93 protein-coding genes and 1 tRNA gene are annotated in these 88,570 nt (G+C 74.1%); 48 read left to right on the top strand and 46 right to left on the bottom strand.

Going from position 1 to position 88,570, the window contains the following annotated elements; all coding sequences use genetic code 11:
* Window positions 1–247: 247 nt before the first annotated feature.
* Together pyrE and ACI79K_RS13525 are read right to left on the bottom strand one after the other, a co-directional pair.
* Window positions 248–850, bottom strand: a complete 603-nt coding sequence (pyrE, locus tag ACI79K_RS13520) for an orotate phosphoribosyltransferase (protein ID WP_456590141.1) — start codon at window positions 848–850, stop codon at window positions 248–250.
* Window positions 851–905: 55 nt separating this feature from the next.
* Window positions 906–1,565, bottom strand: coding sequence for a fasciclin domain-containing protein (locus ACI79K_RS13525; protein WP_456599952.1), 660 nt, complete (start codon window positions 1,563–1,565; stop codon window positions 906–908).
* A gap of 102 nt (window positions 1,566–1,667) precedes the next feature.
* Between ACI79K_RS13525 and ACI79K_RS13530 the strand changes: the two genes are divergently transcribed.
* Window positions 1,668–2,129, top strand: a complete 462-nt coding sequence (locus ACI79K_RS13530) for a hypothetical protein (RefSeq protein WP_456599953.1) — start codon at window positions 1,668–1,670, stop codon at window positions 2,127–2,129.
* 13 nt (window positions 2,130–2,142) lie between these two features.
* Here the strand turns inward: ACI79K_RS13530 and ACI79K_RS13535 are convergent, their stop codons facing one another.
* On the bottom strand, window positions 2,143–2,979 hold the full coding sequence (locus ACI79K_RS13535; protein ID WP_456599954.1) for a hypothetical protein: 837 nt from the start codon (window positions 2,977–2,979) through the stop codon (window positions 2,143–2,145).
* A gap of 162 nt (window positions 2,980–3,141) precedes the next feature.
* Complete coding sequence (gene clpB / locus ACI79K_RS13540) at window positions 3,142–5,727, bottom strand: ATP-dependent chaperone ClpB (protein ID WP_456590137.1); 2,586 nt, start codon at window positions 5,725–5,727, stop codon at window positions 3,142–3,144.
* Between the two features lie 216 nt (window positions 5,728–5,943).
* Here clpB and ACI79K_RS13545 point away from each other — a divergent pair, with 216 nt between their 5' ends.
* Together ACI79K_RS13545 and ACI79K_RS13550 are read left to right on the top strand one after the other, a co-directional pair.
* On the top strand, window positions 5,944–6,414 hold the full coding sequence (locus tag ACI79K_RS13545) for a MarR family winged helix-turn-helix transcriptional regulator (protein ID WP_456590136.1): 471 nt from the start codon (window positions 5,944–5,946) through the stop codon (window positions 6,412–6,414).
* Window positions 6,415–6,489: 75 nt separating this feature from the next.
* Window positions 6,490–6,927, top strand: coding sequence for an OsmC family protein (locus tag ACI79K_RS13550; protein ID WP_456590135.1), 438 nt, complete (start codon window positions 6,490–6,492; stop codon window positions 6,925–6,927).
* A gap of 60 nt (window positions 6,928–6,987) precedes the next feature.
* Here the strand turns inward: ACI79K_RS13550 and ACI79K_RS13555 are convergent, their stop codons facing one another.
* The 7 genes from ACI79K_RS13555 to dnaK all read right to left on the bottom strand — a co-directional run bounded on the left by ACI79K_RS13555 (window position 6,988) and on the right by dnaK (window position 14,116).
* Window positions 6,988–8,670: a DHA2 family efflux MFS transporter permease subunit gene (locus tag ACI79K_RS13555; RefSeq protein WP_456599955.1), complete on the bottom strand. Its 1,683-nt coding sequence runs from the start codon at window positions 8,668–8,670 to the stop codon at window positions 6,988–6,990.
* A 53-nt stretch (window positions 8,671–8,723) separates the two neighbouring features.
* A complete protein-coding gene (locus ACI79K_RS13560; protein ID WP_456590133.1) occupies window positions 8,724–9,206 on the bottom strand; it encodes a MarR family winged helix-turn-helix transcriptional regulator in 483 nt (160 codons plus the stop codon).
* Between the two features lie 109 nt (window positions 9,207–9,315).
* On the bottom strand, window positions 9,316–9,792 hold the full coding sequence (locus ACI79K_RS13565) for a MarR family winged helix-turn-helix transcriptional regulator (protein ID WP_456599956.1): 477 nt from the start codon (window positions 9,790–9,792) through the stop codon (window positions 9,316–9,318).
* On the bottom strand, window positions 9,789–10,241 hold the full coding sequence (locus ACI79K_RS13570; protein WP_456590131.1) for a heat shock protein transcriptional repressor HspR: 453 nt from the start codon (window positions 10,239–10,241) through the stop codon (window positions 9,789–9,791). Before ACI79K_RS13570 ends, ACI79K_RS13565 begins: the two co-directional genes overlap by 4 nt.
* Window positions 10,238–11,443, bottom strand: coding sequence for a molecular chaperone DnaJ (gene dnaJ / locus ACI79K_RS13575; protein ID WP_456590130.1), 1,206 nt, complete (start codon window positions 11,441–11,443; stop codon window positions 10,238–10,240). The genes ACI79K_RS13570 and dnaJ overlap by 4 nt, the downstream gene beginning before the upstream one ends.
* A 34-nt stretch (window positions 11,444–11,477) precedes the next feature.
* Window positions 11,478–12,245 (bottom strand): nucleotide exchange factor GrpE, encoded by a 768-nt coding sequence (grpE, locus tag ACI79K_RS13580; protein WP_456599957.1) that lies wholly within the window; start codon window positions 12,243–12,245, stop codon window positions 11,478–11,480.
* Entirely contained in the window at window positions 12,242–14,116 is a 1,875-nt protein-coding gene (gene dnaK, locus ACI79K_RS13585; RefSeq protein WP_456599958.1) for a molecular chaperone DnaK, read from the bottom strand. The genes grpE and dnaK overlap by 4 nt, the downstream gene beginning before the upstream one ends.
* A gap of 296 nt (window positions 14,117–14,412) precedes the next feature.
* Here dnaK and ACI79K_RS13590 point away from each other — a divergent pair, with 296 nt between their 5' ends.
* The 3 genes from ACI79K_RS13590 to ACI79K_RS13600 all read left to right on the top strand — a co-directional run bounded on the left by ACI79K_RS13590 (window position 14,413) and on the right by ACI79K_RS13600 (window position 19,689).
* Window positions 14,413–15,414: a type IV toxin-antitoxin system AbiEi family antitoxin domain-containing protein gene (locus ACI79K_RS13590; protein WP_456599959.1), complete on the top strand. Its 1,002-nt coding sequence runs from the start codon at window positions 14,413–14,415 to the stop codon at window positions 15,412–15,414.
* A gap of 438 nt (window positions 15,415–15,852) precedes the next feature.
* Window positions 15,853–18,150, top strand: coding sequence for a (Fe-S)-binding protein (locus ACI79K_RS13595; RefSeq protein WP_456590126.1), 2,298 nt, complete (start codon window positions 15,853–15,855; stop codon window positions 18,148–18,150).
* Between the two features lie 183 nt (window positions 18,151–18,333).
* On the top strand, window positions 18,334–19,689 hold the full coding sequence (locus ACI79K_RS13600; RefSeq protein ID WP_456599960.1) for an MFS transporter: 1,356 nt from the start codon (window positions 18,334–18,336) through the stop codon (window positions 19,687–19,689).
* Here ACI79K_RS13600 and dcd read toward each other — a convergent pair.
* Window positions 19,661–20,245, bottom strand: coding sequence for a dCTP deaminase (gene dcd / locus ACI79K_RS13605; RefSeq protein ID WP_456599961.1), 585 nt, complete (start codon window positions 20,243–20,245; stop codon window positions 19,661–19,663). The two genes, ACI79K_RS13600 and dcd, sit on opposite strands and share 29 nt — an antisense overlap.
* Window positions 20,246–20,392: 147 nt before the next feature.
* Between dcd and ACI79K_RS13610 the strand changes: the two genes are divergently transcribed.
* The 4 genes from ACI79K_RS13610 to ACI79K_RS13625 all read left to right on the top strand — a co-directional run bounded on the left by ACI79K_RS13610 (window position 20,393) and on the right by ACI79K_RS13625 (window position 23,889).
* The gene (locus ACI79K_RS13610; RefSeq protein ID WP_456590123.1) at window positions 20,393–20,971 is read left to right on the top strand and encodes a PAS domain-containing protein; all 579 of its coding nucleotides are present in this window, start codon (window positions 20,393–20,395) and stop codon (window positions 20,969–20,971) included.
* Window position 20,972: 1 nt separating this feature from the next.
* Window positions 20,973–21,941, top strand: a complete 969-nt coding sequence (locus tag ACI79K_RS13615; RefSeq protein ID WP_456590122.1) for a methyl-accepting chemotaxis protein — start codon at window positions 20,973–20,975, stop codon at window positions 21,939–21,941.
* A gap of 52 nt (window positions 21,942–21,993) precedes the next feature.
* Window positions 21,994–22,067: transfer RNA gene (locus tag ACI79K_RS13620), tRNA-Gly, on the top strand.
* Between the two features lie 196 nt (window positions 22,068–22,263).
* A complete protein-coding gene (locus ACI79K_RS13625) occupies window positions 22,264–23,889 on the top strand; it encodes a GAF domain-containing protein (protein WP_456599962.1) in 1,626 nt (541 codons plus the stop codon).
* A 17-nt stretch (window positions 23,890–23,906) separates the two neighbouring features.
* On the opposite strand, the gene ACI79K_RS13630 is transcribed toward ACI79K_RS13625, so the two are convergent.
* From ACI79K_RS13630 to ACI79K_RS13645, 4 genes are all read right to left on the bottom strand, one after another.
* Window positions 23,907–24,542 (bottom strand): response regulator transcription factor, encoded by a 636-nt coding sequence (locus ACI79K_RS13630; RefSeq protein WP_456599963.1) that lies wholly within the window; start codon window positions 24,540–24,542, stop codon window positions 23,907–23,909.
* A 65-nt stretch (window positions 24,543–24,607) separates the two neighbouring features.
* Window positions 24,608–25,636 carry a type III polyketide synthase gene (locus ACI79K_RS13635; RefSeq protein WP_456599964.1) on the bottom strand — a complete coding sequence of 343 codons (1,029 nt, stop codon included), beginning with the start codon at window positions 25,634–25,636 and terminating at the stop codon, window positions 24,608–24,610.
* Between the two features lie 73 nt (window positions 25,637–25,709).
* Entirely contained in the window at window positions 25,710–26,417 is a 708-nt protein-coding gene (locus ACI79K_RS13640; RefSeq protein WP_456599965.1) for a methyltransferase domain-containing protein, read from the bottom strand.
* A gap of 6 nt (window positions 26,418–26,423) precedes the next feature.
* The gene (locus tag ACI79K_RS13645) at window positions 26,424–26,765 is read right to left on the bottom strand and encodes a DUF3140 domain-containing protein (RefSeq protein WP_456590117.1); all 342 of its coding nucleotides are present in this window, start codon (window positions 26,763–26,765) and stop codon (window positions 26,424–26,426) included.
* Window positions 26,766–26,857: 92 nt separating this feature from the next.
* Between ACI79K_RS13645 and ACI79K_RS13650 the strand changes: the two genes are divergently transcribed.
* The 13 genes from ACI79K_RS13650 (at window position 26,858) to ACI79K_RS13710 (ending at window position 36,404) form a co-directional block, all read left to right on the top strand.
* Window positions 26,858–27,850 carry a ribokinase gene (locus ACI79K_RS13650; protein ID WP_456599966.1) on the top strand — a complete coding sequence of 331 codons (993 nt, stop codon included), beginning with the start codon at window positions 26,858–26,860 and terminating at the stop codon, window positions 27,848–27,850.
* Window positions 27,847–28,002: a hypothetical protein gene (locus ACI79K_RS13655; RefSeq protein WP_456590115.1), complete on the top strand. Its 156-nt coding sequence runs from the start codon at window positions 27,847–27,849 to the stop codon at window positions 28,000–28,002. Before ACI79K_RS13650 ends, ACI79K_RS13655 begins: the two co-directional genes overlap by 4 nt.
* A gap of 53 nt (window positions 28,003–28,055) precedes the next feature.
* The gene (locus ACI79K_RS13660) at window positions 28,056–28,229 is read left to right on the top strand and encodes a hypothetical protein (RefSeq protein WP_456590114.1); all 174 of its coding nucleotides are present in this window, start codon (window positions 28,056–28,058) and stop codon (window positions 28,227–28,229) included.
* Window positions 28,230–28,382: 153 nt separating this feature from the next.
* On the top strand, window positions 28,383–29,009 hold the full coding sequence (locus tag ACI79K_RS13665; protein ID WP_456590113.1) for a TetR/AcrR family transcriptional regulator: 627 nt from the start codon (window positions 28,383–28,385) through the stop codon (window positions 29,007–29,009).
* A 15-nt stretch (window positions 29,010–29,024) separates the two neighbouring features.
* On the top strand, window positions 29,025–29,450 hold the full coding sequence (locus tag ACI79K_RS13670; protein WP_456590112.1) for a hypothetical protein: 426 nt from the start codon (window positions 29,025–29,027) through the stop codon (window positions 29,448–29,450).
* Window positions 29,451–29,530: 80 nt separating this feature from the next.
* Window positions 29,531–29,701 (top strand): hypothetical protein, encoded by a 171-nt coding sequence (locus tag ACI79K_RS13675; protein WP_456590111.1) that lies wholly within the window; start codon window positions 29,531–29,533, stop codon window positions 29,699–29,701.
* Entirely contained in the window at window positions 29,698–30,069 is a 372-nt protein-coding gene (locus ACI79K_RS13680; RefSeq protein WP_456590110.1) for a lipopolysaccharide assembly protein LapA domain-containing protein, read from the top strand. The genes ACI79K_RS13675 and ACI79K_RS13680 overlap by 4 nt, the downstream gene beginning before the upstream one ends.
* A 137-nt stretch (window positions 30,070–30,206) precedes the next feature.
* Window positions 30,207–32,051: an acyl-CoA dehydrogenase gene (locus ACI79K_RS13685; protein WP_456599967.1), complete on the top strand. Its 1,845-nt coding sequence runs from the start codon at window positions 30,207–30,209 to the stop codon at window positions 32,049–32,051.
* A 222-nt stretch (window positions 32,052–32,273) separates the two neighbouring features.
* Complete coding sequence (locus ACI79K_RS13690; RefSeq protein ID WP_456590108.1) at window positions 32,274–32,525, top strand: hypothetical protein; 252 nt, start codon at window positions 32,274–32,276, stop codon at window positions 32,523–32,525.
* Complete coding sequence (locus ACI79K_RS13695) at window positions 32,522–32,677, top strand: hypothetical protein (RefSeq protein WP_456590107.1); 156 nt, start codon at window positions 32,522–32,524, stop codon at window positions 32,675–32,677. Before ACI79K_RS13690 ends, ACI79K_RS13695 begins: the two co-directional genes overlap by 4 nt.
* Before the next feature lie 120 nt (window positions 32,678–32,797).
* Entirely contained in the window at window positions 32,798–33,553 is a 756-nt protein-coding gene (locus ACI79K_RS13700; protein WP_456599968.1) for a 3-hydroxybutyrate dehydrogenase, read from the top strand.
* 17 nt (window positions 33,554–33,570) lie between these two features.
* Entirely contained in the window at window positions 33,571–35,514 is a 1,944-nt protein-coding gene (locus ACI79K_RS13705) for a helix-turn-helix domain-containing protein (protein WP_456590142.1), read from the top strand.
* 20 nt (window positions 35,515–35,534) lie between these two features.
* Complete coding sequence (locus ACI79K_RS13710; RefSeq protein WP_456599969.1) at window positions 35,535–36,404, top strand: 3-methyladenine DNA glycosylase; 870 nt, start codon at window positions 35,535–35,537, stop codon at window positions 36,402–36,404.
* Window positions 36,405–36,467: 63 nt separating this feature from the next.
* On the opposite strand, the gene ACI79K_RS13715 is transcribed toward ACI79K_RS13710, so the two are convergent.
* Genes ACI79K_RS13715 through ACI79K_RS13735 form a run of 5 tightly spaced genes read right to left on the bottom strand, consistent with a single transcriptional unit; the run spans window position 36,468 to window position 41,269 of the window.
* A complete protein-coding gene (locus tag ACI79K_RS13715; RefSeq protein ID WP_456599970.1) occupies window positions 36,468–37,601 on the bottom strand; it encodes a branched-chain amino acid ABC transporter permease in 1,134 nt (377 codons plus the stop codon).
* A gap of 11 nt (window positions 37,602–37,612) precedes the next feature.
* Window positions 37,613–38,497, bottom strand: a complete 885-nt coding sequence (locus ACI79K_RS13720) for a branched-chain amino acid ABC transporter permease (RefSeq protein ID WP_456590103.1) — start codon at window positions 38,495–38,497, stop codon at window positions 37,613–37,615.
* Entirely contained in the window at window positions 38,494–39,237 is a 744-nt protein-coding gene (locus tag ACI79K_RS13725) for an ABC transporter ATP-binding protein (protein ID WP_456590102.1), read from the bottom strand. The genes ACI79K_RS13720 and ACI79K_RS13725 overlap by 4 nt, the downstream gene beginning before the upstream one ends.
* The gene (locus ACI79K_RS13730; RefSeq protein WP_456590101.1) at window positions 39,234–40,031 is read right to left on the bottom strand and encodes an ABC transporter ATP-binding protein; all 798 of its coding nucleotides are present in this window, start codon (window positions 40,029–40,031) and stop codon (window positions 39,234–39,236) included. The genes ACI79K_RS13725 and ACI79K_RS13730 overlap by 4 nt, the downstream gene beginning before the upstream one ends.
* A 17-nt stretch (window positions 40,032–40,048) precedes the next feature.
* A complete protein-coding gene (locus ACI79K_RS13735; protein WP_456599971.1) occupies window positions 40,049–41,269 on the bottom strand; it encodes a substrate-binding domain-containing protein in 1,221 nt (406 codons plus the stop codon).
* Between the two features lie 180 nt (window positions 41,270–41,449).
* Here ACI79K_RS13735 and ACI79K_RS13740 point away from each other — a divergent pair, with 180 nt between their 5' ends.
* Complete coding sequence (locus ACI79K_RS13740) at window positions 41,450–42,283, top strand: tyrosine-protein phosphatase (protein WP_456599972.1); 834 nt, start codon at window positions 41,450–41,452, stop codon at window positions 42,281–42,283.
* 3 nt (window positions 42,284–42,286) lie between these two features.
* On the opposite strand, the gene ACI79K_RS13745 is transcribed toward ACI79K_RS13740, so the two are convergent.
* The 8 genes from ACI79K_RS13745 to pdhA form a co-directional block, all read right to left on the bottom strand.
* A complete protein-coding gene (locus ACI79K_RS13745) occupies window positions 42,287–44,380 on the bottom strand; it encodes a diguanylate cyclase domain-containing protein (protein WP_456597803.1) in 2,094 nt (697 codons plus the stop codon).
* 175 nt (window positions 44,381–44,555) lie between these two features.
* Window positions 44,556–44,705: a hypothetical protein gene (locus ACI79K_RS13750; protein WP_456590097.1), complete on the bottom strand. Its 150-nt coding sequence runs from the start codon at window positions 44,703–44,705 to the stop codon at window positions 44,556–44,558.
* A 207-nt stretch (window positions 44,706–44,912) separates the two neighbouring features.
* Window positions 44,913–45,374, bottom strand: a complete 462-nt coding sequence (locus ACI79K_RS13755; RefSeq protein ID WP_456599973.1) for an SRPBCC family protein — start codon at window positions 45,372–45,374, stop codon at window positions 44,913–44,915.
* 80 nt (window positions 45,375–45,454) lie between these two features.
* Window positions 45,455–46,618, bottom strand: a complete 1,164-nt coding sequence (locus tag ACI79K_RS13760) for an AGE family epimerase/isomerase (protein WP_456599974.1) — start codon at window positions 46,616–46,618, stop codon at window positions 45,455–45,457.
* A gap of 9 nt (window positions 46,619–46,627) precedes the next feature.
* Window positions 46,628–46,999, bottom strand: a complete 372-nt coding sequence (locus ACI79K_RS13765; RefSeq protein WP_456599975.1) for a hypothetical protein — start codon at window positions 46,997–46,999, stop codon at window positions 46,628–46,630.
* Between the two features lie 40 nt (window positions 47,000–47,039).
* Complete coding sequence (locus ACI79K_RS13770) at window positions 47,040–48,566, bottom strand: dihydrolipoamide acetyltransferase family protein (protein WP_456599976.1); 1,527 nt, start codon at window positions 48,564–48,566, stop codon at window positions 47,040–47,042.
* Between the two features lies 1 nt (window position 48,567).
* Window positions 48,568–49,548, bottom strand: a complete 981-nt coding sequence (locus ACI79K_RS13775) for an alpha-ketoacid dehydrogenase subunit beta (RefSeq protein WP_456599977.1) — start codon at window positions 49,546–49,548, stop codon at window positions 48,568–48,570.
* Entirely contained in the window at window positions 49,548–50,687 is a 1,140-nt protein-coding gene (gene pdhA, locus ACI79K_RS13780) for a pyruvate dehydrogenase (acetyl-transferring) E1 component subunit alpha (protein WP_456599978.1), read from the bottom strand. Before pdhA ends, ACI79K_RS13775 begins: the two co-directional genes overlap by 1 nt.
* Window positions 50,688–50,903: 216 nt before the next feature.
* Between pdhA and ACI79K_RS13785 the strand changes: the two genes are divergently transcribed.
* The 3 genes from ACI79K_RS13785 to ACI79K_RS13795 are packed head-to-tail and all read left to right on the top strand — an operon-like array spanning window position 50,904 to window position 52,594.
* Window positions 50,904–51,383, top strand: a complete 480-nt coding sequence (locus tag ACI79K_RS13785) for an Lrp/AsnC family transcriptional regulator (protein WP_456590090.1) — start codon at window positions 50,904–50,906, stop codon at window positions 51,381–51,383.
* Window positions 51,384–51,442: 59 nt separating this feature from the next.
* Entirely contained in the window at window positions 51,443–51,961 is a 519-nt protein-coding gene (locus ACI79K_RS13790; RefSeq protein WP_456590089.1) for a hypothetical protein, read from the top strand.
* 12 nt (window positions 51,962–51,973) lie between these two features.
* Window positions 51,974–52,594 (top strand): pyridoxamine 5'-phosphate oxidase family protein, encoded by a 621-nt coding sequence (locus ACI79K_RS13795; protein ID WP_456590088.1) that lies wholly within the window; start codon window positions 51,974–51,976, stop codon window positions 52,592–52,594.
* Between the two features lie 72 nt (window positions 52,595–52,666).
* Here ACI79K_RS13795 and ACI79K_RS13800 read toward each other — a convergent pair whose 3' ends face one another.
* Entirely contained in the window at window positions 52,667–53,989 is a 1,323-nt protein-coding gene (locus ACI79K_RS13800) for a serine hydrolase domain-containing protein (protein WP_456599979.1), read from the bottom strand.
* A 35-nt stretch (window positions 53,990–54,024) separates the two neighbouring features.
* A complete protein-coding gene (locus tag ACI79K_RS13805; protein ID WP_456599980.1) occupies window positions 54,025–54,348 on the bottom strand; it encodes a DUF3817 domain-containing protein in 324 nt (107 codons plus the stop codon).
* 112 nt (window positions 54,349–54,460) lie between these two features.
* On the opposite strand from ACI79K_RS13805, the gene ACI79K_RS13810 reads away from it, so the two are divergent.
* Window positions 54,461–55,027 carry a hypothetical protein gene (locus tag ACI79K_RS13810; protein ID WP_456599981.1) on the top strand — a complete coding sequence of 189 codons (567 nt, stop codon included), beginning with the start codon at window positions 54,461–54,463 and terminating at the stop codon, window positions 55,025–55,027.
* Here ACI79K_RS13810 and ACI79K_RS13815 read toward each other — a convergent pair.
* Complete coding sequence (locus ACI79K_RS13815) at window positions 54,997–56,076, bottom strand: C40 family peptidase (protein ID WP_456590084.1); 1,080 nt, start codon at window positions 56,074–56,076, stop codon at window positions 54,997–54,999. The genes ACI79K_RS13810 and ACI79K_RS13815 overlap by 31 nt on opposite strands.
* Window positions 56,077–56,452: 376 nt before the next feature.
* On the opposite strand from ACI79K_RS13815, the gene ACI79K_RS13820 reads away from it, so the two are divergent.
* A complete protein-coding gene (locus tag ACI79K_RS13820; protein WP_456590083.1) occupies window positions 56,453–56,626 on the top strand; it encodes a hypothetical protein in 174 nt (57 codons plus the stop codon).
* An 11-nt stretch (window positions 56,627–56,637) separates the two neighbouring features.
* Window positions 56,638–57,525 carry a YhjD/YihY/BrkB family envelope integrity protein gene (locus ACI79K_RS13825; RefSeq protein ID WP_456597793.1) on the top strand — a complete coding sequence of 296 codons (888 nt, stop codon included), beginning with the start codon at window positions 56,638–56,640 and terminating at the stop codon, window positions 57,523–57,525.
* Here the strand turns inward: ACI79K_RS13825 and ACI79K_RS13830 are convergent.
* Complete coding sequence (locus ACI79K_RS13830; RefSeq protein WP_456599982.1) at window positions 57,466–59,922, bottom strand: transglycosylase domain-containing protein; 2,457 nt, start codon at window positions 59,920–59,922, stop codon at window positions 57,466–57,468. The two genes, ACI79K_RS13825 and ACI79K_RS13830, sit on opposite strands and share 60 nt — an antisense overlap.
* Before the next feature lie 183 nt (window positions 59,923–60,105).
* Here ACI79K_RS13830 and ACI79K_RS13835 point away from each other — a divergent pair, with 183 nt between their 5' ends.
* A complete protein-coding gene (locus ACI79K_RS13835; RefSeq protein ID WP_456599983.1) occupies window positions 60,106–61,116 on the top strand; it encodes a zinc-binding dehydrogenase in 1,011 nt (336 codons plus the stop codon).
* Window positions 61,117–61,263: 147 nt separating this feature from the next.
* On the opposite strand, the gene ACI79K_RS13840 is transcribed toward ACI79K_RS13835, so the two are convergent.
* From ACI79K_RS13840 to ACI79K_RS13855, 4 genes are all read right to left on the bottom strand, one after another.
* A complete protein-coding gene (locus ACI79K_RS13840) occupies window positions 61,264–61,932 on the bottom strand; it encodes an acVLRF1 family peptidyl-tRNA hydrolase (protein WP_456590079.1) in 669 nt (222 codons plus the stop codon).
* On the bottom strand, window positions 61,929–63,182 hold the full coding sequence (locus ACI79K_RS13845) for an alpha/beta fold hydrolase (protein WP_456590078.1): 1,254 nt from the start codon (window positions 63,180–63,182) through the stop codon (window positions 61,929–61,931). The genes ACI79K_RS13840 and ACI79K_RS13845 overlap by 4 nt, the downstream gene beginning before the upstream one ends.
* 11 nt (window positions 63,183–63,193) lie before the next feature.
* Complete coding sequence (locus tag ACI79K_RS13850) at window positions 63,194–64,408, bottom strand: MFS transporter (RefSeq protein ID WP_456590077.1); 1,215 nt, start codon at window positions 64,406–64,408, stop codon at window positions 63,194–63,196.
* Between the two features lie 172 nt (window positions 64,409–64,580).
* Entirely contained in the window at window positions 64,581–66,395 is a 1,815-nt protein-coding gene (locus tag ACI79K_RS13855) for a phosphoenolpyruvate carboxykinase (GTP) (RefSeq protein WP_456590076.1), read from the bottom strand.
* Between the two features lie 200 nt (window positions 66,396–66,595).
* Between ACI79K_RS13855 and ACI79K_RS13860 the strand changes: the two genes are divergently transcribed.
* Window positions 66,596–67,771, top strand: coding sequence for an NADH:flavin oxidoreductase/NADH oxidase (locus tag ACI79K_RS13860; protein ID WP_456599984.1), 1,176 nt, complete (start codon window positions 66,596–66,598; stop codon window positions 67,769–67,771).
* Here the strand turns inward: ACI79K_RS13860 and ACI79K_RS13865 are convergent.
* Window positions 67,747–68,283 carry an SRPBCC family protein gene (locus ACI79K_RS13865; protein ID WP_456590074.1) on the bottom strand — a complete coding sequence of 179 codons (537 nt, stop codon included), beginning with the start codon at window positions 68,281–68,283 and terminating at the stop codon, window positions 67,747–67,749. The two genes, ACI79K_RS13860 and ACI79K_RS13865, sit on opposite strands and share 25 nt — an antisense overlap.
* Window positions 68,280–68,627, bottom strand: a complete 348-nt coding sequence (locus tag ACI79K_RS13870) for an ArsR/SmtB family transcription factor (RefSeq protein ID WP_456599985.1) — start codon at window positions 68,625–68,627, stop codon at window positions 68,280–68,282. The genes ACI79K_RS13865 and ACI79K_RS13870 overlap by 4 nt, the downstream gene beginning before the upstream one ends.
* On the opposite strand from ACI79K_RS13870, the gene ACI79K_RS13875 reads away from it, so the two are divergent.
* From ACI79K_RS13875 to ACI79K_RS13885, 3 genes are all read left to right on the top strand, one after another.
* Window positions 68,626–68,901, top strand: coding sequence for a hypothetical protein (locus ACI79K_RS13875; RefSeq protein ID WP_456599986.1), 276 nt, complete (start codon window positions 68,626–68,628; stop codon window positions 68,899–68,901). The genes ACI79K_RS13870 and ACI79K_RS13875 overlap by 2 nt on opposite strands.
* Window positions 68,902–68,969: 68 nt before the next feature.
* Window positions 68,970–69,212 carry an acyl carrier protein gene (locus ACI79K_RS13880; RefSeq protein WP_456590071.1) on the top strand — a complete coding sequence of 81 codons (243 nt, stop codon included), beginning with the start codon at window positions 68,970–68,972 and terminating at the stop codon, window positions 69,210–69,212.
* Between the two features lie 31 nt (window positions 69,213–69,243).
* A complete protein-coding gene (locus tag ACI79K_RS13885) occupies window positions 69,244–70,206 on the top strand; it encodes an NAD(P)H-dependent flavin oxidoreductase (RefSeq protein WP_456599987.1) in 963 nt (320 codons plus the stop codon).
* On the opposite strand, the gene ACI79K_RS13890 is transcribed toward ACI79K_RS13885, so the two are convergent.
* The 3 genes from ACI79K_RS13890 to ACI79K_RS13900 are packed head-to-tail and all read right to left on the bottom strand — an operon-like array spanning window position 70,191 to window position 72,672.
* Entirely contained in the window at window positions 70,191–70,895 is a 705-nt protein-coding gene (locus tag ACI79K_RS13890; RefSeq protein ID WP_456590069.1) for a DsbA family oxidoreductase, read from the bottom strand. The two genes, ACI79K_RS13885 and ACI79K_RS13890, sit on opposite strands and share 16 nt — an antisense overlap.
* 41 nt (window positions 70,896–70,936) lie before the next feature.
* Window positions 70,937–71,329, bottom strand: a complete 393-nt coding sequence (locus ACI79K_RS13895) for an FKBP-type peptidyl-prolyl cis-trans isomerase (RefSeq protein WP_456590068.1) — start codon at window positions 71,327–71,329, stop codon at window positions 70,937–70,939.
* Complete coding sequence (locus ACI79K_RS13900; protein ID WP_456599988.1) at window positions 71,317–72,672, bottom strand: MFS transporter; 1,356 nt, start codon at window positions 72,670–72,672, stop codon at window positions 71,317–71,319. Before ACI79K_RS13900 ends, ACI79K_RS13895 begins: the two co-directional genes overlap by 13 nt.
* Before the next feature lie 121 nt (window positions 72,673–72,793).
* Between ACI79K_RS13900 and ACI79K_RS13905 the strand changes: the two genes are divergently transcribed.
* From ACI79K_RS13905 to ACI79K_RS13950, 10 genes are all read left to right on the top strand, one after another.
* A complete protein-coding gene (locus ACI79K_RS13905) occupies window positions 72,794–73,183 on the top strand; it encodes a VOC family protein (RefSeq protein WP_456590066.1) in 390 nt (129 codons plus the stop codon).
* A 37-nt stretch (window positions 73,184–73,220) separates the two neighbouring features.
* Window positions 73,221–74,930, top strand: coding sequence for a glycoside hydrolase family 13 protein (locus tag ACI79K_RS13910; RefSeq protein WP_456590065.1), 1,710 nt, complete (start codon window positions 73,221–73,223; stop codon window positions 74,928–74,930).
* Window positions 74,931–74,991: 61 nt separating this feature from the next.
* Window positions 74,992–75,684, top strand: a complete 693-nt coding sequence (locus tag ACI79K_RS13915) for a TetR/AcrR family transcriptional regulator C-terminal domain-containing protein (protein WP_456599989.1) — start codon at window positions 74,992–74,994, stop codon at window positions 75,682–75,684.
* 84 nt (window positions 75,685–75,768) lie between these two features.
* Window positions 75,769–76,236: a nitroreductase family deazaflavin-dependent oxidoreductase gene (locus tag ACI79K_RS13920; RefSeq protein ID WP_456599990.1), complete on the top strand. Its 468-nt coding sequence runs from the start codon at window positions 75,769–75,771 to the stop codon at window positions 76,234–76,236.
* Window positions 76,233–76,940: a DUF4386 domain-containing protein gene (locus ACI79K_RS13925; RefSeq protein WP_456599991.1), complete on the top strand. Its 708-nt coding sequence runs from the start codon at window positions 76,233–76,235 to the stop codon at window positions 76,938–76,940. Before ACI79K_RS13920 ends, ACI79K_RS13925 begins: the two co-directional genes overlap by 4 nt.
* Before the next feature lie 4 nt (window positions 76,941–76,944).
* Window positions 76,945–77,610 carry a maleylpyruvate isomerase family mycothiol-dependent enzyme gene (locus tag ACI79K_RS13930; protein WP_456599992.1) on the top strand — a complete coding sequence of 222 codons (666 nt, stop codon included), beginning with the start codon at window positions 76,945–76,947 and terminating at the stop codon, window positions 77,608–77,610.
* Between the two features lie 44 nt (window positions 77,611–77,654).
* Window positions 77,655–77,999, top strand: coding sequence for a TfoX/Sxy family protein (locus ACI79K_RS13935; protein WP_456590060.1), 345 nt, complete (start codon window positions 77,655–77,657; stop codon window positions 77,997–77,999).
* A 46-nt stretch (window positions 78,000–78,045) separates the two neighbouring features.
* Window positions 78,046–79,284, top strand: a complete 1,239-nt coding sequence (locus tag ACI79K_RS13940) for an MFS transporter (protein ID WP_456599993.1) — start codon at window positions 78,046–78,048, stop codon at window positions 79,282–79,284.
* 91 nt (window positions 79,285–79,375) lie between these two features.
* Window positions 79,376–80,488 carry an FUSC family protein gene (locus tag ACI79K_RS13945; protein ID WP_456590058.1) on the top strand — a complete coding sequence of 371 codons (1,113 nt, stop codon included), beginning with the start codon at window positions 79,376–79,378 and terminating at the stop codon, window positions 80,486–80,488.
* Window positions 80,489–80,552: 64 nt separating this feature from the next.
* Complete coding sequence (locus ACI79K_RS13950; RefSeq protein WP_456599994.1) at window positions 80,553–81,542, top strand: DNA polymerase III subunit beta family protein; 990 nt, start codon at window positions 80,553–80,555, stop codon at window positions 81,540–81,542.
* A gap of 74 nt (window positions 81,543–81,616) precedes the next feature.
* Here ACI79K_RS13950 and ACI79K_RS13955 read toward each other — a convergent pair whose 3' ends face one another.
* Both ACI79K_RS13955 and ACI79K_RS13960 read right to left on the bottom strand, forming a co-directional pair.
* The gene (locus ACI79K_RS13955) at window positions 81,617–82,873 is read right to left on the bottom strand and encodes an acyl-CoA dehydrogenase family protein (protein WP_456590056.1); all 1,257 of its coding nucleotides are present in this window, start codon (window positions 82,871–82,873) and stop codon (window positions 81,617–81,619) included.
* Between the two features lie 103 nt (window positions 82,874–82,976).
* Complete coding sequence (locus tag ACI79K_RS13960; protein ID WP_456599995.1) at window positions 82,977–83,933, bottom strand: helix-turn-helix transcriptional regulator; 957 nt, start codon at window positions 83,931–83,933, stop codon at window positions 82,977–82,979.
* A gap of 59 nt (window positions 83,934–83,992) precedes the next feature.
* On the opposite strand from ACI79K_RS13960, the gene ACI79K_RS13965 reads away from it, so the two are divergent.
* Entirely contained in the window at window positions 83,993–85,162 is a 1,170-nt protein-coding gene (locus ACI79K_RS13965) for an epoxide hydrolase family protein (protein WP_456599996.1), read from the top strand.
* A 20-nt stretch (window positions 85,163–85,182) separates the two neighbouring features.
* On the opposite strand, the gene ACI79K_RS13970 is transcribed toward ACI79K_RS13965, so the two are convergent.
* Window positions 85,183–87,150 carry an acetoacetate--CoA ligase gene (locus ACI79K_RS13970; RefSeq protein WP_456599997.1) on the bottom strand — a complete coding sequence of 656 codons (1,968 nt, stop codon included), beginning with the start codon at window positions 87,148–87,150 and terminating at the stop codon, window positions 85,183–85,185.
* Window positions 87,151–87,205: 55 nt separating this feature from the next.
* Here ACI79K_RS13970 and ACI79K_RS13975 point away from each other — a divergent pair, with 55 nt between their 5' ends.
* Window positions 87,206–87,610, top strand: a complete 405-nt coding sequence (locus tag ACI79K_RS13975) for a DUF2237 family protein (RefSeq protein WP_456597769.1) — start codon at window positions 87,206–87,208, stop codon at window positions 87,608–87,610.
* 10 nt (window positions 87,611–87,620) lie between these two features.
* On the opposite strand, the gene ACI79K_RS13980 is transcribed toward ACI79K_RS13975, so the two are convergent.
* Window positions 87,621–87,821 (bottom strand): hypothetical protein, encoded by a 201-nt coding sequence (locus ACI79K_RS13980; protein WP_456590051.1) that lies wholly within the window; start codon window positions 87,819–87,821, stop codon window positions 87,621–87,623.
* A gap of 92 nt (window positions 87,822–87,913) precedes the next feature.
* On the opposite strand from ACI79K_RS13980, the gene ACI79K_RS13985 reads away from it, so the two are divergent.
* Window positions 87,914–88,408 carry a glutathione peroxidase gene (locus ACI79K_RS13985; protein ID WP_456590050.1) on the top strand — a complete coding sequence of 165 codons (495 nt, stop codon included), beginning with the start codon at window positions 87,914–87,916 and terminating at the stop codon, window positions 88,406–88,408.
* Window positions 88,409–88,570: the final 162 nt, after the last annotated feature.

An 88,570-nucleotide genomic window follows, 5' to 3' on the forward strand; every position in this document is an offset into this window, starting at 1 on the left:
GGTGCTCGACCTCGACGGGCCGATCGCGCCGCTGGTCATGCGGGCACCGGGCCGGTCCGGCGACCTCAGCATGCTGATGCCGATCGCGCTGGACTGATCTAGCGCCGCTGTTGGGGGGGGGGGGGGGGTTGGGGGGGGACAACCCCCCCCCCCCCCCCCCCCCCCCCCCCCCCCCCCCCCCCCCCCCCCCCCCCCCCCCCCCCCCCCCCCCCCCCCCCCCCCCCCCCCCCCCCCCCCCACGGACGGGCTAGGCGAGGTCGAGGTCGGCGAGGGTGAAGGCGGCCCGGTACTCGAAACCGGCCTCCTCCACCGCCGCGCGCCCACCGCGGTCGACGATCACCGCGATCGCGACCACCTCCGCGCCGGCCTCCTGCAACGCCTGCGCCGCGGTCAGCGGGCTGCCGCCGGTGGTGGAGACGTCCTCGACGACCAGGACGGCGCGGCCGGCGACGTCCGGCCCCTCGATCCGGCGCTGCAGGCCGTGGGCCTTGCCCGCCTTGCGGACGACGCAGGCGTCGAGGAAGCCCTCGCCCGCCGCGGCGGCGTGCAGCATCGCCGTGGCGACCGGGTCGGCGCCGAGGGTGAGCCCGCCGACGACGTCGTAGCGCAGGTCGCCGGTGAGCTGCCGCATCACGCGCCCGACCAGCGGCGCGCCCTCGTGGTGCAGCGTGAGCCGGCGCATGTCGATGTACCAGTCGGCCTCCTGCCCGGAGGAGAGCGTGACCTTCCCGTGCACCACGGCGAGGTCGAGGATCAGCTGCAGCAGCCGGTCGCGGTCGGGCAGCGAGGCCTCGCTCCAGGGGCCCGCGCCGAGGGACGAGGTGTGGGGGGGAACGAGGTCCTTCTCCATGGCACGGACCCTACTGAGCGCCTCGCCCGGCGGAGTCCGGGCGACGCACCGGCCCTCACAGGCCGGCGGGCTGGAGCACCTGGTCGATGATGTAGACGGTCGCGTTCGCCGTCTGCACGTTGCCGCACACCACCGTCGCGTCCTCGCCGACGATGGTCGCCTCGGCGCCGATGGTGAAGTTCTCGCCGGAGCGCTCGATGGTCACCTCGTCGTTGCTCAGCGTGGCGTGCGTGCCGGCCAGCTCGTCCGCGGCCAGGCGGCCCGGGATGAGGTGGTGGGTGAGCACCGCGGTCAACGCCGGGGTGTCGGCGAGCAGCCCGTTCAGCGCGTCCGGGGGGAGGGCTTCGAACGCCGGGTTCGACGGTGCCAGGACGGTGATGTCCTCCGTGGTGTTCAGGGTCTCGACCAGGTTCGCGGCCTGCACGGCCTGCACGAGGGTCGACAGCGCCGGGGTGTTGCCGGCCGCGGTGGCCACCGGATCGGCGCTCATGCCCTCGAAGCTGCCCGGGCCCTCGGCGGGCACCGCTGCGCAGCCCTCGCCGAACGGCCCGTCGAAGGCCGGCGCCGCCGCACTCGTCTCCGGCGCGGAGCTGGTGGTGGCGGGGGTGGTGCCGGCGGTGCTGCCGGCAGGGTCGTCGGAGCCGCAGGCGCTCAGCGTGATCGCCAGGCTGGAGACGGCGATGAGCAGAACGCGGCGGGTCGGGGTGCGCGTCATGGTGGTGATCCTGTCTGTTCCCGTGCGACGGCGGGGTCACGATCGCGCGTGCGCCGGCCGCGGGCGCGGTGCTGCGGCCGGGCCGTCTGCCAGGCTGGACGCGTGCCGCGCGAACCCCGCCCCCGCCCCGCCGACGGAGACCCGACCCGGCAGGCACCGCCGTCGGCGAGGGTCGCCATCGCCCTGCTGGCGACCCTCGCCGCCCTGCTCGTGCTCTACGTGACGATCACCTGGCTCGGGCGTGAGGGCGTCGTCGAGGTGCTGACCGAGGGCGGGCTCACCCGGGACGAGGCGCAGCAGTTCCTGCTGGTCAACACCACCGTCCCGCTCGTCCTCGGGGTCGGCTACGGCGTCTCGGCCTGGGCGCTGGCGGGCCGCCACCGGTGGGGCCGGTGGACCGGGCTGGTCGCGACGATCGTGCTGGCGGTGGTGCTGCTGTCCACGATGTTCACCGCGGGTGGCACCACCGTCGTCGCGCTCCTCCTGCTCGTGCTGTCGGTCGCGGCGGCGACCAGCCTGGCGGCGCGCACGACGCGGGACTGGGTGAACGCCGGTCCCGGCTGAGGGCCGCCCCGGCTCAGCCCTGCCCGGTGGCGCGCTGCCACTTGCGGAAGCGGTACCAGTCGTTGGACGGCTTCGCCGCCAGCAGCACGACCCCGGCGGCGGTGAGGGCGAGCTGGAACCACGTGAGCGTGTTGACGAACGGCAGCGGCCCGCTGGCAACGGCGTTGAACGGGCCGGTGAGCAGCGTGAGGCCACCGAGGACCCACAGCACGATCCGCGCCCAGTTGCGGCCCTGCCAGGCGAACCACAGGAACAGCAACTGCAGCGCGAGCACCAGGACCGTGATGCCGATCGTGATCTGGCCGATGATCTCGGCGAACGCCTCGGGGTCGAGGCCCTCGAACTCGGGCCCTTCCAGGTCGGTGCCCGACTCGTCCAGCGTCCAGGCCACGAACTCGTCCCAGTTGAGCAGCGTGGCGACGGCGGCGACGGCGCTGAGCACCAGTGCGGCGAGGAAGGCGCCGATCCCGGCGCGCACCGTGACCGGGCGGTCCAGGGGTGCCGGCGTGCCGGGCCCTCCGCCCGTGGGGGCCGAGGGCGCGGGGGCGTAGCCGTACGGGTTCTGGCCGTACGGGTTCTGGCCGTACGGGTTCTGGCCGTACGGGTTCTGCGGTCCCTGGCCGTAGGGCGGCTGCCCTCCGTACGGCGGCTGACCTCCGTACGGGGGCTGACCTCCGTACGGGGGCTGACCTCCGTACGGGGGCTGACCCCCGTAGGGCGGCTGGCCGTGGGGCGGCTGGCCGTGGGGCGGCTGGCCCGAGGGCTGACCCCACCCCGGCTGCGGCCGGTCGCCCTGCCCCTCGGGCTGCCCCTGCTGCTGGCCGTGCTGGTCGTCCTGCCCCGCCGTCATCGTGCCTCCGCCTCCCCGGTCCCCGTCGTCGCCGCGATCATCGACGACGACGCGGGCGGGGACCAGCAGGGCACGCGGTCCCACCCGATCGGACGGCGCGCCCACCGGACCGCAGGGGGCCCGGCGGGCGCGGCGACGGGGGCCAGGCCCGCCCGCGGGCGGTTACGCGCCGCGGGTGACGCGCAGCCCCTCGACGTCACCACCCGGCCAGTCGACGACGACCTCGTCGCCGTCCCGGATCTCCCCGGCCAGCAGCGCCTTGGCCAGCTGGTCGCCGATCGCCGACTGCACCAGCCGGCGCAGCGGCCGGGCCCCGTAGACCGGGTCGAAGCCGTTGAGCGCCAGCCAGTCGCGCGCGGCATCGGTGACCGTCAGGGTCAGCCGGCGGGCGGCCAGCCGGCGGGCCAGGACGCCGACCTGGATGTCGACGATCCCGGTCAGCTCCTCGCTGCCCAGCGCCCGGAACACCACGACGTCGTCGAGGCGGTTGAGGAACTCCGGCTTGAAGTGCGACCGCACGACGCCCAGCACGGCGTCGCGGCGCCGCTCCTCGGGCACCGACTGGTCGGCGATGATCTGCGATCCGAGGTTCGACGTCAGGATCAGGATCGTGTTGCGGAAGTCCACGGTCCGGCCCTGGCCGTCGGTCAGCCGCCCGTCGTCGAGCACCTGCAGCAGGACGTCGAAGACGTCGGGGTGCGCCTTCTCCACCTCGTCGAGCAGGACGACGGTGTACGGACGGCGGCGCACCGCCTCGGTGAGCTGACCGCCGGCCTCGTAGCCGACGTAGCCGGGAGGGGCCCCCACGAGCCGGGCCACCGAGTGCTTCTCGGAGTACTCGCTCATGTCGACGCGGACCATGGCCCGCTCGTCGTCGAACAGGAAGCCCGCCAGCGCCTTCGCCAGCTCGGTCTTGCCGACGCCGGTGGGGCCGAGGAACAGGAACGAGCCGGTCGGCCGGTCGGGGTCTGCGACGCCGGAGCGCGCCCGCCGGACGGCGTCGGAGACCGCCCGCACCGCATCCGGCTGCCCGACGACCCGCCCACCGAGCTCCTCCTCCATGCGCAGCAGCTTCTGGGTCTCGCCCTCCAGCAGCCGGCCGGCGGGGATGCCGGTCCAGGCCTGGACGACCTCGGCGATGTCGTCGGGGCCGACCTCCTCCTTCAGCATGGAGGCCTGCTCCTCGACCGACGCCTCGGCCTCGGTCAGCGCCTTCTCCAGCTGCGGCAGGCGCCCGTAGCGCAGCTCGGCGACCCGGGCGAGCTCACCCTCGCGCTCCGCGCGCTCGGCCTCCAGCCGCAGCCGCTCCAGCTCCTCCTTGATCTGCTGGATGCGGGTGATGGCGCTCTTGTCCTGCTGCCAGCGCGCGGTCAGCTCGGCCAGCTCCTCGCGCTTGTCGGCGAGGTCCTCGCGCAGCGCGGCCAGCCGCTCGAGGGACGACGGGTCGTCCTCCTTGGCCAGCGCCATCTCCTCGATCTCCAGCCGCCGGACGGCGCGCTCGACCTCGTCGACCTCCACCGGCCGGCTGTCGATCTCCATGCGCAGCCGGCTGGCGGCCTCGTCCACCAGGTCGATCGCCTTGTCGGGCAGGAACCGGGACGTGACGTACCGGTCCGACAGCGTGGCGGCGGCGACGATCGCGCCGTCGGTGATGCGCACGCCGTGGTGCACCTCGTAGCGCTCCTTGAGGCCGCGCAGGATGCCGATGGTGTCCTCGACGCTGGGCTCGCCGACGAAGACCTGCTGGAAGCGCCGCTCCAGCGCCGGATCCTTCTCGATGTGCTCGCGGTACTCGTCGAGCGTGGTGGCGCCGACCATGCGGAGCTCGCCGCGGGCGAGCATCGGCTTGATCATGTTGCCGGCGTCCATGGCGCCGTCGCCGGTCGCGCCGGCACCGACGATGGTGTGCAGCTCGTCGATGAAGGTGATGATCTCGCCCTCGGCCTCGGTGATCTCCTGCAGGACGGCCTTCAGCCGCTCCTCGAACTCACCGCGGTACTTCGCGCCGGCGACCATGGACGCCAGGTCCAGCGCCATGAGCCGCTTGCCCTTGAGGCTCTCCGGGACGTCACCGGCGACGATCCGCTGGGCCAGGCCCTCGACGATGGCCGTCTTGCCGACACCCGGCTCGCCGATGAGGACGGGGTTGTTCTTGGTCCGGCGGGAGAGCACCTGCACCACGCGGCGGATCTCGGTGTCGCGGCCGATGACCGGGTCGATCTTGCCGTCACGGGCGCGCTCGGTCAGGTCGACGGCGAACTTCTCGAGCGCCTGGTAGGTGGCCTCGGGGTCGGCGCTGGTCACCTTGCGGTTGCCGCGCACAGTGCGGAAGGCCGCCAGCAGCGCGTCACGGGTGGCACCGGCGCTGGTGAGCACGGCCCCGGCCTCGCCCTCCGAGCCGGCCAGCCCGACCAGCAGGTGCTCCGTGGAGACGTACTCGTCGCCGAGGGCCCCGGCCTGCTCCGACGCGGCGTTGATCACCCGGAGGAACTCGCGCGAGGGTGCGGGCGCGGAGACCGTCGCGCCGCTGACGCTCGGCATGCGGCGCAGCGCGGCGTCGGCCTTGCTGCGCACGTCGGCCGGGTCGGCACCGACCGCGGTCAGCAGTGGACCGGCGATGCCGTCGGCCTGCTCCAGCAGGGCGACCAACAGGTGCAGCGGCTCCAGGGCCGCCTGACCCCGGCCGACGGCGAGACGCTGAGCGCCGGCGACGGCCTCCTGCGAGCGGGTCGTGAGCTTGCTCTCCATGCTCGGACGCACGTCCTTTCGGGTGGCTGGGGGACGCCGTCCGTCCGTGGGCGGCGCCATCGACTCCTGCAACGAACCATGGGTTGAGTCTGTTCCGCTCAACTCTGCCCGTTCGACCGTCCCCGCGGGTCCCCACCGGCCGTTAGGTCGCCCATCCGGGGAGGCGCAAGGGCGGAAAGTCCCGAGTCCGCTGACGCCAGCCCCTAGACTGGCGACATGACCGCCCTGCCAGCCCCGAGCGTCGCACTCGACGATCAGCTGTGCTTCGCGCTGTACGCCGCGTCCCGGGCGGTGACCGCGCGGTACCGCCCCATGCTCGACGCGATCGGTCTGACCTACCCCCAGTACCTGGTGATGCTGCTCCTCTGGGAGTCCGACAACCAGACGGTCGGCCAGCTCGGCTCCCGCCTGGCCCTGGACAGCGGCACGCTGTCGCCGCTGCTCAAGCGCCTGACGGCCGCGGGGCTGGTCACCCGCCACCGGCGGGTCGAGGACGAGCGGTCGGTCTCGATCGCGCTCACCGACGCGGGCCGGGCGCTGCAGGACAAGGCCATGGCCATCTCCGAGGAGATGATCGGCGCGATCGGGTTCGACGCCAGCGAGTTCGACGACCTGAAGGCCCGGCTCCGGTTGCTCACCGACCGGGTCAACGGCGCGGCCGCGGAGCAGGCCGAGTCCGGACGGTAGGGCTCCGCCCGAGCGGGTAGGAGGGCGGCCACGGTGCCGCCCGAGCCAGGGGCGGCCACGGCCCGAAGGGACGACATGCCCACTCGTACCGCCCGCACCGCCTGGAACGGGACCCTCCAGGAGGGCTCGGGACAGGTGGAGCTCTCCAGCTCCAAGATCGGCACCTACGAGGTGTCGTTCCCCAAGCGCACCGCCGACGAGGCAGCCGGTGCCACCAGCCCCGAGGAGCTGATCGCGGCGGCGCACTCCGCCTGCTTCGCCATGGCGCTCTCCAGTGAGATCGGCAAGGCCGGCGGCACCCCGCAGTCGCTCGAGGTCTCGGCCGACGTCACGCTCGGCCAGCAGGACGGAGCCCCGGCGATCACCGGGGTCAAGCTCACCGTGCGCGGCGAGGTCGACGGCCTGGACGCCGCCGGCTTCGACAAGGCCGCGCAGGCGGCCAAGGCCGGCTGCCCGGTGAGCAAGGCGCTGGCCGGTACCGAGATCACGCTGGACGCCTCGCTGGAGGGGTGACCTCCGGCTGAACGGCGACGGCCCGCCTCCCCGAGGGAGACGGGCCGTCGGACGGTCAGGTCAGCGGGTGGCGGCCCCGGATCCGGCGTGCGCCACCTCGTCGGTGCGCTCGCCCCCGGCGTCCCGGCCCTCGATGGCGTCGGTGTCGATGCGCACGGCGTCGGAACGCTCGGCCGCCTGGCGCTCGTCACCGGTCTCGGTGCGCAGCGCCACCTCGCGGATGAACAGCACCGCGAGGACGGCGACGACCGCCACGACGGCGGAGATCAGGAAGACCCGGCCGGTCGCGTCGCCGTAGGAGATGCGGATGAGCTCCTGGATCGGCGCCGGCGCATCCGCGAGATCGGCCAGGCCGATGTCCCCGCCACCTGCCGCGGCGGCCTCGGCCGCACCGGGGATGTCGGCCAGGCCGCCCCGGATCAGGTTCCCGACGTGGTTGCTCAGCACCGCACCGAGCACCGAGACGCCGATCGTGCCGCCGAGGCTGCGGAAGAAGGCGACCGCGGAGCTCGCCGCCCCCAGATCGGTCGCCGCCACGGTGTTCTGCACGGCGAGGACGAGGTTCTGCATGCTCATCCCGATCCCGACGCCGAGCACGAACAGGAAGAAGCTCAGCAGGACCATGTCGGTCTCGTGATCGATCGTCGCGAGCAGCGCGAAGCCGGCGACGACCAGGACCGAACCGGCCGTCAGGTAGGACTTCCACCGGCCGAACCGGGTGATGAGCAGACCGGAGACCGTGGAGGAGATCAGCAGGCCGCCGACCATCGGGATGGTGAGCAGCCCGGCCTCGGTGGGCGAGTACCCGCGGGAGATCTGCAGGTACTGGCCCAGGAACACCGTGGAGCCGAACATCGCCATGCCGACGGCGACGCTGGCGATGATGGCGAGCGTGGTGGTGCGGTCCCGGAACAGCCGCAGCGGCACGATCGGCTCCGCGGCCCGCAGCTCGGTCACGAGGAACGCCACCACTGCCAGCGCCGCCCCGCCGAGGAACAGCGCCGTCTCGACCGAGGCCCACGCGAAGCTGCTGCCGGCCAGGGTGACCCAGATGAGCAGGGCCGAGACCGCAGCGGCGAGGAGGGCGGCACCGAGGTAGTCGATCGTCACGGCTCGCTTCGTCACCGGCAGGTGCAGGGTGCGCTGCAGCAGCACCAGCGCGACGGCGGCGAACGGGACGCCGACGTAGAAGCACCAGCGCCAGCCGAGCCAGCTGGTGTCGACCAGCAGGCCGCCCAGCAGCGGACCGCCGACCGTGGCGACCGCCATGACGGCACCCAGCAGACCGGAGTAGCGACCGCGCTCGCGCGGGCTGATCATCGCGGCCATCGCGATCTGCACCAGCGCCTGCAGGCCGCCGAGGCCCAGGCCCTGCAGGACGCGCCACGCGATGAGCGTGTCCACCGACTGCGCGAGGCCGGCCAGCATCGAGCCGACGATGAAGATGACGATCGACAGCTGGATCAGCAGCTTCTTGCTGAACAGGTCGGCGAGCTTGCCCCAGATCGGCGTGGACGCCGTCGAGGCCAGCAGGGTCGCCGTGATCACCCAGGTGTACTGGTTCTGCGTGCCCCGCAGCTCGGTGATGATCGTCGGCAGCGCGTTGGAGACGACGGTCGAGGACAGGAACGCCACGAACATCGCCAGCAACATGCCGGAGAGGGCCTCCAGCACCTGACGGTGCGTCATCCTCCCCTGCTGCTCGACGGGCGCCTCGGGCGCGGAGGTCTGGACGGTGCTCACGGGACTCCTGGACGGAACTGGCGCAGAACGGGGCGGGAGCGAGGGCCGGGCGGTCATCGGGCCGCCGCCACGGGATCGATGCGCGGCTGCCCGCCGACGACGTCGATGTCGGCCACCAGCCGATCGAGCAGATCGGCGAGCCGCCGGGCGTCCGCCTCGTCCCAGCCGGCCAGGGCGGTCAGCGCCCACTCCGCACGCAGCGCCCGCGAGGTGGCGAGCGCCCGGGCTCCCTGGTCGGTGAGCCGGAAGAGCGCGGCCCGGCCGTCGCGGGGATCGGGGCGGCGGTGGACGTAGCCTGCCCGCTCCAGGGCGGCCAGCTGCCGGCTGGCGACGGAGCCGTCGACCCCGGCGAGGGCGGCGAGCGCGCTGCAGCGGAGGTCGTCCTGCCGTTCCAGCGGGGCGAGCAGGGGCCAGCCGAACGACGGCAGGTCGCCGTGCAGTTGCACGGCCGCGCGGGAGCTCAGGTGCCGTCCGGCGCGGATCAGCTGGGCGACGCCGGCGGTGAGGCGGTCACGTGTGTCGGGGTGCATGGGCATGGGACGTCCTCAGGACGGAGAAAACGCTTGTAGACCGCAACCATACGATCATATGGTTGCGGTCTGCAACGAAGCTTCCTGTGTCGTCGGCCACCCCCGGCCGGGCGGGTCAGCGCTCCGTGGACTCTGCCTCGCGCGCCTCGCCGATCCGGTTCAGTCGCTCGAGGAGGACGGCGAGCGTCGCGACGTCCTCGGCCGGCCAGTCGGCGAGGTCGCTCTCCCAGCGGGCCCGGCGGGCCGTCCGGATGCCGGCCAGCCGCGCGGCCCCCTCGGCGGACGGCCTCAGCACCTGCGCCCGGCCGTCGTCGGGGTCCGCCGCCCGGTCGACCAGTCCCAGGTCCACGAGGCTGGACAACTGGCGGCTGACGGTGCTCTTGTCCAGCCCCAGCCGCGCGACCAGGTCACTGGCCCGCAGCGGCCCGGCGTCCTGCAACAGCGCCAGCAGCCCGTACGCGGCGCCGTCCAGATCGGGGTGCAGCTCACGCGCCAGCCGGGTCGAGATGGCCCGGGACCGCCGGAGCAGCAGACCGATCTCCCGCTCCAGCGAGACGAATGCCTCGTGGGCGTCGGCGTCCGGCCCGCTCACCGGGCACCTCCCGGGCGCCAGACGACGAGGGCCGAGCTCTGCCGCCGGTGCGGCACCAGATCGGCCCGGTAGGCCGCCGGGATCGCCGCCTCCGCGGCCATTCGCCGGTTCTCGGAGTGCTGCAGCTCCTCGAGCAGCTCGTGCACCCGGGCCTGCAGCGCCTCGACCTGGGACTCCAGCTCGATGATCCGCTTGATGCCGGCCAGGTTGACCCCGTCCTCCTGCGACAGCCGCTGCACCTCGCGCAGCAGTGCGACGTCGCGGGGGCTGTACCGCCGCCCTCCGCCGGAGGTCCGGCCGGGGCTGACCAGCCCCAGCCGGTCGTACTGCCGCAGCGTCTGCGCGTGCATCCCGGCCAGCTGGGCCGCCACGGAGATCACGAACACCGGGGCGTCGTCGGCGACGGCCGGGCCCGCCTCACCGAGCGGGCCACCCGACGGCCTGGTCATCCCTCACCTCCACGCCGCACCGCGGCGGTGATCTGCGGGCGCGGGTCCTCGTCCATCTCCTCGGCCAGGGCCTCGACCGCCTTGCGCTGCGCCGGGGTCAGCCGCGCGGGGACGGCGATCTCGACGGTCACGAGCAGGTCGCCGGTGCGGCCCTTGGTGGGCACCCCCCGCCCGCGGACCCGCAGCGTGCGGCCGCTCGCGGTGCCGGCGGGCACCTTGAGGGACACGGTGCCGTCCAGGGTCGGCACGGTCAGCGTGGTGCCCAGCGCCGCCTCGGCGAAGGTGATCGGCACGGTCAGGGTGAGGTCCTCGCCCTTGCGCCCGAACAGCTGGTGCTCCGCGACGTGGACGACGACGAACAGGTCGCCGGCCGGGCCACCGCGCCGCCCGGGTGCTCCCTTGCCGGGCAGCCGGATCCGCTGACCGTCCTTGACCCCCGCCGGGATCCGCACGGTGATGGTGCGGGTCTGGCTGGTGACCCCGCTCCCGGCGCAGGTGGGGCACGGGTCCTCGACGACCTGGCCGCTGCCGCGGCAGTTGCGGCACGGCTCGGAGAAGGCGAAGGCGCCCTGGCTCCGACTGGTCACACCAGCGCCCTGGCACACCGGGCAGGTGTGCGGGGAGGTGCCGGGGCGGGCGCCGCTGCCGGCGCAGGTCGGGCAGCTGCCCGGGCTCTGCATCCGCAGCGGCACGGTGACGCCGAGCACGGCCTCCTCGAAGGAGAGCGTCGCCTCGGTCTCGACGTCCTGACCCCGCGCGGGCCCGGACGCGGCCTGGCTGCGCGCACGCGCGCCACCGGCCCCACCGAACAGCCCGCCCAGGATGTCGCCCAGGCCACCGGCCCCCCGGGCGCCCGCCCCGGCGCCGGCTGCGCCGAACAGGTCGCCGAGGTCGAAGGGCTGCCCGCCGGGCCCGGCGCCCGGGAAGCCGCCGGGGAACCCGGCACGGGCACCGGCTCCCCCGGCGCCGAACAGGCGTCGCGCGTCGTCGTACTCACCGCGCCGCTTGGGATCGGAGAGCACGTCGTAGGCCTCGGAGACCTCCTTGAACCGCGCCTCGGCCTCGGTGTTGCCCGGGTTCTTGTCCGGGTGCAGCTCCGTGGCCAGCTTGCGGTAGGCCTTCTTGATCGCGGCCGCGTCGGCGTCCTGGGGAACGCCGAGCGCGCCGTAGTAGTCCTTCTCGATGAAGTCACGGGTGCTCATCGGACGCCCCCTCTCGCGCTCGGTCGGACGCCGCTCAGCCGGCGGCCTGGTCGGTGGGCTCGGCGGCCTCCCCGGACTCGGCGGACGCCGCGGACTCGGCGCGCGCAGGCGCCTCCGGCTCGGTGACGGCGACCATGGCGGTCCGCAGCACCCGCTCGCCCCGGCGGAAGCCCTGCCGCAGCACGGTGGTGGCCGTCGGGACGCTCACCTCGGCGGAGGTCTCGTGCATGACGGCCTCGTGCAGCGACGGGTCGAACTCGTCGCCGGCCTTGCCGAACGCCTCGACCCCGAGGCCGTCGAGCAACCCGAGGATGCGGTCGGCGACCAGCTTGAAGGCGCCGGTGAGGTCGCCGTGGTCACGGGCCCGCTCGATGTCGTCGACGATCGGGAACAGCTGGGTCGCGAACCGCTCCGCGGCCTGGTCGACGACGAGCGACCGGTCACGGTCCACCCGCCGCCGGTAGTTGGCGTACTCGGCGGTGACCCGCTGCAGGTCCTCGGTGCGCTCGGTCAGCTGCTGCGCCAGGTCGCCGTCCGCCGCCGACTGCGGCGCGGCACCCCCCTGCGGCTCGGTCCCCTGCTGCGCCGCCGGGTCCTGCTGCGGCCCCGTGCCCTGCTGCGCGCCCGCGGCCTCATCGGCGGCCGGCATGTCGTGCTCGCTCATCTGCTCCCCTGGGAGGTCGGTACCGGGCCGGACGCCGGCCGGCTGCTCGCCGGCCGGCGTCCGCACTGCGCCAGTGATGGGGTCGATGCGCCGCCTGTCGCGGATCACGACCCGCGGCTGCTCTTCCCTGTCCGTCATCGGCGGTCGGTGTCCTCGTCGACGATCTCGGCGTCGACGACGTCGTCGTCACCCGCGGCCTGGCCACCCGCCGCACCGGCACCCGCCTCGGCACCGGCCTCGGCGCCGGGCGCTCCGCCGGCCGCCTCGGCCTGCTGGGCGTAGAGCGCCCCGCCGACCTCCTGGGACACCCGGGCCACCTTCTCCTGGGCGGACTTGATGGCGTCGATGTCCGAGCCGCCGAGGGCCGAGCGCAGCTCGGTGAGCGCCTCGCCGAGCTCGTCCTTCTTCTCGGCCGGGATCTTGTCGCCGTTCTCGGCCAGGAACTTCTCGGTCTGGTACTGCAGCGACTCGGCGAGGTTGCGGGTCTCGGCCTCCTCGCGGCGGCGCTTGTCCTCCTCGGCGTGCGCCTCGGCGTCCTTCATCATCCGCTCGATGTCCTCCTTGGGGAGGGCCGAGCCGCCGGTGATGGTCATCGACTGCTCCTTGCCGGTGCCCAGGTCCTTGGCGTGGACGTGGACGATGCCGTTGGCGTCGATGTCGAAGGCGACCTCGATCTGCGGGACGCCGCGCGGCGCCGGGGGCAGCCCGGTCAGCTCGAACATGCCGAGCTTCTTGTTGTACATCGCCATCTCGCGCTCGCCCTGGAACACCTGGATCTGCACGGAGGGCTGGTTGTCGTCGGCCGTCGTGAAGATCTCCGAGCGCTTGGTCGGGATCGTGGTGTTCCGCTCGATGAGCTTGGTCATGATCCCGCCCTTGGTCTCGATGCCCAGGGACAGCGGGGTGACGTCGAGCAGCAGGACGTCCTTGACCTCGCCGCGGAGGACACCGGCCTGGAGCGCGGCGCCGATGGCCACGACCTCGTCGGGGTTGACGCCCTTGTTGGGCTCCTTGCCGCCGGTCAGCTCGCGCACCAGCTCGGTGACGGCCGGCATGCGGGTCGAGCCACCCACCAGGACCACGTGGTCGATGTCGCCGACGGAGATGCCGGCGTCGCGGATCGCCTGGTTGAACGGCGCCCGGGTGCGGTCGAGCAGGTCCTGGGTCAGCCGCTGGAACTCGGCGCGGGTCATCGTGACGTCCAGGTGCAGCGGGCCCTCGGCGCCGGCGGTGATGTAGGGCAGGTTGACGTTCGTCGACTGCGCGCCCGACAGCTCGATCTTGGCCTTCTCGGCCGCCTCGCGCAGCCGCTGCATGGCCAGCTTGTCCTTGGACAGGTCGATGCCGTTGGAGGCGTTGAACGTCTGCACCAGGTGCTTGACCACGCGCTCGTCCCAGTCGTCACCACCGAGGTGGTTGTCACCGGCGGTGGCCTTCACCTCGATGACGCCGTCGCCGATCTCGAGCAGCGAGACGTCGAAGGTGCCGCCACCGAGGTCGAACACGAGGATCGTCTGCTCGGTCTCGCCCTTGTCCAGGCCGTAGGCCAGCGCGGCCGCGGTCGGCTCGTTGACGATGCGCAGGACGTTGAGCCCGGCGATCTCACCGGCCTCCTTCGTGGCCTGGCGCTGGGCGTCCTCGAAGTAGGCGGGGACGGTGATGACCGCGTCGGTGACCGGCTCGCCCAGGTAGGTCTCGGCGTCGCGCTTGAGCTTCTGCAGGATGCGCGCGGAGATCTCCTGCGGCGTGTACTTCTTGCCGTCGATCTCGTCGGTCTTCCAGTCGGTACCCATGTGGCGCTTGACCGACCGGATGGTGCGGTCGACGTTGGTGACCGCCTGGTTCTTCGCCGACTGCCCGACGAGGACCTCGCCGTTCTTGGCGAAGGCCACGACCGAGGGGGTGGTGCGCGAACCCTCGGAGTTGGCGATGACCGTCGGCTCACCGCCCTCGAGGACGGTGACGACGGAGTTGGTGGTGCCGAGGTCGATACCGACCGCTCGAGCCATGGGAGATGGCCTCTCTTCCGTGTGCTGGGGGTGGTACTGGTCCGTGCGAGGAGCCGAGCGCGACCGCATTGCGCGTGGTGCGCTCAACTTTCCTGTCCACCGTAACGGCAAGCTGCGCGGCGGTGTTCCCGGGCCCCGCGTCACACGTTCCCTCGCCGCGTCACCCCAGCCTCGTGGCCGCGCCCTCAGCGGCACGACGCTGGGGTGGCACCCACAAGCCCGTGGCGGTCCGCGCAGTGATCCACAGATCCGCCGCCCACCCACCGCGACCGCCGCGCACGCTCGACACTGCACCGGTGCACCCGCTCCTCCGCGCCGCCGCCGAGCGCCAGCTGGGCCTGTTCACCGCGCGGGACGCCCGCCGCGCCGGCTACGACCACCCCGAGATCCGCCGCCTCCTCTCGTCGGGCACCTGGGTCCGCCTCCGTCGCGGCGTCCACGCCACGGCCGAAGCCGTCCGCTCGGCGACGACAGACGGCACCCGCCACCGGCTGGAGTGCCTCGCCGTCCTGCTGGAGCTCGACCGCCCGACCGTGGCGCTGAGCCACGAGACGGCCGCACACCTCTGGGAGCTGCCGGTCCCGAGGCGCTCCACCGCGGGTCCGATCCGCCTGACCGACCCCGGGCTGTCCCGGCAGGGACGGGGCTACCGCATCACCCAGGCGCCGCTCGGGCCGGACGACGTCACCTCCGAGGGGCCGCTCCGCGTGACCACCACCGCTCGCACCCTGCTCGACGTGGTGCGCCGGTGGCCGCTCGACGATGCGGTGGTCGCACTGGACGCCGCACTGCTCCGGAAACGCATCACTGTGCAGCAGCTCACCCAGGGAGCGGCGGCGCTCCAGGGGTGGCCGGGCGCCCGCCGCGCCGCCCGCGCGGTGGCCCTCGCCGACGGGCGCGCCGAATCGCCGTTGGAGACGCGGGGCCGCCTGCGCATCCTCGGGGCGGCATTCCCGGCGCCGGAGCTCCAGGTGGAGATCCGGACGGAGGGGCGCCTCGTCGGCGTGGTCGACGCCTGGTTCGGAGCGGCCGCCGTCGCGGTCGAGTTCGACGGGAAGGTGAAGTACACGGACCCGTGGCGCGGTCGGACACCGGCGCAGGTGCTCTGGGAGGAGAAGCGGCGGGAGGACGAACTCCGGGCGCTGGGCGTCCGCGTGATCCGGGTGGCCGACGAGGACGTCGACCGCGACTGGCCCCGCGTCGAAGCACGGCTGCGCGAACTCCTGGCAGCACCGGCGCCCACGGGACGCCGCTTCACCGCCACCCCCCGTGCGCGAGGTCGGGTGCGCGCGGGCTGAGCAGCCCAAGCCCGTAGCCGCGAGCCCAGGCGTACAACGCTCAGGCGGCGGGCGCGGGCCGGAGGTGGCGACACCCACCCCCGCGGCACGGGCCTGAGCTGACAGCCGCGGGCCCGGGTCGGCGAACCCAGGTGGCGGGGAGGGACGCTGCAGTCACGTCGCACATCGGTGGACGACGACGGGACGTGTCACGGGTCACCCCTGGGCGGAGCGCCTCGGCCGGGCTCGCCGATCCGCGGCGCCGCGCCCAGGGTTACCGGCGAGTAGCCTCTGAGCGCGCCCGCTATCGTGCCCTGGAGTGCGGGCTGCGCCTGCCCGCATGCGTTCCGGGCGCCGGCCCACCGGCCGGTGCACCGGGGCGCGCACCACACACAGCCCCGTCGCCCGCGTGGCCGGCGGGAGACGACCGACGCCGCCAGGCGTACGGGAGGGGAAAACATGACGGGCCCGCTGCAGATCGTCCTGGGGACTATCAGCGTCCTGTTCCTGATCGTGGCGTCCGTGATGGCCTACCGGGCCGTCCGGGCGATGGTGCGGATCATCCGCACCGGCCAGCCCGACGGCACCCGCTTCGGCCCGGTCAAGAGCCGGCTGAAGACGCTGGTGGTCGAGTCGATCGGCCACACCCGGATGCTGAAGTGGTCGACCATCGGCGTTGCCCACTGGTTCGTCTTCGTCGGCTTCTACGGCCTGTTCCTGACGCTGGTCGAGGCGTTCGGCGAGGTGTGGAACCCGGCCTTCCACCTGCCGCTCATCGGCGAGTGGGCGATCTGGAGCCTCTTCGTCGACCTGATCGGCGCCGGCACGATCCTCGGGATCATCTACCTGATCGTCCGGCGCCAGCTCGACCACCCGCGCCGGCAGGGCCGCAGGAGCCGCTTCGCCGGGTCCAACGAGGGCCGGGGCTACTTCGTCGAGGCCGTCGTCCTGATCGTCGGCATCAGCATCCTCAGCATCCGCGCGGCCAAGGTCGCCTCCGGCCTGGACGACGCCCCGACCTGGTCGCACCCGTTCGCGAGCCTGGCGTCGAACCTCTTCCCGGACAACCCCGACGTCGTCTCGATCGTCGCCTTCATCAAGATCGTGGTGTCGCTGACCTGGCTGGTGGTCATCAGCCGCATCCTCAACATGGGTGTCGCCTGGCACCGGTTCAGCGCCTTCTTCAACATCTACTTCAAGCGCGAGGCCGACGGCGCCCCGGCGCTCGGCCCGCTGCCCGCCATGACCTCCGGCGGCAAGCCGATCGACTTCGAGGACCCGGGCGAGGACGACGTCTTCGGCCGCGGCAAGATCGAGGACTTCACCTGGAAGGGGATGCTGGACTTCACCACCTGCACCGAGTGCGGGCGGTGCCAGAGCCAGTGCCCGGCCTGGAACACCGGCAAGCCCCTGTCGCCGAAGATGGTGATCATGGACCTGCGGGACCACCTGTACGCCAAGGCCCCGTACCTGCTCGGTGAGAAGACGGCGTCGGAGTCCGCGCCCGACTACGACCTCCTCAAGCCCAGCGACGAGCAGGTCTGGGCGTCGGGCTACGCCCGGATCGAGGGCACCAACGACGCCCAGGCGCACCGCCCGCTGGTCGGCACCCTCGAGGAGGGCGGGGTCATCGACCCCGACGTCCTGTGGAGCTGCACCAACTGCGGCGCCTGCGTCGAGCAGTGCCCGGTGGACATCGAGCACGTCGACCACATCCAGGACATGCGCCGCTACCAGGTGCTGATCGAGTCCAACTTCCCGTCCGAGGCCGGGGTCATGATGACCAACCTCGAGAAGCGCGGGAACCCGTGGGGCATGGGCGGCAACGTCCGCGAGGACTGGATCAAGGAGATGGACTTCGAGGTCCGCGTCGCCGACGGCCCGCTCCCCCACGAGGTCGAGTACCTGTTCTGGGTCGGCTGCGCCGGCGCCGTCGACGACCGCGCCAAGAAGGTCACCAAGGCGGTCGCCGAGCTGCTGCACACCGCGGGCGTCGAGTTCGCCGTGCTCGGCAACGGCGAGACCTGCTCGGGCGACCCGGCCCGCCGCATGGGCAACGAGTTCCTCTTCCAGCAGCTGGCCATGGAGAACGTCGAGACCCTCAACGGCGTCTTCGAGGGCCGGGTGCCGGGCACCCGCAAGATCGTCGCCACCTGCCCGCACTGCTTCAACTCGCTGGGGCGGGAGTACCCGCAGGTCGGCGGCGAGTACGAGGTCGTGCACCACACCCAGCTGCTCGGCAAGCTGGTGGAGGAGGGCCGGCTGACCCCGGTCACCCCGGTCGACCGCAAGGTCACCTACCACGACCCGTGCTTCCTGGGCCGGCACAACAAGGTCTACACGCCCCCGCGGGAGATCCTCGACTCCGTCCAGGGCCTGTCCACGCAGGAGATGCACCGCTGCAAGGACCGCGGCTTCTGCTGCGGTGCCGGCGGTGCCCGCATGTGGATGGAGGAGAAGATCGGCAAGCGGATCAACATGGAGCGCACCGAGGAGGCCCTCGAGCTCGATCCCGACGTCATCTCCACCGCGTGCCCGTTCTGCATCACGATGCTCAGCGACGCGCTGACCAGCAAGAAGCAGAACGGCGAGGCCGGCGAGCACGTCGAGGTGCTCGACGTCAGCCAGATCCTGCTGCGCTCGATGCAGCCGGTCGCCGTCGGCGCGCAGGGTGCCGAGCAGGGCGCCGACGTCGGCACGAAGGACGACGACGTCGTGGGCCTCGACTCCGCCGCGACGGATCACGACCCGAAGTAGCAGAAGGACCCCGTCCTCCTCACCCCTCGCACGCTCGGGGCGAGCCTCCGGACGGGGCCGTGCGACGGCGCGCATCCCGCGGGGTGCGCGCCGTCGCCGTTCCGGAGCCGTGCACCCCGCGGTGGTTGCGCCGCGCACCCACCCGGGGGCGGTGTGCACCCGGTCACGGAGGACGCTTTCCGGGTGACCCGCACCGCCCCCGCACGCAGCACCCCCGGCACCGACCGTCGTCGCGGTCTCGGGCTGATGGCCGTGGCCATCGTGCTCACGGCGCTCAACCTGCGCACGGCGGTCACCAGCGTCGGCCCGGTGCTGGAGGAGCTCGAGCGGGGCCTGGGCATCTCCAGCGGCCTGGCCGGGGTCATCACCACGATGCCGGTGCTCTGCTTCGCGCTCATCGGGTTCACCGGCCCCGCGCTGTCGGCGCGCTACCGCGACGCGCACGTCCTCGCCGGCGCCCTGGTGGCGATGACCGTCGGGCTGGGGCTGCGCAGCCTGGCCGAGGCGTTCCCGGTCTTCCTCGCCGGCACGGCGCTGGCCATGGCCGGCGGGGCGCTGGGCAACGTCATGCTCCCGGGGCTCGTCAAGCGCCACTTCCCGGGGCGGACGGGCCCGCTGATCGGCGCCTACAGCACCGCGATGGGGCTGGGCGCGACCCTCGCGGCGGTGACCTCGCAGCCGATCGCCGACGTCGCCGAGGGGGAGGGCTGGCGCTGGGCGCTCGTCGTCTGGGCGCTGCCGGCGCTCGTCGCGGCGGGGGTGTGGCTGGCTCTGCCGGCCGCGCCCGACGTGTCGCGCGAGGGCCACACCGCCGTCCGGATGCGGGCCCTCGTGCACAGCCCTACGGCGATGGCGATCACCGCCTTCTTCGGCGTGCAGGCGCTCCAGGCCTACGTCGTCATCGGCTGGTCGGCGCAGTACCTGCGTGATTCGGGGCTGAGCGCGGCGACCGCCGGTCTCCTCCTGGGCCTGAACTCCGTCGTCGGGCTGCCGCTGAGCGCCGTCATCCCGTCGCTGACCGTCCGGCCGCGTCTGCAGCGCCCGCTGCTGCTGCTCTTCATCGCCTGCTACGTGACCGGCTGGGTGGGCCTCTGGACGGCGCCGACCGTCGCCCCGTGGCTGTGGATGGTCCTCATCGCCGTCGGCATGGGCACCTTCTCGATGGTGCTCACCCTCATCGGCCTGCGCGCGCGCACGCCCGAGACCGTCTCCGCGCTCTCCACCGTCAGCCAGAGCATCGGCTACGTGATCGCCGGGGCCGGCCCGCTGCTCGTGGGCGTGCTCCGCGGGGTGACCGGCAGCTACGACGGCATGTTCGTCATCGCCCTCACCGGCGTCGCCGTGCTCGCCGTCGCCGGGTGGATCGCCACGCGGCAGGTGTTCGTCGACGACGAGGTGGAGCGCACCGTCCCCGGCTGGTCACCCGCGGGCCGCTCCACCGAGGTGCTGGAGAGCGCCGGCGTCGAGGTCCCGGCAGCGGCCGACGTCGACGACGCCCCGCCCGCCGAGGCTAGGGACGCCGGGTCTCCGCGCGGGTGAAGTTGCGGAACGAGCGCGACGGCGTGGGCCCCCGCTGGTCCTGGTACCGGGAGCCGTAGACCGCCGAGCCGTAGGGGTGCTCGGCCGCGCTGGTCAGCCGGAACAGGCACAGCTGGCCGATCTTCATGCCCGGCCACAGCGTGATCGGCAGGTTCGCGACGTTCGACAGCTCCAGGGTGATGTGCCCGGAGAACCCCGGGTCGACGAAGCCCGCCGTCGAGTGGGTGAGCAGGCCCAGCCGGCCCAGCGAGGACTTGCCCTCCAGCCGGGCGGCGAGGTCGTCGGGGATGCTGACGACCTCCAGCGTGGAGCCCAGCACGAACTCACCGGGGTGGAGCACGAACGGCTCGTCGCCCTCGGGCTCCACCAGCGACGTGAGGTCGTCCTGCTGCTCCGCCGGGTCGATGTGGGTGTAGCGGGCGTTGTTGAACACCCGGAAGTACCGGTCCAGCCGGACGTCGATGCTGGACGGCTGCACCAGCCCCGGGTCGTAGGGCTCGATGCCGAGGCGTCCCCCGGCGATCGCGGCCGTGATGTCGCGGTCGCTCAGCAGCATGGCGCGGAGTCTAGGGAACCGCGTCCGCGCGCCGTGCGGGCGAACGGCGCCGGCTGCCCGCGGCGCGCTGTCGCCTCCCCACGTCCCGTTGGACCTCCCGACTGCCGATGAACGGGACGCAATCGAACGAAACCGAGGGGAACCTGCGTGCTCGACACCCGGCCGGCCACCGCCGCGCCTCGCGGCGCCCGTGACGCCGTGCGCCCCACCGGCCGCGAGCGGAGCTTCTCCGCCGACGAGCTGATCGTCTCCAAGACCGACCTGCGCGGCGTGATCACGTACGCCAACGACGTCTTCCTGCGGGTGAGCGGCTACGACCGCGACGACGTGATCGGCCAGCCGCACAACCTGATCCGCCACCCGGAGATGCCGCGGGCGGTGTTCAAGCTGCTGTGGGACACCCTGGGCGCCGGCCAGGAGGTGTTCGCCTACATCAACAATCTCGCCACCGACGGGGGCCACTACTGGGTGCTGGCGCACGTGACGCCCTCCAAGGACGCGCACTGCAGGGTCGTCGGCTACCACTCCAACCGCCGGCGGCCCTCCCGGGGCGCCGTCCGGCGGGTGCTGCCCCTCTACCAGCGGCTGCTGGCCGAGGAGCGCCGGCACCCGAACGCGCGCAGCGCGGTCGCGGCCTCCTCCAGGCTCCTCGACGAGGTGCTCGCCGAGCAGGGGCAGAGCTACGAGGAGTTCGTCTGGTCGATCATCAACCGCGAGGAGAGCTGACATGGGCGTGCGCACCACGCGCGGCGAGCACGGCCGGCGATCGGACGCCGCGGAGCTGGCGCTCTACCGCGGCTTCGTCCGGCAGCTGACGGCGGCGTGCGAGGCGGCCTCGCGCGGTGACCTCGAGGCCCGCAGCCGCATCGACGCCGACACCGAGCAGGTGCCCGAACTGGTCTCCCTCCACCACGCGCTCAACCGGGTGCTCGACGTCTCCGACGCGTTCGTCCGCGAGTCGTCGGCCGCGCTGAGCTCCGCAGCCGAGGGCCGGTTCCACCGCCGCCTGCTCACCACCGGCCTGCTCGGCTCCTTCCGCCGCACCGCCAGCGACATCAACGACGCCCGCACCGCGATGCAGGCGACCGCCGGGCGCGTCACCGACGCGCAGACCAGCCGGCTGCGGCTGGCCGACGACTTCGAGTCGGTGGTGCTCTCGATGTCCGAGCAGGTGGCGACGGCCGCCACCGAGCTCAGCGCATCGGCGTCCGGGCTCACCGCCGCCGCGACCGCGGCGAGCGCCGAGGTGGGCACCGCGCAGGACACGATCAGCTCGCTCACCCGCTCGTCGGCCGAGATCAAGGAGATCATCGCGCTGATCGACTCGGTGGCCGCCCAGACCCGCCTCCTCGCGCTCAACGCCACGATCGAGGCCGCCCGCGCGGGCGAGGCCGGCAAGGGGTTCGCCGTCGTCGCCTCCGAGGTCAAGGACCTCGCCGACCAGACCGGCCGCGCGACCGAGCGGGTCACCGCCCAGGTGGAGCAGATCCGCCAGGCGTCGGAGGGTGTCGCCGCCGGCATGAGCAGCGTCAGCTCCACCGTCGACGAGATGAACGGCCTGGTCGGCGGCATCGCCGCCGCGGTGGACGGCTCGGCGTCGCTGAACACCGGCCACGAGGACGTCACCGGGCTGTCGCAGATGGCGGAGAAGCTGCGGTCGGAGGCGACCGGATTCCTCGCGGAGATGCGCCGCTGACCGGAGGTGGCTGTCGCGGCGGGGAGGCGACCAGGTAGGCTCGTCGCTGTTCGCGGGTGTAGTTCAATGGTAGAACATCAGCTTCCCAAGCTGACAGTGCGAGTTCGATTCTCGTCACCCGCTCCACGAGCTCCCGAGGCCCCGGTCGCATCGACCGGGGCCTCGACGCGTTCCGGCGCAGGCCGGGGAACACGGAACGGGACCGGGCCTTTCGTCCCTGGGGCGGGACGCGACCGTGCCGCACGATGGGCCGAGCGCTTCCCCTGCCCCGTCGGCGCTCCTACGGTCAGGCCGTGCCCCCGCCCGACCACCGGTGCGCTCGATGAGCGACGACGCCGCGGCCCTCACCGCCGCGGTGCTGGCGGCGGCCTCGGGTGGCCGGCTCGAGGCGACCCTGCACGAGATCGTCGCGGTCGCGGCCCGGCACGTCGACGCCCGCTACGGCGCGCTGGGCGTGCTCACGCCCGACGGGCGCGGGCTGGACCGGTTCGTCACGGTCGGCCTGGATCCCGGGGCCCAGGAGCGGATCGGCCGCACGCCCGAGGGCGCCGGCATCCTCGGCCTGCTCCTGGAGGACCCGACCCCGCTGCGGCTGGCCGACCTGCGCACCCACCCCGCCTCGGTCGGCGTCCCCCCGGGGCACCCCGCGATGCGGTCGTTCCTGGGCCTCCCGGTCCGCGCCCGCGACTCCGTCTTCGGGCACCTGTACCTCACCGAGAAGCGCGGCGGGGGCGCGTTCACCGCGGCCGACCTGGAGCTCTCCGAGGGCATGGCGGCGGTGGCGGGCCTGGCCATCGAGAACGCCCGGCTGCTGGAGCAGGCCGAGCAGCGCCGGGCCTGGTCGCAGGCCGGCACCGACATCGCGACGGCGCTGCTGTCGGGGCGCCCCGCCGACGAGGTCCTCCGCACCGCGGCCGCCCGCATCGCCGAGCTCTCCGGCGCCGACACCGTCGGCATCCTGGCGCCGGTGCCCGGTGACGAGGGCACCCTGGTCGTGACCGCCGCCGTGGGCCCCGAGGCCACCCGGACCGAGGGCGCGCGCATCCCCCTCGCCGGCACCCGGCTGGGCGACGCCCACCGCTCGGGCACGCCGCTGCTGGTGGACGACGTCGCCACGCCGGTGCCGGGCACGACCCGCGCCCCACTGGTCGGTGAGCTCGCCGGCCGGTACGGACCGGCGCTCCACCTCCCGCTGGGTGGACCGTCTCCGCCGACCACCCTGGTCGCCATGCGGCTGCGGGAGCGGCCACCGTTCGACCCCGCGGTGCTCGAGCCGGCGTCGGCGTTCGTCACCCAGGCGGCGGTGGCGATGCGGCTGGTCCGCAGCCAGCAGCGCGAGCAGCGGCTGCAGGTGCAGGCCGACCGGGACCGGATCGCCCGGGACCTGCACGACCACGTGGTGCAGCGGATCTTCGCGACCGCCCTGGCGCTGGACCGGCTCGGCCGCTCGCTGGAGGGCTCCGCGCCGCTGGTCGCCAGCCGGATCGCGCGGCACGTGGACGAGCTCGACGGCACCATCGCCCGGATCCGGGAGGCGATCTTCGAGCTGCACGGGGCCGAGGACTCCTCGTCCGCGGCCGTGCGGCGACGGCTCGCCGACGTGGTGCGGTCGGTGACCGACGGGCACGGGGTGCGCCCGGACCTGCGGGTGCGCAGCGAGATCGAGGACCTGCCTCCCGGCCTGGCCGGCGACGTGGTCGCCGTCGTCCGCGAGCTGGTCACCAACGTGGTCCGCCACGCCCGCGCCACCCGCGTGACGGTGACCGTGGCCCTGGCCGACGAGGTGCGCGTCGTGGTCACCGACGACGGGCACGGGCTGCCGGCGGTCACCGTGCGCAGCGGGCTGGCCAACCTGGCCGACCGCGCGGAACGCCGGGGTGGCCGGCTGGCGACCGCCACCGGGGCCTCGGGGACGGAGATCCGCTGGGTCGTGCCACTCCCCGGCTGACCCGCACCGGCGCAGGCTCAGCTCCGGCGGTCGCGCAGCTCGGTGGCCAGGATGGCGGCCTGGGTCCGGCGCTCGAGGCCCAGCTTGGCCAGCACGTGACTGGTGTAGTTCTTGACCGTCTTCTCGGCCAGCCCCATGCGCTCGCCGATCTGGCGGTTGGTGAGCCCCTCACCGATCAGCCCCAGGACGGCGCGCTCCTGGTCGGTCAGTGTCGCGAGCCGATCACCGCCGGACCGCGCCGGTGGCGGCGGTCCGGGTTCGGTCAGGTCGCCGCCCGCCGCCACTGTGCGCACCGCCGACACCAGCGCCGAGCCGCGCACCTGCTTGAGCAGGAACCCGGCCGCGCCGGCGCGCACCGCCTCGTCGCGCGCCGCCCGGTCCGCGTAGCTGGTGAGCACCAGGCAGCGCAGGCCGGGCAGCCTCGCGCGCAGCTCCCGGCAGAGGGTGGCGCCGTCCCCGTCGGGCAACCGCATGTCGAGGACGGCGACGTCGGGACGGACGGCGGGAGCCCGGGCCAGCGCCTCGGCGCGCGAGCCGGCCTCCCCCACGACGGTGATGGCGGGGTCGTCCTCGAGGACCTCGGCCACGCCGCGGCGGACCACCTCGTGGTCGTCGACGAGGAACACCCGCACGCCCGGCGGCGACGCGCCCACGGCCGCCTCCCTCCCACGGTTCCGGGGAGGGCAGCCTAGGACCGCCGCCGCTCCGCGACCAGGGGTCACGCGGGCAGCAACAGCACCGCGTAGAGGGTCAGGCCCGGCCCGAACGCCATGGCCACGACCGGCCCGTCGACGTCGGCCAGCTCCTGCAGCACCAGCAGGACGGTGGCCGAGGAGCAGTTGCCGTGCTCGGCCAGCACCCGGCGCGAGGCCGCGACCTGCTCCTCGCGCAGGCCGAGCTCGTCGCGGACGACGTCGATGATGCGGGGGCCCCCGGGGTGCACGGCCCAGCCCGCGACGTCCTCGGGGCGCAGACCCGCTCCGGCGAGCAGCTCGTCGACGACGTTCCCCACGTGCCGCGCCAGCACGTCCGGCACCCGCGGGGAGAGCCCCATGCGGAACCCGAGGTCGGTGACGTCCCACGTCATGTGGTCGGCGGTCGAGGCGTCGGTGCGCGCGACGACCCCGGCGATCCGGCGCCCGCGCCCGGCGCCGGGTTCGACGACCACGGCCGCCGCGGCATCGGAGAACAGCGCGTGCGCGACGACCTGCTCGAGATCGGCCTGGGCCGGCTGCACGTGCAGGCTGGTCAGCTCGCAGCACAGCAGCACCGCCGGCCGGGACCGCGCGGTGACGAAGTCGCCGACGGCCGCGAGGCCCGGGATCGCCGCGTAGCAGCCCATGTGGCCGACCAGCAGCCGCTGCAGCCCGGCCGGCATGCCGAGGTCGCTGGCCAGGCGGATGTCCAGCCCCGGCGTCGCGTAGCCAGTGCAGGTGGCGACGGCGAACAGCCCCACGTCCCCGGGCGCCAGCCCGGCGGAGTCCAGCGCCCCGGCGACGGCCTGCTTGCCCAGCGGGAGGGCCTCCTGGACGTACCGCGCCATCCGCGCCCCGGTGCTCCAGCCGCTGAGGTCCTCGTCCACGGGGTTGGCCACCGCGTGCCGGCGGCGCACGCCGGCCCCGAGGAAGATCCGGCGGGCGGCGCGCACCCCCTCGTAGTGGGTGCCGAAGAACCCGTCCCAGGCGGCCTCCTGGTCCAGGGTGGTGGGCAGCGCGCTGCCCGCCCCGGTGAGGACGGCGGCGGTCACGATCGCGGCCCCACGGCTGACCTGCTCCGGATCACGGTTTCGACGGTACGTGCGCCGCCGTCGCGTCGCCCGCTCACCGCTTCCGGCCGTACCCGGCGAAGACGACGGCCGTGGAACGGATCGGTTTCATGCGCACCGAGCCCCGGCGCCCCAGCCGCCAGGCGATCGCGTCGCGCAGCGACGGCCGCAGGCCGACCAGGCGCAGCTCGAGACCCAGCCGGTCGGCCGCGGCGAGCAGCCGCGCGCGATCGACGAAGAGCGCCGGGTCGTGGATGCCGGGCGGCGGGCCACCGGGGAGCCGCTCGGCCACCGTCACCATGAGGAAGCGGCCGATCCGCGTGGCGGCCAGCGCGTCGACGACCAGGATGCCCCCGGGCCGCAGCAGGCGGGCGCACTCGGCCAGCACCGCGACGTCGTCCTCGACGTGCTCGAGGATCTCGCCGGCGACGACGACGTCCGCGCAGCCGTCGGCCAGGGGGACGGCGAGCACCGAGCCGCGCACCGGCAGCACCCCGTGCGCCCGCGCGGTCCGCAGCCCCTCCAGCCCGAGGTCCACCCCCACGTGCCGGTACCCGAGCCGGGCGGCGTGCGGGGCCATCAGCCCCCCACCGCAGGCGAGGTCGACCAGCAGCGCCCCCGGGCCGCTCGCCGGTGGGATGTGCTCGGCCCGGGAGGCAGCGAGCCAGTGCAGGGCGGCGAAGCCTCCGGAGGGCTGCCACCACTGGTCGGCGAGCTCGTCGTACTGGGCGGGGTCGTTGCGGGTCAGCGGGGTGGATCGCACGGAGGGTTAGCCCTTCTTGAGCGGGTCGTGGCCCCAGTTCATCAGCGAGTACCGCCACTTCGACGTCTCGACGTCCTCCTTCGCCGGCTCCTGGGCCAGGTGCCGCTGCACGTAGCCGTGGACCTTCCGCATGTGGGCGAGGTCGTCGTCGGTCAGGTCGTCCTTCTTCGTGCGCAGCAGGTCCACGATGCGCCGGCCCGAGGCGTGGCCGGTGGACTCGCCGTCGCCGTCCTTCTGCCCCACGGCCTGCGACTCCTCGCTCGCCAGCCACCGCTCCAGCTCGGCCGCGGTCATGTTCACCGCCTCGCCGAACTCCCGCCGGATCGTGTCGGGGTCGTCGCTCGCCATGGTTCCTCCGCTCGTCGTCCTCCCGGTACCGTCGCGCCGGCCGCGGGAAACGGCCGTCCGGTACCCCTCGCCCAGCCCTCCGGAGGTCCTGCGTGTCCGTCACCGTCGTCGGCAGCCTGAACGAGGACGTGCTGGTCTCCGTCGACCGGCTGCCGCGCCGCGGCGAGACGGTCGTCGCCCGGGCCGCCGCGCTCGCCCCGGGCGGGAAGGGCGCCAACCAGGCCGCGGCGGCGGGGATCCTCGGCGGCGGCGTGCACATGGTGGGCCGGGTGGGCGACGACCCGGCCGGCGACCGGCAGCTGGCCGCGCTCGCCTCCTCCCGGGTCAACGTGAGCCGGGTGCTGCGCACGATCGGCACGCCCACCGGCACCGCGACCATCCCGGTGGAGCAGGGCAGCGGAGAGAACCTGATCGTGGTCGTGCCCGGGGCCAACGCCGAGCTGAGCCCCGCCGACGTCGACGTGCCGTCGGTGCGGTCGGCCCGCGTGGTGCTCCTGCAGCTGGAGGTGCCGCTGCCGGCGGTCGAGGCGGCGGCCCGGACGGCGACCGGCACCGTCGTGCTGACCCCGGCTCCCCCGGTGCCGCTGCCGGCCGCCCTGCTGGAGCGGGTCGACGTGCTCGTCCCGAACGAGCACGAGCTGGTGCAGCTGGCCGGTGCCGACCCCGGTGAGCGCTCGCCCGCCGAGCTCGCGGGGCTGGCCCGCCGGGTGACGGCGGGCGCCGTCGTGGTCACCCTCGGCGCGCGTGGCGCCCTCGTCGTGCCCGCGGAGGGGCCGGCGCTGCTGCAGGCGCCGCCCCCGGTGACACCGGTCGACACGACCGGTGCCGGTGACTGCTTCTGCGGCGCCCTCGGGCAGGCGCTGGCCGACGGCGCCGGCCTCCCCGACGCCGTCCGGCACGCCGTCGCGGCGGCCGCGTCCTCCACCACCGGTCCCGGCGCGCGCGGCGCCCTCCCCGACCACGACGCCGTGCGCGAGCTGCTGCTCCGCGTGCCCCCGGCCACCCCGGTCGGCGGGCCCGCGGTTTCCCCGCCGGCGGACCGGGCACACCGCTCCCCGACCCGATCCGAGGAGGACCCGCGATGAGCGAATCCCAGCGCACGCCGCACAGCGCCGAGCGCGCCGAGGGCGACCCGGCCGGCGAGCAGGCGGGCAGCGGCCGGACGCCGCACCCCGAGGAGCCGGCCGAGGGCCGCAGCGACGCCGCGAGCGGGGGCGCCGACACCCCCGACACCTGACCGGCGCTCTGACCGGTCCACGGGGTGAGCGACGTCTCACCCCGGTGGGCCGCGTGCCGGTTTCCCGCAACGAGGGCACGGGCACGCAACGGCGCATGGAGGACAACGTGCTGCACACCCGGACCACCGACGAGTCGGCCGACCGATCGCGGACCGACTCTGCCGAGTCCTCGGCGCGGGCCGTCGCCCGGCTGCTGGCCAACCCGCGTCGCACCCGCCGGAACTGAGCCGCCGCGCTCACGCTCGGTGACGCTACTGCGTCACACCGGCACCACCGCTCCCCGGTGCCACGGGAAACCCGGGGGCCCCTCGTCACCCAGAGCGATCAGGGTCGGCGTGCCGCGAACTGCTCCGTCACGTCCTGGGGCACCATCGCAGACGTGACCGCCGCCCTGCCCCTCACCGCCGCCGACGACGCCTCGGCACCGGTTCGCCGCAGCCGCGCCGAGCGGCAGGCGATCGTGCTGGACACCGCCGAGCGCCTCTTCGCCGGCCGCAGCTCCCGCAGCGTGGGCATGGACGAGCTGGTCCGCGAGACGGGCCTGGGCAAGATGACGGTCTACCGGCTCTTCAAGAGCAAGGACGACCTCGTCGGGGCCTACCTCAGCCGCAAGGCAGCCACCGTGCTGGCCTTCATCGACGCCGAGCTGGACCGGCTGGAGGGCGATCCCCGCGCGGCGCTGCTCTCGGTCGTCGACGCCGTCGAGCGCGACGTCACCCGCACCGGGTTCCGCGGCTGCCCGTTCACCAACGTCAGCAGCGAGTACGACGACCCGCAGCACCCCGCCCGCAGCGCGGCGGCCGACTACAAGTTCGAGCTGCACGCCCGCCTGGAGCGGCTGGCCGACGAGATCGTGCCGGGCGACGGGGAGGACCTCGCCGCGCAGATCCACCTGATCATCGACGGCATGTACCTCTCCGGCGGTCTCCTGGGGCCCGACGGCCCCGCCGCCCACGGCCGGCAGCTGGCCGAGCGGCTGATCGAGATCGCGGTCGCCCGCGCCTGACCGCAGGATGGGCGGGTGAGCACCGACCGCACCCGGCCCGACCTCGACGACACGACGGTGGAGGCGCTCGGCAAGCTGTCCGAGGCCCTGGAGACCGTCGACCAGGCACGCGGCTTCCTGTACGCGTTCCACCAGCTGACCGGCAAGGCCGACCGGCTGCTGCAGGAGTCCGTCGAGCTGTTCGGCAGGGCCGGCGCGACCCGCCTCGCCGAGGACCTCGACCGCGACCTCGTCGGCCGCAACGTCATCGCCGACCGGTGGACCTTCCAGATCGTCGAGGACTTCGACGAGAACTACTGGGGCGCCTTCCGCGCGTTCGACGCTCGCGCCCGGGAGGAGCTCGCCGGAGGTGACCGGCACGTGTTCGAGGCCCGGATGAAGCAGCGCGAGCGCACCGCCGGCCACCCCGCCCACGAGGCGGGTCCCGCGCTGGCGGACTGAACGGGCACCCGTGCCGCGCACGCGCGGGCGGGGCAGTGGCGAGTGGTTTCCACCCGCCCACTCAGGGGCAGAACCGGCCCATGACCATGCCGGATGCGAACAACGCGGGTGCCGACCGCGAGGCCGAGCCGCTCGGCGCGGAGAAGGCGCCCGGCGAGGACCGCGATTCCCTGGGCGCCACCGAAGGGCCGGCGGACGGCATCGCCGGACCGGCCTACCCGCCCGCCGACACCGAACCGGACGCCCGGTGACCGGCCCCGGGCGGGAGCCGGCCGACGCGCGAGACCCGCTCAGCGTCGGCCTGGGCTCCCCCGCCGCCGGCGACCGCGCGGCCGGACCCGCAGAGCCCGCCGGCCGGGCCGAACCGACGCCGACGCCGACGCGGGAGCGGCACACCGGGCGCACCATCGGGCGGGGGTTGGCGCTCGCGCTGCTGATCTTCGTCACCGTGGTGCTGGTGCTGTTCGTCATCTTCAACGGCCAGTCGGTGCAGATCAGCCTCGTCTTCACCGACGTCGAGGGCCCCCTGGTGGTGGCCCTGCTCGTCGCGGCGGCGCTGGGCGGCCTGCTGGTGTGGCTGGCCGGCGCGGTGCTCCGCGCCCGGCGCCGCAAGCGCTGACCCTTCCGGGTCAGACGCGGTGCCCGGAACGTGTCCGGGCACCTGGTGCTTGCCGTTGCTACTCGCGAGTAATAGCGTTTGTTACTCGTGAGTAGCACGACGCCGTACGCCGGCCGGAGCACGGGAGCCTGAGCGCCATGACGCACTACACCGCCAACCTGCGGGACCTCGAGTTCAACCTGTTCGAGTTCCTGGACACCAAGGACCGCTTCGGCACCGGCCCGTTCGAGCAGATGGACGCCGACACCGCCCGCGGGATCCTCGGCGAGGTGCGCCGGCTGGCGGAGGGACCCGTGGCGGCCTCCTTCGTCGACGCCGACCGCAACCCGCCGGTGTTCGACCCCGCCACGAACTCGGTGGCGCTGCCCGAGTCGTTCAAGAAGTCGGTCCAGGCCGTCGAGGACGGCGAGTGGTACCGCCTCGACCTGCCCGAGCACCTCGGCGGCTTCGGCGCTCCGCACGTCCTCACCTGGGCCGCCTTCGAGATGATCCTCGGCGCCAACCCGGCGGTCTTCATGTACGGCTCGGGCGCCGCGTTCGCCGCGATCCTCGACGAGCTGGGCACGCCGGACCAGAAGCGCCTGGCCGAGCTCATGCTCGAGCACAAGTGGGGCGCCACCATGGTGCTCACCGAGCCCGACGCGGGCTCCGACGTCGGCGCCGGCACGACGAAGGCCGTGCAGCAGCCCGACGGCTCGTGGCACATCCACGGCGTGAAGCGGTTCATCACGTCGGCCGAGCACGACCTGTCCGACAACATCATCCACCTGGTCCTGGCTCGCCCCGAGGGCGCGAGGGCCGGCACCAAGGGGCTGTCGCTGTTCGTCGTCCCCAAGTTCCACGTCGATCTCGAGACCGGGGCGCTCGGCGAGCGCAACGGCGCCTACGTCACCAACGTCGAGAAGAAGATGGGGCTCAAGGTCTCCACCACCTGCGAGCTCACCTTCGGCGACGGACCGGTCCCGGCGCAGGGCTGGCTGGTCGGCGAGGTGCACGACGGCATCGCGCAGATGTTCAAGGTCATCGAGCACGCCCGCATGTTCGTGGGCGCCAAGGCCATCGCCACCCTCTCGGCCGGCTACCAGGTGGCGCTGGACTACGCGAAGACCCGGGTCCAGGGCGCGGACCTCACCGCCACGTCCAAGGACGCCCCGCGGGTCACGATCACCCACCACCCGGACGTGCGCCGCTCCCTGATGCTGCAGAAGTCCTACGCCGAGGGCATGCGGGCCCTGTACCTGTACGCGGCGAGCTTCCGCGACCAGGTCACCGAGGCCGCGGCGGCGGGCGAGGCCGACAGCGAGCAGGCGAAGCTGGCGGAGCGGGTCAACGACCTGCTGCTGCCGATCGTGAAGGGCTTCGGCTCCGAGCGCGCCACCCAGCTGCTGACCCAGGAGTCGCTGCAGACCCTCGGCGGCTCCGGCTACCTGCAGGACTACCCGATCGAGCAGTACATCCGCGACTCCAAGATCGACACCCTCTACGAGGGCACCACGGCGATCCAGGGCCAGGACTTCTTCTTCCGCAAGATCGTCAAGGACGGCGGGGTCGCGCTGACCTGGCTCGCCGGGCAGATCCAGGCGACGGTGGACGGCGAGGTCGGCAACGGCCGGCTCAAGGAGGAGCGGGCGCTGCTGGGCACCGCGCTCTCCGACGTCCAGGGCATGCTCACCGCGATGTTCGGCCACCTGACCGCCGCGCAGGAGGACATGGCCTCCCTGTACAAGGTCGCGCAGAACACCTCCCGGCTGCTGCTGGCCACGGGCGACCTGGTCACCGCGTGGCTGCTGATCCGCCAGTCCGAGGTGGCGCTCGCCGCCCTGGCCGGCGAGGTCAGCGAGAAGGACCGCCACTTCTACGAGGGCAAGCTGGCCGCCACCCGGTTCTTCGCCGGCCAGGTGCTGCCGAAGCTGACCGCCGAGCGGGCCATCGTCGAGAACACCGACAACGCCCTCATGGAGGTCGACGAGAACTGCTTCTGAGCACTCTGCCGTCCTCCGGACGGCACCGCGGCCAGGAGCCGTTCCCGTCTACGTGGAGCCGTTGCCCATGTCCCGGTCGGGGACCCTCTGGGCCCACGACCGGTCCACACCGGCTCCGCACCGCAGCCGAGGCCGCCTCCCCCACCGGGAGGCGGCCTCGGCCGTTTCGCGGGGGCGATGCCGGGCATGGGCGGGAGGACAGCCGATGGACAGGAGGCCGGCATGACCGATCCCCAGGGCAGCGACCGCATCCAGCAGGACGTACCGACCGCGTCGGGCACCGGCGCCAACAGCGACCTGACGTCCTCGGTCGACGACGTCCCCCTCACGCGCGAGCAGGCCCTGGAGCGGGACGCCGCCCAGGGTGACGACCTGCCGGCCCGCGCGGACGGCGACGTCGCCCGCGCCACCCGGGCCGGCGCCTCCGGCGAGGTCACCGGCCCCACCGAACGATCAGGAGACGACGGCCGATGAGCGAATCCCAGCCGACCGGGTACCGGGAGTCCCCCGACACCGCCGACGACGCCTCCACGCCCGCCCGGCAGGACGACGACGTGCAGCTGACCACGGACGAGGACGCGCAGCGCGACGACTCGGTCGCCCGCCCGGGCAACGAGTCGGACTGAGGAAGTCTCCAGCCGGGTCGCGAACCCTGCCGCGAGTGTGCCCTCGCACCACCAGGTGGGCGCCTGCTGTGTGCGCCACAGCCGTGGGGCATGTCGCACCGTGGGCCTAGCGTTCCCACCATGGCGGTCAACGGTCCCCTGGTCGGGCGGCGGGCACTCATCACCGGGGGCGCATCGGGGATCGGCCGGGCCTGCGCCGTCCGGCTGGCCGCCGACGGCGCCGACGTCGTGGTCGTCGACCGCGACGCCGAGGGCGCCCGGGCCGTGGCCGGAGACGTGGGCGGCACGGCGGTCACGGCCGACCTGTCCGACCTCGCTGCCGTGGACCGCCTCGACCTGGCCGTGGACATCCTGGTCAACAACGCCGGTCTGCAGCACGTCGCACCGGTTCACGAGTTCCCGGTCGACCGGTTCTCCCACATCCTGCGGCTCATGCTGGAGGCGCCCTTCCGGCTCGTCCGCGGTGCCCTCCCGCACATGTACGACCGCGGCTGGGGCCGCGTCGTCAACATCAGCTCGGTCCACGGGTTGCGCGCCTCCCCCTACAAGGCCGCCTACGTGACGGCGAAGCACGGCCTCGAGGGGCTGTCCAAGGTCATCGCGCTGGAGGGCGCCGCCCGGGGCATCACGTCGAACTGCGTGAACCCCGCCTACGTGCGGACCCCGCTGGTGGAGGGGCAGATCGCCGCGCAGGCGCAGGCGCACGGCCTGTCCGAGGACCAGGTCGTGGAGCAGGTGATGCTGGCACCGGCCGCGGTGAAGCGGCTCATCGAGCCCGCGGAAGTGGCCGACGCGGTCGCCTGGCTGTGCTCGCCCGCCGCGGCCTCGGTCACCGGCACCTCCCTCGTGATGGACGGCGGGTGGAGCGCGCGGTGAGCGCCCGACCGGCCAGAATGCCGGTCGTGTCCCAGCCTGCGGCCCCGCCTCCCACCGGTGGCGCCCCGCGTCCGGCCGCGGGGTGGGCCGCCGAGTACTTCGAGCTGCTGCTCGGCGATGCCGCGGCGATCGAGTACGAACGCCCCCTGGTCCGGGCACGGGCGGCTGGGGCGGACGCCGACGAGCTGGCCGGGCTGGAGCGGCTCAAGCTGCTGGCGCTCGAGGTGCGCGAGGCCTTCGCCGCCCGGCGCCGCCGGGAGTCCGAACTCACCGCCCTCTTCGACACCGCGAACGACCTCGCGGCGCTGCGCGGCGTCGACTCCGTGCTGACCGCCATCGTCCGGCGCGCCCGGCAGCTGCTGGGCAGCGACGTCTCCTACCTGACCCTGAACGACCCCCTGCGTGGGGACACCTACATGCGGGTCACCGACGGCTCGGTCTCGGCCCGGTTCCAGGGCCTGCGGTTGCCCATGGGGGTCGGGCTGGGTGGGCTCGTCGCCCAGACCGCCGCGCCGTACGCGACGTCGAGCTACTTCACCGACCCGCGGTTCCGGCACACCACCGAGATCAACGACGGCGTCCACGACGAGGGGCTCGTCGCGATCCTCGGGGTGCCCCTCGTCCGCGGCGCCCAGGTCGTCGGCGTCCTGTTCGCCGCCGACCGCGCCGAGCGCACCTTCGACCGGTCGCAGGTGTCCCTCCTGGGGTCGCTGGCCGCCCACGCCGCGATCGCCCTGGACAACGCCCGGCTCCTCGAGGAGACCAGGGCGGCGCTGGACGAGCTGTCCGCGGCCACCCGGCGGCTGCGCGCCCACACAGCGTCGGTGGAGCGGGCGGCCGGCGCCCACGACCGCTTCATCGACGTGGTCCTGCGCGGCGGCGGGGTGGAGGACGTCGCCGCGGCGGTGACGGAGGCCCTCGGGGGCAGCATCACCGTGCTCGACGAGGAAGGCCGGGCCGCCTCGCCCGGTGCCGATTCGGCGACCGCGCTGCCGCCCGACCCCGCCGGAGCGCTCACCCTGGCCCGCGCCACCGGACGGACGGTGCAGGACGGCACCTGGTGGACCGCAGCCGTGACGGTGGACAGCGAGCTGCTGGGCGGGCTGGTGCTGCACCGCGAGGAGGAGCTGGCCGACTCCGACCAGCGCATCCTGGAGCGCGCCGCGCTCGTGACCGCCCTGCTGCTGCTCATCCGCCGGACGGCGGGCGAGGCGGAGAACCGGGTGCGCGGGGAGCTGCTCGAGGAGCTCCTGAACCCCGGTCTCCGTGATCCCGACGGGCTGCGGGAGCGCGCCCGCAGGCTGGGTGCGGATCTGGACCGCGCGCACGCCGTCGTCGTCGCCCGGGTCGAGGCGCGGTGCCGGCCGCGGGCCCTGGCCACCGCGGCCCACCTGGCGGCGACCCGGGGCGGGCTCGCCGGCCTGCACGGTGGCTGCGTCGTCCTCTGCCTGCCCGGCCAGGATCCCGGCCCCGCGGCCGCCGTCGTCCATCGGGAGCTCGGGGCCGCCGGTGCCGGCGCGGTCACCGTCGGCGCCGCCGGACCGGCCGTCGGCCCTGGTGCCGTGGCCGCAGCGCACGCGGAGGCGGCGCGCTGCGCGGCGACCCTGGTGGCGCTCGGCCGCGCGGGGGGCTCCGCGAGCGCGGACGAGCTGGGCTTCTTCGGCCTGCTGGTCGGTGAGGGGCGCGACGTGCCCGCCTTCGTGCGGGCGACGCTGGCCCCCGTGCTCGAGTACGACGCGAAGCGCGGCACGGACCTGGAAGGAACCCTGGAGGCGTTCTTCGCGGCGGGCGGCTCACCAGCACGGGCGGCGGAGAGCCTGCAGGTGCACGTCAACACCGTCACCCAGCGCCTGGACCGGATCGGCCGGCTGCTCGGTCGCGAGTGGTCCTCCCCGGCCCGCGCTCTGGAGGTCCAGCTGGCCCTCCGCCTGCACCGGCTGACCCACGTCGGCCCCGGCTGACCGAGCCCTACCCTGGGCAGGTGCAGCCGACCCTCGCCCAGCTGCCGGTCCTGCCGGTCGGGGAGTGGCAGGCGCGGGCCGCTTCGCACGAGGAACGCGTGGACCGGTGGGCTGTCCCCCACCGCGACCGCCGCCTCCGGGGCGAGACCCACCCCGTGCTGGACTTCCTGTTCACCTACTACTCCGAGACGCCCGGCCGGCTCCGCCGCTGGCACCCCGGCCCGGACGTCGCGCTCGCCGCCCCCGCGCCGCACGGGGGTCGGCGCTGGTACGTGACCGACGGCGCGACCGTGCGGCTCGATGTCGCTGCTTTCCTGGCCGACCGCGGCGACACCGTGCGCTTCGTCCGGCGGCTGCTCGTGGCGACCGCCGCCCGCCCGGCGTTCACCGGGTGCTTCGGCCTGCACGAGTGGGCGATGGTCTACCGGGACAGCGGGACCCGGCACCCGATCCCCCTCCGCCTCGGCCAGGAGGGCACCGACGCCGTCGTCGAGGCGCACCCGGTGCGGTGCAGCCACTACGACGCCTTCCGGTTCTTCACCCCACCGGCCGTGCCGCGCAACCGGCTGCAGCCCACCCGCGAGAACCAGCCGCAGCTCGAGCAACCGGGCTGCCTGCACGCCGGCATGGATCTCTACAAGTGGGCCTACAAGCTCAGCCCCGCCACCCCGGGCGAGCTGGTCGTCGACTGCTTCGAGCTGGCCGTTGCGATCCGGGAGCTGGACATGCGGGCCTCGCCGTACGACCTGCGCGACCACGGCTATCCGCCCGTCCCGATCGAGACGCCGGAGGGGAAGGCCGAGTACGTGGCCGGGCAGCGCGGGTTCGCCGCCCGGGGAGCCGTCCTGCGGCAGCGGCTGATCGACGTCTGCGACCGGTTGCTGGCGTAGCGGAGCACCCGCCCGTCGGGCAGGGGGTTCCTGGTCCGAGGCGTCGGGAGAGTCGGTCCTCAGTCAGACCCCGTCGTGGGGTCGGCTCCCGCCGACCCCGGCACCGATCTCGTCCCGCAGCCGCTCCACCGCCCGGCCGGGCGGCGGGTCCTCGGCCTCGCGGCGGCGGCCGCGGCGTCGCGCGCCCAGCCGGTCCACCAGCCCGGCGATGCCGCCGGGCACGAAGAGGACGACGAGGACGAAGAGGGTCCCGAGGATGAACAGGGGTTCGGACAACGGCACCCGCAGCCAGGCGGGGAGGTCCTGGACCGCCGGGGAGGCGGCCAGGGCAGTCAGCCGGCTGTCCAAGTAGGTGTAGAGCACGCCGCCGAGCACCGCGCCCCACCGGCTGCCGGCGCCGCCGAGCACCACCATGACCAGCAGACCGATGGTGAAGTCGGCGGTGGTCACCCGGGGCGTGGAACCGCCCAGCAGCAGCAGGTGCACGATGCCGCCGAGAGTGGCCAGCAGCCCGGCCAGCACGAACACCAGCAGCTTGAAGCGGTACGGCCGCAGGCCCAGCACCTCCACTCGGCGCTCGTTCTCCCTGATCGCCTGCCAGACCCGCCCGGCCCGGGATCGGGTCACCCAGGTGACCACCGCGTACACCAGCACCAGGTAGGCCAGCGCCAGCCAGTACTTGTTCACGGTGTTGAAGACGCCGACGAACGCGTCGGGGATCGGGGTGCGGTCGACCGCCAGCCCCTCCTCGCCGCCGGTGAGCCCACCCGGGTCCTGCAGCACGATGATCGACCCGACCTGGGCGGTCGCCAGGGTGACCATGGAGAAGGCGATGCCGGAGACCCGCAGCGCCACGCTGCCGATCACCAGCGAGAGCACGATGCCGAGCACGGTCGTCGCCGCGACCGCCGCACCCAGCCCCCAGCCGAGCTCGGTCAGCAGCAGGTTGGCCCCGTACGTGCCGGCCGCGAAGTAGAGGGCGTGCCCGAACGAGAGCAGCCCGGTGAAGCCGAAGAGCAGGTCGAACGAGAGCGCGACCCCGCCGAACACCAGGCACAGCGCCAGCAGCTGCAGCGTGCCGGGGCTGTTGAGGACCCCGTCGAAGATCCCCGGCAGGTCCAGGGTCGAGTAGGGCAGCAGCGCCAGGACTACCAGCACCACCAGCGGCGCGAGCCGCCGCGCGTTCTTCCGGTTCACGGCCCCGTCCTTCACGCCAACCTCGCCGTCAGGCCGCTGGGACGGGCCAGGAGGACCACCGCCAGCAGCAGCACCACCGACAGGTCACCCACCCCGCTCGCGGCGTAGTAGTTCGCGAACTGCTGCACCAGGCCGACCAGCACCGCGGCGGCGGCCGTGCCGGTGATCGAGCTCATGCCGCCGATGACCACCACGATGAAGGCGAAGATCAGCAGGGAGGTGCCCTGCCCGGGGGAGATGGACCCCAGGTAGATGCCGCCGAGCGCCCCGGCGAGGGCCGCGAAGGCCCCTCCGATCGCGAAGACGAGGGTGAACGCCTTGCGGACGTCGATGCCCAGCGCCGTCACCATGGTCCGGTTCTCCACCCCGGCCCGGATGATCAGACCGACGCGGGTGAAGCGGAGGAACGCGAGCACGGACACCAGGACCACCACCGCGCTGGCGATGAGCAGGAACCGGTCGTTGGGCACGTTGGCGCCCAGGACCGATGTGGTGCCCTGCGCCCACTCCGGGCGCGGGAACGGCCGGGGGTCGGAGCCCCAGACCGCCCGCACGAGGGCCACCAGCGCGAGGCTGAGACCCACGGTGACGAGGACCTGCTCGATGTGGCGCTGGTACAGCGGCCGGATGAGCAGCAGCTCGATCAGGGCCGCGACCAGGGTGCCGACCCCGACCCCGAAGACCACGGCGAGGACGAAACCCCAGCCCGTGGAGCCGGCACCGGGCAGGTTGCCGGCCGCCCACCACGTCCCGTAGGCGCCGATCGTGAGGAACGCGCCGTGGGCGAAGTTCAGCACGTCCATGAGGCCGAAGATCAGCGAGAGCCCGGAGGCGACCAGGAAGTAGAGCGCTGCCAGGCCCAGCCCCGTGATGGCCAGCAGGACGAAGGTGGTCACCGGTGCCCTCCCCCGCTGGCGGCCACGCCGAGCAGCTCGCGGGTCCGGTCGGCATCGCCCAGCAGGTCGGCGGCCGGCCCCGACCAGGCCACCCGCCCCTGGTCGACGACGACGGCGTCGCGCGCCATCCGCTGGACGACGGTCAGGTTCTGCTCGACGAGCAGGATCGTCACCTCCTCGGCCGCGCGGGCCAGCACGTCGGCGACCTCGGCCACCAGCAACGGCGCCAGTCCCTTGGTCGGCTCGTCGATGAGCAGCAGCTGGTTGTCGTTGAGCAGCAGACGCGCGATGGCGACCATCTGCTGCTGACCGCCGGAGAGCGTCCCGGCGAGCTGCCGGCTGCGCTTCCGGAGCTCGGGGAAGAGCTCGTAGACCCGGTCGTGGTGGTGGTCGGAGTCGCGTCGCTCGGCCAGCGTCAGGTTCTCCGCCACCGTCAGGCCGGCGAAGACCTCCCGGTCCTCGGGGGCGTAACCGATCCCGCGGCGGACGATCTCGTGCGTCCGCCGCCCGTCGATCCGCTCGGTCCGGCCGTTCCCGCCGGTGAACTCGATGGTCCCCGAGGACGGGACCAGCCCGAGCACCGCTTTCACCGTCGTTGTCTTGCCCGCACCGTTGCGCCCGAGCAGGGCCGTCACCCCGCCGCGGCGGACGGTGAGGTCCACACCCTGCAGGATGTGGCTGCCCGACAGCCGGACGTGGACGCCGGACATACGGAGCAGCGGCGGCGCCTGCCCGCTCACAGCGACTCGCCCAGGTAGGCCTGCTGCACGGCCGGGTCGCTGGTCACGCGCTCCGGGGTGTCCAGCGCCAGGAGCTTGCCGTGGTGCATGACCGCGACCCTGTCGGCCAGGCCCAGCAGCACGTCCATGTGGTGCTCGACCATCAGCACCGTCTTGCCCTCCTCCCGGTGCACCGAGGCGATCACCTCGGTCAGCCCGGCGACGTCCTCGATGCTCACCCCGGCCATCGGCTCGTCGAGCAGGACGACAGCGGGGTCGGTGGCCAGCAGGATGGCCAGCTCGAGCTTGCGCTTGTCCCCGTGGGAGAGGGCTCCGGCGAGGTCCTCGCCGCGGCCGCCCAGCCCGACCCGCGCCAGCGAACGCGTGGCGATCTCCTGCGCCGCATCGCCCGGCCGCACCAGCTGCCAGGGGCGCATGCTCCCGCCCAACCGGGCCTGCGCGGCCAGCCGGACGTTCTCGCGCACGCTCAGCCCGGCGAAGACCGATGACGCCTGGAACGTCCGCCCCAGACCCCGCCGGGCCCGGGCCGAGGGCGAGGCGCCGGTGATGTCCGCCCCCGAGAGGGTCACGGTGCCGCCGGTCACGGGGAGCAGCCCGGAGAGCAAGTTGAAGAGCGACGTCTTGCCCGCGCCGTTCGGGCCGATGACGGCGACGAACTCACCGGGGGCGACGTCGAAGGTGACGTCGTCGACGATCACCGCCCCGCCGATGGCGCAGCTGAGCCCGCGCACCTGCAGCACCGGCGCGCCCCCGGCGGGGTGGGCGGCCGGTGCCGCCGTGGCACTGGTGGACACCGGGTCCCCTCGCCGCGTCAGGAGGTGGCGACCGGAGGAGCGGTGTCCTCCGGAGCCAGCGTGTCGACCAGCACCGGGACGAACTCGCCGCCCTGCTGCTCGAGACGGGCCTGGAACATCGGCTGCAGGAGGGCGTGGTCCTCCGCGCGGATGGTCGACTCACCCTTGACCCCGTCGAAGCTCCAGCCCTCGAGGGCGGAGATCATCCCGGCGACGTCGTCGGGGCTCTCCTCCACCGCGCGCACGATCATCTGGGCGGCGTTGCAGCCGTCGGGGGTGAAGATGTCCACTTCCCCACCGGCCGCCTCGACGCGCTCGGCCACGGCCTGGCTCATCTCGTTGTCGACCGCCTCGGCGAAGAAGTGCGACAGGAAGTTGAGGTCCGCGGCCTGCTCGCCGTAGGTGGGGTAGGAGGCGCGCAGGTCCAAGCCGGTGACGACGTTCGTCGCGTCGAACACGCCCTGCTGGCCCATGGCCTGCCACATCGCGGGCGCGGATTCCCCGGCCCAGGCGACGAAGGTCAGGTCGGCGCCGGCATCCCGGGCCTGCGCGGCGAAGGGGGTGAGGTCGGTCGCGCTGGCCGGGACGAGCAGCGGCGTCACGGTGGCGCCGGCCTCGTCGCCCAGGACGGCGGTCACCGCGGCGACGTTCGCCTGGCCGAAGGCGCTGTCCTGGGCGAAGACGAGCACCTCCTTGCCGGCCGCCTCGCCGATGAAGGACTGCGCCGTGCGCACGTCCTGGTAGGTCTGCCGGCCGGACCGGAAGGTGTTGTCGTTGACCCCGGTCACGGCGTCGGTCGCCGCCGGGCCGGAGATGAACAGGACGTCGTTCTGCTCCGCCAGCGGCGCGACCTGGACCGCGACGCCGGAGGACGCCGAGCCGGCCAGGATCTGCACCCCCTGGCCGATCAGGTCGGTGGCCTCGGCGACGGCCTTGGCCGGGTCTCCGGCATCGTCGCGCTGGATCACCTCCACCGGCCGGCCGCCCACCTCACCGGTGCCGTCGGTCAGGTGGTCCAGGCACGCCTCGAAGCCCTGGAGGTACTGCGCGCCGTACGAGGCGAGCGGCCCGGACGTCGACGTGATCACGCCCACCTGGACCGGGGCCCCGTCCTCGCCGGCGCCGCCTCCGCTGCCCGCCCCGCCACCAGGGGCACCGGGGCTGCCGCACGCGGCCGTGAGCGCGAGGACACCTGCGGCCGCCGCGGTGCAAGCGGTCCGGGAACGGGTGCGGGACATGGCGATCTCCTCGGTGTGCGGGTGCACGAGTGGTCTGCACCACACCGTAGGGACGAGCTGATCACGTGCCCATGTGGACCGGACCCATACCGCCGGGTTGCATTGTGGGGCAGCGCACCACCCTTGCGGGGTCCGGTGCCCAGAGGCCACCGGCCGGGCTCAGGCCGTACCGTCCCAGGAGTGACCTCTCCGCACACCGGCCGCTGGATCCGGCTCGACGGCACCACCAACATGCGGGACCTCGGGGGCCTGCCCACCGCCGACGGCGGGCGGACGGCGGCCGGGCGGATCCTGCGCAGCGACAACCTGCAGACCCTCAGCGACGCCGACGTCCGGCGGTTGGTGCACGAGATCGGCCTGCGCCAGGTGATCGACCTGCGGACCACCGCGGAGATCGTGCTCGAGGGGCGCGGCCCGCTGCGCGGCGTCCCCGAGGTCACCCACCGGCACTTCACCCTGCTGCCGGAGCGCGGGCACTACACCGACGTCTTCGCGGTGGAGGAGGAGGAGCCGCAGCTGGAGCTCGGGGCCGGGTGGGCCGAGTCGCTGCTGCCCCGGCAGGTCGCGGCCCACGACGAGGTGGAGCCGCCGGCGGTGCGGTCCTACCTGGGCTACCTCGGCCAGCGGTCGGAGAACGTCGTCGGGGCGCTGCGCGCGCTCACCTCCGCCCCGGACGGCGCGTCGGTGGTGCACTGCGCAGCCGGCAAGGACCGCACCGGCGTGGTCTGCGCCCTCGCGCTGGCGGTCGCCGGGGTGCCGCACGAGGAGATCGTGGCCGACTACGCGCTGACCGCGGAGGTCATCGACGCGCTGGTGGCGAAGCTGGCCACCTCGCCCACGTACGCCGAGGACATGGTCACGCGCGACGTGGCCAGCCACACGCCGCGGGCCGAGACGATGGACCGGCTGCTGACCCTGCTCGACGAACGGTTCGACGGTCCGGCGGGATGGCTGGACGCCCACGGGTTCGGTGCCGACGAGCAGGCGGCGCTGCGCGCCCGGCTGCGCGACTAACGGTCAGCGGACGGCGCGGGCCGACCGGCTCCGCCGCTCCTTCTCCCGGTACATCGCCGCGTCCGCCTCGCGGAGCAGGGCGTCGGCGGTGCGCGCCCGCTCCGCGCCGAGCACGGCGACCCCGACGCTGGTCCCCACCCGCACCGGGGTGCCGTCGAGGCGGAACGGTTCCTCGAAGCAGGCCGTGATGCGGTCGGCGAGGGTCCGCGCCTGGTCGGCGTCAGCCAGGGCCGGCAGCACGATGGCGAACTCGTCGCCGCTGAGCCGACCCACCGTGTCGCCGGGCCGGACGGCGGCGCGCAGCCGTGCCGACACCTGCCGCAAGAGCTCGTCCCCGGCCGCGTGACCGAGCGAGTCGTTGACGTCCTTGAACCGGTCGAGGTCGCAGAAGAGCACCCCGAGCTGGCCGTCGGGGCCCGTCCCGGCGAGCGTCGCCTCCAGCCGCTCCAGGAAGAGCACGCGGTTGGGCAGCCCGGTCAGCGCGTCGTGCGTGGCCTGGTGGCGCACGGTCTCCAGCAGCCGGGCCTTCTGCAGCGCGGTGGCCGCCTGGTCACCGACACCCCGCAGCCGGGCGAGCACGTCGCCACCGAGCTCCTCGGGCGCCGTCCCGGACTCCCAGCTCGCCGTCGCGACGCCGAGGAAGGTGGCGCCGGCCAGGAGCGGCACCGCGACGACGTCGGAGACGCCGATGTCGGTCATGAACCGGCGCAGCACCGGGCTGCTGGTGGCGAGGCTGAGGATCCGGGGTTCGCGGTCGGTGAGCATGCCGACCAGCTCCGGGGTGTCCTCCGGCCGCAGCGGCGTCCTCAGGAAGTGCTCCCGCCGGAGCGGCTGGCTCCGGGCGGAGCTGCGGCCCTGCAGCTGCCCCGTCGCCGGGTCCCAGAGCATCACCGAGGCACTGCTGCAGCCGATGACGCGCGGCAGGGCCTCCGCGACGACCTGGCTGACCGCCGTCGCGTCGCCGGCGCCGGCCAGCTCGTGGGCCAGCGCCAGCAGGGCGCCCGCCCGGTCGGCCTCCCGGCGCGCGTCCTCCAGGGCGATGAGCAGGTCCAGCGCCGCCGCCGCGTGCCCGGCGTAGGCGGCGAGCATCGCGTGCTCGTCGGCCATCTCGCCGTCACCGGAGGGGTAGATCGCGGCGAGCCGGCCGTGCCGGCGGCGGGCGGAGGCGACGTCGACGACCACGGCGGTGCGGCCCAGGTCGTCCCCGGACAGGATCCGCGCGGCCAGCTCCGGCAACTGGTCGTCGGGGATGCCGGCGCCGTGGACCAGGGGCGGACCGCCGTCCGGGTTGCCGACGACCAGCAGGTGCGCCGGGGCCAGCACGGCCTCACCGGCCCGCGCCACGATGCGGTGGAGGACGGTGTCGAGGTCGTCGCTGGCGACGAGGTCACCGGCCGCGGACTGCAGCGTGCGCAACTGCCCCCGCAGCGCCGTCAGCTCGGGGTCGGCCGCGGCCCCGTCGGGCCGCCGGCGGCGGAATCGCGACCGCCGCTCCCAGGTGAGGCGGTAGACGCAGGTGCCGGTGCCGTCGACGCAGCACTCGGTGTGCGTGAGGACGCCGGGAGGCAGACCGAAGATGGCCGGGATCATCACCGCCAGCCCGCGGGCGTACGCGCAGTCCAGCGCCGAGTGGGTGTAGCCGTCGGCCAGGTGCAGGGCGACCGTCGCCGACGTCGCGGTGGTCTCGCGGACCTCCATGCGGGAGACGGTGGTGAACTTGGCCGCCGCCCGCGGCAGCTGGCGGAACACCTGGCGGGGCGTGCCCAGGGCGCGCAGGACCAGGAGCAGGGAGTGTCCCAGGCCGCTGCGCATCGCGGCCGTGCCCACGTGGAACATCGTGTCGGGGTCGCCCAGCACATCCGTCGCCGCGGCGAACAGCCGGATCCGGGTGGCGTAGCTCCACCAGCGGGCCTGGTCGGCGACCTGGTCGGCGACCTCGCCGAGCCCGGCCCGGTCGAGCACCGCGGCGACGGCGTCGTCCCCACCCGCGCGGCGGACGTAGGCGAGCACCCCGGCCATCGTGATGCCCGGGGTCTCCCGCGCCTCGGCCGGCGGCACGGCGGTCGCGCCGCCGCTGCCAGGTGATCCTGTGCCCACGGTCCGGTGATCGGCGCGCCACCACCCCCGCTTGAGCGGAACCGACCGGATCGGGTGAGGAACCCGCAGGTCGGACCGCGCCCTGCGGGACGAGCCCCCGGACGCACGCGACCCCGGTCTCGAGGGAGACCGGGGTCGGGGTGTTCCGGGGCCGCGCGCGGCGCGCGGCCAGGGCTCAGCGGCCGAGGAAGTGGCTGCCGTTCGCCATCGTCAGGAGCTCGTCGCGCATCGCCGGGCTGCTGCTGCGGGCCAGCGCCTTGTTCAGCGCCCGCCGGGTACGCGCCACCTGCCGACGCTGCCGCCAGCTGGTCGTCACGCTGCTCATCGTTACTGCCTCTTTCGTCGGAGTGATCTGCCTGCAGCCGTAGTAACGCAGGCGTGCACCACTTTAATCCGACGAAACGTCGGCGAACGTGAGACATGGCCGAAGGTTCCTCATCCTTTCGGGTGAGCCGCGCCACGTCGGAGCCCGAACGCACGACGGCGCCCACCCCGAGTGGGGTGGGCGCCGTCGTCGTAGCGGGGCGGGGGCTCAGCTCGGGCGCTGCACGTCACCCCGCCAGGCACCGGTCTCGGTGCCGCGGCTCTCGATGAACTCCTTGAACTTCTTCGCGTCGGCCTTGATCTGCCGGTCGTCGAAGCCGAGGACGGCACCGGCCTTCTCGACCAGCCCCTCGGGCTCCCAGTCGATCTGGATCATCACCCGGGTCTTGGCGTCGTCCAACCGGTGGAAGGTCACCACACCGGCGTGCTTGGCCTCACCGCTGGTGCTGGTCCAGGCCACGCGCTCCTCGGGGTGCTGCTCGGTGATCTCCGCGTCGAACTCGCGCTTCACGCCGTCGATGTTGGTGACCCAGTGGGTGTGGGTGTCGTCGATCTGCGTGATCTTCTCGACGCCGCCCATGAACTGCGGAAACGTCTCGAACTGCGTCCACTGGTCGTAGGCGATGCGGATCGGGACGTCGACGTCGACGGACTCCTGCACGCTGGCCACGTTCTCAGCTCCTCGTGTCGCTTGTTCGGTCGTGCGCCACCTACCCCGGGGGCGCCGGACCGACACGTGGAAGGAGCAGGTCAGCGCAGCGCGGCCGCGATGCTGCCGCGCACCGGCCGGTCCGTCACCAGCAGCATCTGCGCCAGGTGGTAGGCGTCGGGCTGCCCGGCCCAGGTGCCCTCGGCGACCTCCCCCGACGGCGTGAGCTCGTGGTGCCAGCTGCCGGTGGTGGGGTCGGCGAACCGCTCCTCACCGTGCGCACGCCAGCGGTCGGCCAGCGCCCGGTAGGCCGGCTCCCCGGTCACGCGGGCGAGCACCGCCGCCGCCGCCACCGCCTCGCACAGCACCCAGTGCATACGCGCACCGACCACGGGCCGGTCGTCCCAGTCGAGGGTGTACGGGAAGCCGTCCGCGCCGTCGGCCGCCCACCCGCGGGTCGCCGCGGCGTCGAACAGCGCGACGGCGTCGTCGAGCAGCCAGCGCGGCGGGTCGGGAAGGGCGGCGCGCAGGTGCACCGCGAGCCGCGCCCACTCGAACTGGTGCCCGATCGTGACCCCGTAGGGGCGGAACGGGTCGGCCGGGTGCGCCGCGTTGTGCTCGGGCAGCGGCTCCCAGTGGGACGTGAAGTGCTCGGGCAGCCGCCAGCCGCGCTCGCGGGCGAAACCGTGCACCACGCGCTCGACACTGCGCAGCGCCTGCCCGCGCAGCCGGGCGGCCAGGGCCGCGTCGTCGACCGCGTCGGCGGCGGCGAGCACCGCCTCGACGCCGTGCATGTTGGCGTTGGCACCGCGGTAGTCGTCCAGCCGCGACCAGGTGCGGTCCCACTCCTCCACCGCCAGGCCCGCGTCCTCGTCCCAGAACCGGTCCTGCCACACGTCGAGGGCGTCGTCGAGCAGCGCGCGCCCGCCCTCGATCCCGGCCGCGGTCGCCGTGGCACCGGCCAGGAGGACGAAGGCGTGCACGTAGGCGGCCTTCGTGCCGTCGGCGGCCGTCGCGCACCAGCCCCCGTGCACCGGGTCGTGGAGGGGCCCGCTGCGCAGCGCCTCGACGCCGTGCCCGGCCAGCTCGTCCGCCCCTGGCCGCCCCAGCAGGGTGGCCAGCCCGAAGACGTGGGTCATCCGCGCGACGATCCAGCCCTCCTGCGGCCGGTCCGCGAGCAGGTCACCGTCCGGGCCCAGGTACCCGAAGCCGTCCGGCAGCCGGGATCGGGCGGCGAAGTCCAGCAGCCGGTCGAGATCGATCACCCGGTCACGCTAGTGCGCGGCCCGCCGGTCGCCCACCACGGCGACGGCCAACCGGGCCGTCGCCACCCCGAGGACCGCGAGGCAGAGCACCCGGACGAACCCCGCGCCGATGTTCGCCCCGGCGTCACCCGTGGTCATCGCGTCGACGAGCACCATGACCACCGTCGCGGCGAGCACGACGAACCCGAGCCGCCGGCCGGCCGGGACTCCGGCCGCCAGGAGGACCCCGCCGGCGATCGCGCACACGTACCCGAGCACCTGGAGCAGCCACGGGGCCGTGCCCTGGTCCAGGTGCGGCCGCGAGCCGCCGATCCCGATCGAGACGCCGGTGAGCGCGACGAACAGCAGCAGGGCGACCAGCGCCTGGGCACGGCGGTCCACGACGGGCTCCCTCTCGAGCGACGAACCGGGCGGCTCGCCGTCAGTAGGCCAGCGCGCTCCCCGGATCATGCAGCAACGCGCCGACGTCGGCCAAGAACCGTGACCCGAGTTCGCCGTCGATGATCCGGTGGTCGAAGGAGAGCGCCAGCTGGGTGACCAGGCGGGGCTTCACCTTCCCCTTGTGCACCCACGGCATCTCCCGGACGGCGCCGAAGGCCAGGATCGCCGACTCCCCCGGGTTGAGGATCGGGGTACCGGTGTCCACGCCGAACACGCCGACGTTGGTGATCGTCATCGTCCCGCCGGTCATGTCCGCCGGTGCCGTGCGCCCGGCCCGGGCGGTCTCGGTGAGCTCGCCGAGGGCCGCGGCCAGCGCGGGCAAGGACAGCCGCCCGGCGTCCTTGATGTTGGGCACGATCAGCCCGCGCGGGGTCGCCGCGGCGATGCCGAGGTTCACCTGCCCGTGGACGACGATCTCCTGCGCCGCCTCGTCCCACGAGCTGTTGACCATCGGGTGCCGCCGGGCCGCGAGCAGCAGCGCCTTGGCCACGAACAGCAGCGGGCTCACCTTGACCTCGGCGAACTCCGGCCGTGCGGCCAGCCTGCTGCGCAGCTTCATCATCCGGGTGACGTCGACGGTGAGGAACTCGGTGACGTGCGGCGCGGTGAAGGCGCTGGCCACCATCGCGGCCGCGGTGGCCTTGCGGACCCCCTTGACCGGGATGCGCTGCTCCCCGCCGGTGGTCGCCACGGACGCCGGGGCCCCGGCGCCGTCGGAGCGCGCGGCGACGGCGGCGTCGACGTCGGCCCGGGTGATGCAGCCACCCGCGCCGGAGCCGGAGATGGTCGCGAGGTCCACGCCGAGGTCCTTGGCGTACTTGCGCACCGGCGGCTTGGCCAGCGGGCGGGGCCCCCGCCGGCCGGGCGCGGAGCCCTGGGCCGGGGCGGCGTCCTCGCGTCGCGCCGCGGCCTCGGCCTGCCGGCCGACCTCCAGCCCGCCGTGGCGCACCGGCTTGCTGCGCATGTCGGGGGCGGTGGCCAGCAGCGGCGGGCCGTCGTCGGAGGGCAGCGGGGGACGGTCGGCCCCGCCGGAGCCGTAGTCCGCGCCGGGCAGCCCGGTCGCCCGGGCGGCGGCCGGGGCGCCTGACCGGCGCGGGCGGCGGCGCGCCTCGGTGGTGCGGGGCCCGTAGCCGACCAGGACGGCGGTCCGCCCACCGGGGGCCGCCCCGCCGATCAGCCCGGCGGCCGGCTCCTCGCCGGCCGCCGATCCCTCGTCGGCGGGCGCCGCCGCCGGGGCGCTCCCGGCGGCGTCTCCCCCACCCACCCCGCCGACGTCGATGGTGATGATCGGCGCACCGACGTCGACCATCGTGCCGGCCTCGTGGAGCAGCTCGACGACGGTGCCGGCCCACGGCGAGGGCAGCTCGACGGCGGCCTTCGCCGTCTCCACCTCGCACAACGGCTGGTTGACCGTGATGGTGTCACCGACCTGCACCAGCCACTGCAGGATCTCGCCCTCGGTGAGCCCCTCACCGACGTCGGGGAGCTTGAACTGACGCTGCGCCATCTCAGAACTCCATCGCGCGGTCGACGGCGTCCAGCACCCGGTCGAGGTCGGGGAGGTACTCCTCCTCGAGCTTCGACGGCGGGTAGGGGGTGTCGAAGCCCCCGACCCGCAGCACCGGCGCCTCCAGGGAGTGGAAGCAGGCCTCGGTCACCCGCGCGGCGATCTCCGCGCCGAGACCGAGGGTGACCGGCGCCTCGTGCACGACGACGCAGCGACCGGTCCGCCGCACGCTCTCGAACACCGGCTCCAGGTCCAGCGGCGACACCGTGCGCAGGTCGACGACCTCCAGCGACCGCCCCTCCTCCTCGACGGCCTTCGCCGCCTGCAGCGCCGTCTTCACCATCGGGCCGTAGGCCAGCACGGTGACGTCGTCGCCGCCACGGACGACGCGGGAGGCGAACAGCGGGTCCGGGGTGGCGTCGGTGTCGACCTCCGCCTTCTCCCAGTACCGCCGCTTGGGCTCGAGGAAGACGATCGGGTCGGGATGGGCGATCGCCTGCTGGATGCCCCAGTAGGCGTCGACCGGGTTGCTGACCGCGACCACCTTGAGCCCCGCGGTGTGCGCGAAGTAGGCCTCGGGGCTCTCGCTGTGGTGCTCGACCGCCCCGATGCCGCCACCGAAGGGGATGCGGATGACGATCGGCATCGGCAGCCGGCCCTTCGAGCGGGCGTGCATCTTGGCGACCTGGGTGACGATCTGGTTGTAGGCGGGGAAGACGAAGCCGTCGAACTGGATCTCGCAGACCGGCCGGTAGCCGCGCATGGCCAGGCCGACCGCGGTGCCGAGGATCCCGGCCTCGGCGAGCGGCGTGTCGACGACGCGGGCCTCGCCGAAGTCCTTCTGCAGGCCGTCGGTGATGCGGAAGACCCCGCCGAGCTTGCCGATGTCCTCGCCCATGAGCACGACCTTGGCGTCGTCCTCCATGGCGCGGCGCAGGCCGAGGTTGAGCGCCTTGCCGATCGTGAGCGTCTCGGTGGCCATCAGTGCTCGCTCCCCTCGAAGCTCGCCTGGTACGCGATGAACTCCTCGCGCTGGGTGGCCAGCCACGGGGTCTGCTCGGCGTAGACGGAGTCGAACATCGCCGTCGGCTCGGGATCGGGCATGTCGACGGTGCCGCTGCGGATCCGCTCGGCCAGCTCGTCGGCCTCGCGCTCGACGGAGTCGAAGAACGCCGCGTCGGCCTTCTCCGAGCGGGACAGGTGCGCCTTCAGCCGCGCGATCGGGTCGCGCAGCTTCCACTCCTCCAGCTCGCTGGCCAGCCGGTAGCGGGTGGGGTCGTCGGAGGTGGTGTGCGCGCCCATGCGGTAGGTGAACGCCTCGATGAAGGTCGGGCCCTGCCCTTCGCGGGCGGCCTGCAGCGCCTGCCGGGTCACGGCCAGGACGGCGAGGACGTCGTTGCCGTCGACCCGGACGCCGGGGAAGCCGAAACCGGCCGCGCGCTGGTACAGCGGCACCCGCGACTGCCGCTCCAGCGGGACGCTGATGGCGTACTGGTTGTTCTGGCAGAAGAAGACGACGGGGGCGGAGAAGCTGGCCGCCCAGATCATCGCCTCGTTGACCTCCCCCTGGCTGGTGGCGCCGTCACCGAGGAAGGCCAGCGCCGCGCTCTCGGCACCGTCGCGCTGCAGGCCCATGGCGTAGCCGGTGGCGTGCAGGGTCTGCGCGCCGATGACCACGGTGTAGAGGTTGAAGCCGGTGGCCACGGGGTCCCAGCCGCCGTTGTCGACGCCCCGGAACAGGCTGATGACGTGCAGCGGGTCGACACCGCGGGTCCAGGCGACGCCGTGCTCGCGGTAGGTCGGGAACGCCATGTCGGTGGCGGCCAGTGCGCGGCCGGCGCCGATCTGCGCGGCCTCCTGACCGAGCAGCGAGGCCCAGATGCCGAGCTCGCCCTGCCGCTGCAGCGCGGTGGCCTCGACGTCCCACCGGCGCACCAGGGCGAGATCGCGGTAGAGGTCCCGCAGTTCCTCGTCGGTGATCTCCAGGGAGTAGCCGGGGTGCTCGACCCGGTCGCCCTCCGGTGTGAGCAGCTGGACCAGCTCGGACCGCTGCGGCAGGTGGGGCGCGGCGGCCCCCGGGACGGGGTCGACCATCTCCGTGGTCTCTGGCAACGCTGTCACCGGTCGCACTCCTCGCCGTCGGCCACCGCCGCCGGGGTCACCGGCGACGCGGTGGTGCTGGACGTTCCGGCCGCCGGATGTGGCGGCCCTCACACATCCTGGCACGACCTGCCCGCCGATGACCAGCCCTGATGCGCATCGATCTGCGCAGGCGCATTGAAGTAGATTGCGCAGAAAGCTCGCCCAGGGTGGCGTCCAGCTGTCAGACTGCGCAGCGTGCCCGAGATCGATGCCACCGATGCTCGGCTGCTGCTCGCGCTGACCGAGGACCCGCGGGCGAGCGTCATGGCGTTGTCGCAACGGCTGGGCCTGGCCCGGAACACGGTGCAGGCCCGGCTGGCCCGGCTGGAGAGCAACGGGGTACTCGGCCCGCTGGACCAGCGGGTCCGCCCGGAGGCGCTGGGCCACCGGCTGGCCGCCTACATGTCGGTGCAGGTGGCGCAGCGCGGGCTGGCCGAGGTCAGCGACGCACTGGCCGCCCTGCCGGAGGTCCTCGAGGTGACCGGCCTGTCGGGCGCCACGGACCTGCTGGTGCACGTGGTGGCGACCGACGCCGACCACTTGTGGCGGATCACCGAGGCGGTCCTGGCCATCCCCGGCGTCCAGCGGGTGGACACCGCGCTCGCCATGCGCCGGTTCCTGGAGCGGCGCGTGGGCCCGCTGCTGCGCCGCGCCGCCGGCCCCCCGCCCGGCTGATCCGCCCGTACCGGCGGCCCGCCGGTGTGCCGCCGGGACGTGCGGGTACCGGGCGGCACATGACGAAGAAGACCCCGTTCGGCGTGGCGGGCAAGGGCAAGCGCGGCATCAGCACGCTGGGCTGGGCGCTGCGGGGAGCGGCCGCCGGCGCGGCGGGCACCACCGCGCTGAACGCCGTCACGTACCTGGACATGGTGGTGCGCGGCCGCGGCAGCAGCTCCACCCCCGAGCAGACCGTCGAGAAGCTCGCGGAGACGGCGCACGTGCCCATCCCCGGCGACGACCAGACCCGGCAGAACCGCCTCCAGGGACTCGGCCCGATGACGGGCATCGTGGCCGGCGTCGGGGTGGGCGTGGTCGGCGGGCTGGCCCGGGCGTCGGGCCTGCTGTCGTCGAAGCCGGTCGGCACGCTGCTGACCGCGCTGGGCGCGATGGTCGCGGGGAACGGGCCGATGACGGTGCTCGGCGTCACCGACCCCCGCACGTGGTCGACGACGGACTGGCTCAGCGACCTGGTGCCGCACCTGGCGTACGGCCTCGTCGTCAAGAACACCATCGACGCCTTCGACCGCCCGTGACAGGGTCCGGTCGTGGAGGAGATCACGACCGAGGCAGAGCTGCGCGCCCTCCTCGGGGAGCCGGCCCCCGCCGCCGTGGCCAAGGAACGCACGGCGCTGCACGAGTTCGACCGGCAGTGGCTGGCCGCCTCACCCTTCTGCCTGGTCGCGACCAGCGCGGCGGACGGCACGTGCGACGTCTCGCCGAAGGGTGACCCGCCCGGCTTCACGCTCGTCCTCGACGACCGGACCATCGCGATCCCCGAGCGGGCCGGCAACCGCCGCGCGGACGGCTTCCGCAACATCCTGGCCAACCCGCACGTCGGCCTGGTCTACCTGCTGCCGGGGCGGGGCGACACCCTCCGGATCAACGGACGGGCCCGCCTCGTCCGCGACGACGTGCTGCTCGGGCGCATGGTGGTGCAGGGGCACCGCCCGGTGCTGGCCATGGTCGTCGAGGTCGAGCAGGTGTTCCACCACTGCGCCAAGGCGTTCCTCCGCTCCGGGCTCTGGGAACCGGACACCTGGGGAGCCCACGACGTGCCGTCCCGGCCCCGGATCGCGCAGGCCCTCGAGCGCCGCGGCGAGCGGCTGGAGGACATCGAGCGCTACTACGGGGAGCAGTACACGGCGGGCCTCTACCCGACCGGCTGATCCCCCCGGGCATAGGAAGCTCTACCTACGAATTCAGGACCAGAACCGTAGGCATGGCTTCCTATGCCCCGGTCAGCGCCAGCCGCGCTCGTCGACGCCCCCCGGCACCGGGGCGGCCGGGTCGTAGGGCGTGCGGGTGAAGACGAACGTGTCCAGGTCCAGGTGGTCGGCGGCGATGCGCAGCGTCTCCCCGGCGAAGTAGCCGTCCAGCCCGCGCCAGGTGCCGTCGGCCGCCGGGGCGAACCGGCTCGCCCGGCCGGACCGCCCGGGCAGCGGGCCCAGGTGCAGCAGGCCGCCGGCGACCGACCGGAGGACGTAGGGGGCGGGGCCCCAGAACCAGACGCCGAGGTCCTCCAGCGGCACCGGCGACGGCGCGGGTGCCCACGGCTCGGCGATGCGCGGCTCGGCGGCACGCAGGTCGGCCAGGAGCCCGAACACCAGCGGATCGAGGCCGCTGGTGGTGTTGGCCAGCGACACCGCGCCCGCCTGCTCCTCCCGGTCGACGAACACCCCGGCGAGGAAGCCGGGCATCGAGCCGCCGTGCCCGACCAGCGTCCGCCCGTCCACGCGCAGCACCTGCACGCCCAGCCCGTAGGCCGACCAGCCCGGCGCGGAGGAGTCCACGCCGGCGGGCACCGTCATCTCCTCCAGCGTCGCCGGGTCGAGCACGTCGCCGGTGTCGCCGAGCAGGAACGCGGCGAACCGGCCCAGATCGGTCAGCGTCGCCCACAGCTGCCCCGCGGCGGCCATCACGCCGGCGTGGTGCTCGGGCTCGGGCAGCACGACGTCGGCCCACGGGTGCACCGCACGGCCCTCGGCGGCCGGCGCGACCGGTCGCGGCGTGGTGCGGGCCATGCCGAGCGGGGCGAGCACCTCGGCGGTGACGGCGTCGTCCCAGCTGCGGCCGCGCAGCCGGGCGACGAGCTCACCGAGCAGGCCGAAACCGAGGTTGGAGTAGTGGAACCGCCGCGCGGCGCCGAGGACGACGTCGGTCTCCGCCAGGCCCAGGTCGTCGAGGGAGCCACCCTGGGTGCGCTCCCACCAGCCGCCGGGGCTCTCGGCCGAGGCGCCGGCGAGGTGGGAGAGCAGCTGGCCGACCGTACGGTCGCCGAGCGGCGTCCCGGGCAGGTGCCGCTCCAGCGGGTCGTCCAGCCCCAGCCGGCCCTCGTCGCGCAGCCGCATGACCACGACCGCCGTCACCGTCTTGCTGATCGACCCGAGCCGGTACTGGACGTCGGTGTGCGGGCCGGGCACCTCGCCGCGGCCGGCCGACCAGGCCAGGCCGCCGTCGCGGACGACGCCCGCGACCAGGCCGGGGGCCCGGCCGTCGCGCTGGACCCGGGCGGTGCGGGCGAGCAGGAGTCGGGCGGTGCCGGGGAGGACGGGCTCGGGCATGCCGGCGACCGTAGCGACCGGCACCCGGCGCGGGATCAGGCGGTCAGCGCTTCCCGCGTGGGCAGCGCACCGGAGCGGGTGGCCCACCGCTCGAACCAGACCGTGGCCAGCGGCGGCACCGACGCGGCGAGGGCCAGGACCGTGGTGGGCAGCGACCAGCGCAGCACCCGGGCCGTGACGAGCGCGACGAGGACGTAGACGACGAAGACCCCGCCGTGGATGGGCCCGAACACCTGCACGCCGACCTCGGAGGTCTGCAGCACCCACTTGACGAACATCCCGGCCAGCAGGCCGACCCAGGTGATCGCCTCGGCGATGGCGGCGAGGCGGAAGGCGGTGGTGACGGTGCGCGGGTTCAACGGACGTCCTCGGGTCGGCGGGCTCTGCGGTCGTCAACGACCGGGCGGGGCGCGGGGTCCCCGCGCCGGGTGTGACGTACGCGGCACCGGCCGCGGTGGCAGGGTCGGCGTCGTGCGCGGACTGGCCCGGCGGGAGTTCTGCCTGGTGCTGCTGCGCCGGATGGCCGATCTCCGCCCCGATCTCACCGCCGCGGCGCTGCCGCGGCTGGGCGCGACCCGGGCGGAGGCGCACGCGGCGCACACCCGCTGGCAGGCGCTGCAGCACTCGCGCCGGGCACCCCGCGGGCTGGCCCTGCGCTCCGCGGTCCTCGGCCCGCCCGAGGAGCTGGAGGACCGCCGCGTCGGCGACCTCGACATCCAGGTGCGGCGCTGGCCGCTGCCGCTGTGGCCGCACCTGTGGTGGGAGGTGGTCAGCGGGCCCGGTGGCGCGGTGCTCCACGAGCAGCTCGCCCGCGCGCCGGGCTCACCGGTGCCGGCGGCCCGCCCGCACCGGCTGCTGGTGTGGGAGCACGTGCTCGACGACGTCGTCGGGCTGCCGGGTGCGCGCGGCCTCGACCCGGGGGTGCCGACCCGCGCGGAGGTGCGCCTCCCCGTCGGGGTGCGCGCGGTCTTCGTGTGGGGCCTGCTGCAGCAGGTCACCCGGCACGATCAGCCGGCGATGCGCCGGGCCCCGCTGTAGCCGCCCATCGAGTCGATGCTCGCCACCTTGACGACGTCGCCCGACGTGGGCGCATGCACCATCTGGCCGTCGCCGATGTAGATGCCCACGTGGCTGACCGGGCTGTAGAAGAACACGAGGTCACCCGGGCGCAGCTGGTCGCGGGAGACCGACTGGCCGGTGGCTGCCTGGTTCCGGCTGGCGCGCGGTAGCGAGATGCCGGCCGCCCGGTAGGCGTAGGAGGTGAGCCCCGAGCAGTCGAAGGCGCTGGGCCCGGTGGCCGCCCACACGTAGGGCTTCCCACGCTGGGCCATGGCGGTGTCCACGGCGATCTGCGCCGCCTCGCTGTCGGCCACCACGGGCGCGGACGGCGCCGGCGCAGTGGGCTCCCGGTCGTCGCGGCTGGCCCGCTGCGACTCGGTGCCGCGCTCCTCGGCGTGGTGGGCCTGGGCCACCGCCTGGCGCTCCTGGGCGCTGAGCTGGTCGAACTGCGCGCGGAACTCGTCGACCTGCGCCTGCAGGTCGGCCTGCTGCCCGGCGACGGCGTCGTAGGCGGCCTGCGCCTGGACCGCGGCCTCGTGCGCGGTGGCCTGGGCCTGCGCGGCGGCCACGTTGGCCTCGGCGGCGCGGGCGAGGACGACACCCTGGTGGCCGGAGATCGTCTCCAGCGTGGCCACGCGGGTGACGAACTCGTCGGCCGAGCTGCTGGTGAGCAGCGCCTGGAAGGAGCCCAGCCCCTCACCGGTCCAGGCGCTGCGCGCGATGCCGCGGACCGCCTCCTGGGCGCGGGCGAGGTCGGCGGTGGCCTGCGCCAGCTGTGCGGCCGCGGCCTCCGCGGCCGCCTGCTGGCCCGTCAGCGCGTCGCGCGCCTCGTTGAACCGCTCGGTGACGACCTCGAGCTGGTGGCCGCGCTCGGCGACCAGCCGGGCGGCCTCGGCCGAGGTTGCGGGGGAGCCGGGATCCGCGGCTGCCGGGACCGTGGCGAGGAGGATGCCGACGGTGCCGGCCAGGGCCAGCCCCACCCGTCCGGCGGTGCGGCGGCGAGCGGGCGTGCGCAGGGGGGTCGCCATGGTGCGGCGGCTCTCCGATCTCATCCACGGCCGCCTGCCGGGGGCCCGGCCGGGCACGCGCGGGCACGCCGGGACGGAGGGGTCCGTCCCACCTGCGTGCCGCAGCGTTGCCTGGCCGGCACCCGCGCCTGTGCGGGTGCCCGGTTCGCTCGACGGCGCCCGGCGGAGGTCACTCGGTAGTGACAGAAAGCCCCGACGGACACACTCACCGTAGGCGGCGTGACCCGGTCGTGACAATGCCCGTAACGACATTCGTGTAGTTCTCCTGCGCGTCCTGTCACAGCCGTCCCAGCCACCTGCGCGTTCGCTCCGCAGGGGCGGTGGACGCCCCACCGGGGTCCGTTTCGGCACGGCTCCGCGGGACCACTATCGGTGGATGGACATCCGGAAGCCCCTCCTGCTGCTCGCGCTCGCCGGGTCGCTGGTCGCCTGCGGCGACAACACCGACATCCAGCGCGGGGAGACGAACTGCGACGCCAGCGGTGAGCAGGCGGACAACCCGCACGACGCCAGCTGCGAGGAGACCGGCTCCAACACCGGCACCGACTGAACCCGCCACGCGTGGGCTGGTTCTCCCGGGCCGTCGCCTGGCTGCGCGACCTGGCCCGGGGCGTACGCGCCCGGCTGCGGGGACGCGACCTCATGCTGATCGCCGCGGGGCTCACCTTCTACGCCGGCATCGCCGTCGTGCCGCTGCTGCTGCTGGCGTTCGGTCTGACCTCCTGGCTCACCTCCCCCGAGCGGGTGCACGCCCTCGGCGAGCGGCTGGCCGAGCTGCTGCCCGGCGCGCTCGACGCACCGACCGCCGTGACCCGCCTGGTCGACGCCGGCACGGGCCTGGACCCGCTCGGCGCGCTGCTGGCGCTGCTGCCCATGTCCTTCTACGGCGAGGGTCTCCGGCGCGCGCTGCTGCGCTTCGGCTCCCGGCACGAGGGGATGACCGGCTGGCGCGGCAGGCTGGCCGCTCTGCCGCTGCTGCTGATCACCCCGGTGCTGCTGTACCCGCTGCTGCTGGCGGCCGGGCAGATGGCCGACCTCGCCGACCGCGGCGGGGTGGCCGCCGTCGTCGGGCAGGTGGCCCTCGGCTACTACGCGGTACTGGCCGCCCTCACCCTGCCGCTGGCCTGGGGGTTCCGGGTCGTCGGGGGAGGCCGCGTGCGGTGGCCGGCGCTGATGGTGGGCGCGCTGTTCACCGCCGCCTGCCTGTCCGGCTTCCTGCAGGGCTTCGTGCTGTTCCTGGCGCTGCCGCTGGACCTGGGCGCGCCGTTCGGCGACATCGACGTCGTCGGTGGGGTCGCGGCGCTCGGCGTGTGGCTGTTCCTCCTGCACCTGGTGGTGCTGCTGGGCTGGCTGGCCACCCAGGAGCTCGACGAGCGGCTGAAGCGGCGGTCAGCGCCGCGGCGGGGACCGGTAGGGGGACCGGTCGAGCCAGGTCCCGGTCTCGCCTAGCGTCGGCTCGTCCGGGGGCGGGGATCCGCCGGTCCCGGTGTCCGGCTCCGCCACGACCGGCGGCGTGGACGGCGGGGGCGTGGACGGCGGGGACGTGGACGGCGGGGGCGTGGACGGCGGGGGCGCGGACGGCGGGGGCGCCGGCACCGGCTCGGGAGCGGGCGGGGGCGGGGGCGGCGGCACGTAGCGGGAGCCGTTGCTCACCAGGATCGAGACGACCTGCCCTCGCACCGCCCGGCCGCCGGCCGGCGGACTCGTGCCCACGAGCTCCCCATCGGCCAGGTCGCTGTCCACCCGCACCACGACGTCGAGGAAACCGGCGTCGCCGAGCACCTCCTGGCAGGCGAACGGATCACCGCAGGACGGCACCCGGATCGTGTTGCCCCGCACCACCGCGGGATCCGCGGGCGGGAAGTCGCTGCTGCCCCGGGCGCCGAGCACCGGCGCCATGGCGTCGTGCCAGATGGTGGCGCCCTTGCCGCCCCCGAAGCCGCCGACGTCCTCGGCCTCCTTGGGGTTGAACACCATCACGCTGGCGGCGATCTCCGGGGTGTACCCGACGAACGCCACCGAGACGTTGTCCTGGGTGGTGCCGGTCTTCCCCGCGATCTGGTGGCCCGGCACGTACGCCCGCCGGCCGGTCTGGCCGCCGTAGCCCGGCTCGACGTCCTTGCGCAGCATCTGGTTGAGCGTGTTCGCCACCCCGGACGGGATCGCCTCGGGGGTGCAGCGGTCGCCGTCCACGAGCGGCTCGCCGTCCGCACCCAGGACGGGCTCCCCGTTCCGGTCGAGCAGCCCGGTGACCGGGACGACGTCGCACCGGGTGCCCGAGGCCGCGAGCGTCGAGTAGGCGCTGGCCAGCCCCAGCGGGCTCGTCGCGTCGGGGCCGAAGGCGAACGAGCCGTTGTTCTCGTCGATCGTGCGCTGCGCCAGGCCCCGGGGGCCGTGGGCGTAGAGACCCATGCGCTCGGCCATGCGCACCGGCTCCTCGACGCTGCCGAGGGCGTCCTCGAGGGCCAGGAAGTAGGTGTTGGAGGACTGGTAGAGCGCGGTCGTGAGGTCCAGCGAGGCCCGGTAGCTCCCGGCGTTCCGAACCCGGTAGGGCCCGCCGTCGGCCTGGTAGACGCGCGAGTAGTACGGGTTGGGGGCGGTCAGCGTGTACTCGGTCGAGTAGCCGCGGGCCAGCGCGGCGGCCGCCACGAACACCTTGTACGTGGACCCGGCGCCCCGGCTGGGCAGCGCGTTGAGGTTGACCGACTCCTGCCGCTCGTCGTGCTCGTCGTGGCCGAAGATGCGGTTGACGCTCATCGCCAGCAGGTGGCCGGTGCCCGGCTCCACCGCGGTGAAGGTGGCCGCCAGCGAGCTCTCCAGCGGCTGGTTGGCCAGCACGGCGGCGTCGCCGGCGCGCTGCAGGTCGGCGTCCAGCGTGGTCTGGACGACGTAGCCGTTGCGCTCGAGATCGTCCTGGGTGAGCCCGAGCTCCTCGATCAGGTACCGCTGGACGAAGTCGCAGACGTAGGCGCCCACGGACGCCTCGACGCAGCCGCGGCGCGGTGCGGGAGCGGGAGCCAGGTCGAGCGGGGCGGCCTCGGCCTCGGCCTGCTGCTCCGGGCTGATGTAGCCCTGCTCGGCCATACGGGCCAGCACCTGGTTGCGCCGGACGGTCGCGCCCTCGGGGTCGGTGAACGGGTCGTGGTCGGACGGGCTCTGCACCAGGCCGGCCAACAGGGCCGCCTGGGGCAGGGTCAGCTCGGCGGCGTCGACGCCGAAGAAGGCCTGGGCCGCGGGCTGCACGCCGTAGGCATTGCGCCCGAAGTAGACGATGTTCAGGTAGCGGGTGAGCAGCTCGTCCTTGCTGTAGGTGGACTCCATCGCCAGCGCCAGCCGGGCCTCGCGCAGCTTGCGGCCGAAGGTCTTCTCGATGGCGGCGTCGCGGTCGGCCGGGGTCCGCGCGGACTGCAGCAGGGTCTGCTTCACCAGCTGCTGGGTCAGCGTGGACCCGCCTTCCTCCACCTCCCCGGCGGCGATGTTGGTGACCAGAGCACGCGCTGTGCCCTGCACGTCCAGACCGCCGTGGTCGTAGAAGCGCGCGTCCTCCACGGCCACCAGCGCCTGCCGCATCACCTCGGCGATCCGGTCGAACGTCACCGGGTCGCGGTTCTCCCGGTAGAACGAGGTGATCACCTCGCCGTTGGCCGCGAGCATCACGCTGTTGCGGGCCGGCACCTCGACGGAGAACTCCTCCGGCGGCTCGCCCAGCAGAGCCGAGGAGCTCTGCGCGGCCAGGGCCGGCCCGCCGACCCACGGCAGCAGCAACCCGGCCAGCAGTACCCCGGCCAGCAGGATGGCGCCCGCCAGCGTGAGCAGGGTGCGACCGGTCCCCGTGCGCGACTCCATGACCCTCCCCACGACAGAAAGCCCAGCTCAGCAGGGAAGATCACCGATGACAACCACCCGCGCGGGGGTACGGCCACCGGAACCGTCCCGTCCGTCACCGGGGACCCGCCCGCCCCACCGGCTCCTCCGGTCGCGGGCCGGGCCCGGTTCGTCGGCGCGGTGCCCACGGCGTTGGATGGGGGCATGCCTGATTCGATGCTGGCCGGCCGGCTGAACGTGCGCACCCGAGACTTCGTGGTCAAGGAGGTGCCCAAGCCGACGCCCGGCCCCGGCGAGGTGCTGATCCGGGTCGCCGCGGCCGGCATCTGCCTCTCCGACGTCCACCTCATCGAGGGGCAGCTGTCCCCGCTGTTCCTCGCCGGCGACGAGGTGACCCTCGGCCACGAGGTGGCCGGCACCGTCGCCGACCTGGGTGACGGGGTGAGCGGACTGGCCGAGGGCCAGCGGGTGCTGCTGCAGGCCGGGGAGGAGAAGGACGGCTGGGTGCACACCCGCGGCGTCGACTACGACGGCGGCTGGGCGCAGTACGCGCTGGCCACCGCGGACACGGTCGTGCCCATCCCCGACGACCTCCCGTTCGAGCAGGCGTGCATCGTGCCCGACGCGGTGTCGACGCCGTGGGCCTCGATCGTGCGGACGGCGCAGGTGCGGGCCGCCCAGCCCGTCGGCGTCTGGGGCATCGGCGGCCTCGGCGCGCACGCGGTGCAGCTGCTGCGCCTGGCCGGGGCCGCCCCGATCGTCGCCGTCGACCCGGTGCCGGCCGCCCGGCAGCGGGCGCTGGACTTCGGCGCGGACCTCGCGCTGGACCCGGCCGAGGACATCGCCGCCCGCGTCCGCGAGCTGACCGGCGGCGCCGGGCTGGCGTTCGCCTTCGACTTCGCCGGGGTGGCGCCGGTGCGCGAGCAGGCCGTGCGCTGCCTGGAGCGCGACGGCGCCCTGGTGCTGGTGGGCCTCACCGACCAGCCGCTGGAGATCCGCAACGGCACCCAGTTCAGCTACTTCGGCCAGCGGATCCTGGGCCACTACGGCTCCGAGCCCGCCCACGTGGTCGAGCTGGTGAACCTGATCCGCCACCACCGGCTGGACCTGTCGCGGTCGGTCTCCGGCACGCTGTCCCTCGCCGACGCCGCTGAGGGCGTGGAGCGGCTGGCGCACAAGCAGGGCGACCCCATCCGGCTGGTCATCACGCCCTGAGCACGGCTCAGCAGTCGGACGGACGAGTCCACCTGTCAGCGGCCGGGGAGCCGGCCCATGAGCTCGGGCACGTGCACCAGCCGGGTCCAGCCGCTCCGACGCACGTCCAGCCGGGTCACGGCGCGGCCAGACGTCCGGCGGTCCGGCTCAACCCAGGGGCGGAGACGGCTCGCGGATGACCACCTGCACCGCGCGGAACTGCTTGGGTGTCTCCAGCAGCACCACCTTGGTCGGCTCGCCCACCTCCAGGGCGGGCTCCCGACGCAGCGCGGCCAACGCGCGGAGCCGGGGGCCGGCGAGCACGTCGTCGACGAGCCCCCGGTCGCCCCCGGTGAACAACGCCGCCAGCCCGTCGGCGTGCGGCAGCAGGACCCGGGCGGCGGTCTCGACCGCGTGGTCGACGACGGCGTCGGTCTGGTGGGCGCGGCGGCGGGCGAACCGCTGCTGCGACCAGCCGCCGGCCGCCGTCCGGCCCTGAACCTGCCGCGCGTCGACCTTGGAGACGACCAGTTGGTCGCCGTCGAAGACGCCGACCGCCCACCGGCCGCGGCGCACCAGCAGCACCGCGGCGCGCCGGGGCCGACCGGCGGCGGCGGTGAAGCTGCCCAGCAGCGGCGGCTCGGGCACCCAGCCGAACGGGGCGCGCAGGACCACGCTCGTCGTGTCGGCGCAGGTGATCCGCAGCCCGTCGTCGGCCGGCTCCACCGCGGTGAAGGCGCCGTGCCGGGTGGCGACGCCGTCCAGCCAGCGACCCAGCCGCTCGGGCGCCACCCCCAGCCGCCGGCCGCCCCCGGCGGCGGGCCGCGGGCGGGTCACCGGGACCGCAGGGTGAGCAGCCGGTCGAGCACGTCGCCCACGCGCAGGCCGTCGTGCTCGTGCTCGTTGGTCACCCAGGTGCGCACGTTGCCGACCGCCTCGGCCGTCTCCAGCGACAGGCCGGCGTCGACGTACATGTCGTCGAAGTAGACGGCGGCGTCGACCGGCACCTCGTTGGCGGCCAGCCGCGCCGGGTCGTAGAGGGCGGGGAACTCCTCCAGCTCGGCCAGTGCGTGCACGGCCGGCGCGAACGGCCGCAGCGACGCGATCTCCTCGAACATCCACGGGTAGACCATCTCGCCGGTGAACGGCAGCGGGCGGCGGGCGCCGTCGAACTCCGGCCCCCGCTCGTCCTGCGCCGCCCATCCGACCGGGCCGGGCCCCTGCGCGTAGATGCTCTCGTGCAGCGCCGCGTAGAGCGGGTCGTCCCGGTAGGAGGTCCGCCGGGCCACCTGGTCGAGGAAGGTGTCGGACAGCTCGCCGTCGCCGTCGAACGCCTCCTCGAACAGCCAGTGCAGCTCCGTGGCGCCGTCCCGCATGCCCAGCGCCTGACCGACGGTCTGCAGGCGGCGCACGGTGAGCCGGTCGCCGTCGGGCAGGACCGCGGGTGCGGCGGCCAGCCGGTCGGCGACGGCGGCGACCTGCGCGACGTCGTCGGGAAACCGCTCGTAGAGCCGGCGGGTGCGCGCGGCGACGCGGGGATAGGTGCGCCGGTAGACCTCGCGGGCGTCGGCGCGCAGGCCCGGCAGCCCTCCGGTGACCAGGCAGCGGGTGAGGCCCTCGGGCGCGCGCGAGAGATAGGTCAGGGTGACGAAGCCGCCGTAGCTCTGGCCCAGGGTGGTCCACGGCCGGCCGCCGTAGAGGGTGGCCCGCACGTGCTCGGCATCGGCCACGATCGAGTCCGCCCGGAACGCCAGCAGGTGGCGGGCGGCCGCGCCGGCGTCGGGGAACCGGCCGATCGTCGCGCCGGTGATGCGCGAGCTGCGCCCGGTGCCGCGCTGGTCGAGGAGGACGACCCGGAAGTCGCGGAGCGCGCGCTCGATCCAGCCACCACGGGTCGGTCGCGGCGACTTGCCGCCCGGGCCGCCCTGCAGGAAGAGCAGGAGGGGCAGGTCGTCGGCGCGCCTGTCGGGGTGGACGAGCTCGCGGACGAACACCGAGATCGTCGCGCCGTCGTCGCCGCCCCACCGCAGCGGCACCGTCACCGCCCGGTCGCGCACGTGCGCGCCGGGGAGCGTGTACTCCGGCACGGAAAGCCCGGTCAGCCGGCGAGCGCGGGCTCGGCGACGTGCTCGGCGGGGACGTGCAGCAGCCGCTGGAAGAGCGCGACGACGACGGCCGCGACCGCGGCCGCGACGATGGCCACCAGGAACGCCGTGTTCGCGCCCGCGACGTCGACGAGCTTGCCCGCCACGGACGCCCCGAGGGCCACGCCCAGGCCCAGCGCGGTCCCGATCCAGGTGAACGCCTCGGTGACCGCGGCGCGCGGCACCAGCAGTTCAGCGAGGGTGAAGGAGCTGATCAGCGACGGCGAGACCGCGACGCCGGCGACGATCACGAACGGGACCATCAGCCACACGTCCTGGATCAGCGTGAGCGGGACGACGAGCACCGTCAGCACCGCGAGGGCGACGACCAGCCGCCGCCGCAGCGGGACGCGCCAGTGGACCATGCCCCAGCCGATGCCGCTGGCCATCGAGCCGAGCGCCAGCCCCGCGATGAGGACGCCGGACATCGACATGGCGCCCCGCTCGTCGGCGAACGCCACCAGCGCGATCTCCAGGGTGCCGAGGATCGCCCCCACCGCCGCGCCGACCACGAAGAGCACGCGCAAGCCGGTGGTGCGGATCGCCGAGGGCCCCTGCCGGCTGGCGTGCCCGTGCGGTTCGGGCTCGGTGCGGCGCTGCGCGGCGAACAGCAGGCTGCCCACGGTGGCGAGGGTGAATGCCGTGACGACACCGGAGGTGGCGTGGCCCGTCGTCGAGAGGAACGTGACCAGCACCGGGCCGATGATGAAGACGAACTCGTCGACGACGGACTCCATCGCCAGCGCCGTGGGCAGCCGGTGGCTCCCGCGCAGCAGATGGGTCCAGCGGACACGGATCATCGAGGAGACCGGCGGGATGCAGGCACCGGCCAGCCCCGCGGAGGTGAAGACGATCCAGAGCGGCCAGGCCTCCCGCACGGAGAACAGGAAGACCAGGCCGGAGAGGACGAAGACGACCAGCACCGGCAGCAGCACCCGGCGCTGGCCGTGGGTGTCGGCCCAGCGGCCGAGCAGCGGACCGGCGATGGCCGTCGTCACCGCGCCCACCGCAGCGACCGCGCCGCCCAGGCCGTAGGAGCCGGTCTCCGACGCCACGAGCAGGACGCTGCCCAGCCCCACCATCGACAGCGGCAACCGGCCGATGAAGGCCGACAGGACCATGGGCAGGGCATGCGGGGTCCGGAGCACCTGCAGGTACGGATTCGCCACGGGCGGGGTGCCTCCGGGAGCGGGAAGGGGGCTACGCCACGCTAACCGACCGTGGCACACGGTGCCGCGAGGACGCCCCAGGACGCAGACGACCGGGCGTGGGCGCGCTGGGCGGGAACGGCGAGGGCCCGGAACCGCGACGCTGCGGTTCCGGGCCCTGCCTCTGCCGGGCTTACGCCAGGCGGCTCTTGAGGATCTCCAGCTCGTCCCACATGGTGCTGGGGAGCTTGTCGCCGAACTTCTCGAACCACTCGGTGATCTGCGGGATCTCCTCGCGCCACTCCTCCGGCTTCACCGCGAGGGCCTGCTCGACCTGCTCGGTGGTCATGTCCAGGCCGGAGACGTCGAGGGAGTCCGCCGTCGGCACGTGGCCGACGGGGGTCTCGACGGCGGCCGCGGTGCCCTCGAGGCGCTCGATGACCCACTTGAGCACGCGGCTGTTCTCGCCGAAGCCCGGCCACAGGAAGCCGCCGTCGGCGTCCCGGCGGAACCAGTTGACGTAGAAGATCTTCGGCAGCTTGCTGGCGTCGTGCTGCTTGCCGGTCTCGACCCAGTGGCCGAAGTAGTCACCGGCGTTGTAGCCGATGAACGGCAGCATGGCGAACGGGTCGCGGCGGACGACGCCGACGGCGCCGGTCGCGGCGGCGGTGGTCTCCGAGGAGAGCGTCGCGCCCATGAACACGCCGTGGTTCCAGTCCCGGGCCTCGGTGACCAGCGGGATCGTGGTCTTGCGGCGGCCGCCGAAGAGGATCGCCGAGATCGGCACACCCTTGGGGTCCTCGTACTCCGGCGCCAGGATCGGGCACTGGGTGATCGGGGTGCAGAACCGCGAGTTGGGGTGCGACGAGAGCTCGCCGGACTCCGGCGTCCAGTCCCGGCCCTTCCAGTCGGTCAGGTGGGCCGGCGGCTCGTCGGTCATCCCCTCCCACCAGATGTCGCCGTCGTCGGTGAGGGCGACGTTGGTGAAGACCGAGTTGCCCTTGTCGATCGTGCGCATGGCGTTGGGGTTGGTGTCCCAGCCGGTGCCGGGCGCGACGCCGAAGAGGCCGAACTCGGGGTTGAGGGCGTAGAGGCGCCCGTCCTCGCCGAAGCGCATCCAGGCGATGTCGTCGCCCAGGGTCTCGACCTTCCAGCCGGGGATGGTCGGCTCGAGCATCGCCAGGTTGGTCTTCCCGCAGGCCGAGGGGAAGGCGGCGGCGATGTAGTAGGTCTTCTGCTGCGGGTTGGTGAGCTTGAGGATCAGCATGTGCTCGGCCAGCCAGCCCTCGTCGCGGGCCATGACCGAGGCGATCCGCAGCGAGTAGCACTTCTTGCCCAGCAGCGCGTTGCCGCCGTAGCCGGAGCCGTAGGACCAGATGGCCCGCTCCTCGGGGAAGTGCACGATGTACTTGGTGTCGCTGCACGGCCACGGGACGTCGGCCTGCCCCGGCTCCAGCGGGGCGCCGAGGGAGTGCATCGCCGGCACGAACGGCCGGTCGGAGCCCATCGCCTCGAGGATGCGGCTGCCGATGCGGGCCATCACCCGCATGGAGACGACGACGTACTCGGAGTCGGTGAGCTCGACGCCGAACATCGGGTTCTCGGCCTCGACCGGGCCCATGCAGAAGGGGATCACGTACATCGTCCGACCGCGCATGCACCCGCGGTACAGCTCGGTCATGATCGACTTCATCTCGTCCGGGGCCATCCAGTTGTTGGTGGGCCCCGCGTCGGCCTCGTCGACCGAGCAGATGAAGGTGCGGTCCTCGACGCGCGCGACGTCGCTGGGGTCGCTGGCGCACCAGAACGAGTTGGGCTTCTTCTCCAGCGGCGTGAAGGTGCCGGCGTCGACGAGCTTGCGGGTGAGCCGCTCCCACTCCTCGTCGGTGCCGTCGACCCAGACCACCTGGTCCGGCGTCGTCAGCTCCGCCATCTCGCGCACCCAGGCCAGCAGCCGGGCGTGCGTCGTGGGGGCGTTCTCCAGACCTGGGGTGGCCACGGTGGTCACGGCGTCTCCATCCTCTGCGTCGCCGGGGCGGACTCCCGCTCCGACGGTGGTGCCCTACGTGCCGCGGCCGCGGGACGGCCGTGCGGATCGGGTCAGCGTACAAGCGCAGACATGCGCCCGTAACGAGACAAATGTTACGTATAGGACGTCTACCGCTCAGCTCGGAACAGGCTGGTGGGAGGCGGTGTTCGCCACACTTCGTGAGCTCTCCCGCGCTTCTCTCGCCGCTCCGTCTCCGCGACGTGACGCTCCGCAATCGCCTCGCCGTGGCCCCGATGTGCCAGTACTCGGTGACCGACGGCCGGGTCGGCGACTACCACCTCGTGCACCTCGGGCGGTTCGCCCTGGGCGGCTTCGGGCTGGTGGTCGTGGAGGCCACCGCGGTGACCCCGGAGGCGCGGATCAGCCACGGCGACGTCGGCCTGTGGTCCGACGACCACGCACCCGGGCTGGCCCGGGTGGTCGACTTCCTGCACGCCGAGGGGACGGCGGCAGGCATCCAGCTGGCGCACGCCGGCGCCAAGGCCAGCAGCCGCCGGCCGTGGGAGGGCTCGGGGCCGGTGACCGAGGACGACGCCCGCCCGGGCGAGGCCCCGTGGCCGACCGTCTCGGCGTCCGCCGTGCCGGCCGGGGACGGATGGCCGGTGCCGCACGCGCTCTCCGAGGTGGAGCTGGCGGGGGTGCGGGACGCGTTCGCCGCCGCCGCCCGACGGGCCGACGCCGCCGGGTTCGACGTCGTGGAGGTGCACGCCGCGCACGGCTACCTGCTGCACCAGTTCCTCTCCCCGCTCACCAACCGGCGCGACGACTCGTACGGGGGCTCCCGCGAGGCGCGGATGCGGTTCCCGCTCGAGGTGGTGGACGCGGTGCGCGCCGCCTGGCCCGCCGGCAAGCCGCTGCTGGTGCGGGTCTCCGCCGTCGACGGCTCCGGCGACGGGCTGACGATCGAGGACACGGTGGCCTTCGCCCGGGAGCTGCGCACCCGCGGGGTGGACGCCGTCGACGTCTCCGGCGGCGGCATCGGCGGGGGCTGGGAGCACCCGATCGGCTACGGCTACCAGGTGCCCTACGCCGCGGCGATCCGTGAGCAGGCCGACATCCCGACGATGGCCGTGGGGCTGGTCGTCGACGCCCGGCAGGCCGAGGCGATCGTCGCCGGCGGCGCCGCGGACCTGGTCGCGGTGGCGCGCGAGGCGCAGGACGACCCGAACTTCGCCGTGCACGCCGCCCGGGACCTCACCGACGGCTACGACGCCTACCCGGTGCAGGCAGGCCCCCGGCTCGCCTCGCGGGGGCGCCTGCTGGGCCGGCTCGGCCCGTGGACCGGCCCGGACCCGGTCCAGGTGACCGATCAGGCCCCGGCGGGTCGCCCGTAGCCCGGACCGGTCTCGGCGAGGAAGGCCGCCCAGTCGCCCGGGGCCGGGCGGCCGCCGAGTTCGGCATCGAGCTTGTCGAGGTACCAGTGCCAGCCCATCGCGAAGTCGGTGACGTCGAGGCCGGCGGCGAAGAACTGCACGAAGCGGAGGACGGTCCGATCGCCCTCCACGAACAGGTCCAGGTCGATGCGCCAGACGCCGAGGCCGTCCTGCTCCTGGGTCCACTGCACGACCAGCCGACGCGGCGGGTCGCACTCGACGATCGCCATCGGCTCCCCGACCGGTTCGTCCTCGTGCGTCATCGTGAAGGTGCCCGTGCCACCGGGGCCGCGCTCGCCCTCGTAGGTGCCGATCCAGCGGGCCAGGCGGACGGGCTCGGTGAGTGCTGCCCAGACGTCCTCGATCGGGTCGGGCCAGCTGCGGCGGAACTCCAGCCGCTGCCGGCCGTCCGGCTCGGTGGTGACGACGCCGCGCCGGGTCTCCAGATCGGTGTCGCTGCCGCGTGGGGTCATGTCGGTCCTCCGTCCCTGCGCGCCCGCCGGCCGCGGGCGATCTCGGTGTCCAGGGCGTCCAGTCGGTGCGCCCACAGGTCGCGGTAGGGCTCCAGCCACTCGTCGAGCTCGCGCAGCGGCTTCGGGTCGAGCGCGTAGCGGCGCTCCCGCCCCTCGGCCCGCACCCGGACCAGCCCGCTCTCGCGGAGGACGCGCAGGTGCCGGCTGATCGCGGGGCGGCTGACCGGGAACGGCGCCGCCAGCTCCCCCGCCGTCCGCTCCCCGCCGGCCAGCAGCGCGATCAGCTCGCGCCGCGTCGGGTCCGCCAGTGCCTGGAGCGCCTCCACGCCCAATGAGTAACACATGTGTTACGTATCCGTCGAGGGGTTGGCGCACGGCGCCCCGGGAAAGGAGGCGTCCATGACCGTCACCGATCCCGACAACCCCGATCCGCTCAACGACCCCCGGACCCTGCAGGCCGATCCGGGCGCCTACGGCGAGGGCGCCGACCTCGCCTCGGCCGGGGACGACGCGACGTCGAGCGGCGAGGACGAGCTGCCCACCAGCCAGAACCTGGAGGACGAGGCGGGCGGCAGCGACGTCACCGGAGGCGCGTTCGGCGGGACCCCGCCGGCCTGACCGTGTGACGAACCGGTTCTTCCGGGGTAGGGCGGCCTCGTCCCACACACCTGAACCGAGGAGGACCGATGGCCACCGGTGAGACCGGCTTCGAGGACGTCTTCTACGACCTCGTCTCCGTCCAGTACCACTCGCTCAAGGCCGGGCACGACTACGGCCAGTACGTCCGGGACGCCGAGAACGCCGGCCTGGACGACGTCGCGGCGTTCTTCCGCGAGGTCATGGAGCAGGACTCCCAGCGCGCGAAGCGCTGCCACGAGTTCCTCGGCCGCCTGCAGGGCACCGAGCAGGGCGGCCCCGCCACCCAGTGACTCCGCTGTGGGTCAGCGAGACGATGGGCAGGTGCTCACGACCGCATTGACCCGCCGCTTCTCCCTCACCACGCCGGTCATCGGGGCCCCGATGGCCGGCGTGGCTGGTGGGGGGCTCGCTGCCGCGGTGTCCCGCGCCGGCGGGCTCGGGATGATCGGGATCAGCGCGAAGCACAGCGCCGACTTCCTCGCCGAGCAGTGCGCGATCCCGCGCGCCGACGGGCTGCCGTTCGGCGTCGGGCTGATGGCCTGGGCGCTCGCCGACCGGCCCGACCTGCTCGCGGCGACGGTCGCCGCGCGGCCGGCCCTGGTGTCGGTCTCCTTCGGCGACCCGGCCCCCTACGTGCCGGCGCTGCACGATGCCGGGATCGCCGTCTGCGCCCAGGTCAACACCGTCGCCGACGCGCGAGGCGCGCTCGACGCCGGCGTCGACGTTCTGGTCGCGCAGGGCACCGAGGCGGGCGGCCACACCGGGCACCGCGGCCTGCTCCCGCTGCTGCAGGAGGTACTCCCCCTCACCGATCGCCCGGTGGTCGCCGCCGGCGGCATCGCGACCGGCCGCGGGATGGCCGCCGCCCTTGCCGCCGGCGCGGCGGGCGTGTGGATCGGGACGGCTCTGCTGTCCTGCACGGAGGGGCTGAACTCCGCCGCCGCACGGGAGCGGGTGCGGCAGGCGACCGGCGAGGAGACCGTGCTGACCCGCGCCTTCGACGTCGCGGAGGGGCTCGCCTGGCCGGAGCGCTGGCCCGGGCGGGCGCTGGTCAACGACTTCTCCCGGGTCTGGCACGGCCGCGAGAAGGAACTGGTGCACGACGCCGAGGCCCGGCAGTCCGTGGTGGACGGCCGGCGCACCGGGGACCCGGCGACCGCGCCGGTCTACGCCGGGGAGGCCGTCGGCCTGGTCACCGCCGAGCGCTCGGCCACCGACGTCGTCCGTGAGCTGGACACCGGAGCCGAGCAGGCGCTGCGCGCGGTCGGTCAGCTACTGGGCTGAACGGCGCAGCCGTCGTCGGTGCAGCCCTCGGCGGCCGGCACGGTGACCAGCGGGTGGGCGTCGGCCCAGGCCCGCTCCAGCACCTGCAGCAGCAGCTCGGCCGGCTGGGCGCCCGCGGCCCCGTACTTCCGGTCGACGACGAAGAACGGCACGCCCGTGGCGCCCAGGGCCTGCGCGGTGGCGCCCTCCTGCCGGACGGCGGCGAGGTAGCGGCGGTCGGTCAGCGCCTCCCGGATCTCGGCCTCGTCCAGCCCGACCTGCACCCCGAACGGGACGAGCGAGTCGACGTCGAAGACCGGCCGGCCCTCCTCGAAGTAGGCGTGCAGCAGGAGCTCCTTGAGCTCGTTGCGCTTGCCGTGCTCGGCGGCCAGGTGCAGCAGCTCGTGGGCCAGCAGGGTGTTGCCGCTGACGGCGTCGGCGAGGTGGTACTCCAGCCCCTCACCGGCCGCGACCTGCTCGACCTGCGCCATGTTCTCGCGCATCTGCTCGACGGTCGTGCCGTACTTGCGCGCCAGCGCCGGGAGCGTGGGGTGCGTCTCGCCCTCGGGGACGCTCGGGTCGAGCTGGAAGGAGCGCCACACGACCTCGACCTGGTCGCGGTGCGGGAACTTCTCCAGCGCGGACTCCAGCCGGCGCTTCCCGATGTAGCACCACGGGCACACGACGTCGGACCAGACCTCTACCTGCATGCCTGGCCCAACGTCGTCGCCGCCTCGATCCTTCCGCCGGGTCAGCCGCCGGTGAAGGAGCGGATGCCGACGAGGTCGACGACGAAGACCAGCGTGGCGCCGGGCTTGATCACGCCGCCGGCGCCGCGGTCGCCGTAGGCCTTGTGCGGCGGGATGGTGAGCCGGCGGCGGCCGCCGACCTTCATGCCGACGATGCCCTCGTCCCAGCCCTGGATGACCATGCCGACGCCCACGCGGAACTCCAGCGGGTCGCCCCGGTCCCAGGAGGCGTCGAACTGCTCGCCACCCTCGTGGGTGACGCCGACGTAGTGGCAGCTCACCAGGTCGCCGGCCTTGGCCTCGGGGCCGTCGCCGACGACGAGGTCCTCGATCACCAGGTCGTCGGGCGCCGGCCCGGTGGGCGGCTCGACGTCCGGTCGGGTCAGCTCGGCCACGGTTCTCCCTCCCGCGCCGGGGCTGTCCCGGCGTCGTCACCCCCCATCCAAGCAGCGGCCGGGCCGGGCGGCTCTTCCGCGGCCGTCGGGGCGCCGACGTCGAGGGGGTGGGCGATCTCGTCGGCGGGGAGGCGCGCGGCCCAGATGGCGACGACGGCGAACACCGGCGGGGCGAGACCCGCCACCAGGAAGGCACCGGAGCGCCCGACCAGCTCGGCCAGCGGCGCCGCGAGCGCCATGGACAGCGGCATGAGGCTCAGCGAGACGAAGAAGTCGAGGCTGGAGACCCGCCCCAGCAGCTCGCCCGGCACCCGGCGCTGCAGCAGCGTGCCCCAGATGACCATGCCGGCCTGCGAGGTGCCGCCGACCACGGCCGCCGCCGCGAGCATGACGACGAGGTCGGTGGTGAAGCCGAACGCGACCAGCGGGATGCAGCCCAGCCCCCACAGCAGGGTCATCACCGTGAGGTAGCGGCGCGGCAGCCGCCACGAGGCGACCAGCAGCGAGCCCAGCGCCCCGCCGAAGCCGAAGGCGACCAGCACCCAGGCGTGCTGGCGGGCCCCGCCGCCGGCGTCGGCGATGGCGAACGGGACGAGCACCTCGAACGGGCCGATGAAGGCCAGCAGCATGAAGGCGGCGAACAGCAGCGTCGCGAGCAGCCACGGGGTGGCGACCATGTAGCGCACGCCCTCGCGGACGTCGGCGAGCAGGCCGGGCGGCGGGTCGCCGTCGCCCGCCGGCGGGCGGCGCACCGGGGTGCTGGGCAGGGCCCACAGGAAGGCGGCGGCGAGGAAGGCGGTCGCGGCGGTGACCGCCAGCGCCGCGCCCGGGGACCACGCGGCGACGAGGAAGCCGGCCGCCGCGGGCCCGGCCGCCTGGCCCAGCACGGGGCGGACCGCGCCCTCCAGCCCGTTGACCGCGAGCAGGTCCTCCGCGGGTACGAGGGCGGGCACCAGCGCCGAGTAGGCGGGGTAGAACATCCCCAGGGCGACGCCGTCGACGAGCGAGACCAGCGCGAGCTGCCACAGCTCGAGCACGCCGGTGAGCGACAGCGCGGCCGCCACGGAGACCGCGCCGCCCTGCAGCAGCGCGACGACCAGCAGCAGCCGCCGCTGGGGTACCCGGTCGGCCAGCGCTCCGCCGAGCAGCGTCGTCACCAGCATGCCGCCGGAGCTGAGCGCAGCGACCAGGGACAACGCCCCCGGGCCACCGTCGAGGCCGAGGACCTGCCAGACCATGGCGATCGCCCACAGCCCCTGGGTAAGCAGCGACAGCGCCATCGCAGCCGCCAGCAACCGGTAGGAGGTGTGCCGGAGCGGCGCCAGGGCGCGCGGCAGCGTCACAGGTCACCTCCCGGGGTCGGGGCCCATCCTGGACGACGGGTGCGACAGATCCCCACCCGGTTTCCGGCCGGCGCGACGGACCGGTGCCCGAGGGGCGCCCGCGCCGCTACGGTCGGCGGGCATGATCGACCACCTGGGCCTGCAGTGCGCCGACGCCGAGGCGGCGGCCTCCTTCTACCAGCGCGTCTTCGCGACCTGCGGCGTCCGCGAGGCGATGCGCATCGACACCCCGCACGGGCCGGTGATCGGCCTGGCGGGGCCCGACGGGCAGCCGCAGCTGTGGACGAGCCCCGCCGAGGACACCGGCCACCGCCCGGTGCACCTGGCGCTGGCGGCACCCTCGCGCGCGGCCGTCGACGAGGTGTTCGCCGCGGCGCGGGCGGCGGGCGCGGAGATCCTGCACGAGCCGCGGGAGTGGCCCGAGTACCACCCGGGCTACTACGGCGTCTTCTTCCGGGATCCCGACGGCAACAACGTGGAGGCCGTGCACCACGGGTTCCCGGCACCCTGACCGTGCGGCGGGCCGCCCGGCGTGCTGGGCTGGGCACATGCCCGTCGAGCAGCCCCCGTGGTGGACCCGTGCCGTCGTCTACCAGGTCTACCCGCGCTCGTTCGCCGACTCCGACGGCGACGGCATCGGCGACCTCGGCGGGATCCTGCTGCACGTCGACCACCTGGCCGACCTCGGCGTCGACGTCCTGTGGCTCTCGCCGGTCTACCCCTCGCCGCAGGCCGACAACGGCTACGACATCAGCGACTACCAGGACATCGATCCGCTCTTCGGCACCCTGGAGCAGCTCGACGAGCTGATCGAGGCACTCCACGCCCGCGGCATCAAGCTGGTGATGGACCTGGTGGTCAACCACACCAGCGACCAGCACCCGTGGTTCGTCGAGTCCCGCTCGTCGAAGGACTCGCCCAAGCGCGACTGGTACTGGTGGCGGCCGCCGCGGCGCGGCATGGCACCGGGCGCCCCGGGCGCGGAGCCGACGAACTGGCAGTCGTTCTTCTCCGGCCCGACCTGGGAGCTCGACGAGGCCAGCGACGAGTACTACCTGCACCTGTTCGACCGCCGGCAGCCCGACCTCAACTGGGAGAACCCGGAGGTCCGGCAGGCGGTGTACGAGATGATGCGGTGGTGGCTCGACCGCGGGGTCGACGGCTTCCGCATGGACGTCATCAACATGATCAGCAAGGACGTCGGACCGGCCGGCGAGCTGCACGACGGGCCCCCGCTGCCCGGCTCGTCGCTGGGTGACGGCTCGGCGTCCTACCTGTGCGGGCCGCGGATCCACGAGTTCCTGCAGGAGATGCACCGGGAGGTATTCGCCGGGCGCTCCGAGAAGCTGCTGACCGTCGGCGAGATGCCCGGCGTGACCGTCGAGCAGGCCCGGCTGTTCACCGACCCGGCCCGCGGCGAGGTGGACATGGTCTTCCAGTTCGAGCACGTGGGGCTGGACCACGGGACGTCGAAGTGGGACGTCCACCCGCTGCGGATGCGCGACCTCAAGGCCTCGTTCGGCCGCTGGCAGGCCGGCCTGGCCGAGGTGGGGTGGAACTCCCTCTACTGGGACAACCACGACCAGCCGCGGGCGGTGTCCCGGTTCGGCGACGACTCACCGCAGTACCGCCGCGACTCGGCGACCTGCCTCGCCACCCTGCTGCACCTGCACCGGGGGACGCCGTACGTCTACCAGGGCCAGGAGATCGGGATGGCGAACTACCCGTTCACCTCGCTGGAGGAGTTCGCCGACGTCGAGTCGCTCAACCACCACGTGCACGCCGTCTCCGCCGGCCACGACCCGGCGGAGGTGCTGGCCGCGCTGCGGTGCATGAGCCGGGACAACGCCCGCACGCCGGTGCAGTGGGACGCCTCGCCGCACGCCGGCTTCACCACCGGGACGCCGTGGCTGGCGGTGAACCCCGACCACGTGGAGTGGAACGTGGCGGCACAGCGGGACGACGACACCTCGGTGCTCGCCCACTACCGGCGGCTCATCGCGCTGCGCCACACCGACGACGTCGTCGCCCTGGGCGACTTCACCATGCTGCTGCCCGACCACGACGAGGTGTACGCGTTCACCCGCTCGCTGGGCGGCGTCGAGCTGCTCGTCGTCTGCAACCTGTCGCGGACGCCGTACCGGTTGGCCGAGCTGCTGCCCGAGGCGCCGGCCGCCGAGCTGGTGCTGGGCAACATGGCCGACGACGACCCCGCCGAGCTGCGCCCCTGGGAGGCCCGCGTCCTGCGCCTGCCGTGAGCCACCAACCGCCCGGCGCTCCTTACGGTGTACGGGTCGATCCCCCGCGGACAGGTGGTCCATGGCACCCCGTACCGACGCTCCCGCCCGCTCGGCGCTGACCCGCCGGCGGGTGCTGCAGGCTGCCGTCGACCTCGCCGACCGCGAGGGCCTCGCCGCGCTGACCATGCGGCGGCTGGCCCAGGAGCTCGGGGTCGAGGCCATGTCGCTGTACCACCACGTCGCCAACAAGGAGGCCGTCCTCGACGGCGTCGTCGAGGTGGTGATCGGCGAGATCGTCGCCGCCGTGGACGGCGTCGGCCCGGACCCGGCGGAGGACTGGCGGGCGGCGCTGCGGGCCCGCGTCCTCACGGCCCGCCAGGTACTGCTGCGGCACACCTGGGCACCGCCGGTCATCGAGACGCGGACCGCCATGAACGCCGAGATCGTCGGCTACTACGACGGGCTGCTCGGCATCCTGCGGGCGGGCGGCTTCTCCTACGACCTGGCCCACCACGCCATGCACGCGCTCGGTTCCCGGGCCCTGGGCTTCACCCGCGAGCTGTTCACCCCGGCCGATCCGGAGACCGGTGGGCAGGAGGCGATGGCGATGCTCGAGCAGCTGGCCGACCGGTACCCGCACCTGGCCGGCATGCTCGCCGACACCGTCCACGAGGACGAGGGGGTCCTCGGCTGGTGCGACGACCAGGCCGAGTTCGAGTTCGCCCTGGATCTCCTCCTCGACGGGCTCGACCGGCGCGTCGGCCACAGCTGAGGTCGGTGGCCGACGGCCTGGACACGTCCGCGCCGGCTCGCTACCTTACGGCGTAAGGGATCCTTACACCGTAAGGGAGATGCCATGGGTGCCATCCGGATCGGCGCAGCGCTGCTCCTGCTGCTGACCGCGCTGTTCGTGCAGTCCTTCCGCGCGAAGTGGGGGCCCGTCCAACGCGCCGTCCGCAGGTTCAACCGCGACGTCACGAACCCCCGCCAGCTGGAGACGGCCGGGCAGCCCGGTGCGTACGCGTCGGTAGTGCACCACCGCGGCCGGGTGAGCGGTGCCGCCTACCGGACGCCGGCCGTCGCGGTGCCGACCGACGACGGCTTCCTGTTCGCCCTGCCCTACGGCCCGGGCGCCGACTGGGTGCGCAACGTGCTGGCGGCCGGCAGCGCCACCGTCGAGCACGAGGGCCGGTCGGTGCCGGTGCAGCGGCCGCGCCTGGTTCCGGCAGACGAGGGGAACCGGTTCTTCCCGCCCGGTGAGCAGCGGATGCACCGGCTCTTCGGCGTCGTCGACTTCCTCCGGGTATCGGAGGCCGGCCGGTGACGACGGCGCAGCTGCACGTCGAGCGGCGGGAGCTGGACCGCCGCGCGGGCCTCGTCGCCGGCACCGCACTCCTGCTGATGGCGGCGCTGGCGGCCGTCGGCTACGGCGCCGCCGTGGAGGGTCTGGTGACGCCCGGCGATCCGGGGCGGACCGCCACCGACGTCCTCGCCGCCGAAGGTCTGTTCCGCGCCGGCATCCTGTGCCTGATCGGGGTGGCCGTCCTCGACGTCGTCGTCGCCTGGGCGCTCCACCAGGTGTTCGCGCCGGTCGACGCCCGGCTGTCCCTGCTGGCCGCGGTCTGCCGGCTGGTGTACACCGCCGTGTTCCTCGTCGCGATCGGCCACCTGGCGGCGGCGGCGAACCTGCTCGCCACCGATGCCGTCCTCGGCGCAGCGGAGATCGACCGGTTCGACGCCATCTGGAACACCGGCCTGCTGCTGTTCGGCGTCCATCTGGTGCTCGTCGGGGTGCTGGCCCACCGGTGGCGCGCCGCACCGCGGGGGCTGGGCGTGCTCCTGGTCGTGGCCGGCCTGGGCTACGCGTTCGACAGCGCCGGGGCGGTGCTCTCGGCGGGGTCCTGGCCGACCGTCGCGCAGTTCACCTTCCTCGGCGAGGTCCTGCTGGCGCTGTGGCTCCTGTGGCGCGGCCGACGTGCGGCCCGGGCAGCAACCGGCCCCGGGCCAGGCGCACCGCTGGCACGATGACGGCGTGGACACGTTCGCGGAGATCGCCGGCGAGCGCCGCGAGCTGGCCGCCCTCCTGTCGGGGCTGACCGGTGAGCAGCAGGCGACGCCGAGCCTCTGCAGCGCGTGGACCGTGCACGACGTGGTCGCGCACCTGGTCGTGCCCCTGGAGGTGAGCACCCCGAAGTTCGGGCTGGCGATGCTCGCGTGCCGGGGGAACTTCAACCGGGCGAACGTCCGGGTGACCCGCGAGCAGGCGCGCCGGCCCTTCGGCGAGCTCGTCGAGGTGCTGCACCGGAAGGCCGGCTCGCGGTTCACCCCGCCCGGGGCAGGCCCCGAGGCGCCCCTCACCGACCTCCTCGTGCACGGCCTGGACATCCGCTGGCCGCTGGGCATCGCGCGCGACGTCCCCGAGGAGCGCCTGCGGACGTCCCTGACCTTGGTGGCCGACGGTGGCTTCGTCCGCAAGGGCACGCTGGACGGTCTGCGGTTCGAGGCGGACGACCTCGACTGGGCGCACGGCACCGGCCCCGCCGTCCGCGGGAACGCCGATGCGCTCCTGCTCGCGATGACCGGCCGCCCGGCCGCGCTCGACCACCTCGACGGCGACGGCGTACCGGTCCTGCGCGTCCGGCTGGGGCAACCGTCCGGGCGCCGGGACGGGGAGGAGCGCAGACCGTCCGAGCGATGACCGCAGGCCCTAGGCTGCCGGCGTCCCGGAGGAGAGGACCGCGCATGGCCTACGACGTCGCACTGGCAGACCGCGTCCGCGACGCGCTCCCTGCGGAGAAGGCCGTCCGCGAGGTGAAGATGTTCGGCGGCCTCGCGTTCATGGTCGGCGAGAAGATGGTGGCCTGCGTCTCGGCCGGCGGCGGCGACCTGCTGGTGCGCGTCTCCCGCGGCCGCGATGCCGATTGCCTCGAGGTGGCCGGGGCCCACCGGGCCGAGATGGGCGCCGGCCGCTCGATGGGCGAGGGGTGGATCGCCGTCGACGGGGCCGCCCTCGCCGCGGACGAGGACCTGCACTTCTGGATCGACGCCGTCCTGGAGCACAACGCCGAGCAGGCTGCAGCCCGCTGACCGAGCGGGCTCCCGCCCCACTCCACCCGCCTAAGCTCCTCACCTCGTGGGCCGGGTCGTCGAAGCAGTGCTCCCGGCGCGCATGGGGACGCCGTTCCGCTGGCTGGTCGGCTCCTCCTGGGTGACCAACCTCGGCGACGGCATCGCGCTGGCCGCCGGGCCGCTGCTGGTGGCGTCCCAGACCAGCGACCCCTTCCTCGTCGCGCTCGCCGCCCTGCTGCAGCGGCTGCCCTGGCTGCTGTTCGGCCTCTACGCCGGGGTGCTCGCCGACCGGGTGGACCGCCGCCTGCTGGTGATCGCCGTCGACGTGGCGCGCGCCGTCGTCCTCGGCGTGCTGACACTCGCCCTCGTCACCGGCCGAGCGGGCATCGCGGTGGTCCTCGCCGCGATGTTCCTGCTGGGCACCGCCGAGGTCTTCGCCGACACGACCTCCGGGACGCTGCTGCCGATGGTCGTCGACCGCGCCGACCTCGGCGTCGGCAACGCCCGGATGATGGCCGGTGCGCTGACCATGAACCAGATGGCCGGCCCTGCCCTGGGCGCGGTGCTGTTCGCGGCGGGCTCGGCCTGGCCGTTCCTGGTGCAGGGGCTGTGCGTGGCGCTCGGCGCGCTGCTGCTCGTGCGCATGGCGCTGCCCCCGCTCCCCCGCGCGCCGGGCGGGCGGCACGTCGGCCGGGAGATCGTCGAGGGGCTGCGCTGGACGTGGGGCAACGGCCCGGTGCGCACGCTGACGATCACGATCGTCACCTTCAACGTCACCTACGGCGCCGCGTGGTCGGTGCTGGTGCTCTACGCGACCGACCGGCTGGGGCTCGGCGCGATCGGGTTCGGGCTGCTGACCACGGTGACGGCGGTGGGGGGCCTGCTCGGCACCGCGTCCTACGACTGGCTGGCCCGGCGCGCCGACCTCGCCCTGCTCATGCGCGTCGGGCTGGTCATCGAGACCCTCACGCACCTGGGCCTGGCGCTGACCACGGTCCCGTGGGTCGCGGCGACGATCCTGTTCGTCTTCGGCGCGCACCTCTTCGTCTGGGGGACGACGTCACGGACCATCCGCATGCGGGCGGTGCCCACGGAGCTGCAGGGCCGGGTGGGCAGCCTCTACTACATCGGCGTGTTCGGCGGGATCGTCGCCGGCCAGGCGCTCGGCGGCGTCATCGCCAAGGTGTGGGGCATCACCGGGCCGTTCTGGTTCGCCTTCGTCGGCTCGGCGGTGATCCTCGCGCTCATCTGGCGCGAGCTGGCCCACGTCGCGCACGCCGACGAGGCCGCGCCCACGGGCTGACCACGAGCTCGGCCGCGGCAGCGCGTCCCCGCCCGCCGTGGTGCAATGCCAGGTCCGGGAGGACGACCTCCCGGCGACGGACGGGACGGTGATGCAGCACTCCAGCTCCCGGTCCGGCGACGGGTCCGGGCACCGCCGCTCCTGGTGGGGGGCGGCGCGCCGCACCTGGGCCCGGCACCCCCGGATCGGCCTCGCGGTGCGAGCCGCCGTCGCGGCCACGCTCGCCTGGTGGCTGGCCCTCCTGGTCCCCGGCCCCCTCTCGGACTACCCGTACTACGCCCCGCTCGGCGCGGTCATCGCCACCACCGCGTCCACCCTGGCCGGCTCGGTCCGCTCGTCGGTGCAGACGGTCGCCGCCATCGCGCTGGGTGCCGGGGTCGCCCTGGTCGGCGACGTGCTGATCGGCCAGCGGCTGGTCACCCTCGCCGTCGTCATCGCCGTCAGCGTCGTGCTCTCCGGGTGGGAGTGGCTGGGCAGCGCCAGCAGCTGGCTGTCCACGGCCGCGTTGTTCATCCTGCTCTTCGGCAACGAGAACACGACGGCGTACGTGCTCGGCTACCTCGGGCTCACCTTCATGGGGGCGCTCGTCGGCCTCGCCGTGACCGCCGCCTTCCCGCCGCTTCCCCTGGCACCGGCGGAACAGACGCTCGCGACCCTGCGGGACGCCCTCGCCGGGCAGCTGGACGACCTGGTCGACGGGTTGCGGCAGGACCACCCACCCACGCAGGACGAGTGGCGCGGCCGGATCCGCACGCTCGACCCGCTGCTGGCCCACATGCGCGACGCCGTCCGCCTGACCGACGAGGCCCGCCGGGGCAACCGCCGCGCGACCCGGTACCGGGAGGCGGCCGACCGTCAGTACCGGCAGGCCCGGGCGCTCGAGCGCCTGACGCTGCTCGTCGAGGACCTCACCCAGCTGATCGCCGAGACCGAGCTCGCCGATCTGGAGACGGTCCCGCTGGGGCCGCGGCTGCGACCTCCGGCATCCCGGGCCCTGGCCGCCCTGGCGGACGTGCTCCGCTCGGTCGGCGGCGCGACGGCCGACCCCGAGGCCGTCCGCCGGGCCGATGCCGCGCTTGCCGAGTTCACCACCGAGCTGCGCCGCGCCCGGGCCACCACCGACGACGACCTGCTCGACGCCGGAAACATCGCCGGGGCCGTCCGCCGGTCGCTGGAGTCCGTCCGCCCGGCGGGCGATGCTTGACCCTCGACCCGGTCGAGGCCCGAGGGTCCGGGGCGTGGAGGAACGCATGCGGGGGATCGGCCGGATGGCGCGCGACTCAGGCCTGACGGTGAGCGCCCTGCGGTTCTACGACGGCGCCGGCGTGCTCGTGCCGGCCCGCGTGGACCCGTGGATCGGCTACCGCTGGTACAGCGACGAGCAGGTCGTCGTCGCCCGGCTCGTCGCCCGGCTGCGGCGGGTGGCCATGCCGCTCGCCGAGATCCGCCGGGTGGTCGAGCACCGGGACGACCCGGCCGTCGCCGATGTCGTCCTCGAGGCGCACCTGCGGCGCCTGGAGGACGGGCTGGCCGACGCCCGCCGCGAGCTCTTCCACGCCCGATCCCTACTGGCCCAGGAGAGCCTCATGACCAGCATCCGCAGCACGACCGCGACCTTCCTCGACGCCCTGCGGGGCGTGCGCTTCGCCGTCGGCCGCGACCCCGAACTCCCGGCGCTCACCGGCGTGCTCCTCGACGCCGACGCCGACGACGTCCGCCTGGTGGCCACCGACCGCTACCGCCTGGCCGTGCGAACCCTGGCCGACGCCGCCGTGGAGGGCCAGGCCGTCAGCGCCGTCCTCCCCGTGGCGCTGGTCGACGAGGCGCTGCTGACCCTGACGCCCGACGACGGCCCCCTGACCGTCTCGGTGGACGGCGCGGACGTCGTCCTCGCGGCCGGCGACAGGTCGGTGCGCGGGCGCCGCGTGGACGCCGACTTCCCCGACTACCGCCGGATCGTGCGGGCGTCGGGCAGCTCCCGGGTCGAGGTCGACGTCGCGCGGTTCCGCGAGCAGCTGGCCGCCGCCCCGATCCGGACGGTGCGCAGCCCGGAGGACGGCACCGAGCACGCCGCCACCGTGCTGAGCCTCGGCGACGTCGAGGTGGGCGTGAACCGCGAGTTCCTGCTCCAGGCCCTGGACGCCGAGGACGCCGGCCAGCTGGTGCTCGACCTCGACGGGCCGATCGCGCCGCTGGTCATGCGGGCACCGGGCCGGTCCGGCGACCTCAGCATGCTGATGCCGATCGCGCTGGACTGATCTAGCGCCGCTGTGCGCTGATCGGGGTCTTGGGCAGCTCATCACCCCGATCAGCGCACAGTCGCGGGGCCGGCTCAGCCCAGCGGCGAGCGGGGGAGCAGCCGGTCGCTGATGATCCGCTTCTGGATCTCGCTGGTGCCCTCGAAGATCGTGGTCAGCCGGGCGTCCCGCCAGTGCCGCTCCACCTGCCGCTCGGTGGTGTAGCCGTTCCCGCCGTGCAGCTGCATGGCCTGGTTGGTCACCCGCACCGACATCTCGGTGGCCTCCAGCTTCACCATCGACGCCTCCTTGTGCACCGGCAGCCCCAGGTCGAGCAGGTGGGCGACCTGGCGGTAGAAGGCGCGCGACTGCTCGATCTGCGCGGCCATCTCGGCGACGGCGAAGCGCAGCGCCTGGAAGTCGCCGATCGGGTGGCCGAACTGCTCGCGCTCCTGCAGGTAGCGGATGCAGTCCTCCAGCGCCGCGCGCGCCAGCCCCACGGCCCGGGCCGCGGTGTGCACGCGGGCGGTGTTGAGGAACTTCTGCGCCTCGGCGAATCCCGCCTGCTTCGCGGCGTCCCCCTCCTCGGCGCTCTCCTCCTGCGCGGCCTTCGCCTGGTCGATCACGTTCTCCCGGGGGATCCGGACGCCGTCGAAGGTGAGGTCCCAGGTGAGGAAGCCGTGGTAGCCGATCTTGTCGATCGGGGAGCCGGACAGGCCCTCGGGGAACTCCCCGCGCTCCTTCTCCAGCAGCAGATTGATCAGCCCGGCCGAGCGCGACTCCCCCGGCTCCGGGTCGCGCTCGCGCACCAGGACCTGGATGAAGTCGGCGGCCTTGGCGTTGCCGCACCAGCGCTTGCGGCCGGTGACGACCCACTCGTCGCCGTCGAGCACCGCCCGGGTGGAGACGCCGGCGAGGTCGGAGCCGGCGTCGGGCTCCGAGAGCGCGATCGCGCCGATCCACTCCCCCCGGGCGCTACGGCCCAGCAGCTCGTGCCGCCGGTCGGCGTCGAGGACCGCCGTCCCCAGACCCTGGGAGCGGGCCAGGATGCTCGCCGTCGACATCCAGGCGCGGGCCAGCTCCTCGCTGACCATGCAGTACTCGAAGACGCCGAGGCCCAGTCCGCCCTGCTCCGCGGGCACGGTGATGCCGAAGTAGCCCAGCTCGGCCAGCCGCGCCAGCAGGGACGCCGGGATCTCGCCCTTCTGCGGGTCGAGCTCGTTCGCGACCGGCAGCACCTCCTCCATCGCGAACCGGCGCGCCTGCTCCTGCAGCGCCTCCCGCTCCGGGGTGTGCCACGGCGGCAGCAGCACCGGCGGCTGCGGCTCGCGGATCTCGTCGGTGCTGGTCATGGCGCGTCCTCCTCGTCGAGGGCGGTGATCACTCCACCTTGGCGGCTGCCTGTTCCCCCGGCACGCCGTCGTCACCCGCGAGGTGAGCAGCCTCACGGGTGGGTCACGTCGTGGCGGCGGTGTAGCGGGCCGCGAGAACGCGCAGCCGCTCGACGAGCTCCGGCGGCTCGAGCACCCGGAAGTCCAGGTCGAGCAGCGAGATGTACACGGCCATCGTCTCGAAGCTGTCCGCCCCCGTCACGAGCGTGCTGGTGCGCGCGTCGACCGGCTCGACGACGCCGACGGCCGGGTTGATGCGGGCACGCACCTCGGCGGCCGGCGCCAGCACGGTGATCCGGGCGTGGACGGCCCACCCCTCCGAGGCCACCGCCCGCATGACGTAGGCGCGCAGGTCCTCGGTGGGCAGGGGCTCCGGGGTGAACCGCCGGCCGGTGCGGGGGCCGAGGGCCAGGCGGTCGACCCGGAACACCCGCCAGCGGCCGCTCTCCGGCTCGCGACCCAGCAGGTACCACCGGCGCTCCCAGCTGACGAGCCGGTACGGCTCGACGAGCACGCGGACGCCGTCGTGCTCGAAGCGCAGCCACTCCACGTCCCGGATCGCCGCCGCCACCGCGGTGAGCACGGTCGGGTCGACCGGCGGATCCTCCTCGGGCGTGCCCGCGTCGTCGGCGATCTGGGTGGTGGCCGCCGTCAGGCTGCCGACCTGGCGGCGCAGTCGTGCGGGCAGCACCTGCTCGAGCTTCGCCAGTGCCCGCGCGCTGGTCTCCGCGACGCGCTCGATCGCGCTCGCCGACGCAGCCCGCAGGCCGAGCGCGAGGGCGACGGCCTCGTCGTCGTCGAGCAGCAGCGGCGGGAGCGATGCGCCGGCCCCCAGCCGGTAGCGCCCCAGCGAGCCGCGGGTGGCCTCCACGGGATAGCCGAGGGTGCGCAGTCGCTCCACGTCGTTGCGGACGGTCCGCGTCGTCACCCCCAGACGGTCCGCGAGCTCCGGCCCCGACCAGGCCGGCCGGGCCTGCAGCAGGGCGAGCAGGGCCAGCAGGCGGGCCGACGTCTCGAGCACCGGAGAATCCTCGCACCAACAGGAACGAACCGTTCCTGTTGGCCTCCTAGGTTCGTCCCATGACCTCCACGACGGACACTCCGACCACCTCCTCCACCGGCATCCGGCCGTTCCGGGTCGAGATCCCGCAGGCCGACCTCGACGACCTCCTCGCCCGGCTGGGGCGCACCCGCTTCCCGGCACCCGCCCCGGGCGACGACTGGACCTACGGCGTCCCGAACAGCTACCTGGTCGACGTCGTCGAGCAGTGGCGCACCGCGTACGACTGGCGCGCGGCGGAGGCGCGGATGAACGAGTTCCCGCACTTCCTCACCGATATCGACGGCCAGACGATCCACTTCCTGCACGTTCCGTCGGTGGAGGCCGGCGCCACCCCGTTGCTGCTGCTGCACAGCTACCCGGGCTCCTTCGTCGACTTCCTCGAGCTCATCCGCCCGCTGACCGATCCGGTCGCCCACGGCGGTGCGGCCGAGGACGCCTTCTCCGTGGTGGTGCCCTCGATGCCGGGGTTCGCCTTCAGCACCCCGGTCACGGACCGCGGCTGGACCACGGCCCGCGTCGCCCGCACCTACGACTCCCTCATGCGACGGCTCGGCTACGACAGCTACGGCGCGCACGGCAGCGACACCGGGGCGATGGTCGCCCGCGAACTCGGCCTGCTCGAGCCGGCGGGCTTCCTCGGCGCCCACGTCCTGCAGCTGTTCTCGTTCCCCTCGGGCGACCCGGCCGAGTTCGAGAAGCTCGAGCCGAAGGACCACGCGGCGCTGGAGCACCTGCAGTGGTTCCAGTCGGTCGGCGGCTACAACGCGCTCAACGCCTCGCGCCCGCAGACCGTCGCCGCCGCGTTGTCGGACTCCCCCGTCGGGCAGCTCGCGTGGAACGAGCTCTTCCAGTCCTTCGGCAACGGCACGAGCCTCGTCACCACCGAGCAGATCCTCACCGAGGTCACCCTCGAGTGGCTCACAAACACCTCGGCGAGCGTCGGCCGGTACCACTTCGAGGAGGCCCACGCGCAGCGCGAGCCGGCCGTCAACCACTCGCCCGTCGGCGTCGCGGTCTTCTCCGACGACTTCAAGAGCATCCGCGCCTTCGCCGAGCGGGACAACGACGCCATCGTCCACTGGAGCGAGTTCGAGGGCGGGGGGCACTACGCGGCGCTCGAACGGCCGGACGTCCTCGCCGGCGACATCCGGGCCTTCTTCGCCACGCTGGCGCGCACCGCCCGCTGACCGCCGGGCGGTCGGTGCGGCTAGTGCGTGCGGTCCCTCGCCAGCCGGATGAAGTGCTCGACCAGCGCGGCGTCGTCGACGGTGCCGGTGTTCACGGCCTTCGCCGGGTCCACGCCCTGGAACAGCCGCTTGAGCGGCACCTCCAGCCGCTTGCCGGTGCGGGTGTGCGGCACGCCGGGGACGGCGATGACCTCGTCGGGCACGTGGCGCGGGCTGGCCGTCGTCCGGATCTCCTCCCGGAGCCGCCCCACGAGCTCGTCGGTCAGCTCCTCCCCCGGGGCGAGCTGCACGAACAGCGGCATCCAGTAGCCGCCCTCGGGCAGCTCGACCCCGAGCACGACGCAGTCGACGACCTCGGGGAAGGCCTCGACGGCGGCGTAGATGTCCGCGGTGCCCATGCGCACCCCGCCGCGGTTGAGCGTGGAGTCCGACCGGCCGGTGATGATGCAGGTGCCGCGCTCGGTGATCTCCAGCCAGTCGCCGTGCCGCCACACCCCGGGCCACGGCTCGAAGTACGCCGCCCGGTACCGCGCGCCGTCCGGGTCGTTCCAGAAGTACAGCGGCATCGAGGGCATCGGCTCGGTGACCACCAGCTCCCCCAGCTCGCCGACCACCGGCTCGCCCTGCTCGTTCCACGACTCCACGGCCACACCCAGCATGGGCCGCTGCAGCTCGCCCACCGTGACCGGGAGCAGCGGTGAGCTCCCGATGAAACCGGTGGCGACGTCGGTGCCACCGGACGCGGAGACCAGCTGCAGGTCCGTGCCCACGGCGTCGTAGACCCAGCGGTAGGAGGCCTCGGGCAGGGGGGAGCCGGTGCAGCCGAGCACGCGCAGCGCGGAGAGGTCGTGGTCGTCGCCCGGGCGGACGCCGGCCTTCTGGCAGGCGCCCAGGTACCCGGGGCTGGTGCCCAGCAGGGTGATCCCGACCTTCGCGGCGAGGGCGAACTGCGCGTCCACGGTCGGGTAGGCGGGCGCCCCGTCGTGGAGCACCGCCGTGGCGCCCGACAGCAGCGAGGAGGCGACGACGTTCCACATCATCCAGGCGGTGGAGGTGTACCAGTAGAAGCGGGCGCCCGGCGCCAGGTCCTGGTGCAGCAGCCCCCACTTGAGGTGCTCCAGCACCACCCCGCCGTGACCGTGCACGATCCCCTTGGGGAGCCCGGTCGTGCCCGACGAGTAGACGATCCACAGCGGCGCGTCGAACGGCGTCGGCTCGAACGCCGGGTCCTGCCGGTCGGCGACGGCGTCGGCCCAGGGCAGGGCGCCGTCGGGCACCTCGTCGGGGAAGATCCGGGGGACGGCGATCGTCGTCCGCACCGTGGGCAGCGCCTCGCGCAGCTGCGCCACCACCTCACGCCGGTCGTGCGCTCGCCCGTTGAACCGGTACCCGTCGACGGCGACCAGCACGGTGGGCTCGATCTGGGCGAACCGGTCGAGGACGGCGCGGGTGCCGAAGTCGGGCGCGCAGGACGACCAGACGGCCCCGACCGCGGCCGCGCCGAGGAAGGCGACGATCGTCTCGGGGACGTTGGGCAGATAGCCGGCGACCCGGTCACCGGGACGGACGCCGAGGCGGCGCAGCGTGGCGGCGAAGGCCCCCACCTGGCCACGGAGTTCGGCCCACGGGATCTCGACGGGCTCGGTGTCCTCCGCGACGGCGATCAGCGCGGGCCGGTCGTCGGCGGCCTGGCGGAACACCTGCTCGGCGTAGTTGACCGCCGTCCCCGGGAACCAGACCGCGCCCGGCATCTCGCGGGAGGTGAGCACCTGGTCATCGGGGACGTCGAGCACGCCGGTCCAGCGGGCGAGGTCACCCCAGAACTGGTCGAGGTGCTCGATCGACCACCGCCACAGGGCGTCGTAGTCGACCGGGTCACCGAAGGAGAGGCCGCGGCGCTGCGCCACCCAGCCGGCGAAGGCGGCGCTCCGGGTGCCGGCGATCGACGCGGCGGTGGGCCGCCAGAGGATCTCGGGGATCTCGCTCACGCCCGCACCATGCCATCCTGGACGCCCGCCGACCACGCCCACCCGAGGAGGGCCCGTGCTGCCCGACCCCGCCGGCGAGCGGAACGTCCTCGGTGGGCCGCTGGAGCCCTGCGGCACGGACCCGGTCACCGGCTTCTACCGCGACGGGCACTGCCGCAGCGGCCCCGACGACCTCGGCCGGCACACGGTCTGCACCGTCGTCTCCACCGAGTTCCTGGCGGTGCAGCGGGAGCTGGGCAACGACCTCAGCACCCCGCGCCCGGAATACGGCTTCCCCGGGCTGCGGCCGGGCGATCGCTGGTGCGTGGTCGCCACCCGCTGGCTCCAGGCCTACCAGGCGGGTGCGGCGGCGGGGGTCGTGCTGGCCGCCACCAACGCCCGCGCCCTGGAGGTCGTGCCGCTGGAGGCGTTGCGCCGCTACGCCGTCGACGTCCCGGACGACGCCAGCGGTCTGGGCTGAACCGCCGGGCTCAGCCCCCGGACCCTCCACCGCCCAGCATCCAGCTGTGCTTGTTGACCGCGCCGCGCGCGTCCGGGCCGTCCGTCCGGTCGCGGTCGAGGCGGCCGTCGGGCAGCTCGTCGCGCCACTCCTCCTGCCGCGGCCCGCGCCGGACGTAGAGGGTTGCGGCGACCACCACCAGCACCGCCGCCGTGATCAGCAGCCACTCCACGGGACCTCCTCGTGCCGGACGCCCACCACCCTAGGCGCCGCGGTGGGGGCCGGCCTGGAATGAACCCTCGGCCGGCGGCGCTGCGGCCGGGCATGAGCGACCTCCTCGACACGCCCGTGACCACGCTGCAGGGCGCCGCCACGACACTGCGGGAGCTGACCGCCGGCGGCCCGGCGCTGGTCGTCAACGTGGCCAGCCGCTGCGGCCTGACCCCGCAGTACACCGCGCTGGAGGCGCTGCACGAGGAGTACCGCGACCGCGGCTTCACCGTCGTGGGCGTGCCCTGCAACCAGTTCATGGGGCAGGAGCCCGGCACCGCCGAGGAGATCGAGCAGTTCTGCTCGGCCACCTACGGCGTCACCTTCCCGCTGACGGAGAAGGCCGAGGTGAACGGCCCGGGCGCGCACCCGCTCTTCCGGCAGCTCACCGCCGTGCCCGACGTGGACGGGCAGGACGGCGACGTCGCCTGGAACTTCGAGAAGTGGGTGCTCAGCGGCCAGGGCGAGGTGGTGGCCCGCTTCCGGCCGCGCACCGAGCCCGACGCCCCCGAGGTCCGGGCCGCCATCGAGTCGGTCCTGCCGGTCTGACGCCGGCCCCTCACCCCAGGCTCGTGGTCGCGACCCCGGCCGCACGGTGGGGGGGGGGGGGGGGGGGGGGGGGGGGGGGGGGGGGGGGGGGGGGGGGGGGGGGTGGGGGGTGGGGCGCGCGGCGGTGCTGGTTGTTCGCGGTCTGCACTATATACTCTCTGA

This window comes from Blastococcus sp. SYSU DS0616 (assembly GCF_054051015.1).

What these genes read in the sequence shown, in the direction of transcription:
- ACI79K_RS13625 (WP_456599962.1), top strand. Translation starts at nt 22,264, where the DNA reads ATGAGCGACGACGCCGCGGCCCTCACCGCCGCGGTGCTGGCGGCGGCC.
- ACI79K_RS13560 (WP_456590133.1), bottom strand. Translation starts at nt 9,206, where the DNA reads ATGCCCATGCACCCCGACACACGTGACCGCCTCACCGCCGGCGTCGCC.
- ACI79K_RS13790 (WP_456590089.1), top strand. Translation starts at nt 51,443, where the DNA reads ATGACGAAGAAGACCCCGTTCGGCGTGGCGGGCAAGGGCAAGCGCGGC.
- ACI79K_RS13820 (WP_456590083.1), top strand. Translation starts at nt 56,453, where the DNA reads ATGGACATCCGGAAGCCCCTCCTGCTGCTCGCGCTCGCCGGGTCGCTG.
- ACI79K_RS13800 (WP_456599979.1), bottom strand. Translation starts at nt 53,989, where the DNA reads ATGCCCGAGCCCGTCCTCCCCGGCACCGCCCGACTCCTGCTCGCCCGC.
- ACI79K_RS13775 (WP_456599977.1), bottom strand. Translation starts at nt 49,548, where the DNA reads ATGGCCACCGAGACGCTCACGATCGGCAAGGCGCTCAACCTCGGCCTG.
- ACI79K_RS13935 (WP_456590060.1), top strand. Translation starts at nt 77,655, where the DNA reads ATGGCCTACGACGTCGCACTGGCAGACCGCGTCCGCGACGCGCTCCCT.
- ACI79K_RS13815 (WP_456590084.1), bottom strand. Translation starts at nt 56,076, where the DNA reads ATGGCGACCCCCCTGCGCACGCCCGCTCGCCGCCGCACCGCCGGACGG.
- ACI79K_RS13735 (WP_456599971.1), bottom strand. Translation starts at nt 41,269, where the DNA reads ATGTCCCGCACCCGTTCCCGGACCGCTTGCACCGCGGCGGCCGCAGGT.
- pyrE (WP_456590141.1), bottom strand. Translation starts at nt 850, where the DNA reads ATGGAGAAGGACCTCGTTCCCCCCCACACCTCGTCCCTCGGCGCGGGC.
- ACI79K_RS13880 (WP_456590071.1), top strand. Translation starts at nt 68,970, where the DNA reads ATGGCCACCGGTGAGACCGGCTTCGAGGACGTCTTCTACGACCTCGTC.
- ACI79K_RS13955 (WP_456590056.1), bottom strand. Translation starts at nt 82,873, where the DNA reads ATGACCAGCACCGACGAGATCCGCGAGCCGCAGCCGCCGGTGCTGCTG.
- ACI79K_RS13595 (WP_456590126.1), top strand. Translation starts at nt 15,853, where the DNA reads ATGACGGGCCCGCTGCAGATCGTCCTGGGGACTATCAGCGTCCTGTTC.
- dnaK (WP_456599958.1), bottom strand. Translation starts at nt 14,116, where the DNA reads ATGGCTCGAGCGGTCGGTATCGACCTCGGCACCACCAACTCCGTCGTC.
- ACI79K_RS13830 (WP_456599982.1), bottom strand. Translation starts at nt 59,922, where the DNA reads ATGGAGTCGCGCACGGGGACCGGTCGCACCCTGCTCACGCTGGCGGGC.
- grpE (WP_456599957.1), bottom strand. Translation starts at nt 12,245, where the DNA reads ATGACGGACAGGGAAGAGCAGCCGCGGGTCGTGATCCGCGACAGGCGG.
- ACI79K_RS13870 (WP_456599985.1), bottom strand. Translation starts at nt 68,627, where the DNA reads ATGTGTTACTCATTGGGCGTGGAGGCGCTCCAGGCACTGGCGGACCCG.
- ACI79K_RS13675 (WP_456590111.1), top strand. Translation starts at nt 29,531, where the DNA reads ATGACCATGCCGGATGCGAACAACGCGGGTGCCGACCGCGAGGCCGAG.
- ACI79K_RS13865 (WP_456590074.1), bottom strand. Translation starts at nt 68,283, where the DNA reads ATGACCCCACGCGGCAGCGACACCGATCTGGAGACCCGGCGCGGCGTC.
- ACI79K_RS13910 (WP_456590065.1), top strand. Translation starts at nt 73,221, where the DNA reads ATGCCCGTCGAGCAGCCCCCGTGGTGGACCCGTGCCGTCGTCTACCAG.
- ACI79K_RS13890 (WP_456590069.1), bottom strand. Translation starts at nt 70,895, where the DNA reads ATGCAGGTAGAGGTCTGGTCCGACGTCGTGTGCCCGTGGTGCTACATC.
- ACI79K_RS13835 (WP_456599983.1), top strand. Translation starts at nt 60,106, where the DNA reads ATGCCTGATTCGATGCTGGCCGGCCGGCTGAACGTGCGCACCCGAGAC.
- ACI79K_RS13950 (WP_456599994.1), top strand. Translation starts at nt 80,553, where the DNA reads ATGGCGCGCGACTCAGGCCTGACGGTGAGCGCCCTGCGGTTCTACGAC.
- ACI79K_RS13705 (WP_456590142.1), top strand. Translation starts at nt 33,571, where the DNA reads ATGCCGGTCGTGTCCCAGCCTGCGGCCCCGCCTCCCACCGGTGGCGCC.
- ACI79K_RS13545 (WP_456590136.1), top strand. Translation starts at nt 5,944, where the DNA reads ATGACCGCCCTGCCAGCCCCGAGCGTCGCACTCGACGATCAGCTGTGC.
- ACI79K_RS13655 (WP_456590115.1), top strand. Translation starts at nt 27,847, where the DNA reads ATGAGCGAATCCCAGCGCACGCCGCACAGCGCCGAGCGCGCCGAGGGC.
- dnaJ (WP_456590130.1), bottom strand. Translation starts at nt 11,443, where the DNA reads ATGAGCACCCGTGACTTCATCGAGAAGGACTACTACGGCGCGCTCGGC.
- ACI79K_RS13915 (WP_456599989.1), top strand. Translation starts at nt 74,992, where the DNA reads ATGGCACCCCGTACCGACGCTCCCGCCCGCTCGGCGCTGACCCGCCGG.
- ACI79K_RS13550 (WP_456590135.1), top strand. Translation starts at nt 6,490, where the DNA reads ATGCCCACTCGTACCGCCCGCACCGCCTGGAACGGGACCCTCCAGGAG.
- ACI79K_RS13570 (WP_456590131.1), bottom strand. Translation starts at nt 10,241, where the DNA reads ATGACCAGGCCGTCGGGTGGCCCGCTCGGTGAGGCGGGCCCGGCCGTC.
- ACI79K_RS13770 (WP_456599976.1), bottom strand. Translation starts at nt 48,566, where the DNA reads ATGGCGCAGCGTCAGTTCAAGCTCCCCGACGTCGGTGAGGGGCTCACC.
- ACI79K_RS13750 (WP_456590097.1), bottom strand. Translation starts at nt 44,705, where the DNA reads ATGAGCAGCGTGACGACCAGCTGGCGGCAGCGTCGGCAGGTGGCGCGT.
- ACI79K_RS13700 (WP_456599968.1), top strand. Translation starts at nt 32,798, where the DNA reads ATGGCGGTCAACGGTCCCCTGGTCGGGCGGCGGGCACTCATCACCGGG.
- ACI79K_RS13945 (WP_456590058.1), top strand. Translation starts at nt 79,376, where the DNA reads ATGCAGCACTCCAGCTCCCGGTCCGGCGACGGGTCCGGGCACCGCCGC.
- ACI79K_RS13965 (WP_456599996.1), top strand. Translation starts at nt 83,993, where the DNA reads ATGACCTCCACGACGGACACTCCGACCACCTCCTCCACCGGCATCCGG.
- ACI79K_RS13615 (WP_456590122.1), top strand. Translation starts at nt 20,973, where the DNA reads ATGGGCGTGCGCACCACGCGCGGCGAGCACGGCCGGCGATCGGACGCC.
- ACI79K_RS13985 (WP_456590050.1), top strand. Translation starts at nt 87,914, where the DNA reads ATGAGCGACCTCCTCGACACGCCCGTGACCACGCTGCAGGGCGCCGCC.
- ACI79K_RS13685 (WP_456599967.1), top strand. Translation starts at nt 30,207, where the DNA reads ATGACGCACTACACCGCCAACCTGCGGGACCTCGAGTTCAACCTGTTC.
- dcd (WP_456599961.1), bottom strand. Translation starts at nt 20,245, where the DNA reads ATGCTGCTGAGCGACCGCGACATCACGGCCGCGATCGCCGGGGGACGC.
- ACI79K_RS13535 (WP_456599954.1), bottom strand. Translation starts at nt 2,979, where the DNA reads ATGACGGCGGGGCAGGACGACCAGCACGGCCAGCAGCAGGGGCAGCCC.
- ACI79K_RS13690 (WP_456590108.1), top strand. Translation starts at nt 32,274, where the DNA reads ATGACCGATCCCCAGGGCAGCGACCGCATCCAGCAGGACGTACCGACC.
- ACI79K_RS13645 (WP_456590117.1), bottom strand. Translation starts at nt 26,765, where the DNA reads ATGGCGAGCGACGACCCCGACACGATCCGGCGGGAGTTCGGCGAGGCG.
- ACI79K_RS13920 (WP_456599990.1), top strand. Translation starts at nt 75,769, where the DNA reads ATGGGTGCCATCCGGATCGGCGCAGCGCTGCTCCTGCTGCTGACCGCG.
- ACI79K_RS13905 (WP_456590066.1), top strand. Translation starts at nt 72,794, where the DNA reads ATGATCGACCACCTGGGCCTGCAGTGCGCCGACGCCGAGGCGGCGGCC.
- clpB (WP_456590137.1), bottom strand. Translation starts at nt 5,727, where the DNA reads ATGGAGAGCAAGCTCACGACCCGCTCGCAGGAGGCCGTCGCCGGCGCT.
- ACI79K_RS13525 (WP_456599952.1), bottom strand. Translation starts at nt 1,565, where the DNA reads ATGACGCGCACCCCGACCCGCCGCGTTCTGCTCATCGCCGTCTCCAGC.
- ACI79K_RS13875 (WP_456599986.1), top strand. Translation starts at nt 68,626, where the DNA reads ATGTGTTACGTATCCGTCGAGGGGTTGGCGCACGGCGCCCCGGGAAAG.
- ACI79K_RS13695 (WP_456590107.1), top strand. Translation starts at nt 32,522, where the DNA reads ATGAGCGAATCCCAGCCGACCGGGTACCGGGAGTCCCCCGACACCGCC.